Below are 86644 nucleotides of genomic sequence, written 5' to 3'. Positions count from 1 at the left end.
TCCGGTGTTGATCGTAATACACACTTCCAGCGACGCCATATCTTTTCCATCTTTTGTGAAATACTGCACCTGACTTGCTTCTGGAAGTTCACACATCTTGTATGTATATCCCTGTTCCTTTACTGCCTCGATGTCCTTCTGCAGATTCGCCAGACTGTCACTCTCCGGATTCGCCACGAGCAGATCCATACAATATAACTGCCGCACCTTTTTATTCATGGCATCCAGTTCATCATCTGCCAGTTTCTGTCCATAAAACGCCTTAAAATAGCGGTTATGCAGCTTCGCCACATCCCGCGGCGTCTTCGGATATTCCGCCGCCATATCATACTCCATCAGTGCTTCCACTTCGGTCTTTTGCGACGTGCTCCGCTGAATCGAAGAACGGTTGCTCAGATGATTGAAGTACCACAGCACCAGCACGACAAGTAGCACCGCTATGATAATGCCTTTGATTGTCACTTCTTTTTTCTTATTTTTTGCCATACAGCATCAATCCTCTTCAAAATTCAAAACCTTTTCTGTGCGATCCTTCGCGATATATCCCTGTGGAAATATCGACTGTACCATCGCCTCGAATTCCTTCGGACGATTCGTCGCCGGACTATAATGTGTCAGCCACATTTCATGTACCTGTGCTTCCTTCGCAAGCTCCGCAGCCTCCCGCATCATCATGTGCTTATGCTCCTTTGCCTTTGAAAGCTTCTCCTCCTCGCCATACATGCCCTCGCAGATAAATAAGTCCGCATCTTTCGCGCACTCCGCGATTGCATCTACCGGGCGGGTATCAGTACAATACGTGACTTTCAAACCCTTCCGTGGGCTTCCCATAACCATATCGCTTGTATAGACATTTCCTTCATAATCAACTGTCTCGCCTTTTTGCAGCAGACTCCAATACTGTACCGGAAGTCCTAACGCCCTAGCACGTGCAGCATCGAATTTGCCGGCGCGATCAAGCTCGATATTATACCCATAACAGGTCACACGATGATTCACACGGAATGCCTGAATCCGCAAACCGCAGATCTCAATGACTTCCTCCGGCTGCTCCAGCTCAATGAATTTGATTTCAAACGGAAGCTCCGGTGCAATGATCCGAAGTGAATTGACCACGTGCTCCAGTCCCCTCGGTCCGATCATTGTCAAGGGCTCTGTCCGCTCGGCATTTCCCATCGTCAGAAGCATGCCCGGAAGTCCACTGATATGATCCGCATGGAAATGTGTGATGCAGATCACATCGATCGGCTTGAAGCTCCAGCCCTGCAAACGTATTTGATTTTGTGTACCCTCGCCGCAATCGATCAGGATACTGCTTCCATTGTACCGCACCATCAGTGAGGTCAACGCTCTGTACGGAAGCGGCAGCATACCGCCCGTTCCAAGCAAACATAACTCTAACATTCTATTCTCCGTTTTCTGTAAATGCTATCTCATAGATATCTGCATCCTCGTCTGGATGCTTATAATAATTCTTCCGGCAGGCAAGCAGATGATATCCATTTTTCTCATACAAATGCTTTGCCGCACCATTTCCATGCCGTACTTCCAGCAAACCGCGCACAGCATCTATCCGTGCAAATGCAAGATAAGCATCCATCAGTAGCTGTCCAATCCCATCTTTCCGGCATTCCGGGTTGACCGCAATACGCAGCAATTCCGTCTCGTCACCAAGTACATTTGCAAGCAGATACCCACAAGGTATACCTGCGTCATCCTCTGCAAGCCATAAATGATTGTAGCTTTGCGCAAGGGAATCTGCCACCATCGCTTCTGTCCATGCATCGTCAAATGAGTCTTGTTCCATCTGCGCTACGCGCTGTGCATATGCATTCGACGTTCCCGCCGCCAGCACACACGAGTTCTGATTCTCATCGACTGCTTGTTCTGCAATTTCACAGTTATAATAAACAATCTTCAACTTCTACGCCTGTCCTTCTGCCGCAAGCTTTTCCTCGCGTTCCCGCTCTGCCTGCGATTTGCGCAGATAAATCGGAATCAGATCATCTGCAGGTTCCTGTTTTCCCTGCTTGAAATACTCTGCGCCAAGACTTGCAACCGCTGACGCACGCTGACGGTTCAGGTGTGCCGGTGCGAATGCATATGGTACCTGCATGCATTCTGCAAGTACAGACGCGTAAACCGGACAGCCATCTCCAAGGAAGATCACTTCGCGTCCCATCGCATTTAACTTCTCCGCGAGCGCCCGAATGTCCATTGCCGACTGATCCAGAAACACCTGCATACCATCCTTCGCAAATTCATAAATGCCTGTATAAACCTGACTTCTTCTCGCATCCATGATCGGGCAGATCAGCTTATCGTTGCCCCACAGATTATACGCAAGCCCGTGACAGGTTGGTACCGAGATAACCGGCTTCTCAAGTGCAAGCCCTAGTCCCTTCACCGTCGCCGCACCGATCCGGAGTCCTGTGAAAGAACCCGGTCCCGCTGCAACTGCAATCGCATCAATCGTATTCAAATCTAACTCTGTCATCTTCACGATCTCATCCAACATCGGAAGCAGTGTCTGCGAATGTGTCTTCTTATAATTTACTGAATATTCCGCTACCAGCAGGTCATCCTCGACAAGTGCCACACTTGCCACCATGCCGGAGCTGTCAACACCTAAGATTCTCATCTTGTTATCTCCTCAACTGTAATCGTTCGATAGTCGAACCCTTTTTCGACGTCTTTTTTTATCGTCACTTTCTTATATTGCGGCGGCAATATATCGTAAATCAGTTCCGCCCACTCGATCAGGCAGACACCATCACCGTCAATCGCTTCATAATAGCCGATCTCATCCATCTCATCGTCACTGCCAATCCGGTAGACATCGAAATGGTAAAACGGCATACGCCCTTCGTCATATTCCTTTAATATCGTAAATGTCGGGCTGCTGATTGGCTCCTTCACGCCAAGTCCTGCACCAAAACCCTGCGAGAACACCGTCTTGCCGCAGCCAAGATCACCATACAGACAATACACCTCGCCCGGCTTTGCCTGTGCCGCAAGCTCTTTGCCGATTGCAAAGGTTTCTTCTGCGCTGAAACTTTCTCTTTTATATACCTTTTCCACTTTGATACCTCTTCAAACTTCTGCTGACTCTCGGCTTGTATCCGGCTGTAAAATTCACAACCGACGCCAGAATCTTACCCTTATCATCGCCCAACTGGTCGAGCGGAATTACAAATGCATGCATCCGGTTCGTGTAGACGGCAAGCATGTATTTCGTCATGAGCAGGCGGTACACGCCCTTCCACTCGAGATCCATATGTTCTTCGCCCTGCGACACGCCGATTCCATTATCGCCAAACGTATAGACGAGCGGTTGCTTATACGAAGGGCTAGTCTTCAACTGCTTAAATGTCTTGAATGCAAGTGAGAGTGGATTGATCACGGTAAACATCAACGCCACGATAATGAAAATCGCTTTCTGTCTGCCCGATGTCGTGTTCCAGCCGATCACAAGCATCACAATCGCGCCAAAGCTCAGCACCAATCCTAAAATTCCACTCATACTTCGATAGTTTGTATTCATTACATAACTGAACAATGCCGGAAATGTCATATTTACACTTTTTGTCTTTGCTTCTGTCATAATTTCCTCCGGTCAGATCTTTATAATTCAAATTCAATCTTCTTGTGCTTATTCTCGTACTCGGTGTATTTGACACCCGCCATCTCAAACATCTTCTTCGATGCCATCGTGCTGTCCGAATCTGCATATTTATCGGACATATAGATCACTTCTTTGATTCCCGACTGGATGATTGCCTTCGCGCATTCATTGCACGGGAACAAGGTTACATAGCAGCGGGAACCGCGCAACGTACCGCCACCACGGTAATTCAAAATCGCATTTAACTCCGCATGGCAGACAAAGAAATATTTGCTCGCCATTCCTTCGCCTTCCCGGTCCCACGGCATCTCATCGTCGTTGCAACCGGACGGCATACCATTATAGCCTACGGTTAAGATTCGATTATCCTGATCCACGATACACGCGCCTACCTGTGTATTCGGATCTTTGCTGCGGTTCGCAGACATAATCGCAATCCCCATAAAATACTGATCCCATGTAATATAATCACTACGTTTCATAAACCGCACCTCACTTTACGAGCACATAAGAAAACAGCTGCATCACCGCATGGCAATGCAACTGTATTCTAACACATTTATTTTTGTTTGTCACTTCATTATAATGCAGTGCGGATGCGCATAATCATATCAACCTGCTTGCTCTTCTCCTCAAATGCACCCTCGGTCAGTTTTTCTGTCAGGAATGCATATTCGCCGCTTACATCTGCAAGTGTCACATACTCAACCTCACCGAAAACCTTCTCGATTGTCTCCTTGGATGTTGTGTCTGCCACGCGGACGAAGAACCGGCATGCGAAGTTTGCTCTGTCGCCAAGTTCCACCTTATCCTGCTCCCAGATTGTCATGATATTTGTACCCTGATGCTTCACGGCATCAACGACATCGGCTACAACTGCACTTGCAGTTGGAAGCTTACCGGCGCCCTTGCCATAGAACATTGTATCGCCAAGCATATTTCCGTTCACGAAAATACCGTTGAATACGCCATTGACATGTCCGAGCGGATGATCGCTGTCGATCATAAACGGTGCAACCATCGAATAAATCTTGCCGTCATCTTCCCATTTGCTTGTACCAAGCAGCTTGATGCTTGCATGCAGCGCCTTTGCATACTCGATGTCTGTCTTTGTAATCTTCGTAATACCCTCTGTATAGATATCCCGATAATCCACCTGCTTGCCTAATGCAAGGGATGTCAGAATTGCAATCTTACGGCAGGCGTCATAGCCTTCCACGTCGGCTTCCGGATTACGCTCTGCATAGCCCTTCTCCTGTGCACGCTTCAGCACTTCCTCGAAAGACTTGCCCTCGTCTGTCATCTTCGACAGAATATAGTTTGTTGTACCATTTAAAATACCAGTAATCTCTGTGATCTCATCTGCAGTCAGAGACTGGTTCAACGGACGAATGATTGGAATACCACCGCCAACGCTTGCCTCAAACAGGAAGTTTACATTGTTTGCCTTTGCGATTGCCAGAAGCTCTGCACCGTGTGCTGCAACCAACTCTTTGTTGGAGGTACAAACACTCTTACCTGCCTCTAATGCCTGCTTCGTGAAATCATACGCCGGCTTAATGCCTCCCATTACTTCTACGATAATCTTCACTTCCGGATCGTTTACAATCACGCTGTAATCATGTACAAGCACCTTCTCGACCGGATCTCCGGGGAAATCTCTCAAGTCAAGAACGTACTTGATATTTACCTCCTGTCCGGCACGCTTATTAATACTTGCGTGATTCTTGTTGATTACCTCCACGACTCCGGAACCTACCGTACCGTAGCCAAGCACTGCAATGTTAATCATTTTCCGCTCATCTCCTTTTCTAATGCGTCTTCAATCTGTCCGAATTCGTGATCGGACATCAATGTGTCAACCGCGATACTGATCACGATTTCCTCCTGATTGGATTCCGGCAGCGTCAGTTTTACAACATCCTCTAAATATCCGGTCTCCTCTGTATGTACAACCATCGGAATCTGTTTAATGTCCTCTTCCTCTACATTTACAATTCCGAGCACGGTGTCCACCTCAATCGCAAGCTTCATACCGTGTGTCTCTGTGATCAAAAGCTGCGTGTCTGCTGCCTCCTCCGGCATTCCAAACAGTCGTTTCAGACTGAACACCGGAATCACTTCATTCCTCAGATGAATAATTCCCTTGATGCATGCAGGTCCCATCGGCACGGGTACCACATGATACACATACTCTATGCCATTGATCTTCGTCAGCTTCATGCTGTATTTCTGATCATTTAAGCGAAACACAATGTACTTCGTCACTGCCATGCACATTCCTCCTTATTTCGTAGGACGGATTATTCCGTCTCTTCCTTCGTGTTAATCCATTTCAAATACGCACTGATAAATCCATCAATGCCGCCATCTAATACCGCCTGTGCGTTGCTGCACTCAAAGCCGGTTCGCGCATCCTTCACCATCGTGTACGGCTGCAGAACATAATTTCGAATCTGACTTCCCCAGCCATTGTCAGTCACTTCTCCACGAATGCCCGCGAGCTTGGCTTTGTTTTCTTCTTCTTTCATCATAAAGAGCTTCGCTGTCAGCATCTTCATCGCGGTATCCTTGTTGCTGTGCTGGGATCGCTCATTCTGACATTGTACCACAATTCCAGTCGGGATATGCGTGATACGGATTGCAGAACTTGTCTTGTTGATATGCTGTCCACCGGCACCGCTTGAACGATACGTATCGATTCGCAGATCTTCTGGATTGATCTCTACATGGATGCTATCATCCAGTTCCGGCATCACATCGACCGCCGCAAAGCTGGTCTGCCGCTTGCCTGCCGCATTAAATGGCGAAATACGAACCAGACGGTGCACACCTTTCTCGGATTTCAGATATCCATACGCATGCAACCCATTTACCTGAAATGTTACGGATTTGATACCCGCTTCCTCACCATCCAGATAGTCGAGAACTTCTACCGAGAAACCTTTCTTCTCCGCAAACCGCGTATACATACGATATAACATCTGTGCCCAATCGCACGCTTCCGTGCCACCAACACCCGCGTGAATCGTCACGATCGCGTTATTCGCATCATATTCCTCTGAAAGTAACGTATCAATACGGAACTCTTCGAATTTCTCTTCAAACGACGCAAGCTCATTTCCAATCTCTTCGACAAGGCTCGCATCATTTTCTTCTTCTGCCATCTCAATCAAAGTCCCAATATCTTCATACTGGTTCGAAAGCGTTTCAAATTCCTCGATTGTATCTTTCAGATTCTTTAATTCCTTCATTACCTGCTGACTATGTTCTACATCATCCCAGAACCCCGGCTGTTCCAGCATCGGCTCTAACTGCCTAATGCGTAACTGTTTGCCAGCGATGTCAAAGTGAATCCCTCACTTCCGCAAGTGGAGTTTTATATTCATTCAGAGTAAAGCGAAACTGATCTAACTCTATCACTTCCGTCACCACCTCTCAAAATTAATCAAATTATAAGTTTCTGCCGCAACACATCTTGTATTTCTTACCGCTGCCGCAAGGACATGGATCGTTACGGCCAATCTTTGCGCTCTCGCGGCGGACTGGTCCTTTCTTTACGGAATCATCCTTGTTCGTTCCGGTTACCTTCGCAACCTCTTCACGTTCTACCTTCTGCTCGATCTTCACATGGAGCAGCATACGAACCGTATCCTCACGGATGGATGCTGTCATCTCATTGAACATATCGAAACCAGCAAACTTGTACTCAACAACCGGGTCCTTGCTGCCGTATGCCTGCAGGGTAATACCCTGACGAAGCTGTGTCATGTCGTCCAAATGCGCCATCCATTTCTTATCGATGACCTTCAGCAGTACGACACGCTCGATCTCACGGAAATGCTCTGGCTCTGGGAACTCCGCTTCCTTCGCTTCATATACCTTAGCCGCTTCTTCCTTGATTCTCTGCTTAAACTTATCCAGCTTGCCAGACTTCTTTTCTTCCTCTGTCAGCTCGATTGGCTCCATCGGAATGATCGGAATCAGAAGCTGGTTCAGCTCGCCAATCTGCCACTCACTTGGAGCAAGATCAGCGGAACACGTCTTATCAATATAACTCTCAACCGTATCCTGAATAAACTTGAAGATAACATCACGCATATTCTCGCCATCCAGTACACGGCGACGCTCTGCGTAGATAACTTCACGCTGGTCATTGTTGACCTGATCGTATTCCATCAGATTCTTACGGATTGCAAAGTTGTTACTCTCAATCTTCATCTGCGCTTTCTCTACGAACTTGGAGATTGTCTTATGCTGGATCTCCTCGCCCTCTGGAATCTTCAATGCATCGTAAACTGCCTTTACCTTCTCGGAACCGAACAGACGCATCAGATCGTCGTCCAGAGACAGATAGAACTTGGATTCACCCGGATCGCCCTGACGTCCGGCACGACCACGCAGCTGGTTATCAATTCGACGGGACTCATGACGCTCTGTGCCGATGATCTTCAGACCACCGAGTTCTGCCACGCCCTCGCCAAGCTTGATATCGGTACCACGGCCAGCCATGTTGGTTGCGATCGTAACTGCACCACGCTGTCCGGCATCGGCAACGATCTCAGCCTCTAACTCATGGAACTTCGCATTCAATACCTTGTGCTGGATGCCACGCTTTGTGAGCATGCGGCTCAGTTCCTCGGATGCATCAATCGTGATTGTACCAACCAGTACCGGCTGTCCCTTGTCATGTGCTTCCACAACCGCCTGTACAATTGCATTCAGTTTTTCTTTCTTTGTCTTAAATATAGAATCGTGATGATCAATACGCTGTACCGGCAGGTTTGTCGGAACAACGACAACGTCCATGCCGTAGATCTCACGGAACTCTTCTTCCTCTGTCAAAGCAGTACCTGTCATACCTGCCTTCTTCTTATATTTGTTGAAGAAGTTCTGGAAAGTAATCGTTGCCAGTGTACGGCTCTCACGTTTTACCTTTACGTTTTCCTTTGCCTCAATCGCCTGATGCAGACCGTCTGAGAAGCGACGTCCCGGCATGATACGTCCGGTAAACTCATCGACGATCAAAACCTCGTCATCCTTAACAACGTAATCTTTATCACGGAACATGAGCGCATGTGCACGCAATGCCATGATCATGTTGTGCTGGATATCAATATTATCTGCATCTGAGAAGTTGTCGATATGGAAGAACTGCTCAACTTCCTTGACACCCTGTGCAGTCAGTACAACCTGCTTGTCCTTCTCATCAACTAAGTAATCTCCATCTTCCTCGATCTCTGTACCCATGATGGCATCGAGCTTACTGATTTCCATCGAAGCAGTACCACGCTTCATACGGCGCGCCAGATAATCGCACATCTTGTACAGATCGGTAGACTTTCCGCTCTGTCCGGAAATGATCAATGGAGTACGCGCCTCATCAATGAGTACGGAATCGACCTCATCGACGATCGCATAATGTAGATCACGCTGTACAAGCTGCTCCTTGTAAATAACCATATTGTCACGCAGGTAATCGAAACCAAGCTCGTTATTTGTAACATATGTAATGTCGCAGTTATAAGCGGCACGTCTTGCATCGTTTTTATCACTGTTTAAGATCACACCTACCGTCAGTCCGAGGAATTCGTGTACCTGTCCCATCCACTCGGCATCACGCTTTGCCAGATAGTCGTTGACAGTTACGATATGAACACCCTTTCCTTCGAGTGCATTCAAATATGCAGGAAGTGTAGAAACCAATGTCTTACCTTCACCAGTACGCATCTCCGGGATACGTCCCTGATGCAGCAGGATACCACCGATCAGCTGCACGCGGTAATGCTTCATATGAAGAACACGGTCTGCTGCCTCACGGACAACGGCAAATGCTTCTGGAAGCAGATCATCCAGTGTCTCGCCCTTTTCAAGACGTTCCTTGAATTCCGGAGTCTTTGCCTTCAGCTCTTCATCACTTAACGCCTGCATGGTTGAATCCAGCGCTTCGATCTTATCTACAATCGGATATATTTTCTTTAGCTCTTTATCGCTATGTGTTCCAAACACTTTTTCAAATAAGCTCATTTCTTACCTCCCTGAGCGTAACTCATTCTAATACCACAACTTGTAATATAACATTAAATGGTAGGTAACGCAAGAAGTTTCCATGTCAGAAATACCATTCCCATATAGAAAATATCCTATAATAACAAATATCCCGGAGACCTTCGTCTCCGGGATACCGTTTTTTCATAACCCTCTATACATAACTGAAACTGTTAAAATTCTGGCTCGATCAATCCGAATGTATTGCCTCTACGCTTGTAGACTACATTTACCTTGTCTGTCTCTGCGTTACGGAATACGAAGAAATTATGTCCAAGCAGATCCATCTGGATGCATGCATCCTCCGGATACATAGGCTCTAACACAACCTTCTTGCTACGGATAATCTGGACATCCTCATCCTCAAGTCCTTCTACATCGAAGAAATCGTTATTGATATAACCGGAATTCTGTTCCTTGTCCAAAATACGCTTCTTATGGCGTGTTACCTGACGTTCGATAATCTCCACAACCAAATCGATGGATACATACATATTATCGCTCGCCTGTTCTGCACGAATCGTATGTCCCTTCATCGGGATCGTAACCTCAATCTTCTGACGGTCCTTATCTACCGAAAGTGTAACCTGTGCTGCTGTGTCTTCACCGAAGAACTTCTCGATTCTCTCAAGCTTCTCGTAAATCGCCTGCTTCAGTGCGTCTGTAACCTCAATGTTCTTTCCACTTATGATGTAATTCATATGCCCCAGCTCCTTTACGTCGAACTATAGAAAATAAAAAATGTGCGTGAAGCACATGTACTTTCTATGTTTAGTATTATAGCACACCCAACCCCTGTTTGGGAAGTGATTTTTCGTCAAAATATACAAAAATTCACATTTTTTTGATAACGGAAAAGGGCACCTTCGATTCTTACCGAAAATGCCCTTTCAAACACATTATAGAAAGTATTACTAATTTCCTAATTTACAATTCTGCAAGCCTTAAATGGTGTACTGTAATTTACATTTGAGATCTTGATTCCTGTACGGCTGCTGCTTGCATGTACGATCTGTCCACTTCCAATATAGATACCTACGTGCTCACAGGAACCTGTACCGTGATCGTAGAATACCAGATCACCAGGTGCCAATGCTGCAAGGCTGACTGCTGTACCTGCATTACTCTGTGGTGTACATGTACGAGGAAGCGAATATCCAAAGTTCTTATATACACTCTGTACGAATCCGGAACAATCCGCTCCGTTTGTCAAGCTTGTACCGCCCCATACATATGGGTTTCCAACGAACTGACATGCAAAGTTTGCAATCTGCTGTCCAAGATCTGAGGTTGGAGCTTCTGTCACCGGTGCTTCTGTTGTAGGAGCCTCTGTCGTAGGAGCTTCCGTTGTTGGTGCTTCCGTTGTCGTTGTATCCTGTGCCGGTGCACTTACTGCCTTTGCTGTTGGCATATTATAAGAAATAGTTATGTACTCATTCTTTACATATCCTGTCACAGTGTCAAGCTGGATCTTTGTCCATGCATCTCCTGTCTCTACGATCGGATAAGATTCTCCCTGTGCAAGAAGAGTAATTTCCTCGCTGCCTGTGCTTGCTTCTTTACGAAGCTTCAACGCAGCGGTGTTTACAACTGCAACCTTTGACAGGTTTGCACTTGCATAATTTGCCGCATCACTGCCAAATGCGAGAAGATCGTTTCTGATGTAGCCATCCACATTTCCGGATGTAATATGTGACCATGTGTCACCTTTTTCTACGATGTTTACAAGTCCGCCTGCATCAATCGTTCCAACCTTTGCCGCATTCACATCACCAGACTGACGAATATTTACGGAACCAGATGCTGTGACGATTGCCTTTCCTGTGAAATCCATAACCGGTGATGCTGCCGCCTCAGATGCTTCCTGTACAGGTGCTTCTGTCGTTGGCTCTTCCGTTGCCGGTGCCTCCGTTGTTTCCTCGGAAGGAACTTCTGCGATTTCTCCTGTTACCTTTGCAATCTCCTGAATCTCGCCAGTTGCTACTGCGTCGGTTGCTGTTGCCTCTGCAACAACTGCAGCCGGTGCTGTTGCATCCTCTGGAGTTGCATCAGCTGTAAATACGTCTCCACCATTTTCTTCAATATAGTGATCTACGATTGATGTTATACTGACGTTAGCATCGGTATATACAAACTCGTCTGCCAACGCGGTATATGTGTATGTACCCATGGACGAAGCGAAAATGCAACCTGCCGCCGCTACCGCCAACCACTTTACGGATGGTCTTTTCATGTTCTTACCTCCAATTTGTTACAAATATGTTACAACTTATTACATTGCCCATTATAGCAACCTGTAATATTATTGTCAACCAGTTTTTGGATGTTTTTTCAAAAATTCACATTTTCTTCGCATTTTCGCTATATTTCCAACAAGTTTTCTTTTTCTTTTTCTGTAAACTTATTCTTTTCAATGGTTCACATAAAATTGTTACATTTTGTAACAATTTGAAATATTTGATACACGATATTGAGTTTTTGAATTTAGAAATACAATATATAGAAAACGGCGCAGGATATCCTGCGCCATTTCTTATAGACTTGTCACCAATATTGTTCTACGAGCTTCTGTGCTTCCTCCTCGGTTTTGTCATAGGATTCTATCAATTCCTGAACCGCCTGTTCCTTTGTGGTGCACAGCTTCTTTAACAGTTTAAACATTGCTTTAACACTTTCTTCCAGTTCTTCCTCAGCCTTCTTCGTCTTTGCCCGCTCTTCCTGTATGTTCATTGGCTCCATATTCTCAAACCAGTTTCCCATGCTCTCGCCTCCGATCATTTTTCTCAAACAATCTGTCGCCTCAGAAACCGATACCTGCATCTTCATAAATAACGCCCACAGCGAATTTACAATAATCTGCACGATATTCTCCGACGCCCGCTCCATAATCTCGCGGATTTCTTCCTGATTGGATCTGAGGAAGTCCGAAAAATCCTGCGGCGTCTGGATTCGGTTTATCATCATCAAAAGCGACATTTCATCCTCATGAATCAGCAGCTCTTCATTTGTATACTGGTGGACATTCACAAGCCGATATGTAAAATCCGGTATATATGATGCAAAGATCTCATTCATAAATACCCGCTCTTTTACGTGCATGGCAGCCGTCCATTTTCCCGCGCCCTCATAATACACAATCGGGAACACCGGCGGATACCGGAATCCCTTCGTCTTAGAAATCCCCGGATGTGCCTTTTCCATCGTCTTTGCATAATCATCCCAGATACATACCGTATACCGAAGCAACTGCATACACACATTATAATCGACATCACTTTTATGTTCAATAAGGGAAACCATATAAAGCGGCATATCTTTCTGCATTTCCGGCAAATGAATCTTCTTCACGGTATCCGTCTCAAATTCGATTCCCAAGTACGCCTGATACTTGTCTGTCACATCCTCGATATCCTCCGGCTGAACATTTTTCAAAATGTCCAGATCTGCATAGTCGCGCAAAAACTGTGCACAAAGTACATGATTACTGAATACCTGCCGGTTGTTTACATCCTTGACCTGTCCGATACGGATGTTTAATTTCTTTTCTTCTCCCATACGCTCCTCCTTTTTACGAGAAAAAAACTCCTGCTTGTTTCTAAACCAATCTGCTGTTACCAGAAATAAATAACGGGTAATTTCATAGATGAAATGAATATATAAAAGAGTATTTCCGACTGTTACCGAACTACGCCAGAACAGCGATTCTCGACAACACATCCACCATAGCATAAGTTTTATAGAAATGTAAAGCGTAAGTTTGGAACATTTAGAAAAAGTGAGGAAATATGCGGGGTTGAGGGCAAAAAATATTTTGTTGATACTACCGGTAATAAAAAAACGGAATAGTCCTCGTTCAGTTCCCGTTTACGCGACATCAGTGACTCCTCCTGCAAGGTTCCATCAGACTGTACAACATATCGGCAGTAATCCTCAAAGGTACTTTCATCCTGCATGCCATTGCACGAGTAAACGTCGATTCGCCGTCCACCTGAAACAACGAATATACATTTCCTCCAGCTACCTGGGTATCCGTGCATCCAACCGACTGCGCCTGCGCAATATCCCCCATAAGAGCGACCGCCTTACTGAGCTGCTTTACTACCATATATTCACATAAAATAAGCGATTGTATCTGTGATACAACCGCTTACATGATATCTCATTTCAAAAAAGAACAGTCAATCTTACTTATTCTCTACCAGATTCTTGGACATGCACACCAGGAAGAACAGAACCGAAATTACCGCAAATGCAGCTCCAACAAATCCAATATGTACAATCTGTCCCTTGTCACACACAATTCCACCAAGGAAGCTGCCTGCGCCGATACCAAAATTAAAGATACCGGAAAAAATCGACATTGCAACCGACGAGGACTGTTCATCCGTACAGCGAATCGTCTCTGACTGGAACGATACATTAAATACAAGCACTGTAATGCCCCATAAAGCACAAAGCGCCATTATAAATCCCGGCTGTCCTGCCGCCGGAAGCAGCAATAACAGTTCAACCGCCAACGAAATCATCACCGTGCGCAAAAATCCATGCCGGTATTTGTCATAGAATTTCGAGAACAGAAGACTGCCGAGCAATCCTGCGGCACCAAACACAAACAATGTAATGGTGACTGTACTATTTCCCATGTGTGCGACCTGCTGCAGGAACGGATCGATATAACTATAGCTCGTATAATAGCCCACTACAAACAAAAATGTCTGAATATAGATGCAGACAAGTGCACGATTCTTAAATAGTTCTGGCAACTGCTTCACACGGAACGGCTCGCCGCACTCCATCTTCGGGAACAGGAATGCCATATATGCCAAAACAACGAATGTGATGATTGCCACGATCAAAAAGGCGATTCTCCATCCTGCATAATGTCCAATCATTTTTCCAAGCGGAAGTCCTGCAATCGTCGCAACCGAAGTACCTGTCACGACCATACTGAGTGCTTTGGACTGATGTTCTTCTGACGCCATACGCACTGCAATCGGAGACGCGATTGACCAGAAAATCGCGTGTGCACAGGCTACACCGATTCGGGACGCCATCAGCATGCCGTAGCTGTTTGACAACACGGTCAACACCTGACAGATTCCGAACAATGCAACCGTTCCCATAAATAACTTCTTATAATCAATCTTGCTCACGAGCAGCATGAGCGGCAGGGAAAGCAACATAACGATCCACGAATATACCGTGATCAACATGCCCGCCTTCGCCTCAGAAATCGAAAAGCTCTTTGCAATATCCGTCAGCAGACCGATTGGCATAAACTCGGATGTGTTAAAAATAAATGCCGAGACAGTCATTCCGATCAACGGAAGCCGCTCTTTGGACGTCATCTTCGTCTTCATCTTATACCTCTTATCTTAAATAAAAATCAACAAAACTAAGATGCATTGTACGCGATAGCTATATGAAAAACAAGATGTGGAATTATCATATTTTACATTTATTTGACGTTAATTCAAAAGAAAAAGTCCTGCACGCAAAATACAGGACTTATCATATCATTTATAAACGGATATCAATGTTTGCACCGATGTTTGGATTCACAGACTGTTCCATCATCTGTGTAATCATCGCACCATTTGTCTCCACCGCATCCAGTGATTTTTTAAGCATCGCCATATCAATGGCATTCATACTTCCGGTATCACTGACTGCCAGCGTCAGATTTGAATTTCCGATTGCTGCTATATTCATATATATACCCTCCAATTTTGTCCAATCCAGACGTTCCAATATTGTTTATATCATAACGCTTTTTCTATAAAAAAGCAAACGCTTCTGTCATATTTTGTATGTTTTTAGCATGTTCTTTACCGAGTTTTCCATCAGCATCGAAAAAAAGATTGACATTCAAATCACGCCGTATTTATAATGTACAGTCGTGCGAAAGGAGCTCCTTTATGGATGTTTTAATAGTAGAAGATGATCAGGAACAGTTAGATGGCATCGAATCCATCCTGCTCGAAAAATACGATCATATGAATTGTATAAAAGCAACCAATTACCAGCAGGCAACCCAATTGATGCGCGCAAACAAAATCCAACTATTCCTACTGGATATCTCTCTTGGAGATGACGAGTCCGAGCAGGACGGTATCGCACTTGGAACACAGATTCGTTCCATGCAGCGGTATGCAAAAACACCAATCCTGTATCTGACTGCATATTCCATGGACGCACCACGTGCAATACATGCAACGAATTGTTATGATTTTCTGGTAAAGCCCTATAAGAAAGAAGATTTGTTATATACCATCGACAAGCTGATCCACAATCGTTTTCTGGACGTTACGCCCATAGAACTACGCGATGTCAATGGTATTTATTTTCGCGTTCTTCCAGAAAAGATCCTGTATATCGAAGCGGCTGGCAAGAACCTGACGATCTATGAGGAAAGCAATGTGATCAACACAAGCGGTATCCGTCTGAAAGAACTGATTGCACAGCTTCCGCCGAATTTCATCCAAAGTCATCGAAGCTTTATTGTAAACAGTGATTATGTGAACTCTTACGATCCGACCAACGCGCTTCTCTATCTGGGGAATCACAATATCTCGACCCCCGTCGGACGTAAATATAAAGATTATGTCAAAAAGATAATTAGCAGGGACTGAAAATATTTTACCAAAGCACTTTCAGTCCCTGCTAGTTATTTCCCACGTCTGAAATCAAGCACCGCCTGATAACGGATATCCTGAACTAACCGTTCCTTCTGTTCGTCTGTCATAAGATTCATCACTGCATCTTTTTCCTGATCCGTAAAGCCCTTAAATGCGCTGGTTCGTTCTTTTCGCGTCATAGAGCGAAACTCCGTCGGATAATGAAGCAAGCCATTCATTCGTGCTTCATAATTCCGCGTACATTCCATAAATAGCTTTTCCGCCTCCTCCGACATCGACGGCGGCGCATCCATATCCTTATAATTCAAATAATTTTCTCTGAACACTACAACTCCTACCTCCACAATCTGTAAAATCAAAATCCATGCAACGAATGTGGAACACGCAGGGTAAATCACCGTACAGATACTCAATACGCCTAGTCCGATCAAGCCTTTTTGTTGAATCTTCTTTTTTCGTTCTCCCTTGTAAACCGGTCGATTTGGCGATGGTAATGGTGCAATCGTCGCCATCAGATACATCGTAAACAGCAACAATCCCGCTACGACCGGATATGGAAATATGACATGTACACCGCCCGCCACTGCGATCACGTACACACTGACCGAAGCAACTGTACACCCAATATTTGTTTTCATATGGATACCGCCCAGAAACCGGCGAACCAGATTGACCGTCACAAAGCAAAACAAAAATTCCCGGAAAAATCCAGATACTGAAAAGATAACAAATAGAACAAGATCTTTTTGCAAATCTCCCACAATTGATTCTACTGCATAGCATACTTTTGCACACTGCATATCTGCCACATCATAGTCACGTCCCACGAGATACCGTGTCACATGCTCCCCTATCCTATGATTGATACTCATAATTCATCCCCTGTCTTATGTTCTCCATGTGCTTTTTAACAAATGGGATATCCGCCAAAAGTCCGCACAACGGATACCCCCAAGTGTTTTTGGTTGATGTACTAGTTCTCAGATTCTGATTCCATCTCGACTCTCATACAATCAGGAAGCTCCGGCTCTCCCCACAAGTTCTTGCATCCTGTAAGAGTCAGGATTACATCTGTCAAATCCTCCAACTGTGCAGCAACTACTTTCTTCATATCCTTCATCACACATCTCCTCCTTCTGAAAGAATATTCTTCGAAATTCATCCCCGAATGAATTTCTATATTATTCTTAACATGATTAAAATAAATGCGCAATAGATTTGGAACGAACGACATTTCGTGGGGAATAGACAACATCCTTCTACACAATTATATACTTTTCAACCAGATAAACTTTATTACAAACAGCAATTGACATATTATTTAAATAATACCTATAATGTAATATAGAATAAAGGGGATATTTTACTATATGAAAACTTTTGTAATTTCAAGTAGCACATATATTATTGAGGCAGCAGCCGAATTACTTTTGATCAGTTCCTTAATTGGAAAGAAGAAAAAAGACTTACTTTCACCATTCTTACCTCTTATTTTTATATGTGGAATAATAAATAATGCTCTATTCATTTTTATTCCAAACGTACTTGGTTGGTTTCTAGCTTTTCCTATATCATTAATTACATATAGCATAATTTTGCGCATCAGAGTATCTGCATGCATTTTCCCATTTCTCCTAAGTTTTGCTACATGTGGACTAATTGAAGCCATTACTGTGATTATTTTTCCATTTGCAATATTTACATTATCAGATGTTTCAACCCAGTTAGTTGGTAATTGCGTTATTTTTATAATATCAATATTTATTTCCCTCTTACCTCTTAACAAACTATACCTTTTTGCAAATAAGGGAAAATTAATATTTAAACTTATTCTTTCTTATGTATCATTATTATACATAGTAACCGTAGCTCTTACAAAAATTGATTCTATCGATGCCATTGCAATCTTACCAATGACTGTAACCTTCATGGTAATTTTGCTACTTGCTGACATCATGGTATTAAACCAGCAACGCACAATTACAATTCAGCAACAGGATATCAAAGATTACCAGACCTATGAACCAATGGCGCACGATCTGATCTCTGACATCTTAGGTAAACAGCATGATTTCAACAATCAAATGAATGCGATCCGCATGCTGCCATATACTTACAAAGACTATGATTCGTTAAGTGACGCGATCGCGAATTATTCAACATTTCTGGAAGAGGAGTTCAATGAATCTGAGCTTTTGAAGATCAATCTTCCGGTTGTTGCTGGATTTGTATTTAGTAAGATCAAAGAAGCGGAGCAAAAGGGCAGGCTGATCTCGGTCAAGATCAAGAACCGTTCCCTGATCACGCCGGTTCCAGAGTACGATCTGATCCGCATCTTGGGTATTCTAATTGACAATGCGATTGAAGCGACAGAACCCGGACATACATTCTCGCTGATTCTTGACAGCCGGAACGATCACGTCCGAATTCAGACAAAGAACGAAGGAGGGGAGATTTCTTCCGAGCTGCGCAAGAAAATGTTTGTCCGTGGCTATTCTACCAAAACGTCCGTAGAAGTACGCACCTCCCGCGGACAAGGTCTGCCGAATCTGAAAAAATTGGTCGATTATTACAATGGCAAAATCTATCTGGACAACGAGACATTCCATGAACATACATGGATCTGTTTCACCGTCGAATTATAATTTGCAGATGGCGCGCGCAATTGCTGCCGCAACCGCCTGCTGATATTGTGGATTCTGCAAGTTCTCGCATTCTGTCGGATTGCTCAGGAATCCACACTCTACGATCACGCCCGGACATTGACTGTTTTTCAGGATATACAGATCATTGCCCGTCTTAATCTCCCGTTCCTTCGGTGGCTGCAAATCGACGATCAACTGCGCCTGTATCGCTTCCGCCAGTTTCTTTGACATTTCCGACGAACCATAATAAAATACCTGCGGTCCGCTAATCTCTGCCTCTGGGTAGCTGTTCTGGTGGATACTGATCATATAATCCGCGCCGGACGCATTGATCAAGCTCACCCGGTTATGCATATCAGATACTTTCTTGTTCGTCGCACCATTCGTTGCCAGACACACATCCCCCTCGCGCGTCAGGATTACCTTCACACCCCGCGCCTGTAACTGTGCTTTCAGACATAGGGCAATCTGCAAATTCACATCTTTTTCTTTTACATTATCCACGCCGATCTTACCCGGATCATTGCCGCCATGTCCGACATCAATCACAACGACCAAATCCCGTTTCATCCCCGCTTTGTTACAATACATCACACAATTCAGAATCAGCAAAACTAAAAATACGGTAAATCCAAACAACAATCTGATTTTTTTCCGATCAAAAAACCGCATATGCAAAACTCCGGTCTCCCTTAGTCTATACATATGCGGTAATCTTCTTATTATGCTTTATTCTTCTGTCTCAGCTTCCGGCTTCACAATCGAGATTCCAAGCTCTTCAAGCTGCTTTGCATCGACGGTATTCGGCGCCTCACTCATCAGGCAGGAAGCATCCTTTACCTTCGGGAATGCGATAACATCACGAATAGAATCTTCCTGTGCCATCAGCATAACGAGACGGTCAAGTCCATATGCAAGTCCTGCATGTGGTGGTACTCCATATTTGAACGCATTTAACAGGAATCCGAACTGGTCGTATGCACGCTCCATCGTGAATCCAAGTGCCTTGAACATCATTTCCTGAATGTCATCCTGGTGGATACGCACGGAACCACCACCGATCTCTGTACCATTTAATACGATATCGTATGCCTTTGCACGTACTCTGCCCGGATCAGACTCGATATACTGCAGATCCTCTTCCATTGGCATCGTAAATGGATGGTGCATTGCCTGATATCTGCCAAGCTCCTCGCTCCACTCAAGCAATGGGAACTCTGTGATCCATACGAAACGGTATTCGTCCTTCTTCAAAAGTCCAAGCTGATTTGCGATTTCCAGACGAAGTGCACCAAGCACATCATAGACAAGCTTGCTCTTATCTGCTGCGAAGAGCAGTAAATCGCCCGGCTTACCATTCATCTTCGCAACAAGTGCCTGCATCTCCTCGTCCTTCATGAACTTTGCAAACGAAGACTTCATTGTTCCATCTTCATGGATTGCAATATAGGCAAGTCCCTTTGCGCCATAACCCTTGGCAAAGTCAACGAGTGCATCAATCTTCTTTCTTGGCATTGCACCCTGACCCTCAGCATTGATACCGCGCACGCTTCCGCCAGCTTCAATCGCATTCTTGAATACGACAAATTCACAATCCTTCACAACATCTGTCACATCGCAAAGCTCCATACCAAAACGGAGATCCGGCTTATCAGAACCGAAACGTTCCATCGCCTCTTTGTATGTCATACGCTGAATCGGGAGCTGCACATCCACGCCGATGACTTCCTTGAACAGCTTTGCAAGCAGACGCTCATTGACATCGATAACATCATCGACATCCACGAACGAAAGCTCCATATCGATCTGTGTGAATTCCGGCTGTCTGTCGGCACGCAGATCCTCATCACGGTAGCAACGTGCGATCTGGAAATAACGGTCGTAGCCGGAGCACATCAGAAGCTGCTTGTAAATCTGTGGTGACTGTGGCAATGCATAGAACTCACCCGGATGTATGCGGCTTGGTACAAGGTAATCACGCGCGCCTTCCGGAGTTGACTTACAAAGTGTCGGTGTCTCGATCTCGATAAAGCCTTCGTCTGCCATGAAAGAACGAACCAGTGTTGTCACCTTGCTGCGCATCATGATATTCTTCTGTAAGTCCGGACGACGAAGATCCAGATAACGGTATTTCAGGCGAAGATCTTCCTTCGTCTTGCTGTTTTCCTCGATTGGGAACGGTGGTGTATCTGCTTCTGCAAGGATACGGATATCCTTCGCGATGACTTCGATATCACCGGTTGCAAGATTCTCATTGACTGCGCCGCCACGCTTTGCAACCTCACCGGTAATTGCAACGACAAACTCGGAACGAAGCTTCTCAGCCTTTGCGAAGCTCTCCGCACCACAGTTTGCTTCCTCAAAGATGACCTGCAGAATACCGCTTCGATCACGCAGATCGACGAAGATGATTCCACCTTTGTTACGGCTCTTCTGCACCCATCCCATAACGGTGACGGTATTCCCAATCATCGTATTATTTACTTCTGTACATCTGTGACTTCTGTGAAGTCCCTGCATTGACTCTGCCATTTTCATAGCCTCCTGTGTCTAAGTTAATTTATAAATACCCGCTCCCGTCTCTGTCGTTCTGAGTTCGCGATTATCTACATCAGCTACGGAGCGTTTTCATATCATAAATAATGGTTACCCCTCAAAGGAATCCGCATAGAACTCTTCGAACTGTGTATAGCCCTCTGTAATCATCTGATCCTTCTGGAACTTCTTGTTCTTCTTCATGATTGCGATATTCACGATCTGCCCCTCGGCTCTTGCCTGTTTTGCCTGCTCTAAGATCTTAAGCAGCTTGTCGCTTGGCATCTTTTTATCGATTAGGTATGCGGTCTTGTTCTTGCTTCCCGGTATCTCAAAATCGCGCTCGAGAAGCAGCATGATGATTCGCTCAAAACCGATGGAGAATCCACATGCCGGTGTTGGCTGACCGGTGAATTTGCCGATCATCTCGTCGTAACGTCCGCCGCCGCCGACAGATCCGCCATACTCATCCATTGAGATCTCAAAGATTGGACCTGTATAATACGACATACCACGTACCAGAGTCGGATCAAATGCCATCTTGAAGTCCGCACTCTTCGTGCTCTCCACACTGTCGATGATCGTCTTCAAATTCTCAGCAACCTCTTCCGGTAAGAACGCGCCAAGAGTCTCCTTCAGATACTGTACGCCGCTGATGTCGGCTGTCACCTTCTCGAACAGTTCGAGATATTTTGTCACAGCATCCTCGGCATAGCCTTCCTTCAGAAGCTCTTCCTTGACGCCATCCAAACCGATCTTATCCATCTTATCGAGGATAATAAATACGGTATCATAATCTGCTTCCGCAAATCCGCTGTAAGCAGCCATCGCCTTCAAGATACGACGGTCATTGATACGGATCGTAAAGTTCTTGAAATCCAGCTTGCCAAGCAATGTTGTTGTCGCCAGGATCAGCTCGATCTCTGCTAAGATTGTCGGCTCACCTAAAATATCAATATCGCACTGCATGAACTGTCTGTAACGGCCTCGCTGCGGGCGGTCGGCTCTCCATACATTTCCCATCTGTAACGCCTTAAACGGGCTTGGCAGTTCGTTCGCATTGTTCGAATAATATCTGCAAAGCGGTACAGTCAGATCATAACGGAGTCCGCCGTCAACTAAGTCAAGCTCTTCCTTTGCCTCGCCAATCTTCAGCTTCTCACCACGCTTCAAGATCTTGAAGATAAGCTTCTCATTCTCGCCGCCCTGCTTGCTGTTCAGGTTCTCGATGTGCTCGACACAAGGTGTCTCCATCGAATTAAATCCAAATGTCTTATAGGTATCCTTGATTAAAGCGATGCAGTAATCACGGATTGCCATCTCCTTTGGTAATATATCTTTCATGCCGGTTACCGGCTTCTTCTTCATTGCCATCTTTTTCCTCCCGCTTGTATTCATTCTCGTTCGATTTTAAAACGCTTTGCGCTTTCGGTCAAGCATTTCATCAAAACGGTTGATATAATCATCGACAGATTTGCAGTTTTCTACCCGCTCCACACGATTTTCTGCATGATAGACAAGCTTCGTCGACGCACCTGCGCCCGCCGCAATGATATCTGTCATCTCTTCCATAATCAAAATATTATATAAGCATTCGCAGCCCGGCTTCGCATATCCGACATTTTCCAGATTACCACCGATATTCTTCTGCCGGTACAGATAATATGGCTCCATGCCAAGTGTCTGTGCCGTCTCCTGTGCCGCCGTATGCATCGCATCCATGTCATGATGGATTGTGGATTTGTAATCATCCATCTGCTGGTTCAGATTCGCTGCACGCTTGATTGCCAGGGAATGTACCGTCAGGCTCTCCGGTGCCAATGCCCGGATTTCTTCTAACGTATGTTTCATCGCGTGTAAGTCTTCTCCCGGAAGTCCCGCAATCAGATCCATGTTGATGTTATCAAAGCCCGCCTGCCTTGCCATCGCAAATGCTTCCTTCACCTGAGCCGCATTGTGTGCACGGCCGATCGTCCGCAGTGTCTCGTCGTTCATCGTCTGCGGATTGATGCTGATACGCGTCACGCCATATCCCTTCATCACCGCAAGCTTCTCCGGTGTGATGCTGTCCGGGCGTCCTGCCTCCACGGTAAACTCCACAAGCCCATCCGCAACCTCCGGTTCCTGTAACCGGAATACGGTTTGAATCTGCTTCAATAGTACTGCAAGCAGCTCATGCGAGATCGACGTCGGCGTTCCGCCGCCAATGTAGATTGCCACTAACCGTTTGTGCTTATACTGTTCTGCCACATAGGCTAACTCCTTACAGAGCGTATCAATATAGGTCTTTGCTTTCTCCGCATAAATCCCAATCGGATACGATGTGAAGGAACAATACAGACACCGGCTTGGGCAAAACGGAATCCCGACATACAGACAATAGTCGTTGTCGAGATCAATTCCCTTCACCAGACGATGCTCGTTTTCTGCCACCGTCGTTGCAAGCTCTGCTTTCTGCACGCTTGTGTCGTAGATATCGCGGTAATATTGTACGATTCTATCGTGTATTTCCTGCTGTTTTTCATGTGTCCGATCTGCATGCTCCTCGGCATCATGTCCGTTCATGCCAGCTTCATCTGTCTGTTCCGCCAGATACTCCAGAAGCCTCGTCATCGCGATCTTCGTCGGACGTACTCCCGTCAGGTCGCCCCACGGAAGTCTCCGGTCTGCAAACTGTCCAAGCAGCCGGTAAGACGCCATTTTCAACACATTCCGGAATTCTGGCTTATTCCGGTAATCAACAAGAATCTTCGCCCGCAGTCCACAGGTGGATATCAACAGCTTATCCTTATACGCCGGAAGCTCTGGCACCTCCTGCAGATCATCCGGCTTGTCGCACTCATGTCCATGCTTGCACACAGTGAGAATCGTAAAAGCTTCCTCATATCGGATCAGGAGCCGCAGATCAAAATCGTCGGACAAGCCCGCGTCCTCGACGATCTTTACTCCCGGATAAAACGCCATGATCATTGCCCGCAGGTCGTTGTTATATAATTGGTTATTCTGGTCTAGCAGTATCATCTTAGAAATACGGATTGCCCGTCTTTTCCTTTCCAATCATTGTCTGTGCATCATGTCCCGGAAGCACAAGTGTCTCATCTGGCAGCACAAATAATTTCTCACGGATGGCATCTTCCAGAGCCTTCGCATCACCCGTCGGGAAGTCCGTTCTTCCGACACTGTAGCAAAACAGCGTATCCCCGGTAAAGACAACATGCTCCTCCGGGAAATAATAGCACATGCCGCCCTTCGTATGTCCCGGTACTAACAGGCACTTACATTTCCGTCCAAGTACCTCGATCTCGGCGCCATCCTCCAGATAGATATCCGCCTGCGCCGTAAATGCTGCGCCGAATGACGATGACAGATTCAGAGCCGGACTCTCCATGACTTCCTTCTCCTCTGCTGCCGCATACACCTTAATATCCGGGTACTCCTTCTTCACGCCAGCCAGTGCCCCGATATGGTCGAAATGACCATGCGTAAGCAGCACCGCCTGCGGATGCCAGTTTCGGTCTTTCCAGTCCTTTATCAAAATATCTGCTCTATCTCCGGGGTCAATAATCACCGCTTCCCGTGTATCTGTATCTCCCATTGTATAACAATTCGTCGCACAGATACCGAGCACTTTCTTTGTTATCTCAATCTTTCCCATAAAACTCCTTTCAAGGTCAGACGCCACTGTGATTGTATCATTTTCCAATTCGTAGATAGAGTTGGACACAATCTACCAATTCATATGCAGACCGTTGAAGCACGCTGGTACTTAATGAGCGGCATCTTTTGTCGCGAATTTAGTACCACTGCGTGCTGAACCGAGCGAGAGCGCGTCTGCATGGAATTGCGCAGTTGTGTTCAACTCTTCCACCAATACGTTAATTCATACAATCAACCCGTAGTCCGCTCGATATCGATGATTCCCTCTACGTTCCGGATCTTCGCGATCAGCTTGTTGAGCTGCTCCTTCGAGCGAATCTCAAACTTCACGGAAACCGTCGCCTTGCCCTGCTTATTGACACGGACATTCATACCTGTCAGGTTGATGTTCTCCTCATTGAAGATCTTCGACAGCGAGAACACCAAACCCTTACTATCGTTCGCGTAAATGTTAATCTCCGTCATATACATCTTCTGATTCTGCAGCAGATCTTCAGACCATTCCGCCTCAATCAGACGTTTCCGGTCAAATTCATCCATGCAGAGGACATTTACGCAATCGGTACGATGAATGGATACTCCACGTCCACGCGTGATGTAACCGACGATCTCATCACCCGGTACTGGAGCACAGCAGCGTGAAAAACGCACTGCAACATCGTCCATACCTTTGACCACAATACCACCCTTGGCATGCTTGTGACTTTCGCCTCTGCCCGGTGTGTTGATCTTGTCAACAATCTGTTCCTCTGTGATCTTCTTCGCTTCTTCTTTTTTGTATTCTTCCTGCAGACGGTTGACAACCTGTCCTTCCTTCAGTCCGCCATGTCCGATTGATGCAAGCACGGCATCCCATGTCAGGAAGTTGTATTTCTTCATTACCTTTTCCTGCAGTTCCGGCTGCAAAAGGTTCGATAACACGATACCCTTTGTCTTACAGTATGCTGCCATCGCATCTTTACCACGCTGGATATTATCTGTCTTGTTCTCCTGCCGGAACCACTGGTTAATCTTCGTCTTTGCCTGTGAACTCTTTACCACAGACAGCCAGTCCATACTTGGACCTTTGGAGTTCTGCGATGTGATAATCTCAACACGATCACCATTATGAAGCTCTGTCTCAATCGGCACCTGCCGTCCATTGACACGCGCACCAATCAGCTTGTTTCCGACCGCCGTATGAATGCTGTAGGCAAAATCAATTGGTGTAGAACCAGCCGGAAGATTCTTGACATCGCCCGCTGGTGTAAATACATACACCTGATCTGAAAACAGATCCAAATCTGTCTTGATGGCGTTCATGAATTCCTTGTTATCTGTCGTATCGGTCTGCCATTCCAGAATCTGTCTGAGCCAGCTTAACTTCTGCTCTTCGTTATCGTTCTTGCCACTGCCGCCTTCTTTGTATTTCCAATGTGCAGCAATACCATATTCCGCGGTACGGTGCATCTCGTAGGTTCGAATCTGAATCTCGAACGGACGACCACCCGGTCCAATCAATGTCGTGTGGAGAGACTGGTACATGTTCTCTTTCGGCATTGCGATATAATCTTTGAAACGTCCCGGAATTGGCTTGTATTTCTCATGAATAATTCCGAGTGCCGCATAACAATCCCGTACCGTATCGACCTTGATACGAATTGCATGAATATCGTAAATCTGGTCGAGCGTCTTATTCTGCGTGATCATTTTCTTATAGATGGAGAACAGATGCTTGACACGTCCGTCTACCTCTGCCTCGATGCCAGCTTCCTTCATATACTGCTTAACCTGTTCTACCATCTGTACGATGAAATCCTCGCTCGCATTCAGTCGTGTGGTGATCTCTTCCTTTAAGTTCTTGTATACCTCTGGATAGAGATACTGCATGGAGAGGTCATCGAGTTCGACCTTGATCTTGGAAATACCAAGGCGGTGTGCGAGTGGTGCGTAAATATCCATCGTCTCACGCGACTTTTCGATCTGCTTTGCCGGGGACTGGTACTGCATTGTACGCAGATTGTGCAGACGGTCGGCAAGCTTGATCAGGATGACACGGATATCCTTTGCCATCGCAAGGAACATCTTACGCAGGTTCTCTGCCTGAACCTCGATCTTATCCTGTGACAGATCGAGCTGTGTCAGCTTCGTAACGCCATCGACAAGCAGTGCTACCTCTTCGGAGAACTCCTTTGCAATCTCCTCCCGCGTCATAACCGTATCCTCTACAACATCATGCAGGATTCCTGCTACGATCGTCTCTTTATCAAGTTCCAGTTCTGCCAGAATGATTGCCACGCAAAGCGGGTGAATAATATATGGTTCCCCGGACTTTCGCTTCTGACCTTCGTGCGCTTTGCTTGCAATCTTATACGCCTTCTCGATCTCCGACAGATCCGTCGTCGGACGATACGCGCGAATGGTAGCAATCAATTTTTTATACAATTCCTCCGGCGGCGTAAAATCCTCCGGTTTACTGATTTCTTTTTTCAGTGTATCATGTGGTATCTTATAGGTTGTATCCGCCATAAAAATCACTCACCTTCGTACTGTACAACAGATGCTACATCGTAGCCCTCCAGCAATTTTCTTCCTCCAAGATCGGTCAGCTCGATCAAGAAGATCATCTTTACTACCTCACCACCCAGCTCTTCGACGAGCTTGGCTGCTGCCTGAATCGTACCGCCTGTCGCTATCAGATCATCGACCAGTACAACCTTGTCGCCCGGCTTGATCGCATCCTTATGGATCTCGATCGTTGCAGAACCGTACTCCAGATCGTAGCTCATCTCGACTGTCTCACGTGGCAGCTTTCCTTTCTTACGAACCGGGATAAATCCCTTCTTGTTCATATAGGCAAGTGGTGCGCCAAAGATAAATCCTCTCGATTCTGTACCTGCGATCAGATCATAGTCCACTCCATCTAACAGCTTGTTCAGCTCATCAATTGCCAGTGCATACCCTTCCGGGCTTTCCAGTACACTTGTCACATCTCGGAATATAATCCCCTTACTTGGGAAATCCGGAATACTGATGATATAATCCTTTACACTCTTCATTTGCGCTCCTCCTACCTTCACTTATGCTCTATTTTGATGTCTCATAATATACGCTTTTCCGGATTGATACCGGCTCCATCTGAATCGAAACGGTTCCATTGAATTCGTTCTTCTTCATATGATACAGAATATCAATCAGTGCATGGTTTTGTAAACCCTTCAATATTTTATCACATTCTTTGTCTCCAAACCACACTTTTATGTTATCCAATAGCTCTTTTCCACGAAATACCATGCCGTTTATGCGCGTGCCATTGCCATCGACAAACGTGCAACGTGCGTATTGCCCTTCATTTCCAACCATTTTGATCGATCGAATACCCATTTTCACGATACCGAACAATGGTCTTACATTGGCAGTTCCGTATGGTTCCAGCTTTGCAAGCTCCTCATAGAGGGGCAATGTCAGCTGCTTGATGGCACAGGATTCATCCACATACAGCTTCTCGACGAGATCCGCGTCTGTCAGATTGCAATCCCGGTTTAACGCTTCGCGTAACGGTTCGAGTGCTTCGCGCGTAATCGTAAAGCCCGCCGCCATCGGGTGTCCGCCAACCTTCACAAACAACTCTTTATGTTCACAGAGCTTATCAAACATATTATACGTCTCAATCGAACGCCCGGAGCCTTTCAGTCCATGTCCATTTTCCGCATCGGTAAAAACAAGCGTCGGACGGTAAAATGCTTCCTTCAGCTTGCTCGCGATCAGTCCCGCGATGCTCTCATGAATCCCCGGCATATACAGGACGATAACCTTATCATCCCCGATTTCCTTTTCTTTCACACCATCTTCGGTCGGAATCATGCGAATATCCTTTCGCACCCAGTCCGTTGCCGCCCGCACACCGCGGTCGGTCATCTCCTTCCGCAGTTCGTTGAGCTTCGCCATATCCTGTGCCAGGCTTTCCGCCCGCGCCGGATCATCGGTCAGCAGCAGCTCAACGCCCTCTTTCGCACTTTCCAGTCGTCCGGTCGAGTTCAGACTCGGACCAATCCGGAAGCTCAAATGATGCACCTCGATTGGCTTTCCATCAAGACCTAACGCTTTCTTCAACGCATTGATTCCAGGATTCGTACTGTTCGTAAGTCTCCGCAGTCCACGCTTGACAAAGATCCGGTTCTCATCTGTGAGCGGCATGATATCACACACCGTACCAAGCGCTAAGATATCCATATAGGCATCTTCGTCTTCCCACGGAAGCTCCGTCACCCGGTATAAATGCCGGATGAATTTGTACGCCACACCAGCGCCGCATAAGTCCTTGTAGGGATATGCGCAATCCGGGCGGTGCGGATCGATCACGGCATCCGCGTTCACATACAGATAATTTTTTTCTCCGTTTTCCGTCACCTCGCACGGCACCTCATGATGATCCGTAACGATCACCGTCATTCCAAGTTCTTTCGCCCGGGTGACTGCGGTCTCCGCCGCAATTCCATTGTCACAGGTGATAATCGTATCCACGCCATCGGCGTATGCCGCTTCCACCAGCCGTACATTCATCCCATACCCATCCATGATCCGGTGTGGGATATCATAAGAGACATCTGCCCCTGCCTTTTGCAGCCCTTGATACAGAATATAATTCGATGTGATGCCATCTACATCGTAATCGGAGATAATACGGATTTTCTTTCCTGCCCGAATCTTTTCTTTCATAATCTGGCAGCCCTTGTCCATGTCCTTCATTAACGCTGGATCATGAGTGTATGCAAGATCATCACTCAGATAACACGCAACCGCATCTGGCTCCGTGATCTCCCGGTTCACGATGATATGCGCCAATATCGGGCTGATCGAGAACCGCTCTGCCAGTGCGCGGATATCTGCGGCTGGCTGTTTCACCCGCCATTCTTCTTTTTTGTACTCCGACATATCTGTGTTCCTCTCTTCTTCACTTAAAAATGGGGCTGCCGAAACAGCCCCACCTTATTTTACTTATGCATTTTTCTTGGAGAATTTCTTCTTCATTGTATACCAGAGTGGTCCGGTGATACATACAGATGAATAAGCACCACACACGATACCAAGCATCAATGTGAATGTAAATTCTTTCAGAGAAGTTACGCCCATCACGAACAATACAAATACCATGATAAAGGTTGTCAGGGATGTATAAATTGTTCTTGTAAATGTCTGTCCGATACTCTTGTTGACAAGCTCTTCCAGACTTTCTTTACTATCCTGTGTCCGCATATTCTCACGAATACGGTCGAAGATAATGATTGTCGCGTTGATCGAGTAACCTACGATTGTCAGCATACACGCAATAAATGTATTACCAACGGACAGTGTTCCGATGGAGTATGCCGCAAATACAACCAATACATCATGTACAAGAGCAAGCACCGCACTGACACCAAACTTCACGTCAGAGAACCGGAACGCAATGTACAGAAGCATCAATACAGAAGATACTGCAATCGCTACGATCGCATCTTTCTTCATCTCACCACTGATGGTAGAACTGATACTCTGGTTGTCCACTTCTGTTGCCTTAAACTGTGATTTCAACAGGTCGTCAATCTTTGCACTCTGCTCTTCTGTAAGCTCGGATGTCTTGAAGATAACCTGATTGTTTCCTTCTACTGTCTGAATCTGAATCGTTCCAGCATCAATACCCGCTGTTTCTGCTATCACTGGTGCAACCTCAGACTCTGCACGCTCCAGTGTATATACATCGTCCTCTGCAAAAGTAGCAGTTGTTGATGTACCACCGGTAAACTCCAGACTGTAATTTAATGACTTGCCAATTCTTGAATGGTTTACACCGAGGAACGCAAGTCCTGCAATGATCACGATCAAAGAAGCAACACCACAAATCTTGAAGTTCTTTACATATCCGTGAATCTTTGGCTCCTTTGCCTTACCATACATCTTTGGATTCTGTACGCCAAGCTCTAAGAACGAATTCAAAAGCATCTTTGTCACAAACAATGCGGTAAACATAGAAAGGACAATACCAAGCATCAATGTAACCGCGAATCCCTTGATACTACCAGAGCCAAGGATCATCAAAACAACGGTTGCAATCAAAGTTGTAATATTACCATCCAAAATCGCGGAAAGCGCTTTGGAGAAACCTGCCTTCACTGCCGCACGCACACCGCTGCCTGCAGAGATCTCCTCACGGATACGTGTGAAAATGATGACATTCGCATCCACTGCCATACCGATTGACAGGATAATACCTGCAATACCAGGAAGTGTCAGTGTGATGTGTCGGATGCTCAGAATCAAAAGCATCAATACAACATAACCTGTCAGTGCTAAGCTGGCAATAAATCCTGGGAAACGATACAGTACAATCATCAGGATACATACCAAGCCAAAACCGATCGCACCGGCGATCAAGCTTGTTGATACTGCTTTCTGACCAAGCTTTGCACCAACGATATTATACTGAATCTGCTTCAACTCCAGAGGCAGCGCACCAATCTTAATTGTTGATGCAAGGCTTTCTGCCTCATCATAGCTGGAAATCTTATTGATAACTGCATTACCATCTGTGATTGCACTCTGTACAGTTGGAGCACTTGCAACGGCTCCATCATAGATGATATAGATTGGCTTTCCAATATTGGCTGCAGTTGCAGTTGCAAACTTCTGCGCACCTTCATCTGTAAACTGAAGCTGTACAACATAATCCTTCACTGTACCACTGTCGTCCACACCTGCCTGTGCGTTCTTGATATCAGAACCTGTCAGAACTGCTTCGTATGCATCGTTCGTACCATTGTTCTGATTCTGCTGCCAGATTGTATAGTTCTCGGAATCAAGGAACAGAAGCTGTCCCGGCTGACCGAGTTCATCCAATACGTCATGCGCATCTACCTTCTCTGTGTTCAGAGGAATCTCAACCGTGATACGGTCATTTCCTTCCTGATACACTTCACCTTCTGAACTGTACGCATCGACTCTTCGCTGCAGCTTATCCACAGTTGCTTTAATCTCGTCGCTTGTCGGCTTCTCATCCTGAATCTCATAGGTTACGGACAAACCGCCCTGCAGATCCAGTCCCAACGGAACATTCGCAGTTTTACCGGATTCATTCTGTCCTACACCAGCGATTGCCATATAGATACCGCCAGCCAGAAGCAGGAAGAAAATAATCAGATTGATGACTGCTTTCCTTTTTGTTTTCTTCATCTTTTTGTCTCTCCTTCATTTATTTTACTCTGCCGCTTCGTCTTCTTCGTCATCCGCCAGAGCTGCTTTCATCATAATGGCACATTCGACACGTTTCCGCTGCAATTCACAACCCACATCGTATGCGTCTAATATATTGCCATGGAACTGATACGAATTCGCTGCACAGCCGCCACTGCAATAAAATCTTGCGAAGCAATCCTTGCATTTGTCCTTGGCATAGACATTGCAAAGCTTGAATTCTTCCACGATATCGTTTCGTTCTACACCATGGAATACATCACCCAGTTTGAACTCATCGTGTCCAACAAACTGATGACACGGATACAGATCTCCAGTTGGTGTCACTGCCAGATACTCCGTACCGGAACCACATCCAGACAGACGCTTGTACACACACGGACCACCATTTAAGTCGAGCTTGTAATGGAAGAATGTCACTGGTTTTCCTTCCTTCTGCCGGCGGATCAGATCAACTGCCAGCTTGTCATACTGCTCGAAAATCGTTGGTAAATCTTCCTCGCGGATCGCATAATCATTCTCATCTGGTGTGACAACCGGCTCAATGGAAATCTCCTTGAATCCAAGCTCGGTCATCAATTCAAAATCCTTCGTAAAGTCCAGATTGTTTCTCGTAAATGTACCGCGCACATAATAGCTCTTATCGCCGCGCTTCTCCACGAACTTCTGGAACTTCGGCACAATAATGTCATAGCTTCCCTTTCCATTTCTGGTTGGCCGCATCATGTCATTAATCTCTTTTCTGCCGTCGAGACTCAATACAACGTTTGAAATCTCTCTGTTGCAGAAATCAATGACTTCATCATTTAACAGCATACCATTTGTCGTCAGGGTGAAACGGAAGTTCTTATTTGCCGCCTTCTCCTTGCTTCGTCCATATGCTACGATTTCCTTCACCACATCAAAGTTCATCAACGGCTCACCGCCGAAGAAATCAACTTCAAGGTTTACACGGTTTCCGGAATTCTCTATCAAAAAGTCAATCGCCTGCTTGCCAACTTCCAGACTCATAAGTTCCCGTTTCTGACCATGATATTCTCCCTCATCTGCGAAACAATACTTGCAGGCAAGGTTACAATCATGTGCAATATGTAAGCAAAGCGCCTTGACTACGGTCTTTCTCTTCTTAAAATCGATAATGACATCCTTGAACACATCTTCCGTGAATAACAGTTCCTTTTCTTCTAACTCGGAAATGTCGGAATACGCATCCTTGATATCTTCCTTACTATAGGTATCTCCATACTTCTCTAAAATTGCCTGTTCAATCTCTTCGAATTTCTTATCCTTGTACATCGCAATCATATCATATACAAGGTCATCCACTACATGTACGGAGCCGCTGCACACATCAAGCACGATATTATACCCATTGTTCTTGTACTGGTGTACCACTTTCTTAGTCACTCCTATTTCTCTTATTCATTAAGGAAAGGGGACATCGCAGGATATCCCCTTTTCTTGTGCGAAGTGTATGTATTACACTTTCTTTATCTGTAATTAGTTGTTCTCGCAGCTCTGGTTACCAACTGTACAGCTTGTCTTACATGCTGACTGGCAAGATGTCTGGCATTCGCCGCAACCACCCTTAACTACAGTGCTCTTCATTGTCTTTTCTGTCAAAGTTTTGATTCTCTTCATCTTTATCGCCTCCTACTAGCATTATTAATGGATATTTTATCACATGTCCTGTCATTTGTCATCATTATTTTTTTACATTCTACTTGTAAATACGCATTTCTGCCATGTTTTATGACAGAAATGCACCGATTGCCCCTCCACCGAGGCAGATCAATGTATTAAGCAACCCGGATTGTATGATTCCCTGTGCATTTCCACGCACGATCAAAGATAACACAAGCAGGAGCACCGCATAGAACAATCCGAGCAACACGCCCCACAACAACCGCTTTACTTCCATGCATTTACCGATGAAGAATCCGCCGATGGCACTCGACAGCAGATAGATAAACACAACACCCAGTTCTACAACATTCTCACTCAATCCCAGCTTATACAATGCAAATGCCAGAATTAAAAGCAAAAGCCCGGTCACAATGTACGCTGCAACCAGTGCCTTTAAAACACAAAACGCAACCCGTTTTTCCATATAGACTCCCATTCGTCCGGTGTGGCAGACCGCCATACCCACTTGCTTTGGTTATATATATGAAAAATGAGTTGCGTTTATTACTTTCTATTTCACTTATTTACGCTTTCGCACTGGCTTTTTTCTTTGGTTCCTCCACGAGTTCCCCTGCCTTCTTCAATGCAAGCTTCGTAATGACAGGTCCTATCAGCTCGTAGATAACAACACCACACAACACGATCGTCTGGATCTGCGCGGCATACTGTGGCAGCGATTTACCTGCCGATGTGGCAAGACCAATCGCCACGCCCTCCTGCGGCACAAGCGTCAGACCAAGCCATTTCTGGACAACCTTCGGCGCCTTCGAGATCTTCGCCCCGAACGCTGCCCCCAGCGCTTTACCAATGATACGACCTACGACATAGACCGCTCCAACAACTCCGACAGATACAATGACCGTGACATCCAGCGATGCTCCGGACAAGATGAAGAACATCATGTAAATCGGTGGCGTGATCCGGTCCAGCGGCTCATAGATCTTGTCGCTCTGCTTTGAAATATTCGCAAAGATCGTACTAAGCATCATGCATGCAAGCAATGACGAAAATCCTACCATATCAGAAACGCCCACGCACAGACAGATCATCATGATCGTAATTGCAAGACGGTTGCCCCGACCGGTGTAAAACTTCACCAGCAGTGCCATGATGACACCAAGCACCGCGCCGAATAACAAACCGCCGAATATCTCGACACAAGGGGCAATCAGAAGCTTGCTTACCGGTGCACTTCCGCTTGAGCTGATCACATTGGCTACTGCCATCGAAAGTCCATATGCAATCAATGCCACCGCATCATCAAGTGCCACGACCGGAAGCAGGGTGTTTGTCACAGGGCCTTTTGTTTTATACTGCTTCACGATCATCATCGTAGATGCTGCCGCCGTCGCAGATGCAATCGCGCCAAGCGCCAGTGCAAAGCTGACATTATATCCGAGCAGAAGCAGAATTGTATCTACAACAAGTACTGCTCCCACACCTTCTGTAATTCCTATCACGAGCGGGGCTTTCCCTACTTTCTTCAAAAAGGTTGTTTTAAACTCCGCACCAATCGAAAAAGCAATGCATCCGAGCGCCAGCTCTGTCACCAGGTCCATACTGTCAATCAATTCTTCACTCAAAATCTTCAAACAGTTCGGGCCAATCAGCAATCCGATTACCAGATATCCTGTCACATTCGGGAGTCGCATCTGTTTGACAATCTTGCCTGCGATCAGTGCTGCAAGCAACATAATCCCTAAATACGTTAAAATATTCAAATCCATGATTACGCACCCAAGCCTTCCACAAATGATACCGGAAGTGCAAACATAATTCCGGTGTTCGGCTTGTCCAGTCCGATCACATCGTTGATCGTCTTGCGTGCCTTCTTCATTTCTTCATCATCTACGACAAAGAACATCATCTTTACCACTTCATGATCGTCATCATCCGCAAGGATGGAACGAAGCATTCCAAAGATCGGAAGGTCATCCATCTTCTCGACAACACTCGCCATACCGGTACCATCAACGATCGTACCTCCATGAATCCCTTCTTCTACCAGTTCCTTACAGATCTCGCTTACCAGATCCTCATGTTTCAAAATAACAACCAGCAAATTCATGTTACTCATTTTTCTGTCCTCCATATTATTCTCGTATCGAACAAGATATATTTTATTCCAAAGATGTATGTAGATATGATTCTACACAGACACGCTCTCGCTCGGTTCAGCACGCAATGGTACTAAACTCACTACGTTCGTTAAGTGCCAGCGTGCTTCAACGGTCTGTCTTAGAATCATATCTACATACATCTTCCATCTACATAGTAGTCTTGTTCGACACTATATTAACTCCTTCAGACGGTCGATGCGTCCGAATTCATATACTTTCTTAGCGTATTGTTTCGTGGTGTCGTTCGGCTCGATCAGATCGATCACCATAACCGGATACATGCCGGCACGCCCCGCCGATACGATTCCGTTGATGGAATCCTCCACGGCGATTGCCTCCTCCGGTCTTACATCCAGCATCTCACACGCTTTCAGGTAAATATCCGGTGCAGGCTTACCATGTGCAACCGTATCTCCGAACACCAGCTCATCAAAATACCGGTCAATATGATGCGCCTTCAGATATCCCGTGGCACGTTCACGCACCGTAGAAGTTGCAAGTCCAACCTTAACACCTTTTTCTTTCAGATATTTTAATGTATCTGCGACGCCCGGCTTTAGTTCCACGCCGTGTGCCCGGATATGCGCGTCCAGCTTGTTCACGACCGCTTCCCGAAAATCAAAATAATCAATTCCCATACCGACGACATCTTCAAAGCTCTTCTTGTTTGTGTACTTCGTGCCACCCGCGATACGCTCGCAGGCAACGACCATCACATCATCCGGGATTCCCAGCTTCTTGCCTTCCTCTAACTGAAATCTCCTGTATAATTTTTCCGTGTCCGTAATGACACCATCCATATCAAATACAACTGCCCGAAACATCTTCTTTATTCCTCCACGCGGACAACGATTGCAGAATAATTATCCGTCTTTGTCATGTCTGCCCGCTTCAGCACGTATTTTTCCATTGCATCTAACCAAGCCTGTGCAGAGAATGCTTCCTTGTATGTGGCAAGCATCTCTTCCTCATAGACATACTCCCAGAAACCATCCGTCATCAACACAAACGCCTGTGTCTCTCCGCGCTCCACAACCGCACTTATATCATACGTTTTCGTCCCCCACTGTGCGCCCATCGCACGCAGCAGCTTGTTCCGATCCTCGTGCGTACGGATCTCGGATTCCCTGATCTCTCCGGTATCGCATAGAATCTGTACTAAGCTATGGTCACGCGTTCTCTGATATTTTGTTCCATTCTCGTAAATCCGATACAACCGGCTGTCCCCGATATGCGCCCACTGTATCAGGTCCGGTGTGATTACAAGCACAACTGCCGTTGTCTTCATGGAGTTGCACAGATCCCGCCGCACCTGTTCTTCCAGTAATTCTTTTTGTGCCTGTTCCAATGCATCCTTGAAAAATCCGGCATAGTAGCCCTGTTTTTCAAATCCCTTTGCTATGCTTTCTGCAACCAGTTCCGATGCTATTTCCCCGCAGGCATGCCCGCCAAGTCCATCACACAAGATCAGGCAGAGCTGTTCTTCGTATGTTGCTTTCCGTATGTAATCCTCGTTGTGATCTCTTCCCCCTTGCTTTGTCAGCATCGCAACGTCTACCATGCGTCAACCTCCTACCAATTTTCCCTGTTACCGTTTTCGCTTTTCTGATTATAATATGCCCAGCGGTAGTTTGCAAGCAAAACAGGAGCATGTTCCCATGCTCCTGCCTGTGTAACCTGGTTTTATCACCGGTTAATTATTCTTTTTCTTCTTTGCTGCCAGAATAATTGCGATTCCACCGCCAAGCACTACAAGAACGCCAACACCAATCAATACATACAGAAGTACATGACTCTTCTCACCATATGTAAAGCTGATCGTCTGTTCTGCTTCATTTCCAGCATCATCATGTGCCTTCATTGTAAGCTTATAGTCGCCCTTTTCCGTAACTGTAATCGCTGCAGCATTGTCCTTGATCTCAACTGGAGAACCATTGAGCGTTACCTCATCCAGAGTATCCTCATCCAACTGAAGGGATACGTTGATGTCGTACTGCTCGTTCTTGATCTCTCCATCTTCTACACCCGTTACAATAAAGGTTGGTGCCTTTGTATCCAGATTGAAGTTTACTGTTTTCTCAGTTGCATTTCCAAGTTCATCTTCGGCTGTAATCTTCATCTCATATGCGCCGTCCTCGACTTCGGATGTTCCGTCATACTCGCTACCATTCAAGTACATATGTGCATCGCAGACAGTCAGGTCATAGATAATGTCGTTCAGATCGTAATCCCATGCAAAGGATGTCAGAGTTCCTTCATATGCGCTCATGACCTTTGGATCAATCACTGGTTTTGTCTTATCAATCGTGAAGGAAACCTCCTGTGTATCCTCATTACCTGCGGCATCCTTACAGTTTATCTGAATCTTATAGATACCATCCTCTGTAAATGTGTTTCGGATCAGCGTCGTTGCTGCTGTCGGATTATATCCGGTAATCTGCAGATCCTCTGTTTTTTCCTTATAAGATGTTGGATCAAGATATGTTCTTGTTGCCTGAATCCTTACAGACTTTGTCAGATAGAAGTCCTCCTCGATCTGTGCCTGGAACTCTACCTGCTTTGTTGTCTTGTCGTTATTTGACACGCCACTCAGCGTAATGATTGGCTTGCCTGTATCAATTCTTACCGTATAGCTGGCTGCCTCTGCGGTATGTCCAGCACGGTCTTTACCGGTAAATGTTACCTGATACTCACCTGTCTCACTAAGTGTCTCTGTCATCGTTGTCACACGTGCAGTTGGCTTGAAGTCGATGGTCTTGTAAGCGGCTTCTGCCACGCTGTCGTTTGCTTTTCTTGTGATCGTGATCGTACCAGATGCATCCCACCAGAATGCCTCTGTCATACTAAATGTCAGGGTTGTTCCTGCGTTCAGTGTCGAACCGGAAGCGGTTCCTGTAATCTGCAGTTCTGGTGCTGTCTTATCAACACGGAACTGTACATTTCTTTCTGCACTTCGGTTTCCTGCCTTATCCACAGAATATACCTTTACCTGATAATCAGCCTCATCTGTATAGCCAAATACCCGGTTATCTGTCTTCAATACATCCGCGGTTACCGGAAGCTGATCCGGTACTGTCTTAATCAACTGGTAATTGAAATCATGTACGTCTTCGTTTGCATCGCTTACAGAGAAAGCAACCATTGCATCGGAAGTCAGATCAACAACCCCCATATTCTCAGAGTAAACCATACCTCCATTGATTACTGCAGCAATATTCGGTGCATCTGTATCCTTGATAAATACAACCTGCTTTTCAACTGCATTGTTGCCAGCATTATCCTGTGCATTGATCTTGATTACACGTGCGCCAATACCGGTTGAAACATAGCTTGCCCGGTACTTGTTAGATGTACCGATTCGCTGCCATGTTACATTTACCACGTTGTTATTATCTGTTACTCTTACTCCGGAAGCTGAGATATTCTCATCCTCATAAGTAAGCTCTACCGTTACATTAGAACGATAGAAGTAATCGCAAACGGTTCCATCGAAGTTCTTTCCTGGCTGCTTGCCAGCAGTTGTACCCCCGGAAATCTTTGCTGTGACAACCGGGATTGTGTTATCCACGCGGAACTTCATCGTCTTGGAATCAATGTTTCCTGCCTTGTCTGACACATTGACTGTCACGGTGTAGTCACCATCCGCGGCTTTCTTGCCGATCAGGTTATTCAATGTGAAGCTGTTTTCCTGGCTGACATTTACCAGTTCCTTTGCTCCACTCAGATTTGTTGTCACATCGGTGTCTGGTCCCTTCACTGTGATCGTCGCCTGATTGATTGTCAGATTATCCGATACCGTTGTCTTGATCAGTACCTCGCCATCCAATGGCTGTGTAATGTTTGTCTTTCCATTGACTGTCAATTCAGCCTTAGGATTTGTCTTATCGACCTTGATCTTATACAGATTGTTTGGAAGCAGGTTCTCACTTGCATCCTGTGCATTAAACACAAGAGATGTACCTGTAATTCCTGCTGACTCCGGAATCGCAATCGTTCCGTTCACAGAAGTCTGTGTTCCATTCAATGCGATTTCCTTGTCTGTTACATTTGCCTTGCTTCCTGCCAGAGAATAACCGGCATTTGCAAGTGGTGATTCCACGCCATTATCACCAGAAGTAATCGTATAGTTGATTGTATATTCCTTATACCATGTGCTGTCGTTTGCCACATTCACCGATACAGTTGGATTGGTACGGTCATATAAAATTGTACCAAGCGTTTTAGATGCATCCTGTGGGTAACGAATCTTCTGTGCATTTCCATCTATCACATTCAGATACATACTATCCAGCTGTGCATTTATATTCGTCTTAGCAGGCAATTCAAATTTCACCGTTGTGCTGTAACGATGACTGTTTGTATCTTGTTGATTTGCAGAGGCAGCTACATCCTTTGTCTGGTCATTCGTACCGCCTGCAATCAGTTCAAACTTCTGAATGACATATGCAGAGCTTGCTGTCACTTCCAGCTGATATTTTTCATTTGTATTCTTTCCTGCTAGAACATCGCTTGTTACATCGTTTCCAGCTGCATCTATAATCACACAGTTATCTACGCGCAGGGTATCATCAATCTTTGTAACTCCACGAAGTGTCAGAGAATCTGATACATTTCCGGCTACATCCGATGCTGTAACCGCAACGAAATATGAGATATCTACCTTCAACTGATCAGATGGAATATTATATACATATGTATTTCCCGTAGTATAAGTAAACTTGTCCGTTGGTGTTACATACACATCCTGTACACCACTTTCTCCAGTTGCATCTGCAACAGTAACCACATACCGGTAAATCGTATTTAGTTCTGTCACGATACTATCTAAATCTCCAGCTGCAGAACCAACCTCTACCCATGTTGTTCCGTTATCTATACTTTTTTCAAGTTTTGGATTACTGATCACTGGTGCTTTTGCGTCGTATGAAATATTCTTAATCTGCTTTGTGCCGGTAATCGTAATCTCCGAATCACCAGCATATGCCTTTACCTCTAATGCATTTAACAGCTCTGAAACTTCCAAATCTGTTGGAATTGAAATATTCGCTGTAACTGTGTATACACGTGTTGTACTAGGTTCCGAACATACGACCTCGTCTGCATTAAATTCTTTCGTACCATCAGAAAGTTTAACATTTGTAATTTTCTTATTTGAATCTAATGTTACCTTAATCTGCTTCTTTGCAGCCAAGTGTGAAAGTATCTTGCCCTCTGTTAAACCATCCCAGCTATCATCATCTACAAATGTAACACCGGTTACCTTTGTTCCCTCTGTCGCCTGCTGGATCTTGATTGGACACTTATAATCTTTAGAATTTCCCTTGTTGTCAACTGCAGTTACAGTTACAACATCTCCGGTTGCCTGCTCCTTTGTAAGTTCGATTGTATATACATTTGAACCAGAAGCTGGAGATGTCACGGTCAAAGATGTACCATTTAATGTAGCTGTTACATTCTTAATTCCAGATGTATCTTCGCCATCCTTTGTTGGATCTTCAACGGTAACTGCATACTTGTATTTGTCGCCCACGCCATAATAAACACTATTTTCATCTATAAACCTATTCTGTATCGTTGCATAAGCAGAAGTCTCTTCATCCAGATAAGATACAGCCGAAGCCTCACAGCTAATATTTGGTGCTTGTGTATCGTTACTCATATGAGTCGAGCCAAGTTCGATGTACTCCAACACTTGTGCAGGTGTCTCATTGGATACCAGCGCCGCATATGCATAAACCTGTTTTCCACGGTTGTTCTCAGTAGTACTGATTGTATCTCCAATAAATGTATAACTGTTTATATCCTTTTTTTCAGACTCATCTGCTGCTGATCCAATTTTTACATAATATTTTACTGTCGCGCCCTCAATAGAAGCTACTGTGGTTGGAGCCTTTAATGTTGCTTCACTGACATATGAATCCGATGTCAGACTTATGCTTCCAGCATACAGTCCGGCACCTGTTGTAAATGCAGAATCCACAAAATTAACAGTAAGAACATACTGTAATTGCCAATCTGCCGCACTGTCTATTCTTGCATAAATTGCAATTTTTCGATCTTCAGTAATTGCATTAGCTGCTAAATCATTCTCAACATTTTCTGTTAAAGGAAATAAATTTTCGCCAGCAGAAAGTGTTGACTGTATTTGCTTATCCAAGGTCATAAATCCGGCACCTAACGCAACCGCATCACCACCATCTGTCTTGCATTCTGGTAATTGTAACTTACCTACCTTCTGCGCATCCTTGATCAAAGTTACGCTTTTCTCATATGTCTCACCAGTATGCGGAACCACTACACCAGTATCATCCACTTCAATACTCAACCCATTCGGTTCTTCCGACACAATCTGTAGATTGCCAGTTTTTACTCCAGTTGTACTTCCCCCTTCTGCTTTCGCGCCATTCTTATCACCGACATGGTTTGCAAATGGTACAATCAGCAGAGCAAAGACAACCCATAATGCTATGAGCTTCTTTACCGGGTGTTTTGAATTGTTTGATTTTGTTTCTTTTCTTTTCATCCTTTTTTTCACCTACCCGACTCTATACTTTCATCTGAATGAACAACTACTATATTGTAAATTACTTTTACCTTCTTCGCTAATGTTCCGGTTGTCAGCACGCTTGTACCTTCCTCGTCATCATCTGCACGTAAAACATCAGTTGCATCACTGTCGTCATCGTCGGCACGCAATACATCGGTTGCATCACTGTCATCATCGTCCATCCGCAGAACGTCGGTTGCATCCTCATCGTCTCCCCGAAGTACATCGGTTGCTCCGTCATCTCCTTCGTCATTCCGAAGTACATCCGTTGCCCCGTCATCTCCTTCGTCATTTCGAAGTACATCCGTTGCCCCGTCATCTCCTTCGTCGTTTCGAAGTACATCCGTTGCTCCGTCGTCGCCTTCGTCATTTCGAAGTACATCCGTTGCTCCGTCATCGCCTGCCGATGTATCACGAAGCACATCTGTTGCCTCATCATCCGCACCTGAACCGAGTACTTCTGTCTCGCCATCATCCGGTGTATCATAATCATTGATGCCCGGACGAAGGATGTCAGTCTCTTCAAACTTCTTTTCTTTCTTCTTTGATTTCTCCAACAGTTCGGTGGAATCGTTACCATTAGCCTTACGATCCTCCCGCGTAGAAACCGCTTCCTTCGCAGTGATCTTTCCACTTCCCATGTTGTAGTATTTTTCCTGTTCTTTCTTCGCTACGCTGCCCGGACTCGCTGTACCATCCTGCATTTCTTTCATTGCCTTTTTCGCAGCACTTCCGGTCAATTCTCCAATTACCTTCGGTATCTTCAATACAATGAATAACACGATCGCCGCAATCAGAAGGAGAATCGCCAGTACCAAGCCGCCATAGAAACATATCTCATATACGTTTTGCATGCTGATCACTCTCCCATCTCTGCTGACTGCGAATCATCGGAATTTGCATCCGGTGCCTGCGTCGCTTCTTCTTCGCTGATATCATAGCTTCCGTCCTTCAACATCTGCAACGTATCTTTTCGTTTGTACCATGTTTTGTTGCTGTCGATGCCAAGCACGTTACCACCATCATCAAATACCTGAATCAGCTTCTTTGTCAGATCTGGAATCTTCGTCGTCCAAAGCTTCGGATCCTGCTCCTGTGCCTCACACAGACGATACAGATAATCCAGATGCTCTGCATATACGTTGTCGCTCCACTCGTTCTTTGTACCGAATACCTTTTCTGCGGCTTCGTATATCTTGAGTGCATCATCTGTCTTGCCCTGTGCGTCATAACAACGTGCTTCTGTCATCATCTTATTGTAATAAGACTGGTTATACGCGTTGACAGAGGAACCACCCAGCGAAATGCTCGGATCGCTGTCTACCTTCATCTTCAGGATTCCAATATAGTCTTCACAATAACTGATTGCCATCGAATAATATCCATTGGCAACTGTTTCATTATCTGTATTTTCCTTGGCAAGTTGCTCATAGATCATGATCAGGTTATCGTCGTAACGATAATTCATATCCATAACTGCTTCTTCGTCCAGATCATTGCCTGTGTACTCGTCCAGATCTGCAACCGCCTGTTCCATCACCGTACTTGCCTGTTCTGCGATGCTTGTCTCCGCATCCTTGCTGACGTTTGTACTGTAAATCTCGCCGATAATACGATAGTTTACGAACTTGGTTGCTTCCTGGTTCGTAAAGTTGTTCTCGTTGTAGGTTGCAAAATCATTTACCGCCTGCATCAGCTCTGATGCATCCGACGTACTGTCAGATCGCAGCTCGGAAATGGATTTGTAAAAGCCTGCAAGCTTTCCATATTCCTCGTCCTTCTCGTCAATCATGCCAAAATATTTGGCTGCCTGACTGTAAGAACGCTCTTCCTCAAAATAAGTAAGTGCCAGCTTGTAAAGCACTGCGCTGTTTTTCTCAACACCACCATGTTTACTGCTGATTCGATTGGAAACCAACGTCAACGCATCATCCAGATTCAGCGTAGATTCCGTTCCGGCTTCCTCCGCCTTGTTCGTAGCATCAATGTATGCCTGTATGTACTGCTCGTAAGCTTTTTCTTCCGAGCCGTCCAGTTCGATTGCTTTCTTGAATTCTGCCGTTCCGGCTTCGTAATTCTCTTCCCGGCAGTAATTCATACCATTTTCGATATACTGGTTATAATTGTTCAGCTTAATCCGCTGCATCCCGGAATATCCGATTCCAGCTGTGATACCGGATACAACTGCCAATGCCACGGTTGCTGCAAAAAGCCCAAGCTTCTTCTTGTTCTTCTTCCGGTAGCTGTCGTCAAGCTCATCGTAATGCTCCAATGCATACATCAGCTCCGTACAGTTCTGATAACGGTCGTTCGGATCTGCCTGTGTACATTTTAAGATGATCTTCTCCAATCCAGAGGACAACATCGGATTCCACTCGCGGATCGGCTTGATCTCATACGGTGGCTCACATGGGTTCTTTCCTGTTACGATATGGTACAGGGTTGCGCCCAGATTATAGATATCTGTTCTTGCATCTGTATTGTAGATACCACGTCCCTTGGAATCACCGAACTGTTCCGGTGCCGCATAGCCTCGCGTACCAAGTGCGGTTGTATCTGCATTGTTCTCTATCTCGTACTCTTTTGCTGTACCGAAGTCGATCAGCTTTACGCCGCCCTCCGGCTTGATCATGACATTCGAAGGCTTCATATCCCGGTAGATAATCGGTGGATTCATGTTGTGCAAATAATTCAATGCACTTGCAAGCTGCAAGCCCCACTCTACCACCAACTCCTGTGGCTGTGCGCCTTCCTTCTTCAATCGATCCTGAATCGTATCACCCTCGATATAATCCATAACAACGTAGATCGTTCCATCCTGATTGATGATATCTACGATTCGCGGCAACACCGGATGATCTACGTTCTTCAGAATATTCGCTTCTCGTTCCAATCCCTTAAGCAACGTCTTTGCGGATTTCTTTCCATCATTCTTGATCTCCTTGACCGCCCACTGCTTGTTCAAACGCTTATCACGGGCAAGGTACACGATGGACATACCACCTCGACCAACTTCTGCCAAAATTTCATATTTTCCGTCTAGTACGGTTCCTTCCTTCGTCATGGCAAACCCTCTCTAAATCAAATCGTGCGAACCATTGCTACTGTGATATTATCACGTTCCCCACGGTTCTTTACTAACTCTGTCAGATATATTGCTCCATATTTCATTTTTTCCTCGTCCGTCGCCTCACCCGGTCCGATCTTCTCGATGATTTCCTCCGGTGTGATCACATGACGGAATCCGTCTGAGCAGAGCATATAAACTGCATTTCTTGTTGCAGTTCCCTTTGTAAATTCCGGCTCAACAACCGGCGATGCGCCGACACACTGCAACAGTACGCTTCGTCTCGGATCGATTTTTGCCTGTTCTGGTGTCATACGTCCCGCTGCCAGTTCTCTTGCGATAAATGTCTGGTCGTTTGTCAGCTGCTTCGCTGTCTTTGTAAGCTCATACACGCGGCTGTCGCCCACATGCACAATATAATACTGATCCTTGTACAACAGGATTGCAGATACCGTCGTACCAAGCTGCAAATGATTTTCCTCTCCATATGCGCCAAGCCGGCGATTCTGAATCTGGATAATATCATCCCACTGTGATACAAGATTCTGCTCTGTGAATGTTCCATTCTGAATTTCATCCACCAGCGTGTCATCAAACCATGTACAAAATGCTTCGATTACCTCTTTGCTGGCAACCTCGCCTTTTGCGAGTCCTCCCATGCCATCACACACGATTGCAAATGCAACATTTCCCTCTTTTGTGTTCACAACCTTGATTGCAAGAGAGTCCTGATTCGTTTCTTTTCTTGTACCTACATCGGTGTGATATGTTGCAATGTACTCCATATTACTCTCCTTTTCTCAGAAGGAATGTGAATTCCTCATCTCCCAATCGAACTTCTGTCTTATGCTTCAGAAGCACTTCCTTACCCGGCTGCAACTCTACCCCGTTTACATAGGTATGGTTTGTAGAATTGTTATCCTTAATATAGTTCACGCCATCGCGCTGGATTACAATACAATGCTCCCGGCTGATTGCGCTGTTGTTCTCTATTGCATAATCGGCTTTCGTCTTTGACTTACCGATGATAAATTCTGGTTTTGTAATATTGATGATCTCACCAGTTGATTTACGCACAAAGTGTGGAATCGGGCGTGCACCGCCAAGTTGTCCCATCAGGTTGCCGTTCTGCATCTGTGGCGCCTGTGGTCTTGGCATCTGCCCCATCATCGGCTGCCCCATCATTGGTTGTCCCATCGGAGGACGCTGTCCACCCATCGGTGGTACTGGCTGCCCCATCATCGGCTGTCCACCCATCGCTGGACGCTGTCCCATTGGTGGCATCTGTGGCTTTGGCATTTCCGGTTTCGGCATCTCTGGCTTTGGTGCCTCCGGTGCTGGTGCCTGTGGCTTTGGCATTTCTGGTTTCGGCATCTCTGGCTTTGGTGCCTCCGGTACCGGTGCCTGTGGCTTTGGCATTTCCGGTTTCGGCATCTCTGGCTTTGGTGCCTCCGATACCGGTGCCTGTGGCTTTGGCATTTCCGGTTTCGGCATCTCTGGCTTTGGTGCCTCCGGTGCTGGTGCCTGTGGTTTTGGCATTTCTGGCTTCGGCATCTGCCCCATCGGTGGTACTGGCTGCCCCATTGGCTGTCCGCCCATCGGTGGTACCGGCTGTCCCATTTGCTGTCCGCCCATCGGTGGTACCGGCTGCCCCATTGGCTGTCTGCCCATCGGTGGTACCGGCTGTCCCATCATTGGCTGTCTGCCCATCGGTGGTACCGGCTGTCCCATCATTGGCTGTCCGCCCATCGGTGGTACTGGCTGTCCCATCATTGGCTGTCCACCCATCGGTGGCACCGGCTGTCCCATTGGCTGTCCCATCGCTGGCATACCCTGTGGACGCATGTTGTTCATCACGCCGACACGATTTACTTTTACATTCTGGTTCTGTACTTCCGGAGCTGCGGTTGTATCCGCTTCCTTCTTAAGTCCCTCGTCTCTTGTATAGAAGAGACCAAGTTTCTCCATCTCCGCATCTACAAGCCCCTTTAATTTCATATTGGAATAATGATCCGTATTGATCAAGGTCAGGATTCTTGCTACATAATCATCCTTGTCTGCTTCATCAAAGCGCATATGTGACACAATATTTCGGAAGAAATCCGGGATATCAGACTGTCCCAACGGATCCTGCTTTACAGGAACCATAATGCACTTTACTGCCTTGCTCTCAGGATCTACATAGATATAATTCAGATCGCGTACCAGATAACAGATCTGCACACCTGCTGCACCAATCTCAAATGCACACAACAGTCCCTTCAGGATTGCAAGTACATCTGCCTTCTTCAATGTCTGACGCAGCATCACTTCCAGAGAAGTGTCATGATGCACATAAGAGACAATACTTCTCTTTCCATCCTCGTCCTTGTACTGGAACGGAATAATATTTCCGAGCTGTGCAACCTTGTCTGACACTCTGTCGTCATAGACATCTGCTGCTCCAAGCTGATACTCCACCAATGTCATTCCGTTTTGTTTTGTTACATTCAACTCTAACCCCTTCATTTGCTACCTCCTCATGATATGATCATCCTAATTAGCGAATCTTAAATGTAAACTCTTCATCTGCAAGTCTTACGAGAGAATCATGTGTCAGAATTTCTTCTACCCCATCCTCTACACGCTTTCCATTCACATATGTATGATTCGTAGACTTGTTATCTTTGATATAACATACCCCATCTTTTTGAATGATAAATGCATGCTGACGGCTGATCGCTCCGTTTCCGCCAACGGTATAGTCCACACCTCTGGTTGCCTTTCCGATCTTGAAGATTGCCTTGTTCAGCATGATACGCTCTTCCGTACTTACACGGATCAGATATGGCAATGCTTTCGGCGAATTGGCTGCTACAGTCGCTGCACTCACAGCACCAACGGCATCTTTTACAAGCTCTGTTACAGATTTATTCAAAATAGATGTACTCTTTGGCTTCTTGTCCTTTTCATCGTCCTTTTTCTTCTCAATGTTCATGTCATCGTAGATATCCTCGATTACAGGCACCTTGATGTTTTCTGTCTGTCCGCTTGTCGGTTCTTCGTTTTGTACGGTTGTTTCCGGTTCAGCAGACTCTGCTGTCTCAGCTGCTGCTTCTGCCTCAGCTGCCTCCATCTCAGCCTCTGTCTGCTGGATGATTGCCGCACGGTTTACCTTTACCACATTCCGCTTAACCACAGGTGGCTTGTCTAAGAAATGATCCAGATCTTCCAATGTCTGGATATTCTTGGTTGGCTGTGCTGTCGGCTTTGCAGATGGAACTTCTCCAACCAGCTCCTTGATCCGATCCTTGATCAGGTTGATATCGGATTCCTTCTTGTTTGTCTTTAACTGCAGCTTCTCGCCACCATTTGTTGCCCCCTCTGGCTTCACCTGTGACAGGATCTGCTCTGCAGCTGGGGAAACCTCTGGTTTTTCTGCTACTGGTTCCGGCTCTGGTGCTTCCTGCTTTTCCATCACTGGCTTTGGTGCCGGTGCTTCCTCGACAGGTGCTGGTGTCTCCTTGACAGCCTCTGTCGGTTCTGCCACCTTCTCCTCTACCGGTGTTTCTTCTTCCTTTACCTGCATGCCAGCTGGAAGGATACTTTCCAGTTCTTCCTCTTCCTTTGCAGGCTCCTCTGCTTCTTCCTCTTCGTCTTCTTCATCGTCGCCGATCTCCGGAAGTGGTGTATCATCCTCTTCCTGCAGGCTATTCATGATGTCGCTGATATTTTCTGCCGGTGCTTCTTCCTCTGCACTTACAACTTCTACACCGTCTGCATCAATGGCGCCAGCCTCCTCGAAGCTGATTCCTTCCTCTTCCATCAACGCCTCTGCAAGTCCGATCAAGCCACGCAGATTGAAGTTATCTCCATTGATATACGTGAGGAGCTTACCAACATAATTCAGATCCTCTTCCACATCGTATTTCATGTTCGCAAGCAGCTGGCGTACAAAGCTCTTGAATTCTACAGAAAGTGCGCCCTTGCTTTCGATTGGCAGGCACAGGAACTGTACTGTCTTCTTCTCAGCATCCACGTAGATAAATCCACGATTCAGCAATACATACGAAAGTGGAATCGCCTGCTCCTTCAAGGAAATCATCTCCTGTGCAACATTCCGCAGGATGAGCAGTACGCTCTCGCAATCATGCTCCTGCGCAATGTACTCCTCCAGAGATGTCTTGCCCGTGATCTGGTAGGTCAGATAATCGTAATCGTCATCTTCTTCATAGATAATCTCTATCAGTTCTTCCGGCGCATTATCCTGACAGTAATCCAAAACATCCTCATCTAACTCACAATCCTCGCCCATTGTGTATGACAGATATTTTTCTTCGCCAATGTTTCGCGCCCTAAAATTAAAAGTTCTCATAACGTCCCTCCTAATACATTATTTATTCCTATTGTGATTCTTCGGTTGTCGATTCCTCGGTGGATGCTTCTCCATCCGGTGTCACGCCGTTTGGTCCACCAATAATCTGTGTATCTATGTGATCTTCATAGTTTTCTGTAAAGATATGTGTACCTGCATCTTCGTCGCCAACATGGTAATACAGGTAATTATGCTCTTCCGGATACAATACGGCCTGGATACATGCCAGTCCCGGATTACAGATCGGTCCTACCGGAAGTCCGGCATTCTTATAAGTGTTGTATGGAGAATCCAGTTCCAGATCCTCGTACAGAACCTGACTCTTGTCATACATTCCATCGGTCAATGGATATAAGACAGTCGGACACATCTGCAAAGGCATTTCTGCTTTCAGACGGTTGTTGATAACACCTGCAATCGTCGCACGTTCTGAATCCACCTTTGCCTCACGTTCTACAATGGAAGCTCTCGTCACAAGTTCAAATGCACTGTATCCAAGCTCTGCCGCACGATCCTGCAGTTCCTGTGTATAGTAGTTGTCGAACGTTCTCAACATATAATCGACTAATGATTCCGCTGTCGTCGACTCATAAATATCGTAAGTTGCCGGGAACAGGAAACCCTGTACCTTATAATTGACATTGGCACCTGCCGGTATGTCTGCCAGATATGCAAAATCAGATTTCGTAACCGATTTGCATGCATTTAAAAATTCAGTTGCAGAACAGATTCCCTGATCTTCGCACCGCGCTGCTATCATCTCTACCGTAAAGCCCTCTGGCACAACCAGATAATCGACTGGCTGATCTTCCTCGAATGTCGGGCTCATGGCTGCCATCATCTGCAAGGTTGTCATACCAGTATTCAAGGTGTATGTACCACCATGCAGCTTGCCACGGTACTCAGAGTCCTGCAGACGCTTTGTAAATGCACGCGGATAATTGATCAATCCATTGTCCTTCAGTATCTGCGCGATCTCCTTGACAGATGCGCCTTCCGGAATCGTAACAGTTACATCTTCGCCCTGTGTCGACTCCGTTCCCTTGTATTCGTCCATATAATCATCGTAATAGGTTCGTATATGTTTATAGGTCATATTGGCAAGTGTGACAATCGCCACCAACAATATGATTCCCTTCACGACTCGAATCACCGTTTTTCCCACTTTTCGTACCTCTTCTTTGCATTTTAGTTTACATAACTTTTTAAAAAATTACACACTTGATGTAATTTTACAATAATGGTATTATACTATCATCTTTTAGATAAAATTACAAGAAAGGATGATAAATTTGAGTAATCCAATTGTTACAATGACTATGGAATCCGGCGATGTTATGACATTTGAACTGTATCCGGATATCGCACCAAACACAGTAAAGAATTTTATCTCTCTGATTAAGAAAGGGTTTTACGATGGATTGATCTTCCATCGTGTCATCAATGGTTTTATGATCCAGGGTGGCTGCCCGGACGGAAATGGTACCGGAGGTCCTGGATATTCAATCCGCGGAGAGTTCGCACAGAATGGTTTTGCGAATGATCTGAAGCACGAACCGGGTGTTCTTTCTATGGCACGTACCATGATGCCGAACTCCGCCGGTTCGCAGTTTTTCATCATGCACAAGAATAGTCCGCATCTCGACGGAAGCTATGCTGCTTTCGGCAAGATCGTGGATGGTCTGGATATCGTGAATAAGATTGCAGATGTTCCAACCGACTACATGGACCGCCCGCTTGAAGACCAGCGTATCAAGACCGTTACCGTCGACACGAAGGGTGTCGAGTATGACGAGCCGGAGAAGATGTAATCATATTTTCTAACGGACGCACAGCGTACAAAAATAAAATCCCCTGCAGACACGCTCTGCGGGGGATTTTTTCTACATTTCTTGCATTTTCTTGAGGAATGCCTTGGCGCGGTCGGTCTTTGGATTGTCGATGACATCCTCCGGCTTTCCTTCCTCAACGATCACACCGCCATCCATGAAGATCACGCGGTCGGATACGCTCCGGGCAAAACCGATCTCATGGGTTACGATCACCATTGTCATCTTCTCGGCGGCGAGTTCCTTTAATACCTTTAAGATCTCGGCGGTCAGCTCCGGATCGAGTGCCGATGTCGGCTCATCGAAGAAGAGCATCTTCGGCTTTAACGCAAGTGCACGGGCAATCGCCACACGCTGCTGCTGTCCGCCGGACAACTGATATGGACAATAGTCTCCCTTATCTTCTAAATTCATCTTGCGAAGCAGCTCCTTCGCCTCGGCATATACCTCGTCCTTGTCACGCTTCTGCACGTGGATTGGTGCATCTGCGATATTCTTCAGTACCGAATAATGCGGAAACAGATTAAAATTCTGGAACACCAGTCCGTAGTAGCTCTGAATCTCTTTCAGCGTTGTCCTGTCTGCATAAACCGGAACACCGCTGTCGGAATTAACCGCTTCCTTTCCACAGTACTCCATGCTTCCGCCGTCAATCTTCTCCAACATCGTCATGCAGCGCAGGAAGGTTGATTTTCCGGAGCCGGATGGTCCGAGAATCGAGATAACCTCGCTCTCTGCCACCGACATACTGATATCTTTTAGTACTTCGAGATCGTCGAAGCTTTTCTTAATATTTTTTACTTCCAGTAAGTTCATACGCGACCTCCTAATGATAATAATTCATGCGCTTTTCAATCTTCTCCATCACAAACGCAACGACAAAGTTAAAGATGTAGTAGAACACGCCTGCGATAAACAGCGGCATGATCGTTGTCTGTGCGGCAGCGACCTGCTTGGCAAGTGTGAACATCTCTGTATAAGAGATAGCAAACGCAAGAGACGTATCCTTAACCAGTGTGATAACCTCGTTTGTGACCGAAGGCAGGATGTTCTTCGCCATCTGTGGGAACACGATCTTGAAGAACGTCTGGCTCTTGCTGTATCCTAAGATCTTCGCCGCCTCATGCTGTCCCTGTGGCACAGCCTGAATACCGGAGCGGTAGATCTCTGCGAAATATGCTGCATAGTTTAAGGCAAATCCAATGATAACCGCCTGGAAACGATAGCTTGTCGTAAGCGTCGCGCCAAACAGATAATATGGTCCGTAAAATACAACCAAAAGCTGTAACATCAGAGGCGTACCGCGTGCGATGGAGATATAGAACTTCACCAGCCAGCGGATCGGCGCGATCTTACACATTCTGCCTGCTGCAACCAGAAGTCCGAGCGGCAGGGAGAACAAAAGTGTCAGGAAGAAGATTACCAGGGATGCGAGCAGACCTTCTGCAAGCTGCTTTGTGATCGAGCAGAACTTATCCCAGAAGCTTGTGTTCTTCTTGCCTGTGGATGTGCTGTCTGTCGCAGTTGCAGCAACATTTCCATCCTGCACCTGATCGTCCGGCGACAGACAGATGGACTCCTCCAGACCCCATTTCTCTGCGATCTCCTCAAATGTACCATCAGCAAGCATGTCAAGCAGCGTTGCCTGTACTTTATCACGAAGCTCGGTATTTCCAAGCTTAAATCCAATTCCATATTCCTCGGAAGACAGACGATCCTCGAGCATCACAAACTTATCGCCGCGGGATGCAATCTCATAGTTTGCAACACCGATATCCATGCAGATTGCATTTACGGCGCCTGACTCCAGATTCATAAATGCACTGTTGTAATCGCCGACCTGTTGCAGATCCTTGAACGTCTCAGCAAGTGCCAGATTCTCCTCGCTTGCATCCTCTCCGGTCAGTGCTGCGAGTGCGGAGCTGTCCGCCTGCACGGCAACGACCTTGCCTGACAGATCGGATAACTGTGTGATACCAGAATCCTTGCGTACAACGACTACCTGCGAATTATCGACATACGGCGTCGTCCATGTGTAGGCGTCTTCTCTTCCATTCATTGTAAATCCGTTCCAGATACAGCTGATCGAACCGGAGTTTAATTCCATATCTTTCGAGTTCCACTCAATCGGCTGTTTCTTCAAGATCCAGCCGTTCCGGTCACATACCTCCTGTGCCAGATCCAGATCGAAGCCGACGTATTCGCCGTCATCGTTTTTATATCCATATGGTGGGAACTCCGCATCGAAGCCGACAACAAATGTATTATCATCTGCGGCTGTCTCTTCCTGCACCTCATCGTCTGCAGTCAGACAGATGGATTCCTCCAGTCCCCATTTCTCTGCAATCTCGTCAAATGTACCATCGGCAAGCATGTCAAGCAGAGTTGCCTGCACTTTGTCACGGAGCTCTGTATTTCCCTTTTTAAATCCGATTCCGTATTCCTCGGAAGACAGACGATCCTCGAGCATCATGAATTTATCCCCGCGGGATTCGATCTCGTAGTTTGCGACACCGATATCCATGCAGATTGCATTGACCGCGCCCGACTCCAGATTCATGAATGCACTGTTGTAATCGCCCACCTGCTGCAGATCCTTGAATGTCGCACACAGTGCTTTATTCTCCTCGCTTGCATCCTCGCCTGTGAGTGCCGCAAGCGCAGAGCTGTCTGCCTGCACGGCAACGACCTTCCCAGAAAGATCGTTAAGCTGTGTGATGCCGGAATCCTTACGCACGACAACCACCTGTGAATTATCGACATATGGCTTTGTCCAAGTATAGTCATCCTCTCTGCCATTCATCGTGAATCCGTTCCAGATACAGCTGATCGAACCGGAATTTAATTCCATATCCTTCGAGTTCCACTCGATCGGCTGCTTCTTCAGCGTCCAACCGTTCCGGTCGCATACCTCCTGTGCCAGATCCAGATCGAAGCCGACATATTCGCCGTTATCGTCCTTGTAGCCATATGGCGGGAACTCCGCATCGAAGCCGACAATAAACGTATTGTCGTCCTCTCCGTCCGCCGCCCGTGCCGGTGTCTGCATCGATACAATCGGTCCAAGCAGCAGCGCCATCATCAAAATTGCGGTCACTAGCCGTTTCCATTTTGCGTTCATAATGTCTTCCTCTCCTGTTTTTCTATTTAATATGCAGAGATATAGGATCTTGCTGTACTGCCCGGAGCTGCCTGTCCCTTCGGTACAAGCCGGATCTCTATCCCTTCCAATCGTTTTGCATAGCCGGCGGTTCCTGCCGGTGCGCCGTTTTTCGCCCAGCCAAGCCAGCCGAAGCTCTGCGCATGCACACGATAGTATACATCATAATGCCGTTGCATATCTCCTGTCAATGCAATACAGATGGCTTCGAGTCTTTTTGCCTGCCCGGATGTGCCGCTCATCGTTCCATTTCTGCGCCATGCAGATGGATTGTTTGTCGGTTCCTGCCATCCGTAGCTCTGCACATGGGTTGTGTAGCAGATGCCGCCGGAATACGGTGCATTCGTCAGTTTGATCTCAATTCCTTCGAGTCGTTTTGCCTGTCCGGATGTGCCGCTCATCGCCCCGTTATATTTCCAGCCCTGCCAGCCATAGCTCTGCACATGGGTACGATATGTAACATTCGGGCTGTCCGCACCCGCGATCTGCGGATTCATGCTCTGTCCCGGCGCCGCGTAAAATGCATTCGCAAACTGCGATGCGATTCCCTGCATATTCCGGTTGAATCCCGCACCCTTCTTCACGACCACGATCTGAATGCCCTCCAGACGCTTCGCATAACCTGCGGTTCCTGCCGGTGCGCCATTTGCCGCCCAGCCAAGCCAGCCGTAGCTCTGCGCATGCACGCGGTAATAGACATCATATTTATCCTTGTCGGATCCGGTCAGTTGGATCTTGATTGCTTCCAGACGTTTTGCTTCCCCCTGCGTGCCGTTCATGTCACCGTTCGCAGACCAAGGCAGCCAGCCATAGCTCTGGCAATGCGTCGTGTACTGGATTCCTATACCGGAATTACCGGATACTTTGATTTCGATTCCCTCCAGTCTTTTCGCTTTTCCGGAAGTCCCGGACATCATGCCGTTCTGCCGCCAGGTGTTCTCCCATCCGAAGGTCTGGATGTGCGTGCGGTAAGACACCGTCACATCCGGCGTTACAACCGGTGTTGGGGGCGGGGTTGGCGTCGGGGTTGGTGTCGGCGTTGGCGTTGGTGCCTCCGTCGTGGTCGTAGCTGCCTCCGTCGTGGTCGTTGTCTCGCCACCTGTTCCCGGTTCTGGATTTGTTTCCGGATCTGGGTTTGTTCCCGGGTCTGGATTTGTTCCCGGATCCGGGGTTGGTTCCGGCGCCGGTGTGACTGTCACGCTCTTTTTCTTGATGACAAACGTCTTGTCTGCCCCACGCAGATACGAAACATACAACGTTCCATCCGCCGCACAGATCGTCTGCGATGTAGAATACGAATCGAGTGAGACTCCTTCCTGCGCAAATTGGTCATTTGCCACATCATACCGGTACAGATTGGTTGTCCCTGTATAGGCACCCGATGTGAGCACGAACAGTGTTCCCTGCCTGCACACCGGAACTACATCCGAGATTGTGCCATCTTTCATTTTTGAGCAATGCCATGCTTTTCCATCATACCGGTTGACAAGTATGCCTTCGCTGCATGTGGCAACATACAGGTTTTTCCCATCCGTTGCCATGCCATACGTGCTTCCTTTTGTCGCTGCATCACTCACTTCTTTGTGGTTTCCATTTGCATCTAGGCAAAATGTGTGAACCGCCATCGTCCCTGTATTCCGTATAGACGCATACATCGAGGAGCCTATCGAAAGGAGCTTTGGTTGACCTGCAAAATGATTTGTCCCGGCGGTCGTGTAATAGCTTCCGAGATTGGTTGTCACGGACAAACTTCCGGCTTTGAAGCATCTCGCATATGCGGTCGTATTGTTCTGCGTGTATACAAGATACACGCCATCTGCGCCAGCCTGCATATCAAAATCCGCAGCTCCTGCGATCGTCTGTTTCTCTGTCACGCGACTGCAGGATGCATCCAACTTTTCAATCTCTATCCCTGCCGCATCCGCATATGCAAAATAAAACAATCCATTATAGGCACAGAGCTTTACTTCATTTCCATAGTTCTCGGAGATTTTCTGCTGATACAGTTTTTTCCACGTGTCCTGCTCACAGGAATATAGCGTAAGCGCTGCATCATCTTTCGTATACGTAAGCACGTACGGTTTCTGTCCGCAAAGCGTCATCGCTATCTGGTTCCATGCATTTTTGCTATTTCCGGCTACAGAGGCAAATCCACAATCCGTCCATTTCGCAGAGTCCGAAACCTTCGGGAAATCCACCTTTAAAGTAATCTGACTGCCCTTGGCACTGCCGACCTCACTGATCACGATTCCAGAATTCGTTCCATCTGAGAAAGTCAGTGCGCCATCGGAGAGACCTGCGGAAAGGTCGGATTTGCCGATGGTTGTCCGTCCTTCTTCTTTGGAAAGATATGCTTTATAGACGCTCTCTGCCATCTGGGAATATCCTGTCTGCCCCGGTTGCGGACGGAACACATACACACCGGTCTGTCCATACAGATTGCTTAAGCCTTCGACTGCCGGGTTGATCCGATAGACAATCACGCCGGATCCTCCAATAAACCGGTCATAGCTGTCGAGACCCGTATCCTTCTTCCGGAATTCCACAACAAAAAGCTCCTGCTCATTGAGCGGTGATTTCAGAATATATGCCGGATGACCGTCCTGCTTATCCTGCGTGTCCAGTGTCAGCGTCTGCGATGTAGTAACCGTATCCAGCATAAGCCAGCCGCCCACTTTCATCCGCATATACGCAAGCGGATAAGACATTCCATAATCTGCGCCGCCCATGATATCCCAGTTCCCGACCGGATAAGTTCCATCACTTGTATAAAGATCCGGGAAACCAAGTCCATGCAGGAATTCATGCGCAAGTACGCCGGATTCCTGAGCCATCGTCGTATTGCCCGCCCCTAAAAACTGCGGTGTATTGATCATGTTGTAATGCCCGACTTCCTTCCCGCCATATCGTAAGTTCTTATCTGTCGGATAAAATGCGTGATGTGCGACGAGTGAATTGCCGGATGTCTGGGATTCTCTCTCCGACTTCATAATGACAGTGAGATTGTCGATGTATCCATCTCCGTCATAGTCTAACACCTGCCCGGAAAGTGCCGGAATGTTCGCCAGAATTTCACTCACAATCGTCGTATCCATATTTCCACCTGCCTGCACAGAAGCTTCCGTAACCGAAAGTGCACAGGCAGAAAGTGTTGTGCCATCATCCTGTGGGAAATAATTTTTCACACGAAGTTTTCCATAGGAAACAGCAGACAGATAATTCGTGAAAGAACGGTTCTTTGCGCCATCATACAAACCTAGGATTTTCGCACGATTTGTCTGGAAATATGAAGCGCCTTCCGCATCTCCCTTAAAATATGCAAACACAACAACGTTCGCATAATCCTTTGCATCCGATGCCCGCGCCATCGTCTGCGCGTTGTTCATCCCCCAGTTCGTAATAAATAAAATCCCCGCCAGCAGGATTGCAAGAATCCTTCTCCCATATCGTACATTTACGGACACACCGCTTCCGTATCGTCTGTGTAACATATGTGTACCTCCCGTTTCTGTCATGGTTTCATTATATGGGATACTGCCAAAAATAACAATAAAAAAACCCGGGATATTCTCCCGGGTGCAAGTATTTTGTTTCTACCCTGCCACAAGGCAGCCATGGTTTTTATTTTTTCTGCACATTGTCCGACTCTGTTTCATCGTCTGTTTTTGTCTCTGTGGTACCGGCGTTCCCAGCGTCTGTATCCTCTGCATCCGCATCCTCTGCATCTGCTTCATGCAGCAACACGCTCTCATCATGTGCATGCAGGTCTTCTTCCGGCAGGTATGGCTTGAAGCATCTGAGCATAATGTACGCCCACAGATAACCAACCGCACCGAATCCAATCACCACATACACGATGATTGAAATAATGATATCGTAATAGAAACACCACGCAATCACAAGATAAGTCAGCAGCATCAAAAGTGTCATCGGGAAATTCTTGATGCTCATCAAAAATGCATTCCGAAGCTGCACCTTCCACGAATTATCGAACTTCGCCTGCAGGGCGAATGTATAGATAAACGTCATAACTGCCAGGGTGAGAAGCACGACGCTCACGAACAAAAACGGTTTCGCGAGTGCATTTCCAGTTGCCTTCCACTGTGTCATCCAGAACCAGATATCTACCGACAGGATGAAAAATGCGACTAAAAAGAGCATCCACATACCGGTTGCCTGCTTGAAGTTCTGCTTGAAGCTCCGTGTATAGAACTTCCAGATATAACCATCATCACCGGAGATTCCTTTCATCGCTGTATAGTAAAGCGAAGTAAATGCTGTGCCGATCGTAATAATCGGGACGCACGAAAGCACAAAAAGAATGGATAAAAGCATCGCATCACCCACTCTGCTCAGCATCCTTATAAATATATTGTCGTAGTTCATTCCTGATTCGCCGTTATCTGCCATGTATCCAACACTCCTGTTTTCTTTTTATTTTATCCCGCCAACGAACTGCATCCTGTCCGCAGTCGTTTCCGGTATGTTCCTGCGTCGTATCCGCAATCATCTGCACCAAAACCGCACATAATAATTTATGATACCATCTTCGATATTTATTTTCAATTAGATATCAAGTTTTTTACGCCATTTTACTTGACAAAACGCAGTTTTACTTCTAGATTATAGAGAGCGTGAATAAAAAGGCTGATAAACAGAAACACCTACTACATATAGGAGGAATATCATGAAGACACCATTTGTAACGAAAGCACAGATCGAAGAGATCGTAAAGACATACCCGACTCCGTTCCATATCTACGACGAGAAGGGCATCCGTGAAAATGCAAGAAAATTAAAGCAGGCATTTGCATGGAACAAAGGTTATAAAGAATATTTCGCAGTCAAGGCAACTCCGAACCCAACCATCCTGAAGATTCTGAAGGAAGAGGGCTGCGGTACCGACTGTTCTTCTTATACTGAGCTTCTGATGTCAGAGAAAATGGGCATCACAGGTTCTGACATCATGTTCTCATCGAACGACACACCAGCCGAGGAATTTGTCCTCGCGAAGAAGCTCGGTGCGAACATCAACTTAGACGATTACACACATGTACAGTTCCTGAAGGATACATGCGGTGTTCCGGAGACAGTATTCTGCCGTTACAATCCGGGCGGAACCTTCTCTATCTCCACAACCATCATGGACAATCCCGGCGATGCCAAATACGGCATGACAAAAGAGCAGTTGTTCAAAGCTTATACAGAGCTGCGTGACGCAGGTGCAAAGAAGTTCGGCCTGCATTCCTTCCTTGCAAGTAACACGGTCACAAATGACTACTACCCGACCCTTGCAAAGATCCTGTTCGAGGTAGCTGTTGAGCTGAAGGAAAAGACCGGCATCAAGCTTTCCTACATCAACCTGTCCGGCGGTGTTGGTATCCCTTATACACCGGATAAGGAAGGCAATGATATCCTGAAGATTGGCGAAGGTGTACACAAGGTATTCGATGAGGTGCTTGTCCCTGCCGGACTTGGCGATATCAGCCTGTTCACAGAGCTTGGCCGTTTCATGCTTGCCCCTTATGGACACCTTGTTACAAAGGCAATCCACGAGAAACATATCTACAAGGAGTACATCGGCGTGGATGCCTGTGCGGTAAACCTGATGCGTCCGGCTATGTATGGTGCTTACCATCACATCACGGTCCTTGGCAAGGAAAATGCACCTTGCGACCACACCTATGATGTGACCGGTTCCCTGTGTGAGAACAACGATAAGTTCGCGATCGACCGCAAGCTTCCGAAGATCGACATGGGCGATTATCTTGTAATCCATGACACAGGTGCTCACGGCTTCGCAATGGGTTATAACTACAACGGCAAACTCAAATCCGCAGAGCTTCTGCTGTGTGAGGACGGCAGCATAAAGCAGATCCGCCGTGCCGAGACACCGGAAGATTACTTCGCTACGCTGGATGGTTTCTGGGATGTAGAGGTGTAAGAGCATATAAATAAGAACGTGTAAGACGGAAACACCCCACCGGTCATAGATCGCACCGGTGGGGTATTTTATATTTAAAAAGGAAAGGGTTTTAAATTGTGATTACTTTACATTTTCTATTCCGTCCCCCTGATAGGCGACACGGAATCTGCCATAAGACACATACGTCTTAGCCTTATGTTCCGGATCCAGAGGATCTGTCACGGATATGTAGGTTGCTGTCCCATCTAATATACTATCAAATGCATGGATCGCATCTTCTAAAATATCCGGATAGAGGGAATTGCCGAATCCTCTGAAATCATGATGGGAATTATACATCAAATCATATTTGTCCTTCATGGAACGCAGACGTTCAAGTCCTGCCTTCGCTTCCCGGATCCGTTCTTTTTCCCGTCCCGGCTCCGGAACCGCCAGATAATAGTTGCAGTTGCAGGCATCTCCAAGCAACAGTGTCTTCGTCTTGTCATCCAGAAATACCATCTCGCCAAATGTATGTCCCGGACAGTGATATGCCGTCACCGTCCTGTCTCCAAGCTCAAACACCTGCCCATCCGTAAGCGGAAGCTTCTCCGGTGTCTTCGGCCATGGCCGCACATCCTCATCCAGATTATAGTCGTAATGTTTATCCGCCCGGCCGGCAATGATCTTCGCATAGCTCTTACGGAAATCCACAGTCGGAAGTGTATTTCCGCTATCCCAGTCCATATCCGCCGGGTGAATATAGATGGAGTCGAAGAATCCGGCTCCACCAATATGGTCGCCATGGTTATGGGTCGCCACAACATCATACGGTTTATCTGTGATTTTGTTCTCTATAACCCATCTGAGATCCCCGATTCCGGTTCCACAGTCTATCACCAATGCCCGTTTGCTTCCGACAATCACAAACACGCTCACACAGTCAAATTCATCAATCTCGTAAATTCCATCTGCAAACTCATAATACGGTAATTTTCTCGTCACCATGTCTCACGCCTTCTTTCTCTTCTGTCCGCCCTGGTAGCAGTCGATTGCAACTGCGAGAAGCAGGATCAGTCCTTTAATAACACTCTGGAAGTTGGAATTAACGCCCATCAGCACAAGTCCGTTATCGAGGATACCAAGAATGATAACACCTACAACCGTACCGCTGATTTTTCCTTCACCTCCGGCGATGCTGACACCACCTAAACAGGCTGCCGTCATACAGTCAAATGCATAGGAGCTTCCTGCGCCCGGCTGCGATGCGTTTGTTCTGGCAACCATGATGATTGCTGCGATGCTGGCCGCAAATCCTGCAAAAGAATACACAAGTACAGTCAGTTTGTTGACATTGATACCTGCAAGTCTGGCTGCTTCTTTGTTTCCGCCAAGTGCATAAATATTTCTGCCGAGGTATGTCTTGTTCATAACAATCCAGCCAAATACGATGAAGATCACAAACAGAATAACCGGAATCGGAACCGGTCCGACATATCCCTGTCCGACTGTCAAAAATGCTTTCGGCATACCGGTAATCGGATAACCGCCGGTGATCAGATATGCCACGCCCTGCAGCACAAGCATCATGGCAAGTGTTACAATGATTGGCGCGATATGCAGCTTGATGGCGACAACGCCGTTGATGGCACCAAATGCAACGCCCAGTGCAATGCCGATAATCACGGCAACCGGAATCGGCAACCCGACATTTACCATACAATAGCCCATAACCATGCCGACGACCGCCATGATTCCTCCGACCGACAAATCCATACCTCCGCCGATCATGACCATCGTAACGCCGATTACAACGATACCGAAAATAGATACCTGACGCAAAATATTAATCAGGTTTGCTACAGATAAAAAGTTCGGTGCAATAATCGAGAAGATAATAACGACTGCCGCCAAAAATACATATATACCAAATTTCTTATAAAAAGTTATAAATTTATTACTTGTTTTTTCCATGTTCCTCGCCTCCTGATGCTAGATCCAGAATATAGTTCTGGTCGAATTCTGATTTCGCAAGCTCTCCGGTCTTCCTACCCTCGTAGATGGTGATAATCCGGTCAGACATTCCCAAAAGCTCCGGCATATCCGAGCTTACCATAATGATTGCCTTTCCTTCACCGGCAAGCTGATTCATCAGTTTGTAAATCTCCTGCTTGGCACCGACATCGATTCCCCGCGTCGGTTCATCAAAGATGATGATTTCACTGTTTGCCGCAAGTGTCTTTGCGATTACAACCTTCTGCTGATTACCGCCCGAGAGATTCTCCACCCTCTGCTCGAGGGATGGCGTCTTGATCTGGAATTTTTCCTCGTAATCCTCGGCAATCCGGTTTTCGAGCTTCTCATCAACGAATGGTCCTTTGGAGATGCCACGCAGGTTATTTACAACGACATTCCATTTGATGCTCATCCGGAGAAATGCGCCATGCGCCTTCCGGTCCTCCGGGATATATCCGATTCCATGCTGGATTGCCTGTTGACATGTGCGGATATTTGTTTCCTTGCCATTTACAAAAATCTTTCCGCTTTCAATCGGATCAGCACCATAGATTACCCGCATCAGCTCGGTACGGCCTGCGCCGACCAGTCCGGCAAATCCAAGGATTTCTCCCCGGTGCAGGGTAAACGAGATATCATGGTCTCCATTTCCTGTCAGATGCTCTACCCGCAATGCTTCCTCGCCGATCTGACTGGTACGCGACGGATACGATTCCTTGAGTTCACGTCCTGCCATCATCGTGATCAGCTTCTGCCTGTCGATGTCTTTTATATTTTCTGTTCCGACATAGCAGCCATCCCGCATAACCGTTACGCGGTCCGCAAGCTCGAACAGCTCCTCCAACCGGTGGGAGATGAAGATGATCGTCACACCTTTTGCTTTTAATTCACGCACAATACGAAACAGCGTCTCTACTTCGCTGACCGTCAGTGGTGCGGTCGGCTCATCCATAATCAGGATCTTTACATTCCGGCTGACTGCCTTCGCAATTTCAACAAGCTGCTGATGCGCCGGTGACATCGTCTTTACCGGTCTGGATACATCAATATCTACCTGAAGGTCATCAAATATTTTCTTCGCACGCGCTTCGCGATCTTTGATGTCGCAGAACGCACCGGGCTTCGTCTTGTCTCCGAGAAATACATTTTCCGCTGCGCTGATGCCCGGCACCAGCGTAAATTCCTGATAGATGACCTCGATTCCCAGATCTTTTGCAAGCTTCGGTGTCATCTGGTTGTATTGTTTGCCTTCCAGCTCAATCGTTCCGGAATCCGGAACGATCGCTCCCGACAATACCTTGATCAGGGTTGATTTTCCTGCTCCGTTTTCACCGATCAGAGCGTGGATCTCGCCTTCTTCTACATCGAACGATACATCATTGATTGCGATAACGCCGGGATATGTTTTTACGATATTTTTTACACTCAGTATGTTTTTCACAGAGTTCATCCCCTTTCTAAGAATGCCTCCGATGATTCACCAGAGGCATTCTTTTTGCAATCTTTATTTGTCTGCTTTATAGTAATCTGCGATATTTGCCTTTGTTACAGCGTGGATCGGAGTTTCGACTGCCTCATCGACTGTCTTGCCGTCAACCATCTGCTGGATATATTCCGCCATAACACTTCCGATCGGCTCGAAGTACATCGTACCGCGCATGCATGTTCCGTCATTGATACCCTTTAAAGCCTGATTTGTACCATCACAGGCGAATACGCCGAAGTTTTCGTTGTCCTTGCCTGCTGCCTTCACTGCCTCAACAGATTCTACCGCTGCCGCATCACCATAGCACACAATTCCGTTCAGGTTCGAATATTTCTGAAGCATCGTCTCTGTCGTAGTCGTTCCGGATCCTACAACATCCTTACCGATATCAACGACTTCCAGAATGTTGACATTCGGTGCTTTCTCCTTGATTGCATCCTGGATACCCTGTCCACGATCCTGCATATCCTGATTCTGATAGGTTGTATATACTACGATGTTTCCTTCGCCGCCGAGCTGACTGTTCAGCCAGTCTGCTGCCATATCTCCGATCTGTGTTCCGATAGAATACTGATCAGTTTTGAGTACAAGATCATGTACTGCTGTCTCAACACCACATTCGATAATCTTGACACCCTTTTCCTGTGCTGCCTTCAGCGCATCGTCACAGGATGTATCGGATACCATCGCTACGATGTAATTACAATTTCCGGTTACCATGTTCTCGATTGCAGATACGGCTGCTGCCGAATCGTTATCGAAGCTTGCAGATACATAATCCCATCCACGATTGTCACATTCCTCGTGAAGCTTCTCATCGATTCCAATCATAAACTCCGTCTGGAGTGTCGGTGCCAGGAATCCTACCTTTACTCCACTTCCGGATGTGCCGCCCTTTCCTGCGGAACATCCTGTCATCATTGCTACTGTCATAACTACTGCCAACAAAATACCAAACAATCTCTTTCGTTTTTTCATAGTCATTTCCTCCTCATTTTCTTTGTTTTTTCTTCCGTCAGATACAGGGAAATGGCAGAAGCACGTCCGGCTTCCGGTGGGATCATTTCGATGTATCTATCTGATGGTTTTATTATATGGAGGATCTGCCCTTCCCACAATCGGACAAGTTTCGGATTTAGGGAGAGGATTTTCAGTTCTTGCTCTCCCTAGCGAAAATAACCACCGCAATTACAAGAATTGCGATTTCCCAGATATAAGAAAAATAGCTGTAAAGAGAAAGCCCCGCAGACAGATTCAGAAGAAGCACCATGGACAGACTGCCCAAAACAGTGCCGCGCAGGTTTCCTTTTCCTTTTAGAAAGTTTATTCCGCCAAGACACGCTGCCGCAATTACCGGATACAGGTATCTCCTGCCAATACCGGCACTGCCGCCATTGGTGATGAACAAAAAGATCAATGCCACCTGTGCAAATACAATACCACTGATTCCACAGATAATCATGCGGCAGATATCAAAACGGATTCCGCTGTTTTTGACCGAGGTTTCATTTTCTCCCAGCATCCGTACGTATTTCCCATAATATGTATGTGTAAGCAGTAACTGCAGGAACACATAAATTACAACTGCAATACCGGAAAAAATCATCCAGAACATGTAGGAACCATAGTAATCCCTCGGGATCGGTGCCTGTATTGCATCCCCGAACACGGCAGCTATCCCCTGATAGATCTGCTGCAAAATAAAAGTCAGCAAAATAGGGTTTACACGGATTTTGCCAATCAGAAGCCCCTTTGCCATCCCGAACAGCATCTGTGCCAGTATCATAACCGTTAAGCTCACCCAAACCGGAAACCCTGCCCGCAGGCATAGTCCGCCCAGGCATGTCGTCATTGCGATTTCCGCCATAAATGCGAAATCTAAAACACCACTCAGCATCTCGAGCGAGAGTCCCATCGTCAACAGTACGATAATCACAAACTGATGCAGTACATAGTCTGCAGAAAGTCTGGGGAACAATACGATAGCAAGAACCAGGATCAAAACGATATTTCCGATTTCCATATGATATTTATCATAGAATGACCGCACAGTCTTCAAGCTATCACCTCCAGCCGGTCCGCAACATCCACACAGACTTTACTCTCGTTTTCGAGCAGAAGGACGCTGCTTCCTCTTCCCACGATCTCCCGCAATTCCCGTTTCAGCCATGCGACTTCCCGGACGTTTAGATTTTGCAGCATGTTTTTCAGGATCAGCACACGCGGATGAAACAGCTTATAACGATAGATTCCTATTTTCCAGGCTTCTGTCTCAGGGTTCAGCAGCTCGATGTCCCGCCTGTCCAATCCCAGGAAATTATCTTCCAATATATACTTTTGCTGCTTCTGATAAAACCCGAATGCTGAACATATGCGCGGATATGTCGGGAGAAGAATGTTTTCCTCGTTGGTCAGATTCTCGCAGATTTCCGTATGGTTTCCATACTCCATAAGCGCAATCCGGTGCTTCATAAGCTCCTGTATGTTTTTGTAGGCGATGATCTCGCCATCTAACTCAAACCGCGACTGCATGGCATTGGAACGAAGGATGTCCGACCAGACACCATCCACCTGTCCGGGGGTACCGAGTGCCGCAAGGATTTCCCCTGCCCGCATCGAAATCTGCGGCTGCCAGCTGCCATCCCGGAACGTCTCCCACACGAAAAAATCCACCGGCTTTCGCTGTGGTTTCCCGCTGGCATCGCGTACTTCCGGTATGGTAGTATCTGCCGCCTCCAGACCGCGTTTTAATATCTCGTCAATCATCCATGTATCTTCGCTTTGACAGATCTTTTTGTAGATGGTATGATGCCGGAACAAAATCACTTCATCAAAGAAAGGGTCCGTGAAATCTGCCCGGTTATCGATTGATATAACCGTAATACCGTCCTGCTTCAACCGGTTCACAAACTGTCTCAGCTTCCGGCGTTCTTCTCCCGGAAAACACGACACAATCTCCCGCAAAACAAGAATACGCGCCCCCTGTGTGATGGCGCGTACCATCCCGATCAGAATACGGTCTCCGTTCTTCAGATGGCTGCTATGTTCATCTGCCGCATAAGGCAGATCGTATTTTTCAAGCAGTGCACGTCCCTGTATATGCAATGCCTTTTCATTCAACCGGATTTTACGCAGGCTGTTTCTTCGTAACAAAAAAAGATTCTCGCTGACATCGAGCGAATCCATGTACACCGTGTCTTTGGAGATCACAAAAATGCCGGCATCCTCAAAATCCCGTTTTCCTTCCGGCTTCCATGGTTGTCCATCCAAGTAAATCCGGCCTCTTGCGAGCGTTCCTTTCCCCTCGAAAAAGTCCGCCAGTATCTCCTTGCTGTTTTCCACGCCTGCAACTCCCATGCTGTACCCCCGGCAGATAATCAGGTTCAAATCTTCAATCTCATGCCTGCCCGGTCTGCTGATATTCACATGTTCCATCCGAATAATCTCATGTCTCATAATCCATGCCTGCTTTTTCTTTCCTGTTTTTCTAAATCACAGATCGTTTCTGTCTACTTTCTTAGGAAGCCAGATTTCTACATCTGTTCCGATTCCGGTCGTGCTGTAGAGGCGGAGACCATAGCGGTTTCCAAATGCGAGCTGGATCCGCTGGTTTACATTGCTCAATGCAATTCCGTTTCCACGCTTCTCGTTCCTGTCTGTTCCATGTGCATCCATCCCCGCTGTCTCTCCGTGCGTGCTTCCATCGTCGCCGCTCTCCCGGCGTTCCTCCGTCTGTTCCAGTGCCTGTCTCATGGAAACAAGGGTATCCCAGTCAATTCCTGTTCCGTTATCCGATATGACAACAACCAGTTCCTGATCTGTCGTATAAATCCGTATTGTCACCTTTCCGTTTTCCGCCTTCGTCTCTAAGCCATGGAAGATTGCATTTTCCACAATCGGCTGCAGCGAAAGCTTGGGAATCAGATAATTCCCGACTTCTTCCCGGTCATCCTCCACATTGATTTCAAGGGCGAATTTATTTTCAAACCGGTAGCTCTGGATCAGGAAATAATTCTCAATATTCCGAAGCTCATCGCGGATTGTCACAATGTTTTCTTTGTTGCTGATGCTATACCGGAAAAAAGCCGCCAGTGCCTTCGCCATACGGGCAATGCTGTCACATTCATATAAAAGCGCCTCACTTCGTATACATTCCAGCGTGTTGTACAAAAAATGCGGATTGATCTGACTTTGCAAGGCGGCAATTTTCGCCTGCTTATTCTGCACCTTGACGGAATATTCCTCCCGCAGCTTCTGCTGCACACGCTGTTTCTCCCGATAGTCATCCTCCAGTTTTTTTATTTTCTTTGTTTGTATCCGATGCATCAAAAGGATTGTCCCTGCCCAGACAATCACCGCACCCACACATATCCAGATTATTTTTCCCATGTTGTGCCCTCGCGTTTCACTGCGTCTGTCAATAGTACAGCTTCCGGTATTCTGCCGGCTTCACACCGACAACCTTCATAAACTGCTGACTGAAATATTTGGCATCCTTATACCCGACACTTTCGCCGATTTCATACACCGGAATCTTCGTGTCCCGGAGCATCTGCTTTGCTTTCTCCATCCGGATTCCAAGCAGGTAGTTCGAGAAGTTCTCACCAGTTTCTTTCTTAAACAATTCTGAGAAATAATTCGTATTGAAGCCGATGGTTGCGGCTACATCCTCCAGCGTGATCTTCTCTGTAAAATGCTCTTTCATATAGGCGATTGCCTCCAATACCGGCTTGCGTTCGCGGTTTTCCCGTTCACTACGGCTCTCTTTGATCAATTGCTGCACCTGACGGATCACATAGTCTCTCAAATCCGCAACTGTCGACAGATTCTCCAACACCTCCTGCTGCACATCCACATCAAATGTATCTGCTATTTCCAGAATGTCATAAGTACTGCGGAGCAGCCACAATCCCATTGCATAAAATTCGCTTGCAAAAAGTGCCTTATCGCTTGCCAGCCGGAAGCATTTGTGAATCTGGTACTGACAGGCATCCGGTTGCATTGTCTCAACCGCTTTTGCGAATTCCTCATATTCATTCTGAAAGTCCTTTGGCGAAAATAGAGTGTGCGGCTCCTGGCAATATTCGATCCGTCTGCCGTTTCCCTTGAAGAGCCGGCTGGCAGCCGCCTCTTTGCTCATCTCAATCGCAGTACTGATCTGCTCGAAGCTCTCGACTTCACTGCTCACCCCGACAGTAATCCTGTAATGCTGGAAGTTCTCCAGATAATCGCTCAGCTCATTGAAAAAATCCGTAATCCGGTTGTCGATATTCTCCTGCTCCGTCTGGAAATAATTTAACAGCACCTGCACGGAATGATTCGACTGCACAGCCGCAATCAGGTCGATGGTGCATGCCGAAAATGCATCCTCTGCCTTCTGCATGATCTTGCGGAGAACAAACTGCATCTGCTGTGTATTCTCTGCGACATCAATATCCCGGTCAAGCTTGAAGGTTAATCCCCGGAAGCACTTGTTCTCAAGCTGAAGTCCAAACTCCGTATTCGCGGCATCAATATTTTCCTGCTTCTGGCTTAGTATCTGTCTGAGAAATTCTTTGTGGCGCAGATATTTACTATCCTCCAGTTTTTTCTCTATCTGATCTACCTGTTGCTGCTTATCCTCACGTTGTTCTTCTTCCGCGACAATCTTTTGCAGCTGCCTGTTCAGCTCATCCTCATCGATTGGCTTGAGCAGATAATCTTCCACGCCATATTTCAACGCTTTTTGCGCATAGTCAAAGTATTTATATCCACTGACAACTATAAAATGGCATTTCACGCCCTGCTCGGATGCCTTCTGGATCATTTCCAGTCCCGTCAATACCGGCATCCGGATATCCGTGATCACAATATCCGGCGATTCGGACAAGATCTTTTCATACGCCGTCTGCCCGTCTGTCACAAGTCCAATACAGGTCAGTCCAAGCCGATCCCACTGTATCAATCGTTTCACAAGCTGTCCCACTTTTACCTCATCATCTGCAATTAATACCTTTCGCATTCTGCTCATGTTACTCACCTCTGTATGTACTATCTTGTACCAACTGCTTGTTATTCAAAAAGAGCCTGGTAGTTTTCCCCCCAGACTCTGTGTATTTCTTTACTGTACACTAAACGTATACATCGTGTTACTCTGTAAACTCAGTGAATTCTCAAATGCTTTCCGTGTCACCTTCACTTCTGCACCAAGCACCGGATCGTAATACCGAATATGTGTCGAATTGTAGCTAATGACAAGCACATACCGCCCATCATCGATGCAGGCTGCAAACGGAATATCCCGATCCAGGAAATACAGCGCCGTCGACAAACTGATACCGGAGATATTGATACCGACACCATTCGTGTAATCCTCAAATACCTTCTCAAAAGTACCACAGTTTATCGCATCTGTAAGCTCCAGTGTACCTCCCGCATACTGTGCACACATATACGCACAGGTAAGCAGCGACTGATTTGCATCCGGATTCGGTGTCTCCTTGATCTCATCTGCGACTGTATTATAGCTGTCCGCTGCCAGACAGCGATAGATCGTATTTCCGTTGCTGTCCACAACAAGTCCTGCCTCGTCATCGACCACCCGCGTGATTGCGCTTCCGGCAGTTTCGTACTCGCCGATGTAGCCCGCATTGTCAAACACATAATACGCACCGTCACGTGTCTTCGTCTGCACCTGCATATCCTTGTAAGCCTCTGCTCTTCCGTATTTTGTCTTCCGGTAGCTTGCAGTATCCGACAGATAGAAATTCGATGGGAATACAATATCTAAGATATTCCATGCATAGCTGTCATATGTCGTATCCGTCGTGATCATCTTATTATTTTCCTCTTTCTTGTAGGAAATATAATCCTGATCGATTTCTTCAAAGAACTGGTTCTGTTTGCGTGCACGCGTCAGATAAATGGTATCATCCCCAACCGATGCATTCATGATATACACCCCATCCTTCGTGTAATCTTTCTTCTGTTCACCATTATCGCTCATGATAAACAACTCATACAATGGCAGGATTGCCTGTCCATCGGAAGTCATAATTACGTCTGCACTATGCGCACAGCCATAGATCAGATCATTTTCCACAAATCCAAGTACCAGCAGCAGATCACCAGTTGCACAGGTTTTCTCATACATTTCACCTGTCTCAAAATTCTGTATCGTGATTGCTGTGACATTTTCATCCTCGGCAGCATTCGGATATGCAATCAGCTTCCGGTTCGCAGACACAAGGTATTTGGCAGAAGGAATTCCCTCGACAATCGCAGTCTGCGTCATATCAGCAAGGGATACCTCATACAGCGTTTCATCCAACAGATAATAAAACGTATTTGTCTGTGCATTGTAATAAGTAAACCGTCCGGTTTCCTTTTTCATGATATCGTAGCTCTCATCACATTCCACGAAAAAAAGCTCCTGCGTCGTCATACTCTCCGCAGAATAATAATAAAGAGACATTCCATTTTTGCCCTCATGCACGCCACGGTTCATATAACCATACACAACAAAGTAGATATTTCCGTCTTCATCCATATCTGCAATGTTGATATCGAGATTCGTATTTAAGGTTCTCGCATCCGAATAACTGTCCTGCGGATAGCTGAATATATTCGTAAGCGAGCTGTCATTGTACTTGTACATCCAGAGTTGTCCAAGACGCACAAACGCTAAAATCCCATAGTCCTCAGATGTCACATATTCTGCTGGCTCATTTGTCACGCCCATGCTGATACTATTCCGGTCCTTGCTAATGTAACCACTGTCAAAAAAGCTTTCCTGATACCGGTCGAAAGCAAGCAGCTTCACCATCTCCGAACTCCGGTTATAGGTGACATTGTAGTATTCGTCGACCTGATAATAATGACTCTTCTTGTCATTCATGGATTCCACCACATAGGACATGTGAATCACAGCATATTCCTTGTCAATCTCCGTGATCGTCGGCGTCACGCCCGTCACAACCACAGGTGTCAGCCCGCCCCAAGTGATCTGCTCATAGGTTGCATTCAGATCGACATGTGCCAGACTTGACGTTGTTCCTGCCTTGTCCGTCTTCAGGTTATCAAATACAACATTGCCCTCGGACTCATTGACTTCCTTAATAAACGTCGTGTCATGGAAGTTTGTTGCAAAATCCACGATTGCCTTGGCATGCTGTTCCGCCAGATTTACCACACGGTTATAGTATCGCACCTCCGTACCATCTGCCGCCGTAATGATAAATACAAATACATACTCCCGGTTTTGCTGCATGTCCATCCGAAAATTCACATCATATTTCTTGCGTCCGTTCTCGACACTTCCAGGAACCGCGTCGCCACGTTCCACAAGGGAATCGCCTGCAATACTTCGCAGCTCATAGGTAAATGTCTCGCCATATTTTGCTTCATTATCAACAAGCACCGTCACACCATGATTACTGTTTAGTGGCACAATCCCATCCCGCATCAGGCTCGTCGACATCGTCTGCGTATATCCACAGGTCCGGTTAATAACTTTACCCTCGAATTCAAGATAGACATATGGAAGTGTCGGTTCGTCCAATTCGCTGGATACACGATCCAAGCCTCTGTTATTGAATTGATTTACCAGAAAGGCTGTGCCCACTGCAACCGCAATGAACACAAACGCCTTTATCAAAAACCGTTTCATAGTTAGAAATATTTTCTCCTTTTACGATATCTGCACCGACGAATATAAAATTCATGGCAGACCATAATCTCAATCATATGAAGCAATGTTTCGTCCGCATCCTTATAGCAGATCTTCTCATAAATCTTCTTCGCAATTGAAAACATCGCTACCTTGTCTGGATAAACTGCAAACATAGGACTTCCTTCATATTCCAGCCGGTCGCAGGCATCCTCCACCATAACCAGTATCAGCTTTGCCCGCATCGGATACATCGCACGCAAATATGCCCGGTCTTCCTCTAACTCCTGCTCATCCACAACCATGAGTTCCGGAGTGCGAAACTTATGCACATACATCTCATCGATTTCTTTCATGGAATCCTCTCACATAAAATGACATAAATAGACAATCAGTTTTTGGCTGATTGTCTATCTGTTTTTCTTATTTTATGCTTTGAAATCCTGTTTCGTGCGTCCGAATCCGTATCTCCTACTCATCACCAAAGGAAATACCGAGACGTTTTGCATATTTAACAATACTATCGTCTGGGGAAACATATTTGAGCTTTCCTGCAGACTCTTCCATCGGAATTGCTGTCACTTCATTGTTACGCATAACAACAAGCTTGCCGAAATCTTTATTCTTGATCAGCTCGACTGCCTCTGCACCAAACAGGCTGGAAATCACACGATCATATGGATCCGGGCTTCCGCCTCGCTGTGTATGTCCCGGAACTGTCACACGGATGTCCATACCGGAATATTCCTTGATCTTATCTGCAACTTCATAAGCGACAGATGGATATTTCGCAGCTGCGGCTGCTACGGCTGCCTTACGCTCCTTCTTTGGAAGTGCTGCGACTTCTTTCGAGATTGCACCCTCTGCAACAGCAAGAATCGAGAATCCCTTGCCCTGCTTGGTTCTTCTGTCAAGTGCCTCACATACCTTGGCGATATCATATGGAATTTCCGGAATCAGGATGATGTCTGCACCGGATGCGATACCCGCATGCAATGTAATCCAGCCTACCTTATGTCCCATAACTTCTACGATAAATACACGGTTGTGTGAGCATGCAGTTGTATGGATGCAGTCGATTGCCTGTGTTGCAACATCGACCGCACTCTGAAATCCGAATGTCATATCGGTGCCCCAGATATCATTGTCGATTGTCTTTGGAAGTCCAATCACATTCAGTCCTTCCTGAGACAGACGGTTTGCTGTCTTCTGGGAACCATTTCCACCGAGAACAACCAGTGCATCAAGCTTCAGTTTGTTGTAATTTTTCTTCATTTCCTCAACTTTGTTGAGTCCTTCCGGTGTCGGCTCATCGATCAGCTTGAACGGCTGACGGGAACTGCCAAGGATCGTGCCACCCTTTGTCAGAATTCCAGAGAAATCTGACGGCTTCATCTTTACATAATTGCCATAAATCAATCCCTTGTAGCCTTCTAAAAAACCATATACTTCCACGTCTTCAAACGTATTATACAGTCCCTTTGCCACACCACGCATCGTCGCATTTAAAGCCTGGCAGTCACCGCCACTTGTCAACATTCCGATTCTCTTCATACTGTAACCTCCTTAATTTATGTGTCTCCTCTACAACAAAGTTCTTCCTTCCAATGCCCGAAGTAACGTCACTTCATCAATACATTCCAGATCGCCGCCGACCGGAACGCCACTTGCAATTCTTGTGACCTTGATTCCAGATGGCTTGACCAGCTTGGATATATACATCGCAGTCGCTTCGCCCTCCACACTGGAATTTGTTGCAATAATCAACTCTTCTACATCTTCCTGCTCCAACCGCAGGATCAGTTCCTTCAACCGGATATCTCCGGTTCCAATTCCCATCGCCGGGTTAATCACACCATTTAATACATGGTAGACGCCCTGATACTGTCCCACACGCTCATATGCTGCCAGATCTCGTGGAGTCTCGACAACCATGATCAGCTTATGGTTCCGCTTCGGCGATGCACACACCGGACACAGCTCCTGATCAGTAATCGTATAACAGGATTTGCAGTACCGGATATTCTTCTTTGCATCTGTGATTGCTGCCGACAGGCTTTCCACCTGTTCTTCCGGCATATTGATAATATGGAACGCCAGCCGCTGTGCGGTCTTTCCACCGATGCCGGGAAGTCTTCCGAGTTCACCGATCAGCCGGTTTACTTTCTCTCCATAAATATCCATTAGAACGGCAAACCTCCGCCTAATCCACCGGTGATCTTACCCATGGAATTCTTCTGATCCTCATCCTGCATACGGATGGCTTCGTTCATAGCAGCCATGATCAGATCCTCGAGCATCTCGATATCGTCCTTGTCGACAACTTCCTCGTCAAGATGAACTTCTGTTACTTCCTTCTTGCCATTGATCTTTACCTTGACAACACCACCGCCGGCAGTTGCCTCATATTCTTTTTCTTCGAGTGCTTTGGTGGTCTCTTCCATCTGCTTCTGCATCTTCTGTGCCTGCTTCATCAGATTGTTCATATTTCCTGGCATCATGCCCATTCCACCATATCCACCTCTTTTTGCCATCTTTATATCCTCCTGATTTCTTATTCTTATATTCATACACGGTTTCCCATGCGTACTACCTTTTTATATGATTTGGACTCGCCAGATTAAAAGCTTACTCATGCATTTCGATGTCATCAAATACAATCCGGCTCAAATCCCAGTCCTTCTGCAGTTCGTGTACTTCTTCCCTGCCATCAATCTTGCGGAATGTCACACGTACCTTGCACTGTGCCATATTGGTCAGCTGCTCGCTCAATTCATCGAGCTTGTCCTGATTCGCGAAATACGAAATCGCTAGATCGTTGTCTGGTGTATCCGCTACAACGAGTTCCAGCGCGCCAGATTCTCTTCCGGCAACCAGTGATGCCTGTCTGTAATAATGCTGCACCAGTCTCGGTCCGCGCTTGCCAATCGTCTTCCACGCTTTCGCAATCAGAAGCAGATCCTCGTATTCTGCCTGCGGATATTTGTCACGCAGATTCTGCTTGATGTGCTCGGATGAATCACCTGTTTGTGGTGCAACTGCCTGCTGCACTGTCCCTGCGCCTTCCGTTGCCGGCGGTGCAACTGCCATCACAACCGGATGTGCCTGCTGCTCTTTGAGCAGTTCCTTCGTCTCTGCAAGCTGCTGCTCCAGTGACTCGATTCGTGCCTGAATTCCTTCGATATCGTAACGCATCTCCGTCTTACAAAGCTTGATGATCGCGATTTCCAGCATCACACGCTTGGATGTCGTATATGCGATCTTCGCTGCGGCTTCCTGTAAAACATAGATTGCATGCATCATCCAGTCCTGTGTCATATCGCTTGTGAGTGCAACCATGCGCTGTTTTGTCTCCGCTGTCACATCGATCGTCATATCCGGGTCGATCGACAGCACCAGTATATTCCGGATAAATGCAGTAAATTCATTGACCAGCTGCAACAGATCCTTGCCCTGCCAGATTGCTTCATCTATGATCTTCAATGCACCAACCAGATCTTTTTCTTTCAGACATTCAAACAACTGAATGTAAACTTCCACATCCACGGCACCAATTGCCGCGAGTACTTTATCTAATGTCAGTTCCTCACCCAGATGGTAAGAGATACACTGTTCCAGAATACTCAAACCGTCTCGCATGGAACCATCTGCGGCACGCGCCACATATTCAACCGCTTCTCTGGTCGCCGCGATTCCTTCCCGGTCGAGAAGCTCCTGCAGACGATCTGCAATTATCTCCAACGGAATCCGGTGGAAATCATACCGCTGGCAACGCGACAGAATCGTCGCCGGAATCTTATGTGATTCCGTGGTCGCCAGAATAAATATTACATAGGAAGGTGGTTCCTCCAACGTCTTCAAAAGTGCATTGTACGCTGCGTCACGGAGCATATGCACCTCGTCGATGATATAGACCAGATACTTACCAGTTGACGGTGAGTAATTCACCGAATCCGTGATCTGTCTGATATTATCCACACCATTATTACTTGCGGCATCGACCTCGATTACATTCATCGCCGCCCCTGCTGCAATCGCCTTGCAGCTGGCACATTCATTACACGGGCTTCCGTTGATTGGATGCTCACAATTGACTGCTTTTGCCATCAGCTTTGCCGTCGTTGTCTTACCGGTACCTCTGGTTCCACAGAACAGATACGCATGTCCCACGCGGTCATGTACGATCTGATTTCGGATCGTTGTCACAATATGTTCTTGTCCTTTGATCTCCTCGAACGCGTCCGGTCTCCACTTCCGGTACAATGCCATGTACGACATAAACTGCCTCCAACTCTATATATGGAAAATCTGATCCAGCATCCGAAGGGTCTTAAAGTTGCCCTTTGCCGTTATCTCGCCGGACATAAAGCCTTTCTGGAAGCTATTCTTGCCAGCCAAAATATTACGCAGCATCGTGCTTGATGCTTTCAGCTTCACATCGGCTTCCACATCCGCGCCATACTCACACTGTAAGACTTTCCCTACATGTATCACTAAATTCTTCCCCATATCCGGTACTATGATCACATAGCTTGCCGCAAATCCGGTCTCCGGATGGAAATTCTCATAAAATCCTTCGATAATATCGTCCTCGTAGACACTTGGTGGTTCTGGTGCCTCTTCCTCATCTCCAAGCATCTGCTTGAACATTGCAGCGAGTTCCTCAATATCCTCTTTCTGCTTCTTCACATAGCCATCATCTGCCACAAACTTGGAAAGCTGCTCACTCTCCTGTGGTGTCAGATTGATATTGTTCTGCTTGATCAGAGTGTTCTTTACCGCAGTGTTACTCGTCGGCAGTTTCCTTGTCTTCTTATTGATCAGGCGGTAAAAATCCTCTGCTTTTTTCTCAATCAGATTCAAATACTGGCTTTCCTGTTCCAGCACATCCGTCGAATCCACATACGTCGCGATTCCCGGCTCTGAAATGCCACCCAGCACATCCCATGCCTTTCGCAGTGACAGCTCTGCATCCTGTTCTCCATACGCCGTTGCAACGACAACCGGCATCATATAGAGTGACGCGATCTTCTCCTTGTCACCATACAGCCAGCACATATCCAGAAACTGCTGCATATAGCCGCCAATGCCAAACCATTCCAGACTCGCTGCCAGAATCACGCCATCGCAATCCTTCAACGTATTCGGAAGTGTTGCAATCCCCGACTTATCTTCATACATATTATATCTTGTGACTTCTACCCGAAGCTCCTGCAGAACCTGAATGATTTTCTCCACTACAAAGAGTGTTGGATCCTCCAGCAATCCCCGGCCTCCGTAATACACATTTACCTTCACCGTAACACCTCATGTATTCACTGCCATTTTTTCTTTCGCATGCTACAAAAACGCACACTATTACTATACCAAAAACAGGGGGTAAATACAATAATTGCGAGGAAAAAATCCAAGCAAACAAAAAACAGCACTAACTGGAATTAATGCTGTTTATAACTGTTTCAGTTTTTCTTCACAATTTTCAACTCATATCCCAATGAATCTAAAATACAACAGAACATTTTTAATGATGGAGAATTCTCTTTTTTCTCAATCCTCGAAATCACCTGTTGTCTATTCCCAATCGTTCTTGCCAACTGTGTCTGTGATATTCCCTTTTGTTTCCTCAATTCAATCATCTCTGCAATCAGTCGATATTCATCCTCGCTCTTTTTCCACGTATTATAAAATTCCTCGGAATTATTTTTCTTCTCCTGTATTATTTCTTGAATATTAATTTCTGCAAATGCCATATTACTTCCTCCTACACAATTTTTCTGCCAAGAAATCTTCCTAATTCACGTGTACGTGCAAGCACAATATTTTTATCGACCCGTTCTGTTTTATTTTTTTGCTTTCGACACACATGCAACAAATATATATTGTCTCTGTCTGCTGTCACATAAAATATTCGATTATTCCTCCGGAAATAAACCTCATACACTTTTTTATCCCATCGTTTCGATAATACTTTTTCAAATTCACCTTTTTCCATATATGCCAATACTGCCAATCCATCTACCTGTTCTTCTATTGTCAACGCATTTATATACTCCATAATTAAATCTTTCCCAGAGCTTGATAAATATGTATGTATTTTCATATCTTCTCCTTATTTTACAATCAATAAGTTGTATTTGTCAATATATCAATGTTCTTACGCAACAAAAAACTCCTCATTTGCCAGTCCGACCACATCGCCCTTTTCCAGCTTCTGTTCTGTCATCGCCGGGATACGCTTCGTATTGATATACGTTCCATTGGTAGAGTTCTGATCCTCGATATACAGTCCATCCGGACGGCAGAACAACCGGACATGCACACGACTGATTTGTGTCGTGGCAACACGATAATCGGACGCCTTATCCCTGCCTATGGTAAACGACGCCTTATCCTTCGGAATACGGAACGATTCCAGAGCGCCATTCGTCAGTGGTACCAGCTTCATATCTGGAATTCGACTATCTTGTACAGATTTTTCCGACAGTCCCATCGGAACATCCACGCTGTGCACAGCCTGTTCCGCCTGTCTGCTGTATCCCTGTACAGGCGCATCCTCCAATGTTTCATCTCCCTGCACCTGCCTGCCATATTCCTGCATCGCTGACTCAGATTCCTGTCCATCTTCCTTGTCGCGCGCTGTCATGATTGCAAGAATAATCAGCGTTAAAAGCCAGACAATTCCAAAGATTGCAGTTCCCGTCGTCCCATCAAAAAACAAATATTTAATAATCAGCGCCAGCGCGGCGCCTCCTGCCAACGCATACAGCAAAAAGCGTTTTGAAAATATTGCATCTATGTCCGCACACGCTACTTTTTGTTCAAGCGTCACTGCTTCTTCCGCAAATTCATTTTCTTCGCTGCTGTTTGGTTTCTGCATGGACGTTTTCTCACCCTGCTTCCGACATCTTCCATCTGTATCCGTTCCAGCATTCAACAATGCGAGAAAATCTGTCATATCACTCCATTCATCCGTCAACACCCGGTGACATTCATACAAAAACAGTTCTCCCGCACGATCTTCATGGGAAAACCGCGGCATCAGATATTCCAGAAATGCGGTAAGCTGTTCCTTCAATGGCTTTTGATAGCCTGGCACACAGAGCATCCGAATCTCGTTTTTCTCCTTTTGCATGAACAAATACTCCACGCGGATAACCAGATCCGATGCATCGAGCAAATATGCTTCCAATGCGTCCGCCTGCTGCATGATCTGATTCAAAACTTTCTTTAACTGTGTCCCATTCATTGTCTTTTGCTGCAAATATGCCTGTAAACCATAGCAATCCTTCGTATTGTGCGACAGCCATACCTCCGCATCCGTACAGATCATGGAAGAAGGAAGTATGTAAGGCAGTTCATTTTCCACAAGCATCCGGACCTGATACATCCTTCCGTGTTCTTCGAGTTCCTGCATCGTTCCAACCTTCGCATCCATATAATGATAGATTCCTTTATTCCCAAACAATATTTCCATACACCTGCCACCTTCTCAGCCGATTACTGCATACATCCACTTCTGTGATACATACATGCCCTTCTTTTTCATACCGATAATTTCCATCCGAGATAACAGCCTGCCCTGCATCACGCGTCTCGGCATTTTTCATTTCTTCCAGCTGTTCACGCAATCCAGCCCCTTCCTGATAAGTATAAATTACACTGTATCCCTCCTGTTGTACCAGACCATCCCTAACGGTATCCAAAAACAGGAATATTACCATGACCACTATGCCAAATATAATCGGCATGATCAGACTCATCTCTACCACAGAGCTTCCTTTGTTTCCCATCTCTTCACCCTCCTTGTTTCTCTTCTTTTAATTTCCTGCACCGCAACGGGAACATGCCGCAAGCCCGGTTACCTCGCTTTTCTTCTTCCGGTACACCGTCCGTTTCAACCCGCTGCACGTCAGACTGCTATGGTAACGGTCTCCCTCATTTGTCACATAAACCTGTCTTCCCTGCACATCCTTCCCGCAAAACGCACACATATCATATCCATTATGTTTTGCCTGTTCCAACGTACTTGCCTGAATCTGCAAGGTTAGATAACTGCATCTGCGTGTCATGTGATACACTGCCTGATTGTCCGTCACATATACATATGCATCCTCCGCACGTACCGCATCCGTCTCTGTATCTTCCCTCGCAGCCCCTGTATATGCCCGTTTTCGGATTGTAAACGATCGTGTGCCCAGATGTTCCATCGCGTAACTTACCCGGAGCACAATATATTCCTCGCCAATCTCACTTCCGAGAAACTGTACACCAGAGACTCCATGCTTTACATACCGTTCCACTGTTTCTTTTTCATCTGCATACTTTGGAAACCGCAAATATGCAACCGCCGTATCTGCTGCCCCAAGATATGCAATTTCTGCCATATACTCTGCTGTTTCTGCCGCTGCCTCGTAGACCTGTGTCTCTGCAAGCACACTCTGAGCCATCCAAAACAACGATACCATCGCCAGCAGGAACACCGACATCACAAGCGTTGCTTCCAGTGATGCACTTCCCTGATTTCTTATTTTACCCATAACACACCTCTTTCCTATTGCTTTCCGAGAACTCCTCAGGATAGACAAGAAAGTTTTCAATTATTGCTTTGGCCAGCACCCGGAGAGGTTTTTTATAGTTTCAACCGTCCTGAGAAATCCCCGGAAAACAATACGAAAGAGTCTTTCATCTTTTAATACGCTGCGCTTTGGTGATATTGAAACCGATGTCCACCAAAGGTACTTTCAAAGTCTGCTTCCAGTCCAACTGCGGCATGCAATATCCGAAATTCCTTCTCCTCCTGCATCGTATTGATCTGCATCAGATCCAGCATCCGCGCCGTCGCACCGTCGATATTCATCGCCTGTAAAATTGACAGATACGCCTGATAATCCAGTCCGTTTTCTGCATCCTCCGTCTCCTTCGACAAGCTTTCACTGATATGCTCAATATCCGTGATCCAATTATCCGCATTTTTCATAAAAGGAGCCTTTTTTCCATCAAACAAAATCCTCACATCTGCTATTGACTCAATATATGCCCAGCAGCCCGCCAAAAAGTATTTAAGAGCCGGAATCAGATATGGCGCAGCTCCCGCAATACTTGTTGCCAGTTCCGTCAATGTCTGCATCTTATCCGGTTGCCGGATCAATCCGATATAATTGATCGGATAGCGGATTCCAATCATCCGATGCGCCACCGATTTTAAATTCTCATAGTCTGAAGACTTTCCTGCAATCAGATACTCCTGTTCATAAGCAAGCACTGCTGTATCATTTTTCTCTTCCCTGTACGAATTAAACACCTGACCGATGTAGGCAAGCTGTAATCCCGTGTCCGTCAATGAATCCTGCCACGAACCAAGCGCCGTCAATCCCTCCAGCAAAGGAACCATACTGTCAAAATCCCGATCCACTTCTTTGTAATCAGAGAAAAATCCTATCAATCGCAGACTTGGTGCATCCACCAGCGATATGGTTGCATCAGAAACTGTCTTGTCCCCCGGTAACACCAGATTCAAAATAATACTGCTGGATAACTTCTTTGTATAATCACGCGGATCATCCACCTCTGGCTGTATCGTTGGATTTTCTGCATCCATATTTTCTGAACCCAACGCACCTGCATCCGATGTATCATCTACATCAGCTACATCCATTCCATCTGTTTTCACTTCCGCCGTCTCCATATCCTCTTTCACTTCCTCTGGCAATGTTCCATCCTGTCCGCCTGTTTTTTCTTTCATCTGATCCACGCCCATCTGCACACCTTTTTCCGCTGCCGCGTAAACCATATATTCCTGCATCTGTTTTTTAAGCGGCGCATATGACTGATCTGTGAGCATTGTCATATCCGTGATTGATGCCCGCACATCCGTGTACTCCGCGCCAAGTTTTTCCGTATATGCCTGTTCCAGCCATTCCTCCAGATAAGCCTCGCCCTTTCCGCCCGCAGTCTTATCAAAAAGGAGAATATGATAATGCTCAAATATGTAGCTGTTGTAGCAGGCTTTGATATCCGACATGGAAAGGCGGGTTGCAATCACATTTTTTGATTTAGCAGCACTCAATATCACCACCTGTATTACAAGTGTGATCAATACAAGCATTACAGCTGTTATCATACTGATGAATACAACGATTCTTCCTTTGTTGTTCATATTCTCCTCCTGTCTTTGTTTTCTACGAATATACTTTCTTCGCATCCCTGTTAATGGTTGTCCAGATTGTCTCGACCAATGCAGAAATCTGTTCTTTGAAAATGAGAACCATCGCAACCAATACGACGATGATCAATATAACCTCGACGACTCCCATTCCGTCCTCCTCCTGCATAAACCGTTTCCATGCACCCATACGTTTCACATCCCTTCTATCCTCTACAATCCGGCCCAAGCCGGATATACGATCATTACCATAACAAGAACCAACAGCAGGATCATGGGAAATAACAGCTTTGTTGATGCCTCCTCTCCTTTTTTCTTTGCAAGCTCCCGGCGTTTTTCCAACGCCTGCTGCATCTCCTGCTCCATCAGATTTCTAAGATCCTTTGTTCCCATACGAATATACTGACTGATGTGTTGTAGCAGTTGGTAATATTCCGGCAGTTCCAGCCGCCGGCCAAGCTGCTCATACACCCAGCTCTCCTCACTTCCAGTGTCAAGCTGATGCATCGCATATTCCAGCTCTCTTCTTAACAACCAATCTTTTTCCATTTCTGATAGAATCTGCCGGATTCCTGTCTGCACCGTCATTCCCGATCCAAGCAGCAGCCACAGGCGATTTACAAAAGACGGATATTGTTCCATTAGCACATTGTTTCTTTTTTTCCGTTCTTCTTTCCATTTTGCATACAGCCAGACCGGCAAAGCCGCCGCCAGCACAATGCCAAATATCACCCATGTCATTGCCTGTCCATGTTCTTGTTTCTGTAACGAAATGCCTACTTCCCCGAGCTGCTCTGGCAAAACCAGTGCCTCATCGGTTCTTGTCTCCTGTTCCAACTGAAAAAGTGCGTCTTCTACCCGTTCTATCGCATCTTTCCTACGCATATCCTTCACCACAGATACCGGAAAGCTATGTTCTATCGTATATGTCCGATACGATACCTCTACCGTCAGCAGCACGATCACCGTCTCTGTCACTTCCTCCAAGTCTACCTTTCCATAAGAGGAAAGCACTGCGGGATTGTCTGATCTCCACGCATAGGTAAATACCCCTGTTGCATCCTCCCCTGGTAAATTCAGAGAACGGCTTACATGCTCCAGATCCGGATTGTCACCTAATATTTCCGATTCCAACTCCGTAATCCGCTGTTGTGCCTGCTGATAGAATTCTTCCTCCGTGTATTCTCTTGGTTCAATTTCCATCGTATATGTATATTCTTTGTCATCGACCGACAGCCGGATATCTTCCGTTTTCACTTTGCCATCATAATTTGTCCGTTTCACGACTTGTGTGTCCAATCTTTCTGACTGCTGCATGCTTTTAAACAGTAGTCCCTCCGCGATACAAGTACTTGCAAACAGGATTGCAATGGTTGTCCAGACCAGCTGCTTTACACGCGTTCGAACAAGCGTCTGCGCCTCCCGCCGCGTCAACACCCGCAATGCCTGCACTTCCTCCCGGATATGTTTCAGCCCTTTGATATCTCCATCTTTGTATTTACTGAAATGGATTCTCGATAAGATTGCCAAACAGGCAAGTGCTGCCTGTATTCCTATGCATAACTCCATTTTTTACACCTCGATTCTTATTATTTTTTCAATCCACCACGCGCACAAACCAATGCCCGCCAACGAGACGCCCATCCAAAGTCTCCCGGTCGCAGTGGTGTAAAGCACCTGCATATAAGACGCATTTGTCATACGCAGAAACAACACAATTCCAAATGGAACAAACAGCATAATGCGTCCTTCTAATTTCTTCGCAGCCAGCACCGTCTGAATCTCCAGTTCCACCAGCTCAGACTCCTGCATTTGTCGCACCATCCGGCGAATCAGATACGGAATATTGCCGCCATAGCGTTTTGCAGCCTCAATCATAGCTGCCAGTTCCCGGATTTCATCCACGCCGCTTCGATCTGCAAGTGCCATCAGGAGCTGTTCGATCCGCTTATGACAGGCAATACCATTCGTCAAAATCTGTAGTTCCGCTTCCATCAACGGGAACTCCTCCGCGCTCGTCCGGTATGTCTGTACAAACGCATTTTCCAACGAATACCCGGCACTGATACTTCCTGACACCAGCGTCATCACTTCCCGGAATTCTGTTTTCAGCTGCCGCGTCTGCTTTTGCAGACAGCCCTGACGGAGCCGTTTTTGCACCACGGGGATACATATGGGAATCAACAGACATCCCCACCACGCATCAAAAAATAAATATCCTGCACTACCTCCAACCGCACAGCTTAGCAGAATCACGATCATCCAAAACCTGATATCCGCTCTATACACCCGGTAATCCACAAACCACCTCCTCAAAAATTTCCATCATCCCTGCACTCTGCATCTTCTCCAGATGCAGCAGGTCATTTACCTTCCGTAGCACGCCCTGCACCTTTCCGTTTCGCACGCCCGTCTCTTGAAACTCAAACAATGTGTTTAATCTGATTTCTCCATGTTCCATACCTTTTACCTCACATATCTCTACTACCTTGCGGGTTTTGTCCCGCAGCCGGCTCACATGAATGACAATATCCACCGCTGATGCAATCTGCCTGCGCACGGCAGGAAGCGGAATCTCCATTCCCATCAGCACCATCGTTTCCAATCGTGCCAGCATGTCCTCCGCCGAATTTGCATGTCCGGTCGACAGCGACCCATCATGTCCGGTTCCCATTGCAGAAAGCATATCGATTGCCGCCGCGTCCCGCACCTCACCCACAATGATCCGATCTGGGCGGAGCCGGAGACTCGCCTTAATCAAATCCCGAATTGTGATCTCGTTTTCGCCCTCCAGATTCGCCGTGCGTGCCTCCAGCCGAACCAGATTTTCCACACCGCGGATCTGTAATTCTGCCGAATCCTCAATCGTCACGATCCGCGCATCCTTTGGCACAAAATCACTGAGTGCATTCAGCATTGTCGTCTTGCCGGAACCGGTACCGCCGGAGATAAATATGTTGTACCCCGCCTGCACCAATATCCGCAGCACCGATGCAACGCCTGCATCCACACTTCCCATCGCAATCAATGCTTTCATATCAATCCGTTGTTTCGGAAACCGCCGGATCGTGATCACCGGTCCACCAAGCGACACCGGTCTTGTCACGATACATACACGCGAGCCATCCATCAGCCGCGCATCTACGATTGGAGACGCCGCATTGATCCGCCGGTTACAATCCCCGACAATATGCTGAATCACTGTCTCCAGTCGTTCCTCCGACGAAAATCCCTTCTCATAGCGCCGGATCACACCATCCCGCTCTACAAAAATATCCGACTGTCCATTGACCATGATCTCCGTTACC

At 46.3% G+C, this 86644-nt stretch carries 76 protein-coding genes and 2 pseudogenes (2 of these 78 only partly in view); 4 read left to right on the top strand and 74 right to left on the bottom strand.

Annotation, left to right across the window (positions count from 1 at the left end; all coding sequences use genetic code 11):
* The 17 genes from H9Q76_RS01750 to H9Q76_RS01670 all read right to left on the bottom strand — a co-directional run.
* Nucleotides 1–486 carry the 5' portion of a DUF6715 family protein gene (locus H9Q76_RS01750; RefSeq protein ID WP_021986124.1) on the bottom strand. The gene continues 123 nt to the left of window position 1, outside the view, so 486 of the gene's 609 nt are visible here — the first part of the coding sequence; its start codon is at nt 484–486; its stop codon lies beyond the left edge, outside the window.
* 6 nt (nt 487–492) lie between these two features.
* The gene (locus tag H9Q76_RS01745; protein WP_227573167.1) at nt 493–1404 is read right to left on the bottom strand and encodes a ribonuclease Z; all 912 of its coding nucleotides are present in this window, start codon (nt 1402–1404) and stop codon (nt 493–495) included.
* Between the two features lies 1 nt (nt 1405).
* Entirely contained in the window at nt 1406–1921 is a 516-nt protein-coding gene (rimI, locus tag H9Q76_RS01740) for a ribosomal protein S18-alanine N-acetyltransferase (protein ID WP_249321436.1), read from the bottom strand.
* 3 nt (nt 1922–1924) lie between these two features.
* Entirely contained in the window at nt 1925–2641 is a 717-nt protein-coding gene (gene tsaB, locus H9Q76_RS01735) for a tRNA (adenosine(37)-N6)-threonylcarbamoyltransferase complex dimerization subunit type 1 TsaB (RefSeq protein ID WP_249321434.1), read from the bottom strand.
* A complete protein-coding gene (gene tsaE, locus H9Q76_RS01730; protein ID WP_330594709.1) occupies nt 2638–3081 on the bottom strand; it encodes a tRNA (adenosine(37)-N6)-threonylcarbamoyltransferase complex ATPase subunit type 1 TsaE in 444 nt (147 codons plus the stop codon). Before tsaE ends, tsaB begins: the two co-directional genes overlap by 4 nt.
* Complete coding sequence (locus H9Q76_RS01725; protein WP_118545585.1) at nt 3065–3604, bottom strand: YcxB family protein; 540 nt, start codon at nt 3602–3604, stop codon at nt 3065–3067. The genes tsaE and H9Q76_RS01725 overlap by 17 nt, the downstream gene beginning before the upstream one ends.
* Nucleotides 3605–3624: 20 nt before the next feature.
* On the bottom strand, nt 3625–4107 hold the full coding sequence (locus tag H9Q76_RS01720) for a deoxycytidylate deaminase (protein WP_118734952.1): 483 nt from the start codon (nt 4105–4107) through the stop codon (nt 3625–3627).
* A gap of 98 nt (nt 4108–4205) precedes the next feature.
* Nucleotides 4206–5417: a homoserine dehydrogenase gene (locus H9Q76_RS01715; RefSeq protein WP_118734951.1), complete on the bottom strand. Its 1212-nt coding sequence runs from the start codon at nt 5415–5417 to the stop codon at nt 4206–4208.
* Nucleotides 5414–5899, bottom strand: a complete 486-nt coding sequence (locus H9Q76_RS01710) for a chemotaxis protein CheW (RefSeq protein WP_182432432.1) — start codon at nt 5897–5899, stop codon at nt 5414–5416. The genes H9Q76_RS01715 and H9Q76_RS01710 overlap by 4 nt, the downstream gene beginning before the upstream one ends.
* Before the next feature lie 29 nt (nt 5900–5928).
* Nucleotides 5929–7048, bottom strand: a protein-coding gene (gene prfB / locus H9Q76_RS01705; protein WP_117780505.1) for a peptide chain release factor 2 whose coding sequence is annotated in 2 segments (ribosomal slippage) — nt 5929–6972 and nt 6974–7048 — 1119 coding nt in all. Because the reading frame shifts where the segments join, the coding sequence is not laid out codon by codon here.
* Nucleotides 7049–7078: 30 nt separating this feature from the next.
* Nucleotides 7079–9652, bottom strand: coding sequence for a preprotein translocase subunit SecA (secA, locus tag H9Q76_RS01700; RefSeq protein WP_118374617.1), 2574 nt, complete (start codon nt 9650–9652; stop codon nt 7079–7081).
* A 194-nt stretch (nt 9653–9846) separates the two neighbouring features.
* Nucleotides 9847–10374 carry a ribosome hibernation-promoting factor, HPF/YfiA family gene (gene hpf, locus H9Q76_RS01695; RefSeq protein ID WP_021986112.1) on the bottom strand — a complete coding sequence of 176 codons (528 nt, stop codon included), beginning with the start codon at nt 10372–10374 and terminating at the stop codon, nt 9847–9849.
* Nucleotides 10375–10595: 221 nt separating this feature from the next.
* Complete coding sequence (locus tag H9Q76_RS01690; RefSeq protein ID WP_249321432.1) at nt 10596–11906, bottom strand: C40 family peptidase; 1311 nt, start codon at nt 11904–11906, stop codon at nt 10596–10598.
* A 311-nt stretch (nt 11907–12217) separates the two neighbouring features.
* Nucleotides 12218–13228, bottom strand: coding sequence for an Rpn family recombination-promoting nuclease/putative transposase (locus H9Q76_RS01685; RefSeq protein ID WP_249321431.1), 1011 nt, complete (start codon nt 13226–13228; stop codon nt 12218–12220).
* 319 nt (nt 13229–13547) lie between these two features.
* Nucleotides 13548–13742, bottom strand: coding sequence for a hypothetical protein (locus H9Q76_RS01680; RefSeq protein WP_249321429.1), 195 nt, complete (start codon nt 13740–13742; stop codon nt 13548–13550).
* A 115-nt stretch (nt 13743–13857) separates the two neighbouring features.
* The gene (locus H9Q76_RS01675) at nt 13858–15033 is read right to left on the bottom strand and encodes a sugar transporter (protein WP_249321428.1); all 1176 of its coding nucleotides are present in this window, start codon (nt 15031–15033) and stop codon (nt 13858–13860) included.
* Nucleotides 15034–15193: 160 nt separating this feature from the next.
* Nucleotides 15194–15385 carry a YjfB family protein gene (locus tag H9Q76_RS01670; protein ID WP_021986106.1) on the bottom strand — a complete coding sequence of 64 codons (192 nt, stop codon included), beginning with the start codon at nt 15383–15385 and terminating at the stop codon, nt 15194–15196.
* Nucleotides 15386–15591: 206 nt separating this feature from the next.
* Here H9Q76_RS01670 and H9Q76_RS01665 point away from each other — a divergent pair, with 206 nt between their 5' ends.
* On the top strand, nt 15592–16305 hold the full coding sequence (locus H9Q76_RS01665; RefSeq protein ID WP_188332026.1) for a LytR/AlgR family response regulator transcription factor: 714 nt from the start codon (nt 15592–15594) through the stop codon (nt 16303–16305).
* Between the two features lie 35 nt (nt 16306–16340).
* Here H9Q76_RS01665 and H9Q76_RS01660 read toward each other — a convergent pair whose 3' ends face one another.
* The 3 genes from H9Q76_RS01660 to H9Q76_RS01650 form a co-directional block, all read right to left on the bottom strand.
* On the bottom strand, nt 16341–17183 hold the full coding sequence (locus H9Q76_RS01660) for an accessory gene regulator B family protein (protein ID WP_249321427.1): 843 nt from the start codon (nt 17181–17183) through the stop codon (nt 16341–16343).
* Nucleotides 17184–17284: 101 nt separating this feature from the next.
* A complete protein-coding gene (locus H9Q76_RS01655; protein ID WP_196021352.1) occupies nt 17285–17431 on the bottom strand; it encodes a hypothetical protein in 147 nt (48 codons plus the stop codon).
* Between the two features lie 246 nt (nt 17432–17677).
* Nucleotides 17678–18097 (bottom strand): hypothetical protein, encoded by a 420-nt coding sequence (locus H9Q76_RS01650; RefSeq protein ID WP_196021354.1) that lies wholly within the window; start codon nt 18095–18097, stop codon nt 17678–17680.
* 142 nt (nt 18098–18239) lie between these two features.
* Here H9Q76_RS01650 and H9Q76_RS01645 point away from each other — a divergent pair, with 142 nt between their 5' ends.
* Nucleotides 18240–18956 carry a sensor histidine kinase gene (locus tag H9Q76_RS01645; protein ID WP_196021356.1) on the top strand — a complete coding sequence of 239 codons (717 nt, stop codon included), beginning with the start codon at nt 18240–18242 and terminating at the stop codon, nt 18954–18956.
* On the opposite strand, the gene H9Q76_RS01640 is transcribed toward H9Q76_RS01645, so the two are convergent.
* The 23 genes from H9Q76_RS01640 to mltG all read right to left on the bottom strand — a co-directional run bounded on the left by H9Q76_RS01640 (nt 18951) and on the right by mltG (nt 51296).
* Nucleotides 18951–19628 (bottom strand): N-acetylmuramoyl-L-alanine amidase, encoded by a 678-nt coding sequence (locus H9Q76_RS01640; RefSeq protein ID WP_249321426.1) that lies wholly within the window; start codon nt 19626–19628, stop codon nt 18951–18953. The genes H9Q76_RS01645 and H9Q76_RS01640 overlap by 6 nt on opposite strands.
* 57 nt (nt 19629–19685) lie before the next feature.
* A complete protein-coding gene (gene aspS / locus H9Q76_RS01635) occupies nt 19686–21488 on the bottom strand; it encodes an aspartate--tRNA ligase (RefSeq protein WP_249321425.1) in 1803 nt (600 codons plus the stop codon).
* Between the two features lie 114 nt (nt 21489–21602).
* The gene (hisS, locus tag H9Q76_RS01630; RefSeq protein WP_249321424.1) at nt 21603–22865 is read right to left on the bottom strand and encodes a histidine--tRNA ligase; all 1263 of its coding nucleotides are present in this window, start codon (nt 22863–22865) and stop codon (nt 21603–21605) included.
* Nucleotides 22866–22901: 36 nt separating this feature from the next.
* The gene (hemZ, locus tag H9Q76_RS01625; protein ID WP_330594706.1) at nt 22902–24548 is read right to left on the bottom strand and encodes a coproporphyrinogen dehydrogenase HemZ; all 1647 of its coding nucleotides are present in this window, start codon (nt 24546–24548) and stop codon (nt 22902–22904) included.
* Nucleotides 24514–25146 (bottom strand): MBL fold metallo-hydrolase, encoded by a 633-nt coding sequence (locus tag H9Q76_RS01620; protein WP_249321423.1) that lies wholly within the window; start codon nt 25144–25146, stop codon nt 24514–24516. Before H9Q76_RS01620 ends, hemZ begins: the two co-directional genes overlap by 35 nt.
* 233 nt (nt 25147–25379) lie before the next feature.
* Nucleotides 25380–27656, bottom strand: a complete 2277-nt coding sequence (locus tag H9Q76_RS01615; RefSeq protein WP_021986096.1) for a RelA/SpoT family protein — start codon at nt 27654–27656, stop codon at nt 25380–25382.
* Nucleotides 27657–27661: 5 nt separating this feature from the next.
* Nucleotides 27662–28186 (bottom strand): adenine phosphoribosyltransferase, encoded by a 525-nt coding sequence (locus H9Q76_RS01610; RefSeq protein WP_021986095.1) that lies wholly within the window; start codon nt 28184–28186, stop codon nt 27662–27664.
* 28 nt (nt 28187–28214) lie between these two features.
* Entirely contained in the window at nt 28215–30062 is a 1848-nt protein-coding gene (gene recJ / locus H9Q76_RS01605; protein ID WP_249321422.1) for a single-stranded-DNA-specific exonuclease RecJ, read from the bottom strand.
* Nucleotides 30063–30125: 63 nt separating this feature from the next.
* Nucleotides 30126–32336 carry a protein translocase subunit SecDF gene (locus tag H9Q76_RS01600; RefSeq protein WP_021986093.1) on the bottom strand — a complete coding sequence of 737 codons (2211 nt, stop codon included), beginning with the start codon at nt 32334–32336 and terminating at the stop codon, nt 30126–30128.
* 24 nt (nt 32337–32360) lie between these two features.
* The gene (scfB, locus tag H9Q76_RS01595) at nt 32361–33752 is read right to left on the bottom strand and encodes a thioether cross-link-forming SCIFF peptide maturase (protein WP_021986092.1); all 1392 of its coding nucleotides are present in this window, start codon (nt 33750–33752) and stop codon (nt 32361–32363) included.
* Nucleotides 33753–33857: 105 nt separating this feature from the next.
* A complete protein-coding gene (gene scfA, locus H9Q76_RS01590) occupies nt 33858–33998 on the bottom strand; it encodes a six-cysteine ranthipeptide SCIFF (RefSeq protein ID WP_021986091.1) in 141 nt (46 codons plus the stop codon).
* A 109-nt stretch (nt 33999–34107) separates the two neighbouring features.
* Nucleotides 34108–34467 (bottom strand): TIGR04086 family membrane protein, encoded by a 360-nt coding sequence (locus tag H9Q76_RS01585; protein WP_021986090.1) that lies wholly within the window; start codon nt 34465–34467, stop codon nt 34108–34110.
* 100 nt (nt 34468–34567) lie between these two features.
* Nucleotides 34568–35770, bottom strand: coding sequence for a cation:proton antiporter (locus tag H9Q76_RS01580; RefSeq protein ID WP_249321421.1), 1203 nt, complete (start codon nt 35768–35770; stop codon nt 34568–34570).
* A gap of 2 nt (nt 35771–35772) precedes the next feature.
* Nucleotides 35773–36120 carry a hypothetical protein gene (locus H9Q76_RS01575; RefSeq protein WP_021986088.1) on the bottom strand — a complete coding sequence of 116 codons (348 nt, stop codon included), beginning with the start codon at nt 36118–36120 and terminating at the stop codon, nt 35773–35775.
* A 213-nt stretch (nt 36121–36333) separates the two neighbouring features.
* The gene (locus H9Q76_RS01570) at nt 36334–36987 is read right to left on the bottom strand and encodes an HAD family hydrolase (RefSeq protein WP_021986087.1); all 654 of its coding nucleotides are present in this window, start codon (nt 36985–36987) and stop codon (nt 36334–36336) included.
* Between the two features lie 5 nt (nt 36988–36992).
* Nucleotides 36993–37724 carry a PP2C family protein-serine/threonine phosphatase gene (locus H9Q76_RS01565; RefSeq protein ID WP_118734935.1) on the bottom strand — a complete coding sequence of 244 codons (732 nt, stop codon included), beginning with the start codon at nt 37722–37724 and terminating at the stop codon, nt 36993–36995.
* A 132-nt stretch (nt 37725–37856) separates the two neighbouring features.
* Nucleotides 37857–42686 carry an Ig-like domain-containing protein gene (locus H9Q76_RS01560; RefSeq protein ID WP_249321420.1) on the bottom strand — a complete coding sequence of 1610 codons (4830 nt, stop codon included), beginning with the start codon at nt 42684–42686 and terminating at the stop codon, nt 37857–37859.
* Nucleotides 42687–42694: 8 nt separating this feature from the next.
* Nucleotides 42695–43564, bottom strand: coding sequence for a hypothetical protein (locus H9Q76_RS01555; RefSeq protein WP_195541650.1), 870 nt, complete (start codon nt 43562–43564; stop codon nt 42695–42697).
* A 5-nt stretch (nt 43565–43569) separates the two neighbouring features.
* On the bottom strand, nt 43570–45774 hold the full coding sequence (locus H9Q76_RS01550) for a serine/threonine-protein kinase (RefSeq protein WP_118734933.1): 2205 nt from the start codon (nt 45772–45774) through the stop codon (nt 43570–43572).
* 17 nt (nt 45775–45791) lie between these two features.
* Nucleotides 45792–46562 carry a PP2C family protein-serine/threonine phosphatase gene (locus H9Q76_RS01545; RefSeq protein ID WP_021986082.1) on the bottom strand — a complete coding sequence of 257 codons (771 nt, stop codon included), beginning with the start codon at nt 46560–46562 and terminating at the stop codon, nt 45792–45794.
* A gap of 1 nt (nt 46563) precedes the next feature.
* Nucleotides 46564–48285, bottom strand: a complete 1722-nt coding sequence (locus H9Q76_RS13760) for an FHA domain-containing protein (RefSeq protein WP_283243525.1) — start codon at nt 48283–48285, stop codon at nt 46564–46566.
* 31 nt (nt 48286–48316) lie between these two features.
* A complete protein-coding gene (locus tag H9Q76_RS01535; protein WP_249321419.1) occupies nt 48317–50131 on the bottom strand; it encodes an FHA domain-containing protein in 1815 nt (604 codons plus the stop codon).
* 28 nt (nt 50132–50159) lie between these two features.
* The gene (gene mltG, locus H9Q76_RS01530) at nt 50160–51296 is read right to left on the bottom strand and encodes an endolytic transglycosylase MltG (protein ID WP_117780483.1); all 1137 of its coding nucleotides are present in this window, start codon (nt 51294–51296) and stop codon (nt 50160–50162) included.
* Nucleotides 51297–51423: 127 nt separating this feature from the next.
* On the opposite strand from mltG, the gene H9Q76_RS01525 reads away from it, so the two are divergent.
* Nucleotides 51424–51942, top strand: a complete 519-nt coding sequence (locus H9Q76_RS01525) for a peptidylprolyl isomerase (protein ID WP_021984928.1) — start codon at nt 51424–51426, stop codon at nt 51940–51942.
* Nucleotides 51943–52014: 72 nt separating this feature from the next.
* On the opposite strand, the gene H9Q76_RS01520 is transcribed toward H9Q76_RS01525, so the two are convergent.
* The 6 genes and pseudogenes from H9Q76_RS01520 to H9Q76_RS01495 form a co-directional block, all read right to left on the bottom strand.
* The gene (locus tag H9Q76_RS01520) at nt 52015–52776 is read right to left on the bottom strand and encodes an amino acid ABC transporter ATP-binding protein (RefSeq protein ID WP_249321418.1); all 762 of its coding nucleotides are present in this window, start codon (nt 52774–52776) and stop codon (nt 52015–52017) included.
* A gap of 10 nt (nt 52777–52786) precedes the next feature.
* Nucleotides 52787–53422, bottom strand: coding sequence for an amino acid ABC transporter permease (locus H9Q76_RS13870; RefSeq protein ID WP_242995360.1), 636 nt, complete (start codon nt 53420–53422; stop codon nt 52787–52789).
* A gap of 180 nt (nt 53423–53602) precedes the next feature.
* Nucleotides 53603–54157: pseudogene (locus H9Q76_RS13955) on the bottom strand (transporter substrate-binding domain-containing protein); the annotation flags it as partial.
* Nucleotides 54158–54268: 111 nt separating this feature from the next.
* A pseudogene (locus H9Q76_RS13950) lies at nt 54269–55009 on the bottom strand (amino acid ABC transporter substrate-binding protein); the annotation flags it as partial.
* Between the two features lie 98 nt (nt 55010–55107).
* Nucleotides 55108–58611, bottom strand: coding sequence for an immune inhibitor A domain-containing protein (locus tag H9Q76_RS01500; RefSeq protein WP_249321417.1), 3504 nt, complete (start codon nt 58609–58611; stop codon nt 55108–55110).
* 130 nt (nt 58612–58741) lie between these two features.
* Complete coding sequence (locus H9Q76_RS01495) at nt 58742–59530, bottom strand: YesL family protein (RefSeq protein WP_195541583.1); 789 nt, start codon at nt 59528–59530, stop codon at nt 58742–58744.
* A gap of 274 nt (nt 59531–59804) precedes the next feature.
* On the opposite strand from H9Q76_RS01495, the gene H9Q76_RS01490 reads away from it, so the two are divergent.
* Nucleotides 59805–61064, top strand: coding sequence for a diaminopimelate decarboxylase (locus H9Q76_RS01490; protein WP_195541616.1), 1260 nt, complete (start codon nt 59805–59807; stop codon nt 61062–61064).
* 102 nt (nt 61065–61166) lie between these two features.
* On the opposite strand, the gene H9Q76_RS01485 is transcribed toward H9Q76_RS01490, so the two are convergent.
* From H9Q76_RS01485 to H9Q76_RS01365, 25 genes are all read right to left on the bottom strand, one after another.
* Nucleotides 61167–62033, bottom strand: coding sequence for an MBL fold metallo-hydrolase (locus H9Q76_RS01485; protein WP_249321416.1), 867 nt, complete (start codon nt 62031–62033; stop codon nt 61167–61169).
* 3 nt (nt 62034–62036) lie between these two features.
* Entirely contained in the window at nt 62037–62999 is a 963-nt protein-coding gene (locus H9Q76_RS01480) for an ABC transporter permease (RefSeq protein WP_249321415.1), read from the bottom strand.
* A complete protein-coding gene (locus H9Q76_RS01475; RefSeq protein ID WP_117780475.1) occupies nt 62983–64491 on the bottom strand; it encodes a sugar ABC transporter ATP-binding protein in 1509 nt (502 codons plus the stop codon). Before H9Q76_RS01475 ends, H9Q76_RS01480 begins: the two co-directional genes overlap by 17 nt.
* A gap of 54 nt (nt 64492–64545) precedes the next feature.
* A complete protein-coding gene (locus H9Q76_RS01470; RefSeq protein ID WP_227573189.1) occupies nt 64546–65505 on the bottom strand; it encodes a sugar ABC transporter substrate-binding protein in 960 nt (319 codons plus the stop codon).
* A 172-nt stretch (nt 65506–65677) separates the two neighbouring features.
* A complete protein-coding gene (locus tag H9Q76_RS01465; protein WP_249321877.1) occupies nt 65678–66577 on the bottom strand; it encodes an ABC transporter permease in 900 nt (299 codons plus the stop codon).
* A 5-nt stretch (nt 66578–66582) separates the two neighbouring features.
* Nucleotides 66583–67983, bottom strand: a complete 1401-nt coding sequence (locus H9Q76_RS01460) for a sugar ABC transporter ATP-binding protein (protein ID WP_227573190.1) — start codon at nt 67981–67983, stop codon at nt 66583–66585.
* Between the two features lie 36 nt (nt 67984–68019).
* Nucleotides 68020–68916 (bottom strand): sensor histidine kinase, encoded by an 897-nt coding sequence (locus H9Q76_RS01455; RefSeq protein ID WP_021984740.1) that lies wholly within the window; start codon nt 68914–68916, stop codon nt 68020–68022.
* A gap of 28 nt (nt 68917–68944) precedes the next feature.
* Nucleotides 68945–70537, bottom strand: a complete 1593-nt coding sequence (locus H9Q76_RS01450; protein WP_118734924.1) for a response regulator transcription factor — start codon at nt 70535–70537, stop codon at nt 68945–68947.
* Nucleotides 70538–70627: 90 nt separating this feature from the next.
* On the bottom strand, nt 70628–73174 hold the full coding sequence (locus H9Q76_RS01445; RefSeq protein WP_249321414.1) for a hypothetical protein: 2547 nt from the start codon (nt 73172–73174) through the stop codon (nt 70628–70630).
* Nucleotides 73175–73176: 2 nt separating this feature from the next.
* Nucleotides 73177–73530: a hypothetical protein gene (locus tag H9Q76_RS01440; RefSeq protein ID WP_021984743.1), complete on the bottom strand. Its 354-nt coding sequence runs from the start codon at nt 73528–73530 to the stop codon at nt 73177–73179.
* Nucleotides 73531–73645: 115 nt separating this feature from the next.
* The gene (locus H9Q76_RS01435) at nt 73646–74728 is read right to left on the bottom strand and encodes a 6-phosphofructokinase (RefSeq protein ID WP_021984744.1); all 1083 of its coding nucleotides are present in this window, start codon (nt 74726–74728) and stop codon (nt 73646–73648) included.
* A gap of 30 nt (nt 74729–74758) precedes the next feature.
* Nucleotides 74759–75358, bottom strand: a complete 600-nt coding sequence (gene recR / locus H9Q76_RS01430) for a recombination mediator RecR (protein ID WP_021984745.1) — start codon at nt 75356–75358, stop codon at nt 74759–74761.
* Nucleotides 75358–75708 (bottom strand): YbaB/EbfC family nucleoid-associated protein, encoded by a 351-nt coding sequence (locus H9Q76_RS01425; RefSeq protein ID WP_021984746.1) that lies wholly within the window; start codon nt 75706–75708, stop codon nt 75358–75360. Before H9Q76_RS01425 ends, recR begins: the two co-directional genes overlap by 1 nt.
* A gap of 94 nt (nt 75709–75802) precedes the next feature.
* Nucleotides 75803–77452, bottom strand: coding sequence for a DNA polymerase III subunit gamma/tau (dnaX, locus tag H9Q76_RS01420; RefSeq protein WP_118374483.1), 1650 nt, complete (start codon nt 77450–77452; stop codon nt 75803–75805).
* A gap of 15 nt (nt 77453–77467) precedes the next feature.
* A complete protein-coding gene (locus tag H9Q76_RS01415) occupies nt 77468–78472 on the bottom strand; it encodes an SCP2 sterol-binding domain-containing protein (RefSeq protein ID WP_021984748.1) in 1005 nt (334 codons plus the stop codon).
* Between the two features lie 161 nt (nt 78473–78633).
* Nucleotides 78634–78924: a helix-turn-helix domain-containing protein gene (locus H9Q76_RS01410; protein WP_118374500.1), complete on the bottom strand. Its 291-nt coding sequence runs from the start codon at nt 78922–78924 to the stop codon at nt 78634–78636.
* 11 nt (nt 78925–78935) lie between these two features.
* Complete coding sequence (locus H9Q76_RS01405) at nt 78936–79274, bottom strand: type II toxin-antitoxin system RelE/ParE family toxin (protein WP_118671289.1); 339 nt, start codon at nt 79272–79274, stop codon at nt 78936–78938.
* Nucleotides 79275–79328: 54 nt separating this feature from the next.
* Nucleotides 79329–80648 (bottom strand): DUF6382 domain-containing protein, encoded by a 1320-nt coding sequence (locus H9Q76_RS01400; RefSeq protein WP_249321413.1) that lies wholly within the window; start codon nt 80646–80648, stop codon nt 79329–79331.
* Nucleotides 80626–80964 (bottom strand): hypothetical protein, encoded by a 339-nt coding sequence (locus H9Q76_RS01395; RefSeq protein WP_118671290.1) that lies wholly within the window; start codon nt 80962–80964, stop codon nt 80626–80628. The genes H9Q76_RS01400 and H9Q76_RS01395 overlap by 23 nt, the downstream gene beginning before the upstream one ends.
* A 27-nt stretch (nt 80965–80991) precedes the next feature.
* Nucleotides 80992–81711 (bottom strand): TadE family protein, encoded by a 720-nt coding sequence (locus H9Q76_RS01390; RefSeq protein WP_249321412.1) that lies wholly within the window; start codon nt 81709–81711, stop codon nt 80992–80994.
* Between the two features lie 152 nt (nt 81712–81863).
* A complete protein-coding gene (locus H9Q76_RS01385) occupies nt 81864–83330 on the bottom strand; it encodes a DUF5702 domain-containing protein (RefSeq protein ID WP_118671291.1) in 1467 nt (488 codons plus the stop codon).
* A gap of 22 nt (nt 83331–83352) precedes the next feature.
* Nucleotides 83353–83526, bottom strand: coding sequence for a Flp1 family type IVb pilin (locus tag H9Q76_RS01380; protein WP_117780466.1), 174 nt, complete (start codon nt 83524–83526; stop codon nt 83353–83355).
* 23 nt (nt 83527–83549) lie between these two features.
* On the bottom strand, nt 83550–84905 hold the full coding sequence (locus H9Q76_RS01375; protein WP_118671292.1) for a type II secretion system F family protein: 1356 nt from the start codon (nt 84903–84905) through the stop codon (nt 83550–83552).
* A 3-nt stretch (nt 84906–84908) separates the two neighbouring features.
* Nucleotides 84909–85637 (bottom strand): type II secretion system F family protein, encoded by a 729-nt coding sequence (locus tag H9Q76_RS01370; RefSeq protein WP_195541597.1) that lies wholly within the window; start codon nt 85635–85637, stop codon nt 84909–84911.
* Nucleotides 85618–86644, bottom strand: the 3' portion of a protein-coding gene (locus tag H9Q76_RS01365; RefSeq protein WP_117780463.1) for a CpaF family protein. Its footprint extends 227 nt past the window's final position; 1027 of the gene's 1254 nt are visible here — the last part of the coding sequence; its start codon lies off the right edge, out of view; it ends in the stop codon at nt 85618–85620. Before H9Q76_RS01365 ends, H9Q76_RS01370 begins: the two co-directional genes overlap by 20 nt.

The organism is Wujia chipingensis, assembly GCF_014337155.1.
Lineage (GTDB): Bacteria > Bacillota > Clostridia > Lachnospirales > Lachnospiraceae > Coprococcus_C > Coprococcus_C hominis.
Note: the sequence above shows the minus strand (reverse complement) of the source record. Positions and strands in the feature narration are given on the sequence as shown.

What these genes read in the sequence shown, in the direction of transcription:
- H9Q76_RS01745 (WP_227573167.1), bottom strand. Translation starts at nt 1,404, where the DNA reads ATGTTAGAGTTATGTTTGCTTGGAACGGGCGGTATGCTGCCGCTTCCG.
- tsaB (WP_249321434.1), bottom strand. Translation starts at nt 2,641, where the DNA reads ATGAGAATCTTAGGTGTTGACAGCTCCGGCATGGTGGCAAGTGTGGCA.
- H9Q76_RS01725 (WP_118545585.1), bottom strand. Translation starts at nt 3,604, where the DNA reads ATGACAGAAGCAAAGACAAAAAGTGTAAATATGACATTTCCGGCATTG.
- H9Q76_RS01720 (WP_118734952.1), bottom strand. Translation starts at nt 4,107, where the DNA reads ATGAAACGTAGTGATTATATTACATGGGATCAGTATTTTATGGGGATT.
- H9Q76_RS01715 (WP_118734951.1), bottom strand. Translation starts at nt 5,417, where the DNA reads ATGATTAACATTGCAGTGCTTGGCTACGGTACGGTAGGTTCCGGAGTC.
- H9Q76_RS01710 (WP_182432432.1), bottom strand. Translation starts at nt 5,899, where the DNA reads ATGGCAGTGACGAAGTACATTGTGTTTCGCTTAAATGATCAGAAATAC.
- secA (WP_118374617.1), bottom strand. Translation starts at nt 9,652, where the DNA reads ATGAGCTTATTTGAAAAAGTGTTTGGAACACATAGCGATAAAGAGCTA.
- hpf (WP_021986112.1), bottom strand. Translation starts at nt 10,374, where the DNA reads ATGAATTACATCATAAGTGGAAAGAACATTGAGGTTACAGACGCACTG.
- H9Q76_RS01690 (WP_249321432.1), bottom strand. Translation starts at nt 11,906, where the DNA reads ATGAAAAGACCATCCGTAAAGTGGTTGGCGGTAGCGGCGGCAGGTTGC.
- H9Q76_RS01685 (WP_249321431.1), bottom strand. Translation starts at nt 13,228, where the DNA reads ATGGGAGAAGAAAAGAAATTAAACATCCGTATCGGACAGGTCAAGGAT.
- H9Q76_RS01680 (WP_249321429.1), bottom strand. Translation starts at nt 13,742, where the DNA reads ATGGGGGATATTGCGCAGGCGCAGTCGGTTGGATGCACGGATACCCAG.
- H9Q76_RS01675 (WP_249321428.1), bottom strand. Translation starts at nt 15,033, where the DNA reads ATGAAGACGAAGATGACGTCCAAAGAGCGGCTTCCGTTGATCGGAATG.
- H9Q76_RS01670 (WP_021986106.1), bottom strand. Translation starts at nt 15,385, where the DNA reads ATGAATATAGCAGCAATCGGAAATTCAAATCTGACGCTGGCAGTCAGT.
- H9Q76_RS01665 (WP_188332026.1), top strand. Translation starts at nt 15,592, where the DNA reads ATGGATGTTTTAATAGTAGAAGATGATCAGGAACAGTTAGATGGCATC.
- H9Q76_RS01660 (WP_249321427.1), bottom strand. Translation starts at nt 17,183, where the DNA reads ATGAGTATCAATCATAGGATAGGGGAGCATGTGACACGGTATCTCGTG.
- H9Q76_RS01655 (WP_196021352.1), bottom strand. Translation starts at nt 17,431, where the DNA reads ATGAAGGATATGAAGAAAGTAGTTGCTGCACAGTTGGAGGATTTGACA.
- H9Q76_RS01645 (WP_196021356.1), top strand. Translation starts at nt 18,240, where the DNA reads ATGGTAATTTTGCTACTTGCTGACATCATGGTATTAAACCAGCAACGC.
- H9Q76_RS01640 (WP_249321426.1), bottom strand. Translation starts at nt 19,628, where the DNA reads ATGCGGTTTTTTGATCGGAAAAAAATCAGATTGTTGTTTGGATTTACC.
- aspS (WP_249321425.1), bottom strand. Translation starts at nt 21,488, where the DNA reads ATGGCAGAGTCAATGCAGGGACTTCACAGAAGTCACAGATGTACAGAA.
- hisS (WP_249321424.1), bottom strand. Translation starts at nt 22,865, where the DNA reads ATGGCAATGAAGAAGAAGCCGGTAACCGGCATGAAAGATATATTACCA.
- H9Q76_RS01620 (WP_249321423.1), bottom strand. Translation starts at nt 25,146, where the DNA reads ATGGGAAAGATTGAGATAACAAAGAAAGTGCTCGGTATCTGTGCGACG.
- H9Q76_RS01615 (WP_021986096.1), bottom strand. Translation starts at nt 27,656, where the DNA reads ATGGCGGATACAACCTATAAGATACCACATGATACACTGAAAAAAGAA.
- H9Q76_RS01610 (WP_021986095.1), bottom strand. Translation starts at nt 28,186, where the DNA reads ATGAAGAGTGTAAAGGATTATATCATCAGTATTCCGGATTTCCCAAGT.
- recJ (WP_249321422.1), bottom strand. Translation starts at nt 30,062, where the DNA reads ATGTCGGAGTACAAAAAAGAAGAATGGCGGGTGAAACAGCCAGCCGCA.
- H9Q76_RS01600 (WP_021986093.1), bottom strand. Translation starts at nt 32,336, where the DNA reads ATGAAGAAAACAAAAAGGAAAGCAGTCATCAATCTGATTATTTTCTTC.
- scfA (WP_021986091.1), bottom strand. Translation starts at nt 33,998, where the DNA reads ATGAAGAGAATCAAAACTTTGACAGAAAAGACAATGAAGAGCACTGTA.
- H9Q76_RS01585 (WP_021986090.1), bottom strand. Translation starts at nt 34,467, where the DNA reads ATGGAAAAACGGGTTGCGTTTTGTGTTTTAAAGGCACTGGTTGCAGCG.
- H9Q76_RS01580 (WP_249321421.1), bottom strand. Translation starts at nt 35,770, where the DNA reads ATGGATTTGAATATTTTAACGTATTTAGGGATTATGTTGCTTGCAGCA.
- H9Q76_RS01575 (WP_021986088.1), bottom strand. Translation starts at nt 36,120, where the DNA reads ATGAGTAACATGAATTTGCTGGTTGTTATTTTGAAACATGAGGATCTG.
- H9Q76_RS01570 (WP_021986087.1), bottom strand. Translation starts at nt 36,987, where the DNA reads ATGTTTCGGGCAGTTGTATTTGATATGGATGGTGTCATTACGGACACG.
- H9Q76_RS01565 (WP_118734935.1), bottom strand. Translation starts at nt 37,724, where the DNA reads ATGGTAGACGTTGCGATGCTGACAAAGCAAGGGGGAAGAGATCACAAC.
- H9Q76_RS01560 (WP_249321420.1), bottom strand. Translation starts at nt 42,686, where the DNA reads ATGAAAAGAAAAGAAACAAAATCAAACAATTCAAAACACCCGGTAAAG.
- H9Q76_RS01555 (WP_195541650.1), bottom strand. Translation starts at nt 43,564, where the DNA reads ATGCAAAACGTATATGAGATATGTTTCTATGGCGGCTTGGTACTGGCG.
- H9Q76_RS01550 (WP_118734933.1), bottom strand. Translation starts at nt 45,774, where the DNA reads ATGACGAAGGAAGGAACCGTACTAGACGGAAAATATGAAATTTTGGCA.
- H9Q76_RS01545 (WP_021986082.1), bottom strand. Translation starts at nt 46,562, where the DNA reads ATGGAGTACATTGCAACATATCACACCGATGTAGGTACAAGAAAAGAA.
- H9Q76_RS13760 (WP_283243525.1), bottom strand. Translation starts at nt 48,285, where the DNA reads ATGAAGGGGTTAGAGTTGAATGTAACAAAACAAAACGGAATGACATTG.
- H9Q76_RS01535 (WP_249321419.1), bottom strand. Translation starts at nt 50,131, where the DNA reads ATGAGAACTTTTAATTTTAGGGCGCGAAACATTGGCGAAGAAAAATAT.
- H9Q76_RS01520 (WP_249321418.1), bottom strand. Translation starts at nt 52,776, where the DNA reads ATGAACTTACTGGAAGTAAAAAATATTAAGAAAAGCTTCGACGATCTC.
- H9Q76_RS01500 (WP_249321417.1), bottom strand. Translation starts at nt 58,611, where the DNA reads ATGTTACACAGACGATACGGAAGCGGTGTGTCCGTAAATGTACGATAT.
- H9Q76_RS01495 (WP_195541583.1), bottom strand. Translation starts at nt 59,530, where the DNA reads ATGGCAGATAACGGCGAATCAGGAATGAACTACGACAATATATTTATA.
- H9Q76_RS01485 (WP_249321416.1), bottom strand. Translation starts at nt 62,033, where the DNA reads ATGGTGACGAGAAAATTACCGTATTATGAGTTTGCAGATGGAATTTAC.
- H9Q76_RS01480 (WP_249321415.1), bottom strand. Translation starts at nt 62,999, where the DNA reads ATGGAAAAAACAAGTAATAAATTTATAACTTTTTATAAGAAATTTGGT.
- H9Q76_RS01475 (WP_117780475.1), bottom strand. Translation starts at nt 64,491, where the DNA reads ATGAACTCTGTGAAAAACATACTGAGTGTAAAAAATATCGTAAAAACA.
- H9Q76_RS01470 (WP_227573189.1), bottom strand. Translation starts at nt 65,505, where the DNA reads ATGAAAAAACGAAAGAGATTGTTTGGTATTTTGTTGGCAGTAGTTATG.
- H9Q76_RS01460 (WP_227573190.1), bottom strand. Translation starts at nt 67,983, where the DNA reads ATGAGACATGAGATTATTCGGATGGAACATGTGAATATCAGCAGACCG.
- H9Q76_RS01455 (WP_021984740.1), bottom strand. Translation starts at nt 68,916, where the DNA reads ATGGGAAAAATAATCTGGATATGTGTGGGTGCGGTGATTGTCTGGGCA.
- H9Q76_RS01450 (WP_118734924.1), bottom strand. Translation starts at nt 70,537, where the DNA reads ATGAGCAGAATGCGAAAGGTATTAATTGCAGATGATGAGGTAAAAGTG.
- H9Q76_RS01445 (WP_249321414.1), bottom strand. Translation starts at nt 73,174, where the DNA reads ATGAAACGGTTTTTGATAAAGGCGTTTGTGTTCATTGCGGTTGCAGTG.
- H9Q76_RS01440 (WP_021984743.1), bottom strand. Translation starts at nt 73,530, where the DNA reads ATGAAAGAAATCGATGAGATGTATGTGCATAAGTTTCGCACTCCGGAA.
- H9Q76_RS01435 (WP_021984744.1), bottom strand. Translation starts at nt 74,728, where the DNA reads ATGAAGAGAATCGGAATGTTGACAAGTGGCGGTGACTGCCAGGCTTTA.
- recR (WP_021984745.1), bottom strand. Translation starts at nt 75,358, where the DNA reads ATGGATATTTATGGAGAGAAAGTAAACCGGCTGATCGGTGAACTCGGA.
- H9Q76_RS01425 (WP_021984746.1), bottom strand. Translation starts at nt 75,708, where the DNA reads ATGGCAAAAAGAGGTGGATATGGTGGAATGGGCATGATGCCAGGAAAT.
- dnaX (WP_118374483.1), bottom strand. Translation starts at nt 77,452, where the DNA reads ATGTCGTACATGGCATTGTACCGGAAGTGGAGACCGGACGCGTTCGAG.
- H9Q76_RS01410 (WP_118374500.1), bottom strand. Translation starts at nt 78,924, where the DNA reads ATGGCATTTGCAGAAATTAATATTCAAGAAATAATACAGGAGAAGAAA.
- H9Q76_RS01405 (WP_118671289.1), bottom strand. Translation starts at nt 79,274, where the DNA reads ATGAAAATACATACATATTTATCAAGCTCTGGGAAAGATTTAATTATG.
- H9Q76_RS01400 (WP_249321413.1), bottom strand. Translation starts at nt 80,648, where the DNA reads ATGGAAATATTGTTTGGGAATAAAGGAATCTATCATTATATGGATGCG.
- H9Q76_RS01395 (WP_118671290.1), bottom strand. Translation starts at nt 80,964, where the DNA reads ATGGGAAACAAAGGAAGCTCTGTGGTAGAGATGAGTCTGATCATGCCG.
- H9Q76_RS01390 (WP_249321412.1), bottom strand. Translation starts at nt 81,711, where the DNA reads ATGGGTAAAATAAGAAATCAGGGAAGTGCATCACTGGAAGCAACGCTT.
- H9Q76_RS01385 (WP_118671291.1), bottom strand. Translation starts at nt 83,330, where the DNA reads ATGAACAACAAAGGAAGAATCGTTGTATTCATCAGTATGATAACAGCT.
- H9Q76_RS01380 (WP_117780466.1), bottom strand. Translation starts at nt 83,526, where the DNA reads ATGGGTGCATGGAAACGGTTTATGCAGGAGGAGGACGGAATGGGAGTC.
- H9Q76_RS01375 (WP_118671292.1), bottom strand. Translation starts at nt 84,905, where the DNA reads ATGGAGTTATGCATAGGAATACAGGCAGCACTTGCCTGTTTGGCAATC.